Origin of the sequence: Acidovorax sp. Root267, from assembly GCF_001429215.1 — a bacterium.
GTDB lineage: Bacteria > Pseudomonadota > Gammaproteobacteria > Burkholderiales > Burkholderiaceae_C > Acidovorax > Acidovorax radicis.
In genome coordinates, this window is record NZ_LMJC01000032.1 from 1 (window position 1) to 110,433 (window position 110,433).

Genomic DNA, 110,433 nt, shown 5'->3' on the forward strand with positions numbered 1-110,433 from the left:
CTCCTTCCCATCCCGAACAGGACAGTGAAACGACTTTGCGCCGATGATAGTGCGGGTTCCCGTGTGAAAGTAGGTCATCGTCAGGCTCTTACAGCCCAGAAAACCCCAGTCAGCAATGACTGGGGTTTTTTGCTTTGGGGTCGTGAAATCCTTTGGAGCGGTGACATCCAAAGTGCTTCATTCATTGAGGCTCAGAGGCTCAGCCGCCGGCCTTGCTCGAATACCAGCAGTTCTCCCTTGCCAAAGGCTGTCCACGTCTCGTTGGTCGTCAGCGGGCTCGTCACGATCACTGCCACTTCGTCCTTCTCGCTGGTCTCTCGAGAGAAATCCAGCCGAACGTCTTCGTCGCTCAGCTGGGCTTGCCCGAACGGGTGCCGCCTCTCTATGTAGTACAGGCTCGTCGAGGCATGGCTCCACAGCGCCTGGCCGTTGGACAGCAGGAAATTGAACGTCCCGCGTGGGCATATGTGGGCCGCCAATTCCTTGANAGTACAGGCTCGTCGAGGCATGGCTCCACAGCGCCTGGCCGTTGGACAGCAGGAAATTGAACGTCCCGCGTGGGCATATGTGGGCCGCCAATTCCTTGAGTGTCAATGTCAGCTCAGAAATGGAGGGCACGCTGGCATGTGACTTAGCCAGTTCCTGCATGATCCAGCAGAAGGCATGCTCACTGTCGGTATCTCCCACAGGCCGGAAATGCGAGTGCAGGCGCGGTCGAAAATCCTTGAGATCACCGTTGTGGGCAAACACCCAGTAGCGCCCCCATAGCTCACGCACAAAGGGATGGCAGTTTTGCAGGCTGACCACTCCCTGGGTCGCTTTGCGGATATGTGCGATGACGTTCTTGCTCTTGATCGGATAGCGGCGGATCAGCTCCGCCACTGGGGAGTCCACCGCCGCCAGATGGTCCACAAAGTGCCGCAGCCCCTTGTCTTCGAAGAAGGCAATTCCCCAGCCGTCGCTGTGGTGGTCGGTCTTTCCACCACGTTGTGCAAACCCCGTGAAGCTGAAAGTCACATCGGTGGGCACGTTGCAGTTCATGCCGAGCAGTTGGCACATGGCTTGAATTCCGTTTCGGCTGGGTAGTGAGAATGGGAGATGGCTGGCAATCCACCGGTTTCAGCTATTGCCGCAAAAAGGAAAGGCAAACAGCCACTCCGTTTATAGCGCCATGACGGTGGGCTCTGTGGGAAAAGTGTGGACGCGCAAGCAGGTTGTGGGCTGAGCAGTACCGAAGCACCTCCTTGACCCGCGCGATCGAGCGGATCAGGCGCCATGCGCAGAGGAACTCGCCTCGCGCAATTGCCATGCCGCCACCAAGGCCAGCAAACACAAAAAGGTCAGCATCAAAAAAGTCTCACCGAAAGCGGCGATCCGTGCCGTGTTGCTGGCTCCGGCTGCCAGCGATGCACCGTGGGCACCCAGCCGCCACTCGAGGACGATGCCGCAAAGACTCACGCCTGCAGCACCCCCGAGCATGCGCAGAAAACCGATGGCACTGGAGCCTTGGGAGATCAGCGACTTGTCCAGGGGTCGCATGGCGCCCAGATTCAGCGAAGGCAGGATGAACCCCAGGCCAATGCGTCCCAGAATGGCAAAGGCGACCAGCATCCACAGTGAAGAGTTCAGCCCCACGAACACCATCAATCCAAAGGACAGCGCCAGCAAACCCAGGCCGATGCTGACGAGGAGGTGGGTCGGCTGCCGGTCTGCGAGGCGGCCCACCAAGGCGATGGTGGCCGCGAGGACAAAACCGGCGGGCAGCATGAGTGTGCCCACGTGCGAGGCGGACAGCTCCAGACCCAGCTGCATGAACACCGGCAGCAGATACGTCGAGCCAAACAACGCCGTGCCATAGATGAAGGCCACCACGCTGCCCATCGCAAACTGTCGGTACTGGAACAGGCGCAGATCCATTAACGGCTTGCGCCCCCTGCGAAGGAGCGTGCGCTGCCAGGCGATGAAGCAGCCCACTGCCACCACCGCGCCCAGCAACAAGATCCCGGCCTCGGATGCGGAGCCGCCATGCAACGACACCAGTCCATTGAGCAGGCACAGCGTGCCCACGGTGCCCAGAAGCAGGCCGCGCCAGTCCAACGCCTCTCCCTGGCGATTGGCCTCCACGCCACCGGGCGCGGTGACGGGCACAAATTTGTAGGCCAGCGCAATGGACGCCAGGCACAGTGGCACGACCATGAAGAAGATGGAGCGCCAGCCAAACCAGTCCACCAGCAGACCCCCGATGCTGGGCCCGATGGCGGGTGCCAGCACAACGCCCATGCCAAAGATGCCGCTGGCGCGCCCCTGCTCGTGGGGTTTGAAGGCGTAAAGAATGATGACGGCCGGGATGGGTTGAACAACGCCTGCCGCCAGGCCCTCCGCCACCCGGGCGACCAGCACCAGACCGAAGTCCTGGGCCAGTCCGCCGCCAATGCCACCCGCCAACAGCAGCAACATGGCGCCCACGTAGGTGGCGCGGTACCCGTAGCGCGACAGCAGCCAGGGTGTGGTGAGCATCGAGACCGTGGTTGCGACCATGAACCCCGATGTGACCCACTGCGCCCGTTCCTGGCCCAGCGTGAAGTAGTGGCTCATGTCGGGGATGGCCACGTTCACGATGGTGGACGACATGATCGACGCCATCGTGCCCACCATGACGGACAGCAACACCAGCCAGCGATAGCGCTCTCCGTAGCGTTCCCGCAATACGGCGAGGGATCCTGAGGGCGGCTGCGTGGTCATGGGGTGGGTCTCGGGGCAACTATCCGGTCTGAGAGGCAACGGCCGTCAAAAATGCGCAAAACCCACGCGAGGGCCGTCCCCCTGCACTCCCCGCGTGTCTCCCTTCCCGAATCGCGCAGCGAGTCGAGAGAAGGGGGCGGTGGGCAGTGCCTCAGGGGGTTGCCTTCAAGTCCTTTCGGACCAGAGCTTGCCACCCGTAGCCCAGTTCTCACGCTTGATGTCGGTGATCAGAATGTCCACGGACTCGGGCGAGCCGCCCAGTATTTCGACGGAGACGCGGGTGATTTCCTCCACCAGTTTCTTCTTTTGTTCGACCGTGCGGCCTTCCATCATTTCGACGTGGTACGTGGGCATGTCAGCTTCCTTGCAATATGGGTGGGTGAACAAACAGGACTCATGCAAATCAGGATGCGACAGCCGTCTCGCCTTGGGGTGAGCCGCTTGCCTGAGGCCTGTTTTGCGAAAGTCACAACAAAAATAAAAACAAAGGCGAAATCATATCGACGCGGGCTGCGGTGGTGGCTGCCCCCCGGATGACCCGCAGGCCGGACAGATGCAGGTCTTGCCCCGCTGCTCGGGTGGCAGGGCGGTCAGTGCCTCGGGGGCGATGGTGTGGGGTGCCATGCACCAGCAGCTCTCGGCGGGCTGCCCTGCGGCGATCGCGCAAAGGTTCGCCTGCCCACACAGGGGGCAGACGGATGCTGCGGCCGCGTCGGCCGCGTTGAACGAGCGGGAGGTCATAGGCAGATGGGGCGCGTTGAGGGGGCGTCATGCCCGCGAATGCCAGCATGTCGTGAGCCAGTGTACGGCGCAAGCGCAGGCGCCGATGCGGAGCCGGCCTGCCTGGGCTGCCTCTGACCGGGGCCGGTTCCCTCAAGCCTGCGACATTTCAGTCGATCGGCTTGGGTTCCGTGCAGTGCGGTCGAGAGGCGGTGAGGGAAGTTTCAAGCAAAAATAGCAGCTAGCGCTTGACTATCATGCGCTAGATGCTATCAAAAAAAGAGTAATCACCCTTTGTAAAGCGCGCCCCATGCCCTTGCGCGCTCCACAGCCTCCGCTCAGGCCGCCTGTGCCGCTTTCAGCTTCAGGCGCCAGGCGTGCAGCAGTGGCTCCGTGTAGCCGCTGGGTTGCTCTTCGCCCTTGAGCACCAGGTCCAGCGCTGCGCGGTAGGCGTAGCTGGTGTCAAAGTGGCCCGCCATGGGCTGGTACAGCGGGTCGCCGGCATTCTGGCCGTCCACCACCGCAGCCATGCGCTCGAAGGTTTCCTTGACCTGGGCAGGTGTCACCACGCCGTGCAACAGCCAGTTGGCCATGTGCTGGCTGCTGATGCGCAGCGTGGCGCGGTCTTCCATCAGGCCCACGTTGTGGATGTCAGGCACCTTGGAGCAGCCCACGCCCTGGTCCACCCAGCGCACCACGTAGCCCAGAATGCCCTGGGCGTTGTTGTCCAGCTCCTGCTGCTTCTCGGCGTTGCTCCAGTTCGGGGCGGCGGCCACGGGCACGGTGAGCAGGCCGGTCAGCAGGTTGTCGCGCTCGGCGTTCACGTCGGTCTTTTCCAGCTCGATCTGGATGTCGCTCACCTTCACCTGGTGGTAGTGCAGCGCGTGCAGCGTGGCGCCCGTGGGGCTGGGCACCCAGGCCGTGTTGGCGCCGGCCTTGGGGTGGGCGATCTTCTGCTTGAGCATCTCGGCCATCAGGTCGGGCATGGCCCACATGCCCTTGCCGATCTGCGCCTTGCCGCGCAGTCCGCAGGAGAGGCCCACGAGCACGTTGTTCTTCTCGTACGACTGGATCCAGGCGCTGGTCTTCATGTCGCCCTTGCGCACCATGGGGCCGGCGTGCATGGCGGTGTGCATCTCGTCGCCGGTGCGGTCCAGGAAGCCGGTGTTGATGAAGGCCACGCGGGCCGATGCGGCGGCGATGCAGGCCTTCAGATTGACGGACGTGCGGCGCTCCTCGTCCATGATGCCCAGCTTCACGGTGTTGGCAGGCAGGCCCAGCAGTTGTTCCACGCGGCCGAACAGGTCACTGGCAAAGCCCACTTCGGCGGGACCGTGCATCTTGGGCTTGACGATGTAGACGCTGCCCTTACGGGAGTTGCGGATGCCGTCTTTGCCGTGCCCTTGCAGGTCGTGCAGCGCGATGGCGGTGGTCACGACCGCGTCCATGATGCCTTCAGGGATCTCGCGCACCTGGCCCTGCGCGTCGGTCCACAGGATGGCCGGGTTGGTCATCAGGTGGCCCACGTTGCGCAGGAACATGAGCGAGCGGCCATGCAGGCGCACTTCGCCACCAGCCGGGCCGGTATAGACGCGGTCGGGGTTCAGTCCGCGCGTGATGGTCTTGCCGCCCTTGGCGACCTGCTCGGTCAGCGTGGCCTGGATGATGCCCAGCCAGTTGCTGTAGCCCAGCACCTTGTCCTCCGCGTCCACGGCGGCCACGGAGTCTTCCAGGTCCAGGATGGTGGACAGGGCCGCTTCCAGCACCAGGTCGCTCACGCCCGCGGCATCGGTCTGGCCGATGGGCGTTGCGCGGTCGATCTGGATGTCAAGGTGCAGGCCGTTGTGCTGCAGCAGCACCGACTTGGGCGCAGCGGCATCGCCCTGGTAGCCCTTGAACTGCGATGCGTCCTTCAGGCCCGTGGTGCTGCCGTTGGCGAGCGAGACGACCAACTGGCCGCCTTCGACGCGGTAGCCGGTCGAATCCTTGTGCGAGCCGCTGGCCAGGGGCGCGGTGTCGTCCAGCACCTGGCGCGCAAACGCGATCACCTTGGCGCCGCGCACAGGGTTGTAGCCCTTGCCCTTTTCGGCACCGTCGGTCTCGGGGATGGCATCGGTGCCGTACAGCGCGTCGTACAGGCTGCCCCAGCGGGCGTTGGCGGCATTCAGTGCGTAGCGGGCGTTCAGGATGGGTACCACCAGCTGCGGGCCGGCCTGGGTGGCCAGCTCGTCGTCCACGTTGGCCGTGGTGGCCTTGACGTCGGCGGGCTGGGGCACCAGATAGCCGATCTTTTCGAGGAAGCCGCGGTAGGCCACCATGTCCTTGATGGGGCCGGGGTTGGCCTTGTGCCAGGTATCGAGCTCGGTCTGCAGGCGGTCGCGCTCGGCCAGCAGGGCGATGTTGCGCGGGGCCAGATCGGCCACGATGGCGTCAAAACCCTTCCAGAACGCGGCGGCATCGACACCCGTGCCGGGCAGCACCTTGTCGTCGACAAAGCGGTACAGGGAGGTGGCCACTTGCAGGCCGTGGATTGCGGTGCGGTCGGTCATGGGGGTGCCTTGGGTCTTGAAGGTGAATGGGGAAAAAGCAGCAGGGCCCACACGGGTGGACCCCATGAGCCAGACTGTATTGCAAATGTTTGCCCACATAAATACGCTGAAAAGCTCGAAACCAATGACTTTTAAGCAAAACTGGTGACAGTCCGTAATTGCACGGAATGGCGCAGCGACTGGTAAAGCACTACGCTGCGCCAAGTGCCGGGGCGAAGGACGGAGACCCCGGCGCAAAAAAAATGACCCCAACGGGAGACAAAACCATGCAGGCACCCCTGGCCGCTGGCGCGCTGAACGCTGCCTACAAGAACAAGATCGTCAGCGCCGCCGACGCGGTGTTGCTCATCCATGACGGCGACACCGTGGCCACGGGCGGCTTTGTGGGCATTGGCTTTGCCGAGAGCATTGCCGTGGCGCTGGCCCAGCGCTGGGAATCGACGCAAACCCCGCGCGACCTCACGCTGGTCTACGCCGCAGGCCAGGGCGACGGCAAGCAGCGCGGCCTCAACCACCTGGGCCATGCGGGCCTGCTCAAGCGTGTGATCGGCGGGCACTGGAGCCTGGTGCCGCGCATCCAGAAGCTCGCGGTGGACAACCAGATCGAAGCCTGGAACCTGCCGCAGGGCGTGATCACGCATTTGTTCCGCGACATCGCTGCCGGCAAGCCCGGCACGCTCACGCGCGTGGGCCTGGACACCTTCGTGGACCCGCGCCACGGCGGCGGCAAGCTCAACGCGCGCACCACCGAAGACCTGGTGCGTATCCTCCCCATCGACGGGCAGGACTACCTGTTCTACAAGGCCTTCCCCATCCACGTGGGCATCATCCGCGCGACCACGGCCGACGCGGACGGCAACCTCACCATGGAGCGCGAGGCGCTCACGCTCGAAGCGCTGGCCATCGCCATGGCCGCGCGCAACTCGGGTGGCGTGGTCATCGCGCAGGTCGAGCGCATTGCAGAGCGCGGCACGCTCAACCCCCGGCAGGTGAAGGTGCCCGGTGTGCTGGTGGACGCCGTGGTGCTGGCCACCGAGCCCGCGCACCACCACCAGACCTTTGCCGAGCCCTACAGCGCCGCGTTCGCGGGCGAGCTGCGTGTGCCCGTGGACACGCTCGAGGCCATGCCGCTCACCGAGCGCAAGATCATCGCCCGCCGCGCGGCGCTGGAGCTGCGCCCGCACCAGGTGGTCAACCTGGGAATCGGCATGCCCGAGGGCGTGGCCAACGTGGCGGCCGAAGAGCGCATCATCGACCTCGTCACGCTCACGGCCGAGCCCGGCGTGATCGGCGGCATCCCCGCAGGGGGCCTGAACTTCGGCGCCGCCGTGAACCCGCAGGCCATCATCGACCAGCCCAACCAGTTCGACTTCTACGACGGCGGTGGTCTCGACATCGCCATCCTGGGCCTGGCGCAGGCCGACCAGCACGGCAACCTCAACGTGAGCAAGTTCGGGCCGCGCCTGGCGGGTGCGGGCGGCTTCATCAACATCAGCCAGAACGCCAAGACCGTGGTGTTCGTCGGCACCTTCACGGCGGGGGCGCTGCAGGTCGAGGCGGTCGACGGCCACCTGCACATCCTCCACGAAGGCGGCGCGCGCAAGCTGGTGCGCGAGGTCGAGCACCGCACCTTCAGCGGTGCCGAGGCCCTGCGGCGCGGCCAGCGTGTGCTGTACGTCACCGAGCGCTGCGTGTTCCGCCTGGTGCCCTCGGGCGAGGAGGGCGGCGGCGGCGCGCTGGAGCTGATCGAGCTGGCGCCCGGCATCGACCTGCACCGCGACGTGCTGGCCCACATGGCGTTCACGCCGCGCATCAGCCCCGGACTGCAGACCATGGACCTGCGCCTGTTCGAGCCGGGCCCGCTGGGCTTGCGCGAGCAGCTGCTCAATCGTCCGCTGGTGCAGCGCTTCGAGTTGGACGCTGCGCGCCAGCTGCTGCACATCGACTTCTCGGGCCTGCAGATCAATACGGCCACCACCATCGACGCCATCGAGCAGGAGGTGCGCCGCCTGCTCGCCCCCCTCGCGTTGAAGGGCGAGCGCGTGGGGGTGATCGTGAACTACGACCATTTCACCATCGTGCCCGACCTGGCCGATGCCTACGCGGCCATGGTGCAGGGCCTCACGCGCGACCACTATGCGGAGGTCAAGCGCTATGGCACGGTGGGATTCTTGAAGTCGCGCTTGCTTTGATTGCTATATAAATAATAGCTAATTGCGCATGTCCATAAAGCGCTGGAGCCTGTTTTTTCTCTAAAAACCAGTGTGCATAGCGTGCCGCGCGGCGCGGCTGCCCGGCCGCCCACCGATGTCTCCATAATCACCGCCCATGGACAAACTCAAGGCCTTCGAATCCTTTGTGTCGGTGGCCACGCGCGGCAGCCTCACGGCAGCCGCCAAGGCCGAGGGCGTGGCACCCGCCATCATGGGCCGTCGGCTGGATGCGCTCGAAGAGCACCTGGGCGTGAAGCTCTTGGTGCGCACCACCCGCCGCATCAGCCTCACGCACGAGGGCAGCGCGTTTCTGGAAGACTGCCAGCGCCTGCTGTCCGACGTGGCGAATGCCGAGGCCAGCGTGTCCGAAGGCGGCGTCAAGGCAACGGGCCATTTGCGCATCACCGCCCCGGCTGGTTTTGGCCGCCGCCATGTGGCGCCGCTGGTGCCGCGTTTTCGCTCGGCGCACCCGGACGTGACCATCTCGCTCAACCTCAGCGACCGCGTGGTCGATCTGGCTGGCGAAGGTTTTGACTGCGCGGTGCGTGTGGGCGACCTGCCCGACTCGTCGCTCGTGAGCGTGCGCATCGCCGACAACCGCCGCCTGTGCGTGGCCACGCCCGAATACCTGGCCCGGCGCGGCACCCCGCGTGCGCCGGGAGAACTCGTGCAGCACGACTGCCTCACGCTGTCGAGCGACGCATCGCAGACGCGCGGCTGGGCGTTCCGGGTGCCCCTTGCGGATGGCGCCACGGAGGTCATGCATCTGAAGCCCGGCGGGCCGCTCGACTGTTCTGACGGCCAGGTGCTGCACGACTGGTGCCTGGGCGGCTGGGGCATTGCCTGGCGCAGCACCTGGGAGGTCGAGGCCGAGATCGCCGCCGGCCGCCTGGTCGCGGTGCTGGAGGACTTTGCCGCGCCGCCCAACGGCATCTACGTGGTCTTCCCCCAGCGCAAACACCTGCCGTTGCGCGTGCGGCTGTGGATCGACTTCCTGAAGCACCAGTACGCACAGCCCGCGTTCTGGAAAGGTCCCCAGGGCGGCTGACCACCGCCCCGTGGCAGACTGCACATTCCATGTCCGAGCCCACGCTCCTCGTCGCTGACGACCACCCACTGTTCCGCGCGGCCGTGCTGCACGTGCTGCGCGATCGGCTGCCCCAGTACCGCACGCTGGAGGCGGCCAGCGCCGCCACGCTGGGCACGGCGCTGCAGGAGCACCCGGAGATCGAGCTCGTGCTGCTGGACCTGAGCATGCCCGGCACACGCGGCTTCTCGGCCCTGCTGCATGTGCGCGGCGAATACCCCGAGCTGCCGGTGGTGATCATTTCGTCCAACGACCACCCGCGTGTCATCCGGCGCGCGCAGCAGTTTGGTGCGGCGGGTTTCATCCCCAAGTCCGCGCCCGCCGAGGCCATGGGCGACGCCATCCAGGCCGTGCTCGACGGCGGCAGCGGGTTTCCGCCCATGGCGGCCGAGCGCTCCGAGGCCGACGCCGAGCTGGCCGCGCGGCTGGCGCAGCTCACGCCCCAGCAGTTCCGCGTGCTGCTGTGCCTGGCCGACGGGCTGCTCAACAAGCAGATCGCCGCCGCACTGGGCCTGGCCGAGAACACCGTCAAGGTGCATGTCACCGCCATCCTCAAGAAGCTCGCGTGCTACAGCCGCACACAGGCTGCGGTGCTGGTCAAAAGCCTGGAGACGGAGGACGGTGTTTCGGATTGATGGACGGTAGTTTGTGGCAGTTTTTTTGAGTAAAAATGGCCGCTAGCGCTTATGTGTAAAACGCTTGTTGCTATCAAAAATGGAGCGATTGGATTGCTACCCCACAACGGGGCCCGGCGCGATGCGCGAGACGCCGCGCCAGCGGCTCAGGGGGATGACCCTTGCCTCAGCCGCAACAACGTCTGGCTCATCAGCGCCCGCAGCGCTGGCGCCCGCACCGGCTTGGCCAGAAAGCCCCAGCCGCGTTCGGCGGCCTGGCGGCGCAAGGTGGCGTCGCGCTCGGCGGTGACCAGGATCACGGCGGGCGTCTGCCCCCAGCGCTGGCACAGCGCGGCATAGACATCGGGGCCGTGGTGGCCGGGGCCCAGGTGCACGTCCAGCAGCACCAGTTGCGGGGCCTGGTCGGGTTGGGCCTGGGCCAGCGCTTCGGGCGCACCAGCGGCCAGCGGCACTTGGCAGCCCCAGCGTTCCAGCAGGGCCCGGGTGGCGGCGCAGGTGGGGCCGTCGTCCTCGATCACCCAGGCGCTGCTGCCCTGCAGTGGGGCGTCGTCACCCTGTTCAGGCAATGTGGTGGCGGGGCCGACGGGTTGCACGGCGGCCGGGTCGCCCAGCGGCACGCGCACCGAAAACACGCTGCCCCGCCCCAGCTGCGAGCGCAGGCCGATCGGGTGGCCCAGCAGGCGGCCCAGGCGCTCGACAATGGCCAGGCCCAGGCCTGCGCCCCGGTCGCCGCCCTGGCCCTCGTCGAGGCGGCGGAACTCCTCGAAGATCTCGCGCTGCAGTGCCTCGGGGATGCCCGGGCCCTGGTCATGCACCTCGATGCGGACATGGTGGTCACCCTCGCGGCGGCAGCCCACCACGATGCGCCCGTGCCGGCTGTAGCGGATGGCGTTGGAGACAAAGTTCTGCAGGATGCGGCGCAGCAGGTTTTCGTCGGTGCGGACCACGGCGGTGGTGGGCACGCAGCGCAGTGCGAGGCCCCGGCTCTCGGCCAGTACCCCAAAATTGTGGCCCAGCACCTGCAGCAGCGGGCCCAGCGCCACGTCGCGCACACGCACGTCGAGCTGCCCCGACTCCATGCGCGCGATGTCCAGCAGGCTGTTGAGGATCGCGTCCTGCGAGGCCAGCGCGCCGTCGATGCTGTCCACCGCATGCTGCTCGGCATCGCCCTGCAGGTGGCCGCGCAGCAGCGAGGTGAACATGCGCGCTGCGTTCAGCGGCTGCAGCAGGTCGTGCACGGCGGCCGCCACAAAGCGGGTCTTGTAGCGGTTGGCCTGCTCGGCTTCGCGCCGGGCGGCATCCAGGTCGCGCGTGCGGTCGGCCACACGCTGCTCCAGCGCGTCGGCCAGGCTGCGCAGTTCGCGCGCGGCGTTCTTGTAGCTGGTGATGTCGGCGTAGCTGGTCACAAAGCCGCCTTCGGGCAGTGGGTTGCCCCGGATCTCCAGCACCGTGCCGTCGTCCTTGGCGCTTTCGTGCAGGTGCGGCGTGCCGCTGCGCAGATGGGCCAGCCGGCGTGCAATGGCCTCGTCCACCGGGCCAAGCCCCAGCAGGCCCCGGCGCGCGTTGTGGCGCAGTAGGTTGGCAATCGGCTGGCCCACGCGCATCAGGTCGCCGGGAAAGCGAAACAGCTGCACGTAGCGCGAGTTCCAGGCCACGAGGTTCAGGTCGGCGTCGATGATGACCACGCCCTGCGGCAGGTGTTCCAGGCTGCGCGACAGCCCCGTATCGGTCTGCTGTGCGGCCTGCTGCGCCGCCTGCACGATGCCGTCCTGTGCGGTGCGCAGTTCCTGGGCATGCTGGTGCAGCACGGTTTCCAGCTCCTGGCGGCTGCGCTGGCGCAGGCTGGACAGGCGCTGGCGCTGGCGCACGAACAGCACCAGCAGGCCGAGCGCCAGCCAGCCGCCCGCGCCCGCCGCGGCGGCCCAGCGGCTGTCCGCGAAGCTGTTGTGTGTCTCGTGCAGCAGGTGCAGTTGCCATGGGGTGCCGGGCAGTTGCTGGGTCTGCCATAGCACGCGGCCGGCCAGGGCGGGGGCCTGTACGCTGACCAGCCGGCCGCCGTGGTCCATGGTTTCCACCACGCGGTATTCCAGCGGGCGCAGCGGCTGCTCGGCGTATTGCCGGGTGGCGTTCAGCTCGCGGCGATCCTCGTCGTCCAGTGGCTCCAGCAGGCGGTAGCGCCACACGTCCTGGCTGGCCAGGAAGACCACCCCATGTGCGTCCGAGGCGAGCACGATGTCCGTCGTCTGCAGCCATTCACGCTCCAGTTCCTGCAGGGCGATCTTGATGACCACCAGGCCCAGCGTGTGGCCGCTGTTGTCGCGGATGGCCTGCGACAGGAAGTAGCCGGGCTCGCCCGTGGTCACGCCGATGCCGTAGAAGCTGCCGCGCCCCTGCGCCAGCGCCTGCTGCACATAGGGGCGAAAGCTGTAGTCCACGCCCACATTGCTCGTGGCCGTGCGCCAGTTGCTGGCCGCGAGGGCCAGGCCGTCGCGGTTGAGCAGCGTGAGCGTGGACGACTGGCTGGCCCCGTTGGCCTGCTCCAGCTTGTGGTTGAGCTGCTTCACGTCGGTCGTGCTGAGGGGGCGGCTCAGGGCATCGCGAAGCTGCGCGTCCAGGGCCAGTACCTCGGGCAGGGTGCGGTAGCGGTCGATGCGCTGGGCCAGCGCCTGGCCATACAGGGCCAGCTGGCTCTGTACGCTGCTGTTTTCGTCGTGCAATGAACGCTGCCAGGCCCACTGGCCGGCCGCGAGCATGCTGCCCACCATGCCCCCCAGGAGGATCAGCAGGGTCCAGAATTTTCGGAGGCGGGGCGTCGTCATGGGGAAAAGGGGTTCCTGGCGCAGTCCAGAGGCTGAGATGTTGCGGGAGCGAGTGTGCCGCACCTTGCCCAAGTGCTAGGGGTTTTCCCTATATTGGGGCAAGCGGTGCCCTATGGCGGTGCCAGCGACTAATACCAATAGGTTATCGGCCCAAACAGCGTGCAGCGGTACAAACGGCCACCTTGACGCACCCCGGTGGTGCAGTCCTTCGTGATTTCAGGAGACATCCATGCACGCCATTTCCGCCCCCACAGCCCACCCCGTGCGGCTGCCCTTTTACCGGCAACTGTATTTCCAGGTGGTGGTCGCCATCGTTCTGGGGGTGTTGCTGGGCCATTTCGAGCCCGCCTATGGCGAGGCGCTCAAGCCGCTGGGTGATGCGTTCATCAAGCTGGTCAAGATGATCATCGCCCCGGTGATCTTCCTGACCATCGTGACCGGCATCGCGGGCATGTCGCAGCTCTCCACCGTGGGCCGCGTGTTTGGCAAGGCCATGGCGTATTTCCTGTTCTTCTCCACGCTGGCCCTGGTGGTCGGTCTGGTGGTGGCCAACGTGGTGCAGCCCGGCGCGGGCATGAACATCAACCCGGCCGACCTGGACCAGACGGCCGTGAAGACTTACGTGGCCAAGTCGCACGAGATGTCGCTCACCGGCTTTGCGATGGACATCATCCCCAAGACGCTGGTCAGCCCGTTCGTGGGCGACAACATCCTCCAGGTGCTGCTGGTGGCAGTGCTGTTCGGCATCGGCCTGGCCATGGTGGGTGAGGCAGGCCGCCCGGTGCAGAACTTCCTGGAAGCCCTGACGACCCCTGTGTTCAAGGTGGTGGGCATCGTGATGAAGGCCGCGCCCATCGGTGCGTTCGGTGCCATGGCGTTCACCATTGGCAAGTTCGGCCTGGGCTCGCTCGTCAACCTGGCGTGGCTGGTGGGCTCGTTCTACATCACCTCGCTGCTGTTCGTGGTGGTCATCCTGGGCTTTGTGGCCCGGCTGTGCGGTTTCTCGGTGTTCAAGCTGTGCCGCTACCTGAAAGCCGAGCTGATGCTGGTGCTGGGCACCTCGTCGTCCGAGTCGGCTTTGCCTTCGCTGATGGAGAAGATGGAAAAGGCCGGCTGCAGCAAGTCGGTGGTGGGCCTTGTGGTGCCTACGGGCTACTCGTTCAACCTGGACGGCACCAACATCTACATGACGCTGGCCGCGCTGTTCATCGCCCAGGCCACCAACACCGAACTGACGCTGGGCCACCAGGTGGCGCTGCTGCTGGTGGCGATGCTCAGCTCCAAGGGCGCGGCCGGCGTGACCGGCGCGGGCTTCATCACCCTGGCCGCCACGCTGGCGGTGGTGCCCGAAGTGCCCGTGGCCGGCATGGCGCTGATCCTGGGGGTGGACCGCTTCATGAGCGAATGCCGCTCGCTGACCAACTTCATTGGCAATGCGGTGGCCACCGTGGTCGTCTCGCGCTGGGAAAACGCGCTGGACCATGAACGCCTGGACGCCGCACTGAACGGCCATCCCCTGCCAGCCCCAGCCTCGGTGGCGGAGCCGGTGGTGGCCGCAGATGTGCCGGTAGGTGCGATGGCCCGCACGGTGGCCTGATCGCGCGGTCTTCAGTGCTTCATCCAGGCGGTGCAGGCTCTCGGGCTTGCACCGCTTTTTCGTTTCGACTGCCCCGAAGCTGCGGCTTCGCATGAACACAGGCATGCCGCGTCCGACAGCGAGGCGACTTTCTCCCGCACGCCTCAAGCACAATGGCAGCCGCCCCGGTTTTTGAAAGGTCGCTCGCACTCAAGGCACGGGGGTATTGCAAAGGAACCCTATGACCCTCGAAGCCGTACTCGCCGCCCTGCACCTGGTGGCCATCCTGACCTTTGTGGTCTTTCTTTCGAGCCAGGCTGCCCTGTGCCGCATGGAATGGATGAATGCTGCCGTGGTCGAGCGACTGGCCCGGCTGGACGTGATCTACGGCGTGGCCGCCGTGCTGATGATTGCCAGTGGCCTGGCGCGCCTGGCCTGGGGCATCAAGGGCATGTCCTGGTATGTGTCCCAGCCCATGTTTCACATCAAGATCACCATCGTGGTGGCCATGGCCATCCTGTCGATCTGGCCGTCGATCATGTTTAGGCGCTGGCGCGGCAACCTGCGGGCCACGGGCGCCCTGCCCGACGCACTGGAGGTGAAGAAGGTGCGCCGCCTGGTGATGATCCAGTCGCATGTGCTGCCCGTGGTGGCGGTGATCGCGGTGTTCTGGGCGCGGGGCTGGTAGTTCGTACACTCCGCCACGCACAAAAAAGCCGCTGACCCGAAACGGGCAGCGGCTTTTTTTGTGGGCGGGGTGCCGGGCTTACTTGCTCTTCAAACACTCGCTCATGAAGGCCTTGCGTTCGTCGCCCTTGAGCGTCTTGGCTTTTTCGTCGGCGTTGCAGGTCTTCATCTTGGTCTGCTGCTTCTCTTGCTTGTTGGCAGACAGGCATTCCTTCATGAACGCCTTGCGCTCGTCGCCCTTGAGCGTCTTGGCCTTTTCGTCGGCGTTGCAGGTGGCCATCTTGGATTGTTGCTTGGTCGGCGCCTTGGCGTCTTCGGCGGCGTGCGCGCCTGCGCCCAGGGTCAGGGCCAGGCCGAGTGCAGTCAGGGAAATCAGCTGTTTCATGGAAGCTCCTGGAGTGAATGCGTTATTGGTGGGTCCCGGCGGAATTGCACCATAGAACGCAGCGCGGGACAACGCGGAAAAGCCGTGCGGCGATGCGTTTGTGGTGTGATTGCGTGGCGCATTCCTTGGCGCACTTGTCTCCGCATTCACCTGGGCGTTTGCGCCGAGGCTGCGGCGGCCTTGTGAAATGTGCTCAGCGTGCGCTGCAGGATGTGCGGGTTGTGCGCCAGTCCCGCCAGCGAAACCACCACATCGCCGCCTTGTTGCCAGCGTTGCAGGGCCAGGGAGATGACACGCAACGCAGAGACTTTGTCCGAGGTATGCAGCCTGACCACGATGCGATCGTCGCTATCAAGGCGCACACGCTCCATGGCCTCCCAGGGCACGGGTTGCGGGTCCTCGTCCCGCAAGTCGGTGATGCCCGTTTCGTCGATGACCACCGCAGGCTCCCTGTTTTTGTGCGCCTCCAGGGCGCCCCGGCCCAGCGTCCACGCAAGACAGAACGTGCAGAAAGCGGCAAACGAAAACAAGACGGTGAACAGCCGGTCGTCAAACACCAACGCCATGAAGATGGCATAGGCCGTAAGGATGGCCATCAACACCGCAAAAGGCACCTGAAAAAACAGGGTCCAGCGGCGTCGATACAGCAGGATGGGATGGGGCTGCATGCGCAATGTCCTGTTGGATGGGGGCTGGCGCTTATTGTGCCTTTGGCTGGCAGGTTGGCGGCCCCCGTAAAATCCGCCGATGCTCACTGCAAAAAATGAATTGCTCGCGGCCCTGGCCGGCGAGCTGGAAAAACTGTCGCCCGGCTCTGCGGGGCGTGCTGCGTTCGAATCCCCCAAAGTGGCCGCGCATGGCGACTTTGCCTGCACCGCCGCCATGCAGCTGGCCAAGCCGCTCAAGCTCAACCCGCGCGCGCTGGGCGAGCAGCTCAAGGCGGCGCTGGAGGCCACGCCGGCCTTCACCCGCTGGGTCGATGCCATCGAGATCGCGGGCCCGGGCTTTCTGAACATCCGCCTCAAGCCCGCCGCCAAGCAGGAAGTGGTGCGCGAGGTGCTGTCCGCTGGCGAGCGCTTTGGCTACCAAAAGGACAACGGCCAGCGCGTGCTGGTCGAGTTCGTCTCGGCCAATCCCACCGGACCCCTGCACGTGGGCCACGGCCGCCAGGCGGCCCTGGGCGACGCGATCTGCAACCTGTTCAGCACCCAGGGCTGGAACGTGCACCGTGAGTTCTATTACAACGACGCGGGCGTGCAGATCCAGACGCTGACCACCAGCACCCAGCTGCGCGCCAAGGGCTTCAAGCCCGGTGACGAATGCTGGCCCACCGACCCGGAGAACCCGGCGTCCAAGGCGTTCTACAACGGCGAGTACATCCAGGAGATCGCCAACGACTTCCTTGCCAAGAAGACCGTCAAGGCCGACGACCGCGAGTTCACCGCCAGCGGCGATGTGGAAGACCTCGAATCCATCCGCCAGTTCGCCGTGGCCTACCTGCGCAACGAGCAGGACAAGGACCTGCAGGCCTTCAACCTGAAGTTCGACGAGTACTACCTGGAGTCGAGCCTGTACACCAGCGGCCGCGTGGACGCCACGGTGAACAAGCTCGTCGCCAACGGCAAGACCTACGAGCAGGACGGCGCGCTGTGGCTCAAAAGCACGGACTACGGCGACGACAAGGACCGGGTCATGCGCAAGAAGGACGGCACGTACACCTACTTCGTGCCCGACGTGGCCTATCACATCGCCAAGTGGGAGCGCGGCTTCACCAAGGTTGTCAACATCCAGGGCACCGACCACCACGGCACCATCGCCCGCGTGCGCGCCGGGCTGCAGGCGGCCGACGTGGGCATTCCGCAGGGCTACCCCGACTACGTGCTGCACACCATGGTGCGCGTGGTCAAGGGCGGCGAAGAGGTCAAGATCAGCAAGCGCGCGGGCAGCTACGTCACGCTGCGCGACCTGATCGAATGGACCAGCAAAGACGCGGTGCGTTTCTTCCTGCTCAGCCGCAAGCCCGACACCGAGTACACCTTCGACGTGGACCTGGCCGTCGCGCAGAACAACGACAACCCGGTGTACTACGTGCAGTACGCCCACGCGCGTATCTGCTCGGTGCTGTTGCGCGAACGGGGCTTCACTGAGGAAATCGTCACTGCCCAGGCAAGCTTGCTGGCCCTCTCCGAGGAGCAGGTGCGTGTGGAGCTGTTGGGTAAGGTGACTTCCGAACTGTATGCGGCGGACTTGTCTTGCCTTGACAGCGCACCCGCCCAGGCGCTGATGCTGCAGCTGGCCAAGTACCCCGAGATGCTCACGGCCGCCGCCGACGGGGAGGCGCCGCACGACGTCACCTTCTACCTGCGCGACCTGGCCGCCAGCTACCACAGCTACTACGATGCCGAGCGCATCCTGGTCGACGACGAAACCGTGAAGAAGGCCCGCCTGGCGCTGGTCGCGGCCACCGCACAGGTATTGCACAATGGCCTGGCCGTGCTGGGCGTGTCGGCTCCAGCCAGAATGTAAGCAGTCACTATGAAGAAACAACAGACGGGCGGGACCATCATCGGCTTCATCGTGGGGGTCATCGTGGGCCTGGGCGCCGCATTGGCGGTGGCCGTGTATGTGGCCAAGGTACCGGTGCCCTTCCTCAACAAGGGCAATGGCCGGGGCGTGGATATGGACGCTGCCGAATCCCAGAAGAACAAGAACTGGGACCCGAACTCGCCGCTGTATGGCAAGAACCCGGCGCGCGCGCCCGCACCGCCTGCGGCCACAGTCGCATCGGCCCCTGCCACGGCAGCGCCGCCACCAGATGTCCGTGCCGCGGCGTCCGCACCCAAACCTGCTGCCAGCAAGCCCGAGGCCAAGGCCGAAACCAAGCCGGGCGCGGACCCACTGGGTGATCTGGCGGTGGCCAAGGCGGCCGCCAAGGGCAATCTGGACCCGTTTGACTACTTTGTGCAGGCCGGGGCATTCCGCACCCAAGTCGACGCCGACGCCCAGCGCGCCAAGCTGGCCATGCTGGGCTGGGAGGCGCGCGTGAGCGAGCGCGAACAGAATGGCCGGGCCGTTTTCCGCGTACGTGTGGGCCCATTCACCAAGCGCGACGATGCCGAGCAGCTCAAGGAGAAGCTCGATGGCGCCGGGGTGGAGTCGGCGCTGGTGCGCGTGCAGCGCTAGCTGCTCTGAACTTTTTGCGGGGGCATGGCTCACATCCCCCAGACCTGTAACAGGAGAGTCTTTGTCATGAAACGCCGTGAGTTTTCTTTGTCCGCCGCTTCGGCGGTTGCTGCTTCCGCCCTGACGCTGCCAGTGGCCACCCCCGCGCTGGCGCAGGCCCGCCAGTTCAAGGAGGGCAAGGACTTCCGGCGGCTGGACAAGCCCGTGGCGCCCGATGCGCCTGCGGGCAAGGTCGATGTGATCGAGTTCTTCTGGTACAGCTGTCCCCATTGCAACGCCTTTGAGCCCACGCTCGATGCATGGGTGAAGGCTGCTCCCAAGGACCTCTCCATCCGCCGCATGCCCGTGGCTTTCAACGCGAGCTTCGTGCCGCAGCAAAAGCTCTACTACGCCCTGGAAGGCATGGGCAAGCTCGAAGCCCTTCATGCCAAGGTTTTCCGTGCCATCCATGTGGAAAAGCAGAAGCTGGCCAAGGACGATGAAATTTTTGCCTGGATGGCCCAGCAGGGTGTGGATGCCGCCAAGTTCAAGGAAATCTACGGCTCGTTCACTGTGTCCAACCAGGTTCGCCGTGCGTCGCAACTGCAGGATGCCTACGGCGTAGAGGGCGTGCCGTCGATGGGCGTGGCTGGCAAGTTCTACACCGATGGCACCATGGCCGGCAACATGCAAAACGTGCTGCAGGTGGTGGAACATCTGGCGGCGGTGGCCCGCAAAGGCTGACGGTTTTCTGCCGACCGCCCCGTCCTCTTGGTTAAAGCCCGCACTTGCGGGCTTTTTTCATGGAGGAATGCGACGGGGTGGCTACAATGATTGCAAGATTCGTGCCCTATGAACCATCGCCTCCTTCCGATCCTCCTGCTCGCGGCCCTGGCCTGCACCCTGGGTGTGGCCCACGCCGAAAAGGCCGACCGCGCCAAGCCCATGAACATCGAGGCGGACGCTTTGCGCCACGATGAACTCAAGCAGACCAGCGTTTTCTCTGGCCGCGTGGTCATGACCAAGGGCTCCATCGTGCTGCGCGGTGCGCGGCTGGATGTGCGCCAAGACGCCGACGGCTACCAGTACGGCGTGGTCACGGCCGAACCCGGCAAGCGCGCCTTCTTCCGGCAAAAACGCGACACCCTGGCTGGCGCACCCGACGAGTTCATCGAAGGCGAGAGCGAGGTCATCGAGTACGACGGCAAGGCCGACAACGTGCGCTTCATCACCCGTGCCGAGCTGCGCCGCTACCGGGGTGCGGTGCTCAGCGACGAAATCACGGGTGCCGTGATCGTCTACAACAATCTGACCGACGTGTTCTCGGTGGACGGCAAGCGCACCACCACCAACGCCGCAGGCGATGCCCCCGCACCCGGCAGCCGAGTGCGCGCCGTGCTGGCACCCAAAGACCCGCCGCCTGCAGCGGCAGCTCCCGAGGCGGCCCCCTCTGCCTCGGCACCGGCACCGGCACTGCGCCCCAGCAACAGCCTTGGCGGCGGCGCCAAGTGAGTGGGCCTGTCGTGAGTACCGGACCTGACGCCCAGGCGGGCAGCCGCTTGGGGCCTGATTCCCAGATGGGCAGCCGCCTGGAGGTGCAGCACCTGGCCAAGTCCTATGGCAGCCGCAAGGTGGTCAAGGATGTGTCGCTGGTGGTGCAAAAGGGCGAGGTCGTGGGGCTGCTGGGCCCCAACGGCGCGGGCAAGACCACCTCGTTCTACATGATCGTAGGGCTGGTTCGCAGTGACGAGGGCGATATCCGCATCGACGGCCATTCGGTGGCCCACATGCCCATCCACCGGCGTTCGCGCTTGGGCCTGTCGTACCTGCCTCAGGAAGCCTCGATCTTTCGCAAACTCACGGTCGAAGAGAACGTACGCGCCGTGCTGGAATTGCAGCGTGGCGAGGACGGCCAGCCACTCGCGCGCGACGCCATCGAAGAGCGCCTGACGGCCCTGCTACAAGAATTGCGCGTGGACCACCTGCGTGCCTCGCCCGCCATGGCGCTGTCGGGCGGTGAGCGCCGCCGTGTCGAGATCGCCCGGGCCCTGGCCACGCAACCGCGCTTCATCCTGCTGGACGAGCCCTTTGCGGGCATCGACCCCATCGCCGTGATCGAGATCCAGCGCATCATCGGCTTCCTGAAGGCGCGCGGCATCGGCGTGCTCATCACCGACCACAACGTGCGGGAAACGCTGGGCATCTGCGACCACGCCTTCATCATCAGCGATGGCCGAGTGCTGGCCCAGGGCACGCCGTCCGAGATCGTGGACAACGCCGAAGTGCGCCGGGTGTACCTGGGCGAACATTTCCGCATGTGATGAAGCCTGGACTCTCGCTGCGCGTCTCGCAGCATCTTGCACTGACCCCCCAGCTTCAGCAGTCCATTCGGCTGCTGCAGTTGTCCACGCTCGAACTCTCGCAGGAAGTCGAGCAGATGCTCGACGAAAACCCGTTCCTCGAACGCAATGCCGACGAAGCTCCGCGCGAGGAGTTTGGCCTCGAAGCCGCCGACACGCCCGCGCAGCCCGATGAGTACAGCGCCGATGATGCTATTTTTTCAGGAGCTACCAGCGCAAGCAGTACAAGCGCTGAGAGCCAAAATGATGCTGAAACGCCGAGTGCGGGTGCCGACGAACCCGACTGGAGCGGTGACGGCACGGTAGAGATGGCGCCCAACGACGCCGAGTGGGGCGGCGATGCGCCTGCCCGCAACCGCAACGACTCCGAAGGCGACGAGGCCGATGCAACCGAACTGGCCCGCTCGCACGAATCGCTGACCGCCTTTTTGCACCGCCAGGCGCTGGCGCTGCGCTTGTCTGAGATCGACCGCGCCGCGCTGCGCTTTCTTATCGAATCGCTCAACGACGACGGCTACCTCGAAGAACCGCTTGAAGAGCTGGCCATCTGCCTGGCCGGGCCCGACGACCTGGAGCAGATCGAGGAACTGGTGCACCGCTTCACCGTCGCCCAGCGCCTGCTACAGAGCCTGGAGCCCGTCGGCGTGGGCGCGCGCGGCCTGGCCGAATGCCTGACCTTGCAGCTCAAGGCCCTGGCTGCGGACGAAGACAGTGAGATCGACCCCGACACCGTGCAGACCGCACTGCGCGTGTGCCAGCAGCCGCTGGAGATGCTGGCCCGCCGCGACATCCGCCGCCTGACGCAGCTGTGTGGCGACGGCGAGGAACGCACCCGCGCCGCCATGGCCCTCATTGCCCGGCTGGAGCCGCGCCCCGGCCGCCGTTTTGCCGATGTAGAGCGCAACATCATCGTGCCCGACGTCATCGTGCGCAAAGCCGGACGCGCCAACGGCCGTGACGGCCAGCACAACTTCATCGTCGCGCTCAACCCCGACGTGATGCCCCGCCTGCGCGTGCACGACATCTATGCCGGCGCCCTGCGTGGCCACAAGGGCGGCGAAGGGCACCAGGGCATGCAGCAGCGCCTGCAGGAGGCGCGCTGGTTCATCAAGAACATCCAGCAGCGCTTTGACACCATCCTGCGCGTCTCGCGCGCCATCGTGGAGCGGCAAAAAAGCTTCTTCACCCACGGCGAGCTGGCCATGCGCCCGCTGGTGCTGCGCGACATTGCCGACGAACTGGGCCTGCACGAATCCACCATCAGCCGCGTGACCACCGCCAAATACATGGCCACGCCGATTGGCACGTATGAGCTGAAGTATTTCTTTGGCTCGGGCCTGGGCACTGAGACCGGCGGCAACGCATCCAGCACCGCCGTGCGCGCGCTCATCAAGCAGTTTGTGGCCGCAGAAAGCCCCGCCAAGCCGCTGTCCGACAGCCAGATCGCCGAGATGCTCAAGGAGCAGGGCATCGAATGCGCACGCCGCACCGTAGCCAAGTACCGCGAGGCGCTCAAGATCGCGCCGGCCAACCTGCGCAAGGCGCTGTAGGTCCACTCGCAGAGGGGCACGCAGGGGTGTGCGCCCGGTTGTGTGTTTCCGTTCAATTGTCTTTTTACTACCCGCCGCCCCGCCATGGCCCGCATCGTCTTCGACCTTCCCCCGCACTTCGGATTCACCACCGAAATGCAGATCTACATCAGCCACGTCAACCAGGGCGGGCACCTGGACAACGCGCAGTTGCTGAGCCTCGTGTCTGAAGCGCGGGTGCGCTTCTTCCAGTCGCTGGGCTACCCCGAGGCCGATGTGGGTGGGCTGTCCATCGTGGTCGGCGACATCGTGGCGCAGTACAAGTCTGAAGGTTTCCATGGCGAGACCATGCGCGTGGAGATGGCGCCTGCGGACTTCAACCGCTATGGGTTTGACCTGGTCTTTTGCATGACCGAGAAGACCTCGGGCCGCGAGGTGGCGCGCGGCAAGATCGGCATCGTTTTCATCGGCAAGGCCGACCGCAAGGTGGCGCCGATCCCGGACTCCATCCGCCAGTTGCTGCTGGCCCGTGCGGGCACGCCGGATTCACACGCACTTTCCGAGCGCGTATCCTCACCAACGTCATGAATCAACTCCAACTTTTTCTCCCTTGCGCCGCCGGTGTGGAGGGCTTTCTGGCCGACGAGGTGCATGGCATCACCGGCCTCACGGGGCAAGACCTGCTGGTCGGCCGTGGCGGCGTGCTGCTGCGCGCGTCCTGGCGGGAGGCGCTGCTGCTCAACCTGCACAGCCGCCTGGCCCAGCGCGTGCTGGTGCAGCTGGCGCACCGCCCGTACCGCTCTGAAAACGACCTGTATGCCGCCGCCAGCGACGTGGCGTGGGAGATCTGGTTCACCACGCGCCAGACCTTCAAGGTCGAGGTGACGGCCCAGCACAGCCCGCTGCAGAGCCTCAACTTCGCGGGCCTCAAGGTCAAGGACGCCGTGGCCGACCGGTTTCGCGCCAAAAGCGGCGTGCGCCCCGATGTGAACACGCAGTGGCCCGACGTGCGCATCCACCTGCACCTGACCACGGAAGAAGCCACCATCTACATCGACACCTCCGGCGAGCCGCTGTTCAAGCGTGGCTGGCGCGAGGACAAGGGCGATGCCCCGCTGAAGGAGACCCTGGCCGCCGCCATGATCGCCGCCAGCGGCTGGGACCCGCACGGTGACAACCCCCAGCCGCTGTACGACCCCTGCTGCGGCAGCGGCACCATCGCCATCGAGGCCGCGCAGATCGCCTGCCGCATCCCGGCGGGCATGCTGCGCCGCTTTGCGTTCGAGAAACTGCTGCCGTTCCAGGCCCATGTCTGGACTGCTATTAAAAACGAAGCTGAAGGCGCAATACAGACAAGCGCTGTGCCCATATTTGGCAGTGATGTGGCCCACCGCATGGTCGATTTTGCCCAGCGCAATGCCGAACGTGCGGGCGTGGCCGACGCCGTGCAACTGCGCGGTGGCGACGCCCTGCAGCGCATGCCGCCGTGCGACCAGCCCGGCGTGATGCTGCTGAACCCGCCTTATGGCGAGCGCATTGCCGCCGCCGGTGCCGCAGGCCAGAACGCCAACGAACGCGCGGCCGAGCGGGCCCTGGGCGCCAGCGTGGGCCGCGAAGCTGCGCACACCGATGATGGTGGCGAGTTCTTCAGCCAGCTGGCCGCCCACTGGAAGAAGAACTACAGCGGCTGGACGGCCTGGATGCTCACGCCCGACCTCAAGCTGCCCGGCAAGATGCGTCTGAAGGAGTCGCGCCGCGTGCCGATGTGGAACGGCCCCATCGAATGCCGCATGTTCCGCTTCGACATGATCAAGGGCGCCGTGCGCGACCGCGCTGCAAAGGCGGCGCCAGAAAACGGCCCGGGCAATGCGGGTTGAACTGCGCCTGCCCGCCGAGGCCCCGGCGGGCGAGCCCGCGCGCCCCGTGGTGGTGGACACCAACGTCGCGCTGGACCTGCTGATCTTCAGCGACCCGCGCACCGTGCCGTTGCGCACGCTGCTGGCCCAGGGGCGCCTGTCATGGATTGCCACGCAGGTCATGCGCGACGAACTGGAGCGTGTGCTGGACTATCCACACATCGTGGAGCGCATGAACTACTACCGGGTGGATGCAGCGCAGGTGCTGGCAGCGTTTGATGCGCAGGCGTGGCTGGTGGAGATTGCGCCCAAGGTGGCCTATGTGTGCAAGGACGCGGATGACCAGAAGTTCATTGACTTGGCGGCGGCTCACCGGGCGATTTTGCTGAGCAAGGACAAGGCGGTGATTTGTATGCGCAAGCGGTTGCTGAGCCTGGGCGCGGATGTGGCGACGGAGTTGGTGCTGGAAGAAGCGTCCGTCGCTGCAGTGGCTTGATGCGGCCGTCACTGGAAGGATCGGTATGGGACCATTGGGTTTTCTAGTCCTCTCAGGCTTCTTCGCGTACCTTGCATTCGATGCGCGCCAGTTTGAGCGAACGTCGGACCATACGATCTGGGCTGTACCGCCATCTTCTGGTCGGGCTGTCGGAGTGGACCCCCTGTCACGCGCTGAACAGGAGGGGTTGCAGGCGAACAAGTTCACTGCCATCGGTGGCATTCCTGGCCTCTACTGGGCCTTTGTTGTGCTCTCGCTGGGGTGTCTGGGCGTAGCCATCTGGCTGTGGTTCGTCTAGCGCTTCTGAAGATCCAGTCTCCCTGCCCGGCGACATCAAGGTGCGAGTACCTTCTTCATGTACACCAGCTGAAAGCCCTGGATGTAGTTGTCGATGTGTCCGAACTCCTCATAGCCCTGCTTGAGGTAAAAGCCCCGCGCCTGCCACTCAAAGGTACTCAGCGTCGCGCTGTGCGCACCCAGCTCGCGGGCTTTCTGTTCCGCTGTAGCCAGCAGGCTTCGGCCCAGCCCTTGGTGCCGGGCCGATTCGTCGACAAACAGAAGTTCCACATTCAGCCACTGCAGAAACACGAAGCCGCGCAGCCCGCCCAGCAATTCATCCTTGGTGTCACGTGCGCTCACCCACACTGGCTGCGTCTGGCCGTATTCGCCAACAAATCCGTAGTTGAACTGCCGCATCCGGCGGCCGAGGACACCGGAGTGGACTTCTTCTGCTGTGGGGGTGTAAATCTCGTAGTCGTTCATCGCGCTAGTCTTGTCATGCCAACAAGTCATACGCCGCCCGCACCCGCTGCAAGTCCCGCCCCAGCCTGCGGCTTGCGGGCAGTCGCCGCATCCATCCCATCCGGCGCACGCTGATCTCCAAGACCTCCCGCATCTCCGCGCTGCCCTGCGCCACCCACGCCGCCCAGCGCTCGCGCCCCTCGGCCAGCGTGCTGCTGGTGTGCAGGTAGATCGCGGTGGAGTGGGCGTAACACAGCGCATCCCGCACATGGCACACCGCCAGTGGCAGCACGGCGGCGGGGTCGTCTTCAAAGTCGATGCAGGCCACCTCGCCATCGGGGCAGCGCACCAGGTTGCGCGCGAAGGCCTGGCTCAGGCAGGTGCCCTGGCGATGCACCTGTGCCAGGGTGTCCAGCCCTTGCTGCCACAGCGCCAGCACAGCGGCCGTGTCACCCGCCTGCACGGCGTGGTCGATCTCGTTGCCCAGCGAATGGGTTTCCTCACCCACGTTGCCCAGGTGGCGCATGGCAAAACCATTCGGCAACGCGGCCAGCACCACGGGCACGCGGATGCCACGCGCTGCCAGGTCGCGCAGGCGTTGCACCTCCGTGGCAATGGCGGCGGGGCCGCCGGGGTTGGGCACGGGGCGCAGCACCGGGAGTCGCAGCAGCCCCGCCAACACGGCCATGGTGCGGTAGCGGCCCGTGCCGTGGGGGGCGCCCGCGCGCTTGATCCAGATCTGTTCATCGCCCAGCACATGGGCCATCACGTTGTGGGGCTGCGTGGCCAGCTGCTGCTGCAGAAGGGCGCCGTAGTCGATGGTGTGTGGTGTGGTGTCCATCGTCATACGGCGGCATCCCCTGCCACCACGGCAGCGGTGCCGGCCGCCGCTGCGTGCACCAGCTCCACATGGTGGGGAATGGACGGTTCCATCGCGGGTTCGCTGGCCTGAAAACTGTGGGCGCTGGCCAGGGGCCAGTACAGGCGGAACACGTTGTGCTGCGCGTCCAGCGGGCCCAGCAGCGCGCCCGGTTGCATGCGCGTGATGAGGTTGGACAAGAGGCGCACCTCGGTGTCGCTGATGCGGCGCACGATGTGGTGGGCGGTGATGTCCTTGGGGTGGCGCAGGCCGGCGGCCTGCACCAGCTCCTGCAGCGCATGCAAGGTGCTGCGGTGGAACTGCGCCACGCGCGTGGCCTTGTCGGGCACCACCAGGGCCTGCTGGCGCAGCGGGTCTTGGGTGGTCACGCCCGTGGGGCAGTGGCCGGTGTGGCAGCTTTGTGCCTGGATGCAGCCCAGCGCCATCATGAAGCCGCGCCCCGCATTGCACCAGTCGGCGCCCAGGGCCATCATGCGCGCGATGTCGAAGGCGCTGATGACCTTGCCCGCGCAGCCAATCCGCACGCGGTCGCGCAGGTTCACGCCCACCAGCGTGTTGTGCACCAGCAGCAGGCCCTCTTGCAGCGGGGCGCCCACATGGTCGGTGAATTCGACGGGCGCCGCGCCCGTGCCACCCTCGGCGCCATCGACCACGATGAAGTCGGGCGTGATGCCGGTGACCAGCATGGCCTTGACGATGGCGAACCACTCCCACGGGTGGCCCAGGCAGAACTTGAAGCCCGTGGGCTTGCCGCCCGACAGCGTGCGCAGCCGCGCGATGAACTGCATCATCTCCACCGGGTTGCTGAAGGCGCTGTGGCTGGCGGGCGAGATGCAGGCCTCGCCCTCCTTCACGCCGCGCGCAGCCGCGATCTCGGCGGTCACCTTGGCGCCCGGCAGCACGCCACCGTGGCCGGGCTTGGCGCCCTGGCTGAGCTTCAACTCGATCATCTTGACCTGGGGCTCGGTGGCGCTGGCGGCAAAACGCTCTTCGCTGAACGTGCCGTCGGGGTTGCGGCAGCCAAAGTAGCCCGAGCCGATTTCCCAGATCAGGTCGCCGCCATGCACCCGGTGGTGCCGGCTGATGCTGCCCTCGCCCGTGTCGTGCGCAAAGCCGCCTTTGTGGGCGCCCTGGTTGAGCGCCAGGATGGCGTTGGCCGACAGCGCGCCAAAGCTCATGGCCGAGATGTTGAACACGCTCGCGTGGTAGGGCTGGGTGCAGGGCGCCACGGACTGCGACGGTGCATCGGGGTTGCCGCCGATCCACACGCGAAAGTCGTGCGACGGCAGCTGTGTGGGCGCGAGCGAATGGTTGACCCATTCGTAGCCCTGCGCGCCCACGTCCAGGTGGGTGCCAAACGGGCGGTTGTCCGGGTCGCCCTTGGCGCGCTGGTACACCAGCGAGCGCTGCGCGCGCGAGAACGGCGCGGCCTCGCTGTCGCTTTCGATGAAATACTGGCGCACCTCGGGCCGCACATATTCGAGCATGAAGCGGATGTGGCCGATGACCGGGTAGTTGCGCAGAATGGCGTGGCGCGACTGCTGCAGGTCGTACACGCCCAGGGCCACCAGGGCGGCGAACACCAGCACCACAGGCAGCCCCACGCTAAAGGCCACCAGCGCAAACAGCGACAGCAGCAGCCCGAAAACGCACAGCGCAAAGGCCGTGTAGCGCACCGGGTACAGGGAGTTCAGTTGGTGGAGCATGGGGGTCCTGGTTCTGGTGGCGGTGCGAGAGGGGGCTACACTGACCGCCTTTTTATCGGGTTGCCGTGTTGCGCGCGGCTTTTTTGAGGCCCGGCACCACCCCGGGCCGCCGTGCTGGCGCTGCGCCAGCGCCACGGCACAAGGCCTGCGCATCATAAAAGTAAAACAATGTTTTACCGCCCCCGCTTTCTCGCTTGACGACCGGAGCTCCCCATGACCGAACCCACATCCCCCACCCCCGCCACCGACGATCTTGATGACCCCACGGGCACCCCTGCCGCCGCGCTGGGCCCTGAGGAGCTGGAAGAGATCGACAACATCCTCGACGACCTGCGCTCGCGCGGCGAGGAAATCCCGCAGTGGGAGTTCTGCGACGGTTTCATGACCGCGCTGATCTGCAGCCGCCGCCCCATCGCCCCGGCCGAATACCTGCCCATGCTGCTGGGCGATGGCGCCGAGCTGGATGTTGCCGAAGGCGACCCGCTGCCGCAGTTGCCAGCCTTTGCTGACGCAGCCCAGCAGGCGCGCTTTTTAGAGCTGTGGAACCGCCGCTGGGCCGAGATCGTGGCCCAGCTCGACACCGACGTGAAGACGCTGGACGACGACCGCACCTTCCAGCCCGAAGCGATGGACATGCGCGGCGCCGTGGCCAGCCTGACCGACGAGCAGCGCGCCGAAATGGGCGACGACCAGGAGATCCCGTCCTTCGGCCAAGTGTGGGCCCTGGGCTTCATGTTTGCCGTGGAGAACTGGCCCGAAGACTGGGCCGCCCCGCGCGACAAGGAAGCCGCCAAGTGGCTGGACGACGCGCTGGACAGCATCGTCGCCCTGACCGAAGACGACACCGGCAAGCCCGAGGTCTGCATGTACGACGAAGACGGCCCACCCAGCACCAGCCAGGCGCGTGTCGAGGCCTTTGGCGAAGCCATCTGGGCCGTGTACGACCTGCGCCAGCTGTGGAAGAGCATGGGCCCGCGCGTGGAAACCGTGCGCAAGGCGCCCGAGCCCGGCCGCAACGACCCGTGCCACTGCGGCAGCGGCAAGAAGTACAAGAAGTGCCACGGGGCTTGATCTTGTTGGGTAATTTGCTATTGATCGAATAGCTATTGGCGCTTGATGGATAAGCGATAGAGCCTGTTTTGATCTGAAATCCCTCGCAGCGCACCTCCGGGTGCGCTTTGCTTTTTGCAGGGCACCCCGTATGAACCCTTCCACCCTGACCCGCCTGCGCGCCGAATGGGCGCCCAGCATTCCGCGCGAGCTGCTGGCCGGGGCCGTGGCCACGTTTGCGCTCATCCCCGAAGTCATCGCCTTCTCCTTCGTCGCGGGTGTCGATCCGTCCGTGGGGCTCTTCGCCTCGTTCGTCATCAGCCTGGTCATCGCCTTCACCGGCGGGCGGCCTGCGATGGTGTCTGCGGCGGCGGGCTCGGTGGCGCTGGTGGCTGCGCCGCTGGTCCAGTCGCACGGGCTGGGCTATCTGCTGGCGGCGGGGCTGCTGGCGGGCGCGGTGCAGGTGGCGTTTGGGCTGATGAAGCTCGGTGTGTTGATGCGCTTCGTGTCCAGCTCGGTGCGCACGGGCTTCGTCAATGCGCTGGCCATCCTGATCTTTGCCGCGCAGCTGCCGCATTTGCAGGGCGCCAGCGCGGCGACCTGGGGCGCGCTGGCGTTGGGGCTGGTGCTCATCTACGGCCTGCCGTGGCTGGGCCAGCGGCTGGCGTGGCCTGCGCTGTCCGTGATCCCGTCACCGCTGATCTGCGTGGTGGTGCTCACGGTGCTGGCATCGGCGCTGGGGCTGCACCTGCCCACGGTGGGTGACCTCGGCAAACTGCCCGATGCGTTGCCTATGTTCGCACTGCCGCAGGTGCCCGTGTCGCTCGAAACCCTGCGCATCATCCTGCTGCCTGCGCTGGCGATTGCCATGGTGGGCCTGCTTGAATCGGTGCTCACTGCCGCTGTGGTCGATGAGCTGACCGACACCCCTAGCGACAAGAACCGCGAATGTGCGGGGCTGGGCGTGGCCAACATCGCGGCCAGCCTGTTCGGCGGCATTGCGGGCTGCGGAATGATCGGCCAGGCCGTAGGCAACGTGAAGTACGGCGGGCGCGGGCGCCTGTCCACGCTGTTTGCCGGGGTGTTTTTGCTGATCCTCATGGTGGCGCTAAAAGACTGGGTGTCCAAGGTGCCGGTGATCGCGCTGGTGGCCATCATGGTCATGGTGTCGGCCGAGACGTTCGACTGGAAATCGCTGGGCGCCCTGGTGCGCCACCCCCGCCTGTCCAGCGCCGCCATGCTGGCCACCGTGGCCGTCACCATCGCCACGCACAACCTGGCGGCTGGCGTGGCCGTGGGCGTGGTGCTCAGCGGGGTGTTCTTTGCGTTCAAGGTCTCGCGCATGCTGGAGGTGCGCGTGCATGACGATGCGGATGGCGCCGATCACGACGATGGCGCTGGTGCCGCGGCCTTGGGCCAGCGCACCTGGCGCGTGTCCGGCCAGGTGTTTTTTGCCTCGGCCGACGCGTTCATCGAAGCGTTTGACGTGCTGGGCGCCGAGGGCCGCGCGGTGGTCATCGATGTGACGCACGCCCACTTCTGGGACATCACCGCCGTGGCCGCGCTCGACAAGGTGGTGCAGCGCCTGCGCCACCATGGCTGCACGGTGCAGGTGCTGGGCTTGAACGATGCCAGTGCGGTGCTAATCGATCGCTTGGGAAGCGATGTGACGCCTGCCAGGGCGCAGCAGGGTGGGGAAGCGCATGGAGAATAAGGCGCCGCCTTAAAGGCAGCATGGCGCATCGCAGTCTTCAGGGTGGGGGCAGGTGCTTCGCGCGCAATGGCTTCACGCTGCATCCCCGCAGCCTGCCGAACCGGTTTCTAATAGTGGAAATGAGATGAACATGAGGGGTGAATCGTGTTGGTTCGTATTGTTTGTTTTTTGGCCGCCATCGGCATGTTTGGCCTGTCCTGGGGGTGCTATGTCGAGAACAAGGCCTTCCGGTTGTATGGGCTGAAAGCGCAGTTGGCCCCCATCGATAGCTATATTGATAAAACCACAACATTCAAGCGAAAGAAGGAGAGTCCGTTCTTCGACAACACGCCCAGAGAATACAAAAGCAAGGGTATTACGACGTACTTTATGACGGCAAATAGCGAGCGCGTTGAGGTTTCATCTGGCGTCCCTGCGTGGGTCGTCGACAAAATGATCAGCCGCCAAGACGTGGTCATTACCTACGTCTCCAACAATCCCAAGTTGGTCCGATACGATGACCACACGGCCAATACAACCGGTGCCGCAATTACCGGTCTCATTCTTCTTCTGGCTTCCTTCGTTCCCTGGCGCAGAAGTTGATTTTTGCGTTTTTGGTGGGTTGGGCATTGATTGCCCGGTTGGTTGTGTGCCTGACCCTGGTGCGGAGGGGCACTCTGAAACCGCATCTCCCTCCTGACTTCACGTTGGGCTGCTGATGCAAACAGATCTTCATCCACGCGAGCGGGCGGTACCCTCACCCCTGCGCCAAAAACTTTTTCAAATTTCCCGCCGCCGTGCTGCGCACCTTGCGCCGGAGCGATGGCGACCAGCCCAGCAGCACGCCCGGCAGGCCCAGCGCCTGGCGCGACCAGCTCCAGAAGTTGAAGCGGTCGCGGTGCGTGGCAATCAGACCGTCGGAGGTAAAGGTGAAGGTTCCATCGATGATGTTGTGCACTTTGCGCCCCGTGGCGCTGAAGAGGTAGTGCGCCTCCCAGTGCGCCTTGCCACCCTTGGCATCGGCTTCAATGCCGCTGAACGTGAGTTTCCAGTGCTCGGCGGCGCCGGGCTTTTGGGTGGCGGTGCACAGCATGCGCCACATGCCGCCCACCTGCTCGCGGCCCTTCAGGGAAAAAGCCTCGTCGTCAAAGGTGGCGTCGGGCGCGTAGCAGGCGGCCATGGTGGCATGGTCAAGCTGCGCAAACGCGGTGTAGAAGCGCTGCAGGGTCTGGGCGTTGGGGTGCATGGGGTCTCCTCCTCAAGGGCGCCCATGCTACACCGGTGCCTGCCCGTTGCACGCCGCTTGGGCGACCGTCCCGTGCGGTGCGTTCTCAGCGGGTGCGCAGCCCGCCGAGGCGCCGGCGCCTCGTGGCGTCAAGCCCGTCCAGCACCTGAATGCCATGTGCATACCCCTGCTGCACGATCTGCTCGAAGCGGTTCCACTGCAGCATGCCGACGCGGTCCATGGGCGGGTTGAAGTACAGGTCGGTGAGCTGTTGCGACTGGCGCTGGCGCGACATGCTGTACAGGATGGTGACCTGCATGAGGTAGCTGGCCAGCGAGGGCAGCTTGTAGCGGCGCTGGGCGCGCGGGCGCAGCTTGTCGCGCAGCAGGGCCCAGCTGGTGGGCATGTCGTCCAGCTCGATCCGGCGCGGTTTGCGGAAATTCAGGTCCACGCCGATCACCGTGCCGACGCCGCGCATGCTGCGCATCACGTCCACCGGAAAGTTGTTGAACGTGCCGCCGTCGCACAGCAGGTCGCCCTCGTGCACCACGGGCGGCAGTGCGCCGGGGATGGAGATGCTGGCCAGCAGCGACTTCACCAGGCTGCCTCGGCGCACCACGTGTTCGCTGGCGCGCGAATAGTTGGTGGCCACGCAGTAGTAGTTCTTCCACAGGTCTTCCACCTGTGCCGGAAAGCCCACCAGCCGGCCCACGGCCTCGTGCAGGATGTGGCGCAGGCGCCGCCCCTTGATGAGCGACATCAACGGCAGCAGGTTGAAGTCGCCCGTGGGGTTGGTGCGGAATGCCTCGCGGGCGTTGGCCATCACCGTCGCCAGCGGCTGGTCGGACGCCACATACGCGGCCATGACCGATCCGATGCTGGTGCCGCCCACGCAGTCGATCTCCACGCCTTCTTCCTGCAATGCGCGGTAGATGCCCAGGTGTGCAAAACCGCGTGCGCCGCCGCCAGCCAGCACCAGGCCCACGGCGGTACGGCTCTGGATGCGGGCCAGGCGTGCCATGTCGCGGTCGAGGGCGGGGCGCACATGCACATGGTCGGCCACGGGGCGGCGGTCCAGCCATTGCTGGGTGCCGCGTGGGCACTGGGTGCCTTCGGGGTGCAGCAGCACCAGGATCTCGGCGGCCTCGGCCAGGGGCGCGCGGCGCAGCAGGCAGTTTTCTTCGATCGGGTGGATGGCGGGCTCGGCCTGCGCGTCGGCCAGCAGCAGCAACTCGTCGCAGTGGCGGCTCACGCGGCGTGTCCAGGGGGTGGGCTCGGGGTCGGCCAGCAGCAGCACGAAATCGTTGCGGGCCTCGATCTCGTCGAGCAGCATGGCAATGCGGCGGTTGGCCGTGGCGTCGGCGCCTTCGCGCTGCGCAATGCCGGGGGCATGCAGCTCGGCGTCCACGGTGGCGGAGTCCACCACCCGCACGCGGCCGATGGTGCCGAGCTGGCGCGCCAGGCTTTGGCCAAAGCCCTGCAGGTCCACGCCCGCGCTGATGGGTAGCAGGCCCATGGCCACGGGGCGCTCTTGTGCGGCCGTGCTGGCTGCGGTGCCCGACTGCAGGCGCTGGATGATCTGGCGCGTGAGCGCAATCGACACCTGGGCGCTGCTGGCTAGCAGGGTCTTGAACACGTCCTTGGTCAGGCGCACCAGCACCGAGTCGCGCACGGCGACCACGGTGGCCGCGCGGGGCGCATCGGTGAACAGGCTGATCTCGCCAATCACCTGGCCCCGGCCCATGTCGGCCACACGGCGCTGTGGCCCGCTGCTGCCGTCATCGCTGCGCACATAGGCACGCAGTCGGCCGCTCACCGTGAGGTACATCGACTCGCCGGGCTCGCCCTGGGCCATCAGCGTGCTGCCACCGGGCATCTCCACCCACTCCAGCTGGGCGCGCAGCAACTCCAGTGCCTCGGGTTCAATGCCTGGCAGAAAGCTGCGCAGGTGCTCGGTGAGCAGTTGGTTCTGGGTCGCGGTAAATGGGGGCATGGTCACGCAATCGGCAAGGCACGGTGAGAGCGCTGCAGAACGCGGGGGCTCGCAAAAAAGCTGTGTTCGCGATGGGTTTCGCAGCGTGCGAAGCGGCGGATTCTAGGAACGCAGGAGCACGTGTGCCTGCCTCTCAGGGGGCGATGGTTGTGGCCCGCGTGAACAAATGCACGGCCGGCCCTTGCGATTGCCCTGCAGGGCCGGTGTGGAACCGGTCGTCAGCGCATGAAGGCGCTCAGCGCGTTGGCCGTGGCCTCGGGCAATTGCTCAGGGATGAAATGCCCTGCGGGCACGGCCTGGCCGGTCACCACGCCCGCACATTGCGCCTGCCACAGTGCCAGCGGATCGAAGAACCGGTGGACCACGCCGTGCTCTCCCCAGACCACCAGCGTGTCGCACGCGATCTTCTCGCCCTGGGCGCGGCCTGCGCGGTCGTGCGCGAGGTCGATGTCCGCGCTGGCGCGGTAGTCCTCGCACGCGGTGTGGATGGCCTCGGGCGTGCAAAAGCAGCGCTCGTAGTCGGCCAGGGCCTGGGGCTCGATGTGGGCCAGGCCTGCGCTGCCCCAGCCGCCCAGCTTGGCGTGCAGGTAGGCGCGGGCGTTGCCGCCGATCATGGTCTCGGGCAGCGGCGCGGGCTGGATCAGGTGGAACCAGTGGTAGTAGGCGCGCGCAAAGTCCATGTCGGTGCGGGCGTACATATCCAGCGTGGGGGCAATGTCGATGAGGCACAGCTTGCGCACACGCGCCGCGTGGTCCAGCGCCAGGCGGTGCGCCACGCGGCCGCCCCGGTCGTGGCCACACAGGTAGAAACTGTTGTGGCCCAGCGCGGTCATCACCTCGGCCATGTCCTGCGCCATGGCGCGTTTGCTGTAGTTGCTGTGGTCGGGCAGGCCGGGGGCGTGCGACGAGTCGCCATAGCCACGCAAATCGGGCATGACCAGGAAGTAGTCGCGTGCCAGCTGCTGCGCCACGCGGTGCCACAGCGCATGGGTTTGCGGAAAGCCGTGCAGCAAGAGCAGGGGCGGAGCGCCCACGGTGCCGCCAGTGCGTACAAAAATTTCCGCACCTGAGGTGGTGATGCGGTGGGTGAGGAATCCTTGGAACCAGTTCATGGTGTGCGCCGCGAGTGACCTGCACCCATCGGTTGGTGGGGCGTCAGGCCAGCGGCCCCGCTGTCCAACATGGCACCGGACGCGCTGCGGGCCGCGTCGGAGGGTTGCAGGGGTTGGGCGTTGGGGTGCATGGGGGCTCCTTCTTGGGGGGCCCATGCTACACCGCGCCTCTGTGGCGCAAGCGCGGGTGGACCAACAGGGAGATGCGCCGGCCCGCGAGCCATCGTTCCCGCGATGGGAGGCCCACATGCCGCTCCGTCGCAGGGGCTGCCGGATGGGAGCAACCCTGAATTACATGCCGTTACACTAGCGGCCCATCGGGGATGCGATTTCCAGGGCGCCCGCTGCCAGCCAGCCGCCGCATGGGGCTGTTGTGTACACGGGCCATCAGGGGGGCTGGCTTCCCCAAGGGTTCTGCATCCCAGGGTTTTTTACAAGGCGCGCGATGCCTGCTTGCCCGGCAAGCCCCCCGTGGGAGCATGGGGCGGAAAGAGGCGATGCCGGTGGATCAAAGGAAAGTCGTGGGTACGATCAATGTGGCCTGTACGGGCGGGGCAGGGGTAGGCATAGGCGTGTTTTCATCGGGGCCGGGCAGGCTGATGGTACGGCTGGTGCTGTCGTGGTGCCTGTGCCTGGCGGCGTCGTTTGCGCAGGCGGCTCCGGTGGTGCTGACGATCGTGCCAAGCGACTCTCCGGTGTCGGGCGGTGACGCCTTTCATTTGACGGTGACCTACGACACCGCCATGGACACTACCGTCAATCCGGTCATCTCGTTTCCCACGGTGGGCGAAGACCCTGGGGACCACATCCACCTGGCTCGACGCCACGACGTTCCGGCAGAACTACGACACCGTTGCCATGGTTCTGAACATGAGCCCATTGGATGTGGCGGTCAACGGTGCGCAAGATACCTTGGGCCAGGTCCAGTCCCCAGGCTTTCAGGCCGACGTGTTCGAGATTACGTACATCCCGCCCACGCACGTCATTGACATGAAGGGTTCGATCGACGGCGGCATCTTCGTGCATCCGGCAGGCACGGGCCACGTCCTCACCGACGCCGATATCGGCAAAACCGTCGAGTTCATCATCCGGTACGACATCCCCACCGACTATGGCGGATGCGCCAACGGAGTGGTACAGAACTTCCTGTGCACCAACCTTGTGTTCACCAATACGGGTGGCACGCCGCTGAGCCTGACCAACGTCACTTCGGAGTGGTTGACGCGCAACCGCTACCGGGTGACCTGGAAGATTGCGGATGGTGACGAGCAGTTCGGCAGCATCAACGTCATTGTGGCCGGCGGCGTGGGACGCAAGGACGACACGAATATCAAGAACACCGACTTCGAGCTGGTGGGCGTGTTCAGCATCGACACCAAGAACCCCACCGTGGGCAGTGTGGCCCCCAGCGCTGCGACCATCCGCAGCGGGGTGCCTGCCAGTGGCGTGTTCACCCTGACCGTGGCATACAGCGAGCCCATGGATATGACCAGCACGCCATTGCTGAGCTTCCCCAACCAGAGTCTGGGGGCCTTGCTGTCCCCCACCGGCGGTAGCTGGATCGACAGCACGCACTATGCGCAGAATTTCGCTGTGGGCACGGTCGCGGGCACCGTCACCGCCATGCAGGCAAAGGCAGCGCTGGTGTTCCCGGCAGTGGATGTGATGGTGGCGGGTGCGCGCGACGCCAATGGCAACCTGCAAAGCGCGGGGGTTGTGGCAGGTGTGTTTGCGGTCAACTTTGCGGGAGCGGCGGCTGCGGCGGCCATTCCCACGCTGTCCACCTGGGGCTTGCTGCTGCTGGGCACGTTGCTGATGGGCCTGACGGCTATTTCACAAAGCGCCAGGCCGCGCGCGAAGCGTCTAAGACGGGCACGCGCCCGCGCGCCGTCCGGCGCGGGCCGACCTCTCAGCCGCTCTCAGCCCAGCAAAAACCCCAGCAGCCGCTGCAGTGCATAGCGCACCGTGGCCGTGCGGATGGCGGCGCGGTCGCCCGCAAAGTGCTGCATCTCGCTGTGGGTTTCGCCATTCACGCACCAGGCAAACCACACCGTGCCCACGGGCTTGGCATCGCTGCCGCCCGTGGGGCCGGCCACGCCGGTCACGGCCAGGCTGACCTGTGCCTGGGAATGGGTGAGTGCCCCATCGGCCATGGCGCGGGCCACGGCTTCGCTCACGGCGCCGTCCTGTTCGATCATGGCGGCGGGCACGCCCAGCATCTCGACCTTGGCGGTGTTGGAGTAGGTGACAAAACCGCGCTCGAACCACTGGCTGGAGCCCGCCAGGTCGGTGCAGGCCGCTGCGATCATGCCGCCCGAGCAGCTCTCGGCGGTGGCCAGCAGGTGGCTATGTTTCAGCAGCTGCAGGGAAATCTGTGTCAAATTGGCCTCTAGCGCTGATGTATCAAGCGCCAGTAGCTCTTCATTCGATAGCGATGCGGTTGTCATAGGAACCTCCACACTGCAATGGCCAGCAGCGTACAGAAGGCTGCCACAAAGTCGTCCCACAAGATACCCCAGCCACCGCGCCAGCCAAAGCCCTTGAACAGGCTGTCGGCCCATCCCACCGGGCCGGGTTTGGCCGCATCAAAGAAGCGGAACAGCCCAAACGCCACCAGCTGCCCCCACCAGCCCATCGGCATCGCCAGCCACAGCACCAGCCAGAAGGCCACCACCTCGTCCCACACGATGCTGCCGGGGTCGGCCACTGCCATGTTGCGGGCGGTGGTGGTGCAGGCCCACCAGCCGACCAGGGTGCTCGCCACGATCACCAGTCCGATGGCGGCCGCCGACAGCCACTGCTGCAGCACCAGGTAGGCCAGCCACGCCCACAGCGTGCCCACCGTGCCCGGCGCCACGCGCGACAGCCCGGCGCCAAAACCCAGGGCGATGAAGTGGGCCGGGTGAGAAAACATGAACGCCACGGTGGGGCGCCGAGGAGCGGGTGTGTGGGCGGAAGGAGAGCTGGGGGTCATATCAACAATCAACGGTGCTTCGTGCAACCCACGGCGTATAAAACTGGCGCGCACAAGTCCAGCGTACCCGTGGAACTGGCTTTGCCAGGCCACCGGGTGCGTCCCCCTCCCGCGCAGCGAGAGAGGGGTGAAGGCGCGAAGCGCCTCAGGGGGTGCCTCATCATTTACTGGCGCTCTTGCAGCTCCACATCCTTGGGGAACCGGATGGTGTGCTCGGCGCTGAACGGCGTCGTGGCACCTGCGGCCAGCGCCTGCTGCCAGGCCACGGTGCCGGGTGTGCGGTTCCAGGCCGTGTCGGTGGGCTGGGGCTGGTAGCGCGATTCGACCTCGATCTTCTCGTTGCGTGACACCGGCGCGGCATGCAGCACCTGCAGCGTGATGCCGGTCTTGTGGCGGTTTTCCACGCTGTAGGCGCGGCGCGTCTTGCGCTCGGTGCGCGAGCCGGTAAAGCCGGTGCTGCCCGTCAGGTCCTGCACGGGCTCGGCCCGTACCGTGACCAGTTCATCGCGGCCAAACGACAGGCTGGTGCTGCCCACCGGGGCGCCCGCGCTGGGCGTGCCGAAGTCGATGCGCCCGTTGCCCACAAACGCGCCGTCGCGGTACAGGCCCGCAGGCCCGGCCGGCCACACGCCGGGCGGCTGGGCCATGTGGGCCACCAGGTAGGCAGCCTCTTCCACGGCCGGGGCGGTGCGGGTGATCAGCGTGGCCGGGGCCGTGTGGTTGCCCAGCGCCAGCGTCACACGCTGGCCACTCGATGGCACGGTGATGCGCTGCGGCACGGCGAATTCGGTGGCGAAACCCCTGTCGATCGCACTCACGTCGAAGACGGGCTTGTCCTCCTCGACCGCGTTGCGCGCGAGCGCGGCGGGCGAAGGGGCCGGTGGGGCCATGGCCATCATGGGGGCCGTCGCGGGCATGGGGCGCGGCGGCGGGGCCACATCCAGTGTCCATTCACGCGGCAGGCGGCCCTGCGTGGCCCGACCCGGCTGGCCGGTCGACAGGGTCAGCTGCACGTTGCCCCAGTCCTCGCCACTGTTCTGCGCCAACAGCGCCTGGCGCTCGATCAGCACGGTGGATTTGGTGGCGTCGAGCGTGGCGCGGTAGGTGGGCTGCCAGCCCGGGCCGCGCACCTGGTAGGACAGGCGCAGCTCGGCCTCGCGCTCGGTGGCCAGGTTGATGGTGACCGACACCACGCGTGCGCGCTGGCTGGCCACGCGGTCGCGCTCGGCCACCAGGGGTTTGAGTGCCAGCTGCAACGCCTCTTGCTTGCGTTGGAGCTGATGGCTGCGGGTGAAGCTGTCCTGGCCGGACTTGCGCAGCACGTCGGCGGTGGCGGCGATCTGCGCGGATGTGGGGATGGCGGCGCGCCCTGGGGCCGTCTCATCGCTGGTGCTGGTGTTGGCCACGCTGCGCAGGTAGCCGTCCACCAGCTGCAGGGCCGAGGCCTCGGCCTTCACTCCGGCGATCTGGTCTTCCAGCTCGCGGATGCGGCCGTCCATCGGGCTGGCGCAGGCCGCCACCACGTCGCGGTCTTCGGTCAGCACATTGAACTCGCCCACACGCACCGCGGGGTCGGCGTTGATCTGCAGGCTTTGCGCATCCAGCGACGCGGGCAGGCAGGCCAGCGTGAGGCTGCGTGCGCCAGCGGGCACCTTGGCCACACGCTCCACGGTGGCGCTGCCGGGGTAGACGGTGACGCGGGCAATGCGGGAGGTGTCCTGCGCCAGGGCCGGCGAGGCCGCGTTGCACAGCAGGGCCATGCCGACAAGGCACAGGGGCCGCAGCGGGTGTGGAGAGCGCAAGTGCAAGGCAAGGGGGGAATGGATCACGGGGCTCCTTGGGCGCGGTGGACAAAGGGAATGGGATGCTAGCAGCCACCGTGGCCGCGCACAGGTTCTTAGAACCTGTTCAAAATCTTTTCGGAGGTCGCGTTGGAGTGCAATCGGGATGAGTGGATGCCTTGGATGCGCCGCATGGGCTCGTGCCCATGCAAGCAGCCGGGGCGTCCAATCGCCCGATTTCACTCCAACCCTGCGGGCAAGTGCCTTGCCGGGCGGTCTGCGGCGTTGCGGCGCTTGTTGATAGCCAAGCTATCAACTGCGCACCGCGCCTTGCATCCCATCCCGGCAAGGCGCTTGCGCGACCCTGAAAAGATCTTGAACAGGTTCTTAAAGCACCCCTGGCACCTCTTCCGACAGGAAGTCATACACCGCCCGGATTTTGCGGCTGGTGCGGATCTCGCGGTGCACCGTGAGCCAGATGGGCAGCTCGGGCAGGGGCAGCATGGGCAGCACGGCCACCACGCCGGGGTCGGTGCGGGCCAGGTAGTTGCCTACAAAGCCGATGCCCAGGCCCGCACGCACGGCCTCCCAGTAGGCCATGAGGTCGTCGGTGCGGAACGCAAAGTGCTGGCGTTCCACCGGGTAGCCCATGGCGGCAAAGCCCTGCAGGATGTCCTCGTGCCGGTCGTTGCCCACCAGCTCGTGCTGCAGCAGGTCGGGCGGTTGCCGGGGCGTGCCCTTGCGGCGCAGATAGTCGCGGTGGGCATAGGCGCCCAGCGTCACCGCGCCGATGCGCTTGGCCACCAGGCTGGCCTGGTCGGGGCGCACCATGCGCAGGGCGATGTCGGCCTCGCGGCGCAGCAGGTTGGTGACCTGGTTGCTGGCCACCAGTTCCACCTGCACCTCGGGCAGCACCTGGCGCATCCGCGCCAGTACCGGCGGCAGCAGTGCGCAGGCCACGGGCTGGCTGGCGGTGATGCGCACGGTGCCGCTCACCCCTTCCTCGGCGCCCGATACGCTGCGGGCCAGCTGGTGGGCGCTGGCCTCCATGGCGCGCGCGGATTCGGCCAGCCGCAGCGCCGTGGCGGTGGGCAATAAACCGCGCCCCGTGCGCTCGAACAGCACCACCCCCAGCTGCGATTCCAGCTCGGCAATGTGGCGGCCAATGGTGGGCTGGCTGGCATTGAGCACACGTGCCGCACCCAGCAGGCTGCCCTGGTCCAGCGCGGCCAGGAAGGACTGCACCAGGCTCCAGTCAAAGGTCTGATTCATGGCGATAGCGTGCCTGCAATGTGGGTACCGCGGAGCGGTTGGAGGTATTCAATTTTGCATTGCTGCTATGAATGGTTAGGCAATTGTGTAACGGTGCCTGCGTTTTCACAATCGCTCCATCCCTTGTGAATGGAGCCCTGACATGACCACCCATCCCCTTTCTCGCCCCACCACGGACTACCCCTCCACCGTGCTGATCCTGGGCGCCCGGGGCCGGCTGGGCCTGGCGGCCGCCCGCGCCTTTGCCCAGGCGGGCTGGCAGGTGCTTGCCCAGGTGCGGCCCGGCGCGCGCAGCCCTGCGCTGCCCGCCATTCCCGGTGTGTGGTGGATGCCCGTGGCGGTGGATGACATCGCCGCGTTGGCCGCCCAGGCGCAAGGTGCCCAGGTGGTGGTGCATGCGCTCAACCCCATCTACACGCACAAGGCCTGGCGCGAGCAGGCCCCCGCGCTGATGGAGGCTGCGATTGCCGTCTCGCGCCAGCTGCGCGCCACGCTGATGCTGCCCGGCAACGTCTACAACTTTGGTGAAGGCATGCCGCCCGTGCTGCGCGAAGACACGCCCCAGGCCGCCACGGGCTTCAAGGGGCGGATGCGGTTGCAGCTGGAGCAGCGCCTGCAGGCCGCCACGCAAGGGGGCGACCTGCGTGCCGTCGTGCTGCGCGCCGGGGACTTCTTTGGCAGCGGCACCGGCAGCTGGATCGACCAGGCCATCGCCAAGGACCTGCCGCAGGGCCGCGTCACCTGGCCTGGCCCGCTGGATGTGACCACGCCGTGGGCCTATCTGCCCGACCTGGCACGCAGCTTTGTGCGCGTGGCGCAAGAGCGTGACCGGCTGCCCGCGTTTGAATGCCTGCATGTCGCGGGGCACCACGTCACCGCGCAGCAGTGGCTCCACAGCTTCACCGCCATTGCGACAGAACAGGGCTGGTTGCCCGATGCGGGCGCGCTGCGGGTGGGCCAGCTGCCGTGGCCGCTGCTGCGCGTGATGGGGCTGGTGGCCCCCACGTTTGCCGCACTGGCGGCCATGCGCTACCTGTGGGGCACGCCCCACCGGCTGGACAACACCCGCCTGCGCGCCCTCATCGGCGACGAGCCCCACACCCCGTTCGACCAGGCCGTGCGCCAGGCGCTGGCGGACCTGGGGCTGGTCACGTCGCAGGTGCCGCGCGCCGCTTTGGCCTGAAACCCGCCACCGATTCACCCACCCAAGGAACCTTGTCATGCACCGTCGCAACTTCATCCGATTGGTCGGGGGGGGCACCATCGCTGCCGCCACCGCAGGCACGCTGGCCGCCTGTGGCGCCGTGGGCTCGCACTATCCCGCCGAGGCGGTCGAGGCCTGGAAAGGCCCCGTGGGCGAGACCGACGCGCGCCGCCGCGCCGTGGCCTACGCCATCACCGCGCCCAACCCGCACAACCTGCAGCCCTGGCTGGTGGACCTGCGCGAAGAGGGCGTGATCACCCTGCGCACTGACCGCGAGCGGGTGCTGCCCCACACCGACCCCTTGGGGCGGCAGATCCTGATCGGCCATGGTGCCTTCCTGGAGCTGCTGGTGATGGCGCTGGCCCAGCAGGGCGTGGCCAGCGAAGTAGTGCTGTGGCCGCAGGGTGAGTTGCCCATGGCCCTGAAGGACTGGGACAGCCGCCCCGTGGCGCGCATCACGCTCCAACCCGGCGGCGCGCCCGATCCGCTGTTCGCCCAGGTGCTGCTGCGCCGCACGCCCAAGACAGACTTCGACACCACCCGCCCCGTGGCGCCCGAGTTGTTGGCCCAGTTGCTGGGCAGTGCCCAGGCCGGTGCCCCGCTGGGCGTCGGCGGCACGGTCAGCGCCAGCCAGCTGCCCGCCCTGCGCACGCTGTGCTGGGAGTCGGCCCGGGTGGAGCTGCTCACGCCGCGCACCATGATGGAAAGCATCCACCTCACGCGTGTCGGGCCGGGGGAAATCCTGCAGCACCGCGACGGCATCTCGCTCAACTCGCCGTTTGTGCGCGCGGTGTCGGCGCTGGGCATGTTCGACCGCTCGGCGCCACCCATCGAAGGCAGCGCAGCCTACAAAAGCGCCATGGGCCGCTTTGAAGGGCACAGCCGCACGGCCATGGGTTTTGTGTGGATCACCGGCCCCAACACGCGCAGCGACCAGGTCCACACCGGCCGCCTCTATGTGCGCCAGCAGCTGCAGGCCACGGCGCTCGGTGTGGGCATGCACCCGATGAGCCAGGCCGTGCAGGAGTTTGCCGAGATGGCCCCGCACTTCGAGCGTGTGCACCAGCTGGTGCTGGGGCTGCCCGCGCCGCGCACGCCGCAGGACGCCACCGTGCAGATGTTCTGCCGCATCGGCTACCCCGAAGGCGAGGTGCCTGCCACACCCCGCAGGCCCCTCGCGCGTTTTGTGCGGACTTGACTCCGAGGAGGGCAGCCCCCGCGCAGATTGCTGATGCAGATCAACCCTCGGGCACCAGCCGCCACGCTTTGCCGCCCCTTCACACTCCGTTCAGGTGGCGTTCATCGCGGGTTTCTACAGTTGCTGCATTGCAACAAATGGTTGGGACTGGTGATGTGGAAGAAGGTCTTGGGGGGCTCTCTGGCGCTGGCATTCACAGCGTGGCTGCTGGCACTGTGGGTGCCCCAGCCTGCGCCGGCCGCATGGGGCGATGTCTGGTGGTGGCGCAACCAGCTGATCCTGCTTACCGGGGTGGGGGCCTGGGCGCTGATGTCGCTGATCATGGTGCTGGCCGTGCGGCCCGCGTGGCTGGAAAAACCGCTCGGTGGCCTGGACAAGAGCTACCGCCTGCACAAGTGGGCGGGCATTGGCGCGATTGTGCTGGGGTTGGTGCACTACGGGCTGCAGCTCTCGCGCAGCCTCCTGGCCGACTGGGTGGGTCGCCCGGTGCGCACGCCGCGCGCTGACTGGTGGCTCAACACCTTCCGCCACCTGGCCGAGGAGATGGGAGAGTGGGCCGTGTGGTTCCTGGCGGCCATGCTGGTCATCACGCTGTGGCAGCGGTTCCCGTACCACGTGTGGCGTTACCTCCACAAGCTGCTGGCCGTGGTGTACCTGGTGTTGGCCTTCCATGCCGTGGTGCTCACGCCGCCTGCTTGGTGGCAACAGCCGGCAGGTGTTCTGGTGGGCCTTTGCTCGCTGGTGGGGGTGTTGTGTGCCGTGCGTTCGCTGGCCGGGGCCATCGGGCGCAGCCGCCGCCATACAGCGTGCGTGGTGAGCGTGTCGCCACAAGGGGCAGGGGTGCTGGAGGTGGTCTGCCAGGTCAGCCCCGCCAGTGGCTGGAAGCATGCGGCCGGTCAGTTTGCGTTTGTCACCTTTGGCCGTGCCGAGGGGGCACACCCCTTCACCCTGCTCAATGCCGACCAAGGCGATGGCGTGCTGCGGTTTGCCATCAAGGCGTTGGGCGACCACACGGGCCAGTTGCCCCTGCAGGTGCAGCCGGGCCAGACGGTGAGCATCGAGGGGCCGTATGGCTGCTTTGACTTTCGCAGCGACAGCGCCACCGAGCAGGTGTGGGTGGCCGCAGGCATTGGCGCCACGCCGTTCATGGCCTGGCTCGAGTCGATGCAGTCCACGCCCGCGCTGGCGCCCCGGGTGCACCTGCACTACTGTGTGCGCCATGCCGGTGAGGCCGTCTTTGCCGAGCGCATGGCCGCACTGTGCGCCCGCTTGCCCAGCGTGACGCTGGAGACGCACTACAGTGACGACGCCGGGCCCGTGACACCGGCAGCGCTGCTGGCAGGCACCAGCCCGACGGCGAGTGTGTGGTTCTGCGGGCCGCAGGGTTTTGCCGAGGCGGTGCGCCGGGGCATGGAGCACCTGGGGCGCTCGCCTGCGCGCTTTCACCAGGAGCTGTTCCAGATGCGCTGAGGCGGGTTTCTCGCGCCAGCGCTCGAGCACGGTGCGGGCAGCATTTGGCTGCAGTCCATTCCCCCGGCGCGCGGCCTGTCCTGATGCGGGAGATGTGAGCCATTTTGCCTTCCAGCGCTTTCTGGGAAAGCGCAAAATGCTATACAAATAATAGCATTTTGCGCAGAGCGATTGGTCACGCCACCGGTGCCACGAACGCGATCAGCCGCCCCATGCGCCGAATCCACTCGGCGGTGACGATGAACTGGGGCTTGTCCTTCTTCACGTACGGCGGCACTTCGGGCGGGTTGTCGGCCGGGTAGGGCGAGGTGTCGTACACATCGCCCACGTGCTTGCTGCGGTAGGCCGTGCCGGTGTAGGGGGCGGTGGGGCCGTCGGCCAGGTAGGGGTTCACGATCTCGGGCACGGGCGATGTCCAGTAGTTGCGGGTGCCCAGCTCGGTCAGCAGCGTGGCGACTTCGGATTCGGGCACCGCGGGGGTGGCCATCACTGCACCGGTGAACAGGTCCGGAAAGTCCACCTCGCGGATCGAGAAGTATTTAGGCAGCGCTTTGCCGCCGCCTGTCACCTTGAGCGGCGAGCGCGCCGCCAGCTCGGCCACGGCCGCGTCCGTCATGCCGCTGAGCTTGGCGTACGTGGCCTCCAGCCCAGCAATGTCGATGGGACGGCCGGCCGAGTAGTGGCTCACGGTGTTGGTGTAGTTCTTGTCGTAGTAGTAGGCGCCGTTGTGGATGTTGGAGCCGTAGCGGTGCACGTACAGGCCGTCGTTGGTGCCCAGCTCGACAAACGTGGGGTGGGTGCGGCCACCGCCCAGCAGCGGGTTCACCGTGGCGGCGTCGGCCGGCAGCGGGCAGCTCTTGAGCCACGCAATCGCCTCGGGCAGGCGCGCCAGGTACTTGCGGTCGCCGGTGAGCTGGAAGTAGTTGAACATCTGGCGGATGTTGGTCTGGGTGGTGTGCGTGGCCAGCGAGCGGGGCTCGTAGCTGCGCGCACCTGCAGGCGATCCGGCCGGGCGGCCGTCCTTCTCGCGGGAGAGGTGCTGCAGCCCCCAGCCGGCCTGCTGGCCGGGCTGCTGCATCAGGCGCATGCACTCCATCGCGCGGTTGATGGGGGCGATCAGGCGCGTCTCGCCCAGCGCCATCACGCACAGGGTGAGGAACTTGATGTTCTCGCCCATCACGTCGTCGTTGAAGGTCACGTGCAGCGTGTAGTCGCCGTCGTCCATGCCGGCCTTGGCACCGGCGGGCAACTGCGATGCGTTGGGCAGCGGCATGCTGCTGACGGCGCCTGGGAAGTGCGGGAACCGCTGCGGCCAGCCACCATTGGCCACGCCGTACTCGGGACCGAACTGCGCGTTGAGCACGAAGTCGATGGCCTTTTGCACGGCCGGCAGGTAGCGGGCCTCGCGCCGCTCCAGGTACATGCGCAGCAGAAACTGCGACGCCACGGCCGTGCCCGCGTCGTCGAATGTGGCGTTGCCGTAGTAGTGCTGAAATTCTTCGAGCCGCCAGCCGTTCTTGCCGATGGTGTCGTACCACTTTTTCAGCGACGCCTCGCCCGCGAAGTCGTGGATGTAGTTCCACCCGCCGGAGCTGTGCTGCGCGGCCATGATGGCCGTGGCGGTGCGTTCGGCCGCGCGCCAGTGGCGTTCGTCGCCGGTGGCGTGGTAGGCGTCCAGGTACACATGGCCCACCGACGGCGTGCCCGGCGGCTGGATCCAGCACATGGTGCGGTAGGCCTCCATCTCGCCGAAGGTCTGCTTCAGGTCCGGCGAGTACGACCACACGTAGCCGCCCTGGTAGGACACGGTGTCGTCCATGTAGTGCGTGGCCCGCTTCAGGGCGTCGGCAGCGTCGGCCTTGGGGCCGGGCGGAAAGGTGGGCGCGGGGTCGTCGCTGCCGCCGCCGCAGGCGCTCAGCAGCAGGGGGGCCAGGGCACTCAGGGTGAAGTCTCTGCGCTTCATCGTCATTGGGATGTCTCCTCGTTGGATGGCAAGGGTTCTGGAAAGGGAGAAGCGGGCGCGCCCTGCTGCCACCAAGGCAATCGGCCCGGGCCACACGGCGCCTTGACAACAGACGTCGTACAACTTGGCGCGGATTTTGGGCGCGTGTTTTCATCCGATCACTGGCGTTTACCCCAATCAGGCAGATGGCCTGGTAGCCGCAAAATCGGGCGCGAAGGGGCTGTTGCGTTGGGTCAAAAATCCTTTGAAAGCCGCATGAATACTGGAAGTATTCGGTTTTTCAAAGATCAGTTGGAAACCTTTGTACCTACGAGGGCGCGATCTTGCGCCGCCTTGGATTCGGTGTAGAAATTTGTGATTATTTGTACGACGTCAGATGATGACGTTAACAATGCATTGCACAACAACAGGATGGAGGGACAAACATGCACAAGGGACTGAGAGTGGGTGGGTTGTTGGTGGCGGCGCTGCTGTGCGCAGGCGCTGCGTGGGGCCAGACCAAGCTGCGCGCGTGGAACATCCACCCCGACGGCTACCCCGTCACCGAGGCTATGAAAAGCTTTGCGCAGCAGGTGGGCAAGGCCACGCAGGGGCGTTACCAGATCGAGGTGTTCTCCAACGCCACCCTGGGCGATCAGCCCAAGGCCGTGCAGATGCTCAAGAGCGGCGAGATCGACATCGCCGAGTTCAGCTCGGGCCCGCTGTCCGATGCGGTGCCCGGCATCAAGGTGCTGAACCTGCCGTTCCTCTTCACCGACTCGGCCCACATGTTTCGCCACCTGGACGGCGCTCTGGGGCAGCGCTTTGCCGCCAACCTGCAATCGGCCGGCTTTGTGGTGCTGGGCTGGTACGACGGTGGCGGGCGTTCGTTCTACTGCGCCCACCGCTCGCCCGCCACCATCCGCGACCTGGCGGGGGCTTCCATCCGAGTGCAGCAGTCGGAGATCTATACCGAGATGGTCAAGCTGCTCGATGCGAAGCCGGTGGCGATGCCCTTCAAGGAGGTGCTGGGCGGTTTCGAGAAAGGCACCATCGACTGCGCCGAGAACAACATGCCGTCGTACGAGTCCACCGGCCACTACAAGCTGGCCAAAAACGTGTATGTGACCAACCACGTGATTTCGCCCGAGGCGCTGGTGGTGTCCACCGCGCTGTGGGCCAAGCTCTCGGCCGAGGACCGCAAGGCCTTTGCCGACGCGGGTGCGCAGTCGGCCTTGCTGATGCGCGAGCTGTGGAACAAGCGCGTGGCCCAGGCGCTGGAGACCACCGCCAAGCAGGGCTCGCAGTTCGTGCGCGTGAAGGACGTCTCGCCCTTCGTGCGGCGCATGGCCCCGCTTTACTCCAAATACATGGCCGACCCGACCACGCGGGAGGAGCTGCTGACCATCATTGCGAAGTAGGCTTCGCGCCGGAGCTTGCGTGAGGCCTGGCTTTTCAGGCCATGAACGGTGGGCCGTGAGGTTGCAGGCACATGGGCCGTTCGTCGAATGCCAGCCAGCCCAGCGTGTCGCAGAGCGACTGCACCCACGGGGTGTAGTCGGTGCGCAGCGAGCAGTGCATGGCGAGCGGGCCTTCGGACACGTCTTCGGGGAGATGGAATTCCACCCCGTGGCCCAGCACCGTGGCGTGGCCCCAGGTGGGCAGGGCCCATTCCAGGCCGGGCACCATCTGCGCGAGCGATGTTTTGATGTGATCGATGTCGCGCAGCACCAGCACCGTGTCGGGTGAGAGCTCGTCGGTGGACAGCGGCAACCTTGCGGGCTGGAAGAACAGGTAGGTATAAGCCATGGAGCGCGATGTTGCACCTTGTTGCACGGGCCGCGCGCAAGCCCGGAGCCCGCTGCGTGAACTATTGCGCAGCAGGGCCGATTGCCTGACGGGGCCTCAGCGACCCGCTTGCGCAGGCGGCAGCAGGTACTCGCGCACCAGGGTCCTGGCACGGTGCAGCCGGCTCTTGGCCGCCTCGCGCGTGGTGCCCAGGCGCCCGGCCATCTCCTCGATCGTGAGTTCCTCGAAGTCGCGCATCAGGAGGGCATCGCGGTAGATCGGTGGCAGCGAATCGATGGCCAGGGCGAGGTCGTGGCGCAGCTCATGGTCGGGGCGGTGCGACCAGGCGAGGTTGTCTTCGACTTGCGCCAGTGGCTCGGCCTTGAGCCACGCCAGCATCGGCCGCATGCACAGGCGCTGCACGATGCGCACCACCCAGCCACCAAACGCCGCCGCCTCGCGCAGCGCGCCCACGCGGCGGTACACGATGATGAGCGCCTCCTGCACCACGTCGTCGGTGGCCGTGGTGGCTGCGCAATGGCGCAGCGCATAGCGACGGATGTCGGGGCGGGTGAGGCGCAGCAGCTGCTCCATCGCCACGGCGTCGCCGCTGCGCGCGGCGGGCAGCAGCTGGGCGAGTGTGGGTGCGGTCATGGTTTTGGTCTTCCACAGCGCATTGCGCCACCCGCAGCCTGTGAAACCGGTGCGACCCCTGCGCGGGCAGCCGCGCAAGGGCCGCCCCGCCGCGCTGGCTGCGGTCCCCTGCCCACGCACAGCGTGAGAGCGGAGGTGAAGGCGCGAAGCGACTCAGGGGGGTGTTGTTTCATGTCATTCAACAGGCTTGCGGCCCACCATGGCGCAGGCGGGGCAGTAGCCGAATGCGCCGCTCAGGATGCTGCCCACGCCCGAGGCGGCCAGCGCAAGTCCCAGCGGCGATGCGGCCAGCCACCAGAGGCCCGCGGCGATGAGGGCGACGCCCCCCACAACGCGCAGCAGGCTTTCGGGGCGGGTGATGTTTTTGCGGTACAGCATGGGAATTGGCTCCTTGGTCGGTTGAAGGAGGTGCCAACACAGGGCGCCTCCACCACCAAGAGCCACGGGTTTCGCAAAAGGATTCATGGGTCGCGAAAAAAGTTTTGCTGGTCACGGCTGCCCGTTACCGGAAATGGTCAAACGAGGCGTAGCGCTTGTCTACCGGTTGGCCCTGTGCATCCACCAGTTGCAGGCCAGGTGTGGCCAGCACCGTGCCGATGCGGGTGACGGGCGTGCTGCTTGCCTGCGACGCGGCGGCCACCGCGTCACGCTGCGCGGGCGGGGCGGTGAAGGCCAGCTCGTAGTCGTCGCCGCCTGCCAGCGTGCATTGGTGGATAAATTCAGCATCAAGTGGGCCGCTAGCGCTTGATGGATAAGCGCTAGCAGCTATCAGTTTTGAAGTGATGTGCGTGTCGATCCGGGCCCCTACACCTGAGGCCTTGAGGATGTGCGACAGGTCGCCCAGCAGCCCGTCGCTCACATCCATGGCGCTGCTGGCCACGCCGCGCAGGGCCAGGCCCAGGGCCACACGCGGGGTGGGGCGCTCCAGCCGCTGGCGCGCGCGGGCCAGCACGTCGGCGGGCAGGGGGGGGTGGCCCAGCAGGGCTTCCAGCGCGAGGCGGGCGTCGCCCAAGGTGCCGCTCACGTAGATATCGTCGCCGGGCCGCGCGCCGCTGCGCAGCAGGGCCTGGCCGGGGGGTACCTCGCCAAACACGGTGATGCAGATGTTGAGTGGGCCCTGCGTGGTGTCGCCCCCCACCAGCTCGCAGCCGTGGGCATCGGCCAGCGCCCACATCCCGCGCGAGAAGCCTTCCAGCCAGGCCTCATCCACCCGGGGCAAGGACAAGGCCAATGTGAACGCCAGCGGGCGCGCGCCACAGGCCGCCAGGTCCGACAGGTTCACGGCCAGCGCCTTGTGGCCCAGGGCTTCGGGGTCCACGTCCGCAAAGAAGTGGCGGCCCGCCACCAGCATGTCGCTGGAGATGGCCAGCTGCATGCCGGGTGCTGGCGCCAGCAGCGCGCAGTCGTCGCCCACGCCCAAGGCCACGGCACCGCCGGGGCGCGCGGGGCGCGTGAAGTAACGTGCAATCAGGTCGAATTCACCCACGGTGCGGTCCTAAAGAATCAGAGGAAGAAAACGGCGCGAACCCGCTCAGGCGCTCGGCGCTGCGGCGGAAAACCACTGCGCCCAGTGGTCGATGCAGGCCTGGATCTTGGGCAGACGGTGCCTGCGGGTGAGTGTGATGGCATGGATGGGGCTGGGCTGCAGGTCTACGCAGTCGGCCAGCACCGGCGCCAGCAGGCCCTGGCGCACCAGGGGCTCCGCCACCACCGTGGCCAGGCGCGCAATGCCCAGGCCTTGGAGCGCCAAACGCGCGGTGATGGCCGTGCTGCCCGAGCGCCAGTGGCCCTCGGCCACCAGCACATGCGGTTCGCCATTGATCTGGAAAGGCCAGTGGTTCAGAAACGCCACCGCGCTGTTGGTGATGAGCCGGTGCTGGCGCAGATCGTCGGGGCGCTGGGGCATGCCATGTGCCTGCAGGTAGCAGGGCGTGGCGTACAGGGCGCGTGCCAAGCTGCCCAGCGGTCGCGCCACCACGGTGTCGGTGAGCGGTGGGCCGGTGCGAATGGCGATGTCGATGCCGCCCTGCGCCATGTCGGCCATGCGGTCGTCCACCACCAGTTCCACACGCAGTTGCGGGTGCTTTTGCTGCAGGCTGTCAAAGCTGGGGATCAGCAGGTGCTCGGCCACCACCGAGCTGGACGCCACGCGCACCCAGCCGCTGGGCTGGCCACTTTGCTGGGCGAACTCGCCCTCCAGCTCGTCGAGCGTGCCGGTGAGGCGGCGGCAGTAGTCCAGAAAGGTCTGCCCTTCGGCCGTGAGCGTGAGGCCGTGGGTGGTGCGGTGCAGCAGCCGTGCGCCACAAGCCTTTTCGATGCGCGCCAGGGTGCGGGAGACCTGGCTCACGGGCGCATCGCGCTCGCGCGCTACCGCCGAGAGCGAGCCCAGGTCGGCCACGCGCACGAACAGGTGCATGTCATCAAAGCGGATATCGCGCATCGGGCAATGGTAACGGCGGGGCCTGGGAGCCCCTGCACGAATCGCCGCGCTCGATTTATGCAGAGACACCCTTGCGATCCGTGCAAAACGGTCTTGCACCGTGGGCGGTTTCCGCCGCGCCTGGCGCTGCCTACAGTGGCTTCACCCCGAAAGGAATGCGCATGCAACCCCACCTGCACCCCGACGACTACCGGCGCCTGCACGATGAGGCCAGGCGCCACGCACGGCAGTTGCGCCAGGAGGCGATTCGCGCCGCCCATGCCTGGGTGGCGCGCGGGTTCCTGCGCATGGCCCGCCGGGTTTTCCACCTCGCGCGGACGGATGAAGCCGCGCCAACGAACCCTTCCACCCCGGAGCTGAAAACACCATGCCAACCCTCGTTCTAAAACTGGCCCCGCTGCAAAACCCCGAGCGCTACCGGCAACTGGCCAGCGCGCTGACTGACCTGACCGTGCACCTGCTGGGCAAGCGCCGTGAGGTGACGGCGGTGGTCATTGACGACCTGCCCGCTGCGCGTTGGCACATCGGTGGTGTGCCGGTCGAGCAGCCCACGGCGTTGCTGGAGATCAGCATCACGCAAGGCACGAACACGCAGGAGGAGAAGGCTGCCTTCATCCAGGCCGCGTTTGCTGAACTGCAGCGCCAGCTGGCTGGTGACGGCGCGCTGGCCCCCGCCAGCTACGTGGTGGTGCGTGAGCTGCCCGCCAGCGACTGGGGCTATGGCGGGCGCACGCAGCAGGCGCGCAAACTGGCGCTGGCGGCGTGAAGGTGCGGATCCGAGGCGAGGCGTTCAGGCTGGCGCGCCGCGAAAGCGCTGCGCCGCCTGGCGGCTGACCTCGGCCAGCAGTTGCTCTTCGCGCTGGCGCTCGCGCAGCCAGCGCGCATCGTTCTGGCCCGCTTCCGCTTCGGTGCGCAGCATGTGCATGGCGCTCGAAGCGCCTTGCACGGCGGCGTGCCCGGCGATCTTGTCCATGGTCTTGAGGATGTGCTCGCGCAGCGGCATGTGGTCGCCGGTGGCCGGGTCCACATACACCGCGTCCATGCCAAAACGGCAGGCCTGGAAGCGGTTGTAGGTGTACACAAGGTAGTCATCTTCGGCGGGCATGAAGGGCTGCTCGGCCAGAAACCATGCGCCGAGCGACTGCACGTAGCCCGCCAGTGCGGCGGCACGCTCGATGGTCAGCGGCGTGTCGAACACGCGGATCTCGATCGTGCCGAACTCGGGCTTGGGGCGGATGTCCCAGTAGAAGTCCTTCATGCTCTTGACCACGCCGGTGCGCGTCATCTTGTCGAAGTACGTGGTGAAGTCATCCCAGGTCAGAGCCATGGGAGCGCGGCCTGACAGCGGAAACGCAAACACCGAGTTCAGCCGCGCCGAGTCAAAGGCCGTATCCTGGCCCTGCACGTAGGGGCTCGATGCCGACAGCGCGATGAAGTGCGGGATGTAGCGCGACATGCGGTGCAGCATGAGCAGTGCGGCATTCGCGTCGGGGCAGCCGATGTGCACATGCTGGCCGAAGATGGTGAACTGCTTGGACAGGTAGCCATACAGCTCGGACAGCTCGCGAAAACGCGGCTTGTCGTAGATGCGCCGCTCGTGCCACTGCTGGAAAGGGTGCGTGCCTCCGCCCACCACGGCAATGTTGAGCTTGTCCGCGCTTTTGACCAGCGCATCGCGGATGGGCGTGAGCTGGCCCAGCACCTCGCTGGCCGAGTGGCAGATGCCGGTGGAAATCTCGATCATGCTGTTCGTCATCTCGGGCACCACGCTGCCGGGCAGCGGGGTTTTCTTCATGAGGCGCAGCATGTCCTCGGCGTAGGGGGCCAGGTCGTAGTCGTTGGTGTTGACGAGCTGCAACTCCAACTCGACGCCCAGCGTCAGCGGTTCGGAATGGTTGAAGGCTTCAAGACTCACGGCTGTTCTCTCCGTTGTGGCCACGGGTCAGTGGCGCCCAGGGTTTCGAGCTTTCGCCCGCACGGTAAATGGCCACGGTGGCAATCACGGCGCCCAGGACTTCCATCAGCAAAATGGCAGGCAACGCCACACCGGCAATTACATGGCCGGTGGAGGGCGAGGCCAGCACGAACTGCGAGGCGATCAAGAGTGCGATGGACGACATCGGTGTCATCGCGCAGCCCACCCACAGCGCCTGCTTCCAGCTCGCACCGCTGCCCACGTTGCCCAGTGCCACGCCGGTGGCCTTGGCCACCAGGCGCACGGCAATCAGGGCCAGCACCACGCCGGCCACGGGGGCGCTCCAGTCGGCCTGCGCAGCCACGGTGGAGACCAGCACGAACATCAGCATGGTGAGCAGCGACGATGCGTTGCCCAGCTGGCGCGGCCAGGCCCAGGGGCGGGGGTTGAGCTGCTTGAGCAGCATGCCGCCCAGCAACGCGGCCAGGGGGGCTGAGCCTCCCATGTGCGCTGCCACGGCGGTGCCCGCCGCCACCAGCGCCAGAAAAAGCATGGAGGTGTTTTCGCTCGTGGGGCTCATGAAGCGCAGCGCCATGCGCAGCACCAGGGCCAGCACGGCGGCGACGATGATGGAGACCCCCAGCACCACCATCACGGGGTACACGGTCTCCACCACGGTAAGGCTTTGGCGGTTGATCAGCTCGGCCTTGGCGCTGCCCAGTGTCAGCGCATACAGCGTGGACAAGGTGGTGAGCACGATGGCGCGCTCGGTGACCGGGCCCGCCGCGCGGGTGTCGGCCACCACGCGGGTGAGCACGGCAGGCGAGGCGGCCAAGGCCACCAGGGCCAACGGGCCGGCCACCTGGGTGGGCAGGTTCAGCCAGACCAGCACCCAGTACACGGCAAAATAGGTCAATACCGATTCGGCAATGCTCTGCACCAACACCATGGGGTTGTGGCGAAACCAGCGCAGCGGAATGCGGCCGCCACATTCAAAGAGGACGAGGGCAATGCCCAGCTCCAGCAGGAACAGGCCGATGCCCTGCAGTGGCCACACCGCCCCGCTGAACCCGGCCAGCCCGGCGGCGGTACCCACCAGCGAATAACCGAGCACCTTGGGCAGGCCTGTATGGCGCTGCGTGAGATAGCCTGCCATGGCCGCCACGGCCAACAGCAGTGACCATTGCACCGTGGGCAACCCGGCTGAGGGGCGCAGCCACTGCGCCCAGAAGCTCAGGATTTCATTCATGTCATGGAACCTCTGCGTCAGACGGGCGGTGCCCGTTGGTGTGAAAGGGCCGGCGCACAGGCCCTCCGCAGGGGGGAGGGGGTGCGCTTGGGCGTTGGTGCCCCGAATTTACAGGCCGAAACACTCCGGCCGTGTAGGACAGATGCGGCGGTTGCCCGGGTTCAGACCTGTGACGATACCCCCGCGCCGGCCGTCCGCTCTGGCACAAAAAAGCTCAGGGGCGCGCTGCGCAGGCGGGCGCGAATTGCTGCGTAGATGCGCGAGCGGTCTACACCGCTGACGTTCTGCGCACGCAGCGCCAGGCTGAAGGCCAGGTAGAAACTCACCGACACATTCAGGGCCCCCAGAAATGGCAGCGAGGCCACGGCCCACCAGAACGCCGGCAAATGCAGGACCTGCAGGCCCAGTGTGGCGCTGGCTGCCGCGACCTGGCCCGTGGACAGCGTGACGTGGCGCACATCCAGCCCCAGCCCGAAAAACGCCGCAAACGCGGGTACCAGGCCGAGCATGAAACCCAGCGAGACGTTGGCAGCAAGGCCCGAGAGGTTTTCGCGAAGGAAGCGGGCCCAACGCGCGGCGCGCTCGGTGCCCAACAGCCCCGTGATGCGCGGGTTGTAGTGCAGGGCCGAGTCCATGCGGTGGAGCACAAACCAGTTCTCTGTCCAGCCCGCAATGATGCTGGACGCAAACAGCAGCACCCCGGTAAAGGCTGCGAAGAACAGCGAAGGCCCGAGCAGGTGCAGGGATGCGAACACATGCTCGGCCTCCTTCAGGCTGATGGCCGGGCCGCCCGTGGCCAGGGCAATCAGCGTGGCGAGCGCAAGCACGGCCGGGAAGACCACCAGCACATTGCCCAGCACGGCCGCCACCTGGGAGCGCACCAGGTGGGTGATCTCGTCCACAAACGCCTCGATGGCGCTGCCTGAACCCAGTTCCTTGAGTTTGGCTGCCATGGCCGGCGCCGTCATGGCTGGTTGTTTGGTGGCCACGGTGAAGTGCAGCAGCTGGATCAGCACAAAGCTCACGGCGTAATTGATGCCCGCCATGAAGCCACCCCAGAACGCCGACAGTGCCAGCGCATAGAGGCCGAACTTCGCCAGTGTGGTGAACGCCATCAGGGCGCCGCCGCCCGCCGCCTTACGCAGCATGGAGCGGTATTCGGTGCCCGTGCGGGTAATGTAGTGCTCACCTGTCTCGGCACTGCGCTCGGCCACCTTGGCCGCCAGTAGCGAGGAATTGGATGCCAGCAGTGCACGCAGGCTGCGCCGCTCCTGCCCCACCATCACCAGGTGCGCCATGAGCTGCGCCGCCGTGACGGCCGGTTGGGCCGACAGCAGACAATCGAGCAACTCCCGCACGCGCAGGATGCGTTCGCGCAGCTGCCGCAGGCGGAACACCAGGCCCACCGAAATGCCGTTGTCTTCGAAATGCGCATACACGGTGGCCGCCGCCGCGCGGCAGGCCTCCAGGCGCTCGCGCAGGCGCTGGGCCGACTCGTTGAGACGGTCAGGCGTGCGCAGCGCATGCAGCACCTCCACGCGCAGGCTTTCCACATCGCGGATCAGTGCATGAAAGGGCTGAGCCTCGCGCGCGGATTCGCTCATGCGCAACCGCAGCTCGGGGGCAAAGCCGGTCGAGAGAATCTGCCCCGCACAGTAGGTGATCGCGTCGAGCAAGGCACGGTGCCAGCGCGTAGCCCCACCGGGGCTGTCGTTGCCACCGGCGGGGGCCAGTAGGTCGACCAGCCGGTTCAGCTGGGCTTCGTCGAGCGCCGCAAGCCACTGGGCGTCAAAAGCGCTGGGCAGGGCCAGCATGAAGAGCTCGGAGGCATCGATGGTCTCGGGACTGCCCGGCAGCAACTTGGTGCGCAGGCGCTCGGCGATCTCGCTGACCAGCGCAGTGCGGGGCGCAAAGCCAAAGTCCGCCAACAAGGTGGTGACATCGACCTGGTCCACCAGCGTAGCCCACCAGGACTGCAGCCGCTGCTGGAGGTCGGGCCGGGCGGCGATGGCGTCGATGAAAAGCTGCACCCGCCCCACGGACGCCGGAACCGAGTCCCGCTGGCCACGCACCCAGTCCAGCAGGTGGATGAGCCACAGGTGGCGATGGGCCAGGCCGGCCGTGGGGTCGAGCGCCGCGAGCAGGCTGGCCAGGTCGGTATTGGCGCGGTTTTTCATCGCCGGGCCGCCCCAAGATGAAAAGCGGCCCCCTCGGGGGGCAGCGACCACACGAAGTGGGGAGCGTGGGGGCGACTCTTCAATGCAGCACCCGTCCACTCAGCGGCTCACCCGAGGGGCCGTGGTTGATCGCTTCCAATACAAAGAGGGGTACGGGGGTATTGAAGGGCTCGCCATCTTCGGCCACGCAGTGAAAGGTGCCGTGCATGGTGCCGCTGGCGGTGCGCAGTCTGCAGCCGCTGGTGTACTGGAACGATTCACCCGGCTTGAGCAGCGGCTGGTGGCCCACTACGCCCAAGCCCTTGACCTCTTCGGTGTGGCCCCGGGAATCGCTGATGATCCAGTGGCGCGAAATCAGCTGCGCGGGCGCGTCCCCGGAATTGGTGATGGTGATGGTGTAGGCGAAGCTGAACACCCCGGTGTCCGGCGCAGACTGCTCGGGCAGGTATTCGGGCAGCACTTCCACGTCAAACTGGTACTTTGGCATGGGGCGAATGGTAACCGTGGAGATTCTCCAAAAGTGCATGTCCATGGGGTAAAACCCCTGACCTTCTGCGCTTTGCGACAATTGGGGGATGAGCCGCACATTCCGAATCGCCCCCTCCATCCTCTCCGCCGACTTCGCCCGCCTGGGTGAAGAGGTGCGCAATGTCATTGCCGCTGGCGCAGACTGGATCCACTTCGACGTGATGGACAACCATTACGTGCCCAACCTCACCTTCGGCCCTATGGTGTGCCAGGCGCTCAAGCCCCATGCCAAGACCGCCGCCGGTGTGGCCGTACCGATTGACGTGCACCTGATGATCCAGCCGGTGGACGCCCTCGCCGCTGCCTTTGCCGACGCCGGTGCGGACTACATCAGCTTTCACCCCGACGCTTCGGGCCATGTGCACCGCAGCATCCAGGCCATCCGTTCCAAGGGCGTCAAGCCCGGCCTGGTGTTCAATCCGGCCGAGCCGCTGGATGTGCTGGACTGGGTAATCGACGACATCGACCTCATTCTCATCATGAGCGTCAACCCCGGGTTTGGGGGCCAGAGCTTCATTGATTCAGCCCTGCGCAAGATCGAAGCAGTGCGCAAGCGCATCGATGCCTCGGGCAAGGACATCCGCCTGGAAGTGGATGGCGGCATCAAGACCGACAACATCCGCCGCGTGGCCGATGCGGGTGCTGATACCTTTGTGGCGGGCAGCGCCATCTTTGGCAAGCCGGATTACCGAGGTGTCATCGACGCGATGCGTGCAGAACTGGGGTGACCTCCTGAGCCGCTGCGCAGACTTTGCGCAGCTACCGTTGTGATGGGCCCGCGCGTGCTGTGAGGCCAGGCTACTGCTGAGCAGGGACGGTGATGGTGGTCGTGGTCGATTCGCGCAACACGCCGCCGCCGGACACCGAACCACTCGCCGGGCTGCTCTGCACGCGGCGCATGCAATCTGCCTGATCGGCGGCGGTCTGGAACGCCGCACAGCGTTGGGTGGCGTTGTTGGTCGCGGCGGTTCCAGGGTTGCTCAGATCGCCCTTGCGGGAAGCATCCAGCGCGTTATTGGCCTCGCGAAGGCAGGTGGCCAAGCTGTCCTGTGTGTTGTTGGTCATGCACTTTTCCCGCTCTTGCTCATAGCGTGCCCGCGCGTCTTGAGGTGGCGTTTGCGCGGATGCACCTGCGCAGGCCAGCAGCAAGGCGGCGGTGAAGAGGGAGGTGGCAAAGGGAATGCGTTTCATGAAAGGGCTCCTGGGGCAATCGCAGACGGTGGTCTGAACGTAAGCCTGCAGGGTAGGCCCCGCTGCTGTGCGCCCCTGTCGGACAGTGCCGCCCCCTGCCGTGCGCGGGACGCGCGTTTCGGGCTTGGTCAGCCCAGGCGCTGAAAGGTCAGAACGAAGGCCACGCCATCTGCCGTATTGCGCGCGTTGATGGTGCCGCCCATCTTGGCCATGTAGGTTTTGGCCACAAACAGCCCCTGGCCTCGGTGCTCGCCCTCGCCCAGCGGTGTGGGGCTGGCGGGGTCGGAAACGCCCAGTTCAAAAATCCGCTCCAGCAGTTCGTCTGCAATGGTGGAGCCCTGGTTGTGCAGCGTAGCGCTGGCGGTGGATTCCGACGCCGTGAGCGTCAGCCTGATCGGGCTGCCCGTGGGGCGATAGCGGTCGGCATTGCGCAAGATGTGGGTCACCACGTCTTCGAGCGCAAACTCATCGGCCCGCACGATGACCGGGCCAGGGTGGCTTGGGCTCAGGTCGTACACCACATCCAGAATGCCCGCAAAGTGGGCGTTGTCGGCCACGTTGCGCAAGAAGGCATCCAGGTCCAGTCGGCCCTCGGGCACATCGGCGGCCTGCAGCGCTTCGGCGGGCGATGCTGTGCCATAGAGCACGTGGATGGCCTGCTGCATGCGCTGCACATAGCGGTGGCCGGGGTCTTGTGGGCCGTTCAGCGCCATCAGCGACTGCAGGGGCGACATGATCTCGTGCCCCACAGCGTGCCACATGTCGCGTTCTTGCTGGGCGCGCAGTTGCTCGCGCTGCAGGTCGTCCTTCACGCGCTGCAGCAGGTCGGCCAGGCCCCCGGCCAGAATGCCCAGCTCGTCCGAGCCGCGCAGGTCCGACACATCCAGGTCGCCCAGCCGGGGTCCGGTGTGGCCGGGCTGCACGTTGTACGACACGGCGGCGGCGCGGCGGGTGAGGGCCGTCACGCGGCGGATCAGGCCCACCTCCACCACCAGCCAAGCCAGCGCAATGGCGGCCAGCATGGCGCCCAGGTACCACGACAGGCGCGTGGCCACAGCGGCCAGGCCCTGCTCCACGCCGCGCAGGTGGCCGGTGAAGTTGACCACGTAGTTTCCCGTGGGCGTGTCCAGAATGTCCAGGGCTGTAGGGGCGGCGGGCGTGGCTGCTGCCGGGCCTACGCCTGCGGCCTCCAGCGGCAGCCAGCGGATCAGGCGCAGCAGCCAGGGCGCGGACGGCTCGGCCTGTACCTCAATGCCCTTGAGGGTGATGGCGCTGGCTTCGTCGCTGCCCATTTTGCGGATCTGCACACGTTCGCCCGGCAACAGGCTGCGCGAGAGGTCGCCCAGCGATGCGGCCAGCTGCGCGCCGGGCGCGTCGCTGTCAAACAGTGGTTTGTTGTCTTCGCCCGGTGCCAGCATCTCCACCCGCACGCGCATCTGCCCCAAGTCTTCCGGCGGCCAGACCAGGCGCTCGTCCTTGCGGAAAAGCGCTTCGCGGAACAGTTCGACCGGCAGGCGGATGGAGTAGTGGGTGCGGCGCAGGCAGTCGGGGTTTATGGCGGCCCCGCCAGAGGGTTGTTGCGCCGATGGGGGCGGCAGATCGCGGCACTGGCCGTTTTGCCACAGCCAGCCGCGAAAGTCGCGCACCGGCCGTGCGCGGGCGTCGAGCTGAGGCGTGCCGTTGTCCACAAACCCCGTCAGGCGCCCACGCACAGCCGCGCTGCCCTGTGGGGGCATGGCCTCATACGGCGCCACCCAGCGGTAGGTGGCACCCCGCATGTCCAGGGTGATGCGTGCACGGTGTGCCTCGGCGGGCACCAAGGCGCCGCGCTCGCGGGGCGTCAGTTCGCCGGCATAGAAGCTGCCCACCAGGTAGATGAAGCCGCCTGCATAGGGGTTGTTGCCAATCGCCGCGCACACCGAGGCGCCATCGGGGTATTGCACGGAGCAGCCCGCCATCTCCACGGCCTGTTGCGATTTTTGGGGATCGTCAAAGTCGATGGCGGCGTAGGGCAGCAGCAGCGGCGCCAGCGGCGTCACGCCCTGGCCGAGGTGGCTGGCGTTGAGCAGCGCCAACTGACCCGAGGGGTGGCGCAGCCGCGCCATGACCTCTGCCTGGCTGCGCACAAATCCATGCTGGTAGGCCTGCCAGGCGCGCTCCTTTTCGTCCTTGAGCACCACCACGCTCAGCACCACCGTGGCCAGTGCCAGCAGCACGAACACCCCGCGCACCAGAATGCGCAGGCGGAACGCGGGCAGGCCCAGCCGGGGCATTTCCAGCGCGGGGCGGCGCAGCAGGCGCTTCATTTACCGACCCAGCGGAAGCCGCGCATGGGCGCGTTTTCTATTCCCTCAAACCCAGGATCGACTTCACGCAACGCCTCGCGGATGGTGCTCACATGCTTGCGCACGTTGTCGCGGTTGCGGCCGCTTTTCACCACCTCAAACAGCTCGTCATACGACACCACCTCGCCACTGCGCTGGTGCAGCGTGGCCAGGATGCGCTGGGCCGTCAGCGGCAGGTTGATGCGCTCGCCGCGCCAAGTGGGGGTGCGCTGCCACAGCGGGTCCAGCACCAGCGCATCACCCACGGGGGCGGGGGGCGCGCTGGCTGGGGCGTGGGCCTGTGTGGTACGCAGGATGTCGAGAAAGGTCTCGATGAAATCGGCCTCTTCGAACGTGGTTTTCTGCAGGTAGTCCCACGCGTCCAGCGCCTTCATGATGCTGCGGTAGATGGCCGCAGGCATGGCGGACACCACCAGCACCGGCGTGCCCTGGCGCAGCTTGTTGATGGCGTTGATGAGGGCCACGCCTGCATGGCGCTCGCGGCCTAACTCAATGTCCAGCACCACCGCGTCGTAGTGCTCGCGGGCCAACGCAGCCTCGGCCTCGTCACGGGTAAACCACTGGTCGATGACGATGCCGCTCTTGGCGCTGCGTATCCACCCGGCCAATTGGTTGCTGGTGGGCAGGTCGTCTTCGATCACGGCAATGCGGGTCATGGGCAGGGCGGGGCAGTAGAGGGTGGGCAGATTATCCCGGTGGCCGGTTCTGGCCGGTGTGAGTTTTTCTTCCGGGGCCGGAAGGTTCGTGCGGGCGGCGTGAGCGCATTGGGGGCTGCGCCGCATTGTTGCTTCCGGGGTGGATCCGAACAATCGGTCCTCAATGAGCAAGCCACAGCGGCAGCTCAGAAACGACAACAACACCGAACCAACCCGAGAGAGAAACACCATGAAAGCCACCTGGAACCGCATCGTGCAGACCCTGAAGGGCCGTCGCTCTACCCCGTTGTCCGAAGCAGGCACGGAGCCCGTGCTGGACGCTGAATCGCAAAGCTCTGTGGCGGCCGATGCATGCGGTGCCGATGGCCCTCGACTGAACTGGGCCTATCTGCTGCCCACCGCACGCACCGTGCGCTGGCTGACCGCTGGCGCTGTGGTGGCCGCCGCAGGCCTGATGGTGGTCCGCAACCCGCCGGTGCAGCACTTGGCACAAGGCGACCTGGGCGTGCGCCTGAACCAGTTCACCGGTGCCGTGAGCCTCTGGCGTGATGGCAGCGTGTGGGTGGTGCCCGGCCTGCACACGGTGCGCGTGTTCTCGCTGCGTGACCAGAGCTACCGCCCCGAAGCCATGCGCCAGGCCACGGGCAGCGCGCCGCTGCAGTCGGTGGAAGGCCTGTCGCTGGGCCTGGACCTGAGCGTGCGCTACGCCCTGGACCCCAACTCGCCCGCCGTCAAGGCTGGTAACCTGCCCGACAACGTGGGTGTCGACATCGTGGAGCCCGCCGTGCAGGGCCTGGTCTACAAGGTTTTTGCCCGCTACACGGTGCGCGAAATCTTCTCGTCCAAGCGCGCCGAGATTTCGCAAATCATCGAAACCGAACTGCGCGCCCGCCTGGCTGCCGACGGCGTGACGCTGCGCAGCCTGCAGATCGGCAAGGTGGACCTGCCTGCCGAATACCGCCGGGGCATGGACAGCCTGCTGGCCGAAGAGTTGGCGTCCGAAAAAATGCGCTACACGCTGGATCTGAAAGACAAGCGCGTGCGTGAAACCGAACTGGACGCCAACGCCGACAAGGTGCGCCGCGAAGTGGCCGCCGAAGCCGCTGCGCGTGAGCAAGTCATCGCCGCCAAGGCCCAGGAAGAGGCCATGAAGCATGTGCTGCCCTTCAAGCAGCGCCAGATTGAGCAGCGCCAGCTCGAAGCTGAAGCCGAACGTGTGGCCCGCGTCAAAGCCGCTGAAGGCAGCGCCCAGGCCCGCCGCATCGAAGCCAACGGCGAAGCCGACGCCCGCCAGAAGCTGGCAGAGGCCGAGGCCTACCGCATGGACCGCGTGGGCAAGGTCAATGCCGAGCAAATGGCCCGCGAAGGCGCACTGGTGACCAAACACCCGCTGCTCATCCAGAAGACGCTGGCCGACAAACTCTCGGACAAGATCCAGGTCATCATCGCGCCCCCGCCCACCAATGGCGACTTCATCGGTGCCGCGCTGCTGGGCGGCAACCGCAACGCCCAGGCCGGGGCCGCACAGGCTGCTGCTGTGGCCGACGACGCCACCACCACCCAAGCCGTGGAGCAGTGAACATGAACGCGACCTTCGCAACTTTGTTGGCAGCCGTGGCCAGCGCCGCAGTGACCGTGGCGGCCGAGGCCGCCCCCCAGCCATCGCCCGGCGCCCACGGCAGCGCCATCGTGGTGCAGGACCAGGCCAGCCTGCGCGCTGCACCGCGCGATGGTGCCCAGCAGCAGGCCAGCCTGTGGCAGGGCGAAGTGCTCGAAGTGCGTGGCGAACGCCTCGACTATTTGCAGGTGTGGGACCACAAGCGTGAGCGCGGTGGCTTCATCCGCGCCAGCGATGTGCGCCGCGTGGCCCTGACCGCGGCGGAAGGCCCCGCGCTGCTGGCCGTGATGCGCTTTGTGCAGGAAACGCCGGGTGCCGAGGCGCTGGGCATTGGCCTCACCGCCGCTTACCTGCAGGCCGCGCCCGCCAAGGCTTTGGCGGGTGTGGAGGGCGCCCAGGCCTTCGATGCCCTGGGCACCTTTGCCGACCGCCTGGCGCGCCGTGCCTCGGTAGCCGTGCCGGGCAAGGCCTCGGGCGCTGCGTTGTCGGCCCACCTGGATGTGGCCAACGGCTACGGCGTGCGCTTTGCCACCTATGAGGTTGAAGGCCGCATGCAGGTCTGCTACGAGGGCGAGGCCTTTCGCCGCCTGCTGGCCATGCCCGTGGCCGATGCCGAGCAGCGCGCCCGCGCCGTCCTGGCGCTGACCCGCCCCGAATGCATCAACCCCGACCTGCCCGCACACGAGCGTGCCAAGGTCACCACCTGGCAGGCCGAGGTGCTGGAGCGCGTGGACGTGGCGGGCCTGCCCGGCTACCTGCGCAACCGCGTGCAAATGCGCCGCGCCAGCGTGTGGGGTGCTGCGGCCTTCCAGCAAGCGCGCAAAAACGCGGCCGACCCGGCGGTGGCCGCCGCCGCTGCCCGTGCATTGACCGAATTCACCGGCGTGAGCAAGGCCGACCTGCCTGACGAAGACCAGAGCGCCTACAACGACGCTGCCATGCGCGTGAGCGCCGTACGCTGGGCGCTGGTGCCTGCTGCTGCACTGGTAGCGGCTGTGGGCACCCGCCCCATGCTACTCACGGAACCCGGTGCCCCCGGCGAAACTTGCGTGCTGCTGGTGGACGCGCAGCACAGCGCCAAGGCACCGCTGCTGCGCCGCTGCACCTACGGCGTGGTCTGGGCCGCATCGGCCAGCACCAACCGAGAAGGCACGGCGGTGGCCCTGGCGGTGCAGCCCCTTGAAAGCTGGCGGGAGCTGTGGGTGTTGCGCAAGACCGAAGGCGGCTGGCTGGCGGACGTACTGCCGCCTGCCGCCACCACGCCAGAAACCGGTGTGGCGGAGTGGGCCGGATGGGTGCCCGGCGGACAGCAGATGCTGGTGGCACGCGAAGCCCGGGGCCAGGGCCGCTACCGCAAGAGCTTTGAGGTGGTACGGCTCGACGGACTGGCCACCGAGCGGGTGACGGGGGATGTGGCGGCACTGCCTTTGTTCCAGCGCTGGCAAGACCCGGCCTGGAAGCGGCAGACGCTGAGCTTGCGATGAGGCGTATGGGACTTGCACAAATCGGAATGCCGCAGCCGTATCGCCTTGGGGTGAGCCGCGTGCCTGACCCCTGTTTTGCCTAAGCCATGGCGTATTTACACTTGGGATCTCCGTACTCTTTTGCCCGTGATCCTCTCCATGACCGACTCCGCCTCGTTCGCCTCTCTCCTGTCCCGCGTGGACGCTGTCATCGTGGACCTGGATGGCACCATGGTGGACACCATGGGGGACTTCAATGAGGCCATCAATCGCATGCTTCTTGAGCTGGCCCTGCCGGCCATTGGGGCCCAGCACATCGAACACATGGTGGGCAAGGGCTCGGAGCATTTGCTGCGTTCAGTGCTGAAACATGTGCTGGCGCTTGATGGTGGTGCGCAAGATGCTATAAAAATTGAAGCAATCTATCCTTCGGCCTGGGCCAGCTATCAGCGCCACTATCTGGCAATCAATGGCCAGTTTGCCGGGGTGTACGACGGCGTGGAGGTGGGGTTGCAGGCGCTGCGCACCCGGGGACTGCAATTGGCCTGTCTGACCAATAAGCCTACGGACTTTGCGCTGCCGCTGCTGAAGTCCAAGGGGCTCGACGGGTACTTCAAGAACGTGTTTGGCGGCGACGCGTTTGAGCGCAAGAAGCCCGACCCTCTGCCCCTCATCAAGACCTGCGAAGCGCTGGGCACCGTCCCCGCGCGCACGCTGATGCTGGGTGATTCCAGCAACGATGCGCAGGCGGCACGGGCGGCGGGCTGCCCCGTGGTGCTCGTCACCTACGGCTATAACCACGGCCAGCCCGTGCGGGCGGTGGATGCCGACGGGTTTGTGGGTTCGCTGGCGCAGCTGGCCTGAGCTGGCCGCGGTCGAGCTTGGGTGTTCAGGCGGGCAACTGGCGCGGCGCCACGCTGCGGTAGTCCAGCCGGGAGGCGCTGGCGCTGTTGCCACGCACGGGGGCGGGCATTGCATCGCTGTGGCGGCTGGCGCTGGCTGAGAGTCGGAAGACCGCGACCGCATCCACCAGCTGTCCCGCCTGCGTCTTGAGGCTGTCGGCCGCCGCTGCGCTTTGCTCTACCAATGCTGCGTTCTGTTGGGTGGCCTGGTCCATCTGCGTGATGGCTTCGCCCACCTGGGAGACACCCTGGCTCTGCTCGCTGCTGGCGGCGCTGATCTCGCCCATGATGTCGGTCACGCGCCGGATGGCACCCACCACCTCGGTCATCGTGGCGCCAGCCTTGTCCACCAGGGCGGTGCCGCGTTCCACGCGCTCCACGCTGGTACCAATCAGTCCCTTGATTTCCTTGGCGGCTTCCGCGCTGCGCCCAGCCAGGCTGCGCACTTCGCCTGCCACCACCGCAAAGCCGCGCCCCTGCTCGCCTGCGCGCGCAGCCTCCACGGCAGCATTCAGGGCCAGGATGTTGGTCTGGAAGGCGATGCTGTCGATCACGCTGATGATGTCGGCGATCTTCTTGCTGCTGTCGTTGATGCCCTTCATGGTCGTGACCACTTCGGCCACCACGTCGCCGCCCTGTTGGGCCACGGTGGATGCGCTCATGGCCAGTTGATTGGCCGTGCGCGCGTTGTCGGCGTTCTGGCGCACGGTGGAGCCCAGCTCTTCCATCGACGCGGCGGTCTGCTGCAGGGCCGAGGCTTGCTGTTCGGTGCGGGCCGACAAGTCGTTGTTGCCCGAGGCGATTTCGGCGCTGGCGGTGGCGACGCCTTCGGCGCTGTGGCGCACATTGCCAACGATGGTGGCCAGGCGCGATTGCATGGTGGCCAGAGCCTGAAGCAGTTGTCCGGTCTCATCGTTGCCATTGGCCTCGATGGGGTGGGTCAGGTCGCCGTCGGCAATGTTTTCTGCCGCCTGCTTGCCCCGCTGTACGGGTTGCACGATGGAGCGCGTGACGGTGAAGGCCAGCAGTGCGCCCAGCGCCACGGCGATCAGTGTGCCCACGCCCAGCAGCACCTGGCTGGCCTTGGCCAGCGTGCTGGTGTCACCCTGGCTGTCGGCCAGCTGTGCGGCCATGGCGGTGCGCAGATCGTCGAGGGATTTGAGGTACTTGTCCGCCAGGGGGCGCAGGTCTTTGTCCACCAGCGCAGGCACATTGGGTTCGCCACCACGGTGCAGCTCGCGGATTTCGGCGAGCTTGTCGGTGTAGGCCTTGCTGGCTGCGGCGATGGTGGCCAGCTGCGCGCGGTTCTTGTCGCCCTGTACCAGGCCTTCGATGCGTTTGACCTTCGTCTCGATGCCGGTGGATGTGGCCTGCGTGTCGGCCGTGAGCTTCTCCATGTAGTCACGGTCGATGGCCTTGAGAAACGCCTCGGTGCGCACCCAGTTCAGGCGGATGTCCGAAGCCCAGTTTTCCACCAGGGTCTGTTGCTCGATCTCCTGGGTGGCTACGCGCTCGCTGGCGCCTTGCAGGCTGGCGATGCGCCACATGCCGGTGGCGGCAATCAGCGCCGTGATGAGCAGGATGGCCCCAAAGGACGAGCCCAGGCGCAGGCCGACGGAAAGGTTGCTGAGTTTCATGGTGGTAGCTGGCGCAAAAAGGTGGCGTTACAGACGGCTCGCTGCGGGGCGCGGGTAGCGCGAAAAGCGTGGTTCAGGCCGTGGCATCGGTTGCTGCGGGTTGCGCGCAGGGATGTGCCGTTGTGGGGGCGGGTTGGTGCGGGTGCGATTGCCTGATGCAAAGACTACTCCCGAGGTGGGAGTGCGTCTGTCGGACGCGGGACAGCCCCCGGGGACTTTGTTTCGGGGTTTGTCCCAAGGCTTTTTTTAGGCGGGCTTGCCCAGCAGGGCGTCCTTCAACTTCCAGTCGGCCGGGGTGTTGCCCAACCAGATACCCAGCAGCGCGTTGAAGAATTCAGGCTCCTTGAACGGCTCGCCCTGGGGCTTGCCCTTGACCGTGATCACCGTGCCGGTGCCCGGTATCCAATCGATCATGAACTGGTCGCCCGCTTGCAGTTTCTTGTGGTCCGAGAAGATCTGGCTCATGCGCAGCACGCCTGGGATGAGCTTGGAGAACGCTGCGCGGTCCATGTTGTCTTCCATGCCGCGCGAGAACAGCTTGCCCAGCTCGGTGGAGTCGATCTCGCGCAGCATGGTGATGCTCATGCGCTTGGGCCCCTTCTGGGCCATGATGTCGGCCGGGGTGTTGGCCTTTTTTTCGAGGTACAGGCCTGCGGTGTACACCTTGAACACGGCCTTGTAGCGAACGCCTGCCCCGTTGAGCTGAAGGCTGCTGCCGCTCAGGCTGCTTGTCTCTTCATATTTGACGTCGGCCACGGTGATGGGCTGGGCAATGGCACCGGCCGCCAACAGGCATGCCACTGCCGCTGCGGCGCATCGCTGAAGGAACTTCATGCGCAACTCCTAAAAAAAGAACGCTCGTTCGTTTCCAATTGTTGCAGCGCTCCCGATGCCCCGCAACAGGGTTTTCGAGTGGTTGTGTGATCTCGCGTTGAGGGCGGTCAAACCGGGTGGGGAAAAAAGCTTTGCTACACTTTGGCCCATGTTCATTCATCACGTGTTCATCACAGGTTGCAGCGACCGGGGAGCCTGGCCCTGGCGTCGGCCTGCCTCTTTGAACGCCTGATAGCACCTGGGCAACCGCCCCAGCGTGCACCCGTGGCCTTCACCCTGTGCGGTGGGGCCGATTGAATGGACCGCAGCGCCACCCCTTACTCATTGCACAGGGGGCACGCGCTGCCACAGCTGGGAGCTCTCCCCGTGATCACAGAACTTGAATTCAAAAGCCTGGCCAGCGAAGGCTACAACCGCATTCCGCTCATGGCCGAAGCCTTTGCGGACCTGGAAACCCCGCTCTCGCTCTACCTGAAGCTGGCGCACAGCAAGGATGGCGGCAAGCACAGCTTTCTGCTGGAATCCGTGGTGGGTGGCGAGCGCTTCGGGCGCTATAGCTTCATCGGCCTGCCCGCGCGCACGTTGCTGCGCGCCAGCGGCTTCGGGGCTGCGGCGCGCACCGAGGTCGTTACCGACGGCCAGGTGGTCGAGACCGCCGAGGGCAACCCGCTCGACTTCATCGAGGCCTACCAAAAGCGCTTCAAGGTGGCTTTGCGGCCCGGCCTGCCGCGCTTTTGCGGCGGTCTGGCCGGCTACTTTGGCTACGACGCGGTGCGCTACATCGAGAAGAAGCTCGAGACCACCTGCCCACCCGACACCCTGGGCTGCCCCGACATCCTGCTGCTGCAGTGCGAGGAACTGGCGGTCATCGACAACCTCTCGGGCAAGCTCTACCTCATCGTCTACGCCGACCCGGCCACACCCGAGGCGTACGCCAAGGCCAAGAAGCGCCTGCGTGAGCTCAAGGAGCAGCTCAAGTACTCGGTGAGTGCCCCGGTGGTCAAGCCCACCGAGGGCCACCCCGCGCAGCGCGACTTCGCCAAGGCCGACTACCTGGCCGCGGTGGACCGGGCCAAGGAGCTGATCGCCGCCGGTGACTTCATGCAGGTGCAGGTGGGCCAACGCATCCACAAGCGCTACACCGAGTCGCCCCTGTCGCTGTACCGCGCGTTGCGTTCGCTGAACCCGTCGCCGTACATGTACTTCTACGACTTCGGCGACTTCCACGTGGTGGGCGCCAGCCCCGAGATCCTGGTGCGCCAGGAGAGCACGCCGGATGGGCAGAAGATCACCATCCGGCCGCTGGCCGGTACGCGCCCGCGCGGTGCCACGCCCGAGAAGGACAAGGCCGCGGAGATCGAACTCATCAATGACCCCAAGGAGCGCGCCGAGCACGTCATGCTGATCGACCTGGCGCGCAACGACATCGGCCGCATCGCCAAGACCGGCACCGTGAAGGTGACCGAGGCCTTCGCGGTGGAGCGCTACAGCCACGTGATGCACATCGTGAGCAACGTCGAAGGCATCCTGAACGACGGCATGACCGCCATCGACGTGCTCAAGGCCACCTTCCCGGCGGGCACGCTGACTGGCGCACCCAAGGTGCACGCCATGGAGCTCATCGACCAGCTCGAACCCACCAAGCGCGGCCTGTATGGCGGCGCCTGTGGTTACCTGAGCTACGCGGGTGACATGGACGTGGCCATCGCCATCCGCACCGGCATCATCAAGAACGGCTCGTTGTATGTGCAGGCCGCCGCCGGTGTGGTGGCCGATTCGGTGCCCGAGCTGGAGTGGAAAGAAACCGAACACAAGGCCCGCGCGTTGCTGCGCGCGGCAGAGCTGGTTGAGGAGGGCCTGGAATGACCCGCGCCATTGCCAAAGTGAAGGCCTGCACCACCATGCAGGATGTGCGCCGCGAAGTGAACGCGCTGGACGATGTGCTGGTGCCCCTGCTGGTGGAGCGCGTGGGCTACATGACCCAAGCGGCGCGCATCAAGCAGGGCGCCGAGCAGGTGCGCGACGAAGCCCGTATCGAGGCCATCGTCGCCCGCGTGCGCGAGCAGGCCCTGGCCGAAGGCGGCGACGCCGACGTGATGGAAGCCATCTACCGCAGCCTCATGGAAGCCTGCATTGCCTATGAACACCGCGAGTTCGCCCGTCTGCGCGAGCCCGCCCTTGCCGGGAGCGCCGCATGAAACTCTTGATGGTCGATAACTACGACAGCTTCACCTACAACATCGTCCAGTACTTTGGTGAACTGGGCGCCGAGGTCGAGGTGTTCCGCAACGACGAGATCACCGTGGCCGACATTGAGGCGCGCCTGAATGCAGGGCAGCTTGACCGCCTGGTCATCTCGCCCGGCCCCTGCTCCCCTGCAGAGGCGGGTATCTCGGTGGCCGCTATCCAGCACTTTGCTGGCAAGCTGCCCATCCTGGGTGTGTGCCTGGGACACCAGGCCATTGGTGCGGCCTTTGGCGGCACCATCGTCCGCGCGCAGCAGCTGATGCATGGCAAGACCAGCGTCATCACTACTACGCAAAAAGGCGTGTTTGCAGGCCTGCCGGAGCAATTCACCGTCAACCGCTACCACTCGCTGTCCATCGAGCGCTCCACCTGCCCCGATGTGCTGGAGGTGACGGCCTGGACGGAGGACGGCGAGATCATGGGCGTGCGCCACAAGACGCTGGCCATCGAAGGCGTGCAGTTCCACCCCGAAAGCATCCTGACCGAGCACGGCCACGCCATGCTGAAGAACTTTCTGGAGCAGCGCGCATGACTGCGCCAAACCCCCTCGCGCAGCTCTATGGGTACAAGCGCTGGGCCAATGAGGAGCTGCTGGCGCTTGGCGAGGCCTCGCAAACCGCATTGCCTGCGGATGACTACCGGTTGTTTGTACGCATCCTGAACCACACCTATGTGGTGGACCAGATCTTCGCTGCGCATCTGGCGGGTCGCCCGCAGACCGCTTATGCGGCCACCAATACCGAAGAAACGCCATCGATCGATGCCTTGCGCCAAGCCATCCGCGCGTCGGACGACTGGTATCTGCAGTACGTGAGCGGGCTGGGCGATGCGCAGCTTGCCGAACGTGTGGCGTTTCGCTTCACCGATGGTGACACGGGCAGCATGTCGCGCAGCGAGATCCTGAACCACATCGTTGTGCATGGCACCTACCACCGGGGGGCTGCGGGCCGTATTCTGGCCACGCATGCGGTGCAGCCTCCGCGTGATTCGCTGACGACCTTCTTGCACCGACTGGAACCCGGCCGCCGCTGGTAGACATCACCATGCCTGAACTCCATCAACTGCTCATGTTCATTGCCGCAGGCTGGTTGCTCAACCTCACGCCCGGGCCTGACGTGCTTTACATCGTCACCAACGCGCTCAAGTCCGGCACACGCGCGGGCATTGTGGCGGGGCTGGGCATCACGGCCGGGTGTTTTGTGCACATCTTCGCGGCTGCGGTGGGTGTGGGGGCGCTGCTGGCCACGTCGGCGACGGCGTTCACTGTGCTCAAGTGGGTGGGCGCCGCCTATCTGATGTGGATGGGCGTGCGCATGCTGTTTGCCAAGGCAGCTGCAGAGGGTGGCAGCAGTGCCGCCCTGGTGGCAGCGCAGTCGGCCCCCGCACACCATACGCCGCTTCGCAAGGTGTTCCTGGGGGGCTTCTGGACCAATGTGCTCAATCCCAAGGTCGCCATTTTCTTTCTGGCCTTTGTGCCGCAGTTCATCGCTCCGGGCACCGACAACAAGGCGCTGGCCTTTGTGCTGCTGGGCGTGCTGTTCAACGTAAACGCCATCCCCGTCAATGTGGGCTGGGCGCTGGCCGCTTCGTGGATGGCACGGCGCGCCACATTGATCCAGCGTGGCATGCACTGGCTGGACCGCGTGGCGGGTGCCATGTTCATCGGCTTCGGGCTCAAGCTGGCCTTCACAGACCAGCCCTCTGCATAAATACCAGGAGACATTCCATGCCCATTACCCCCCAGGAAGCGCTGCAGCGCACCATCGAGCACCGCGAAATCTTCCACGATGAGATGCTGCACCTGATGCGCCTCATCATGAACGGCGAGCTGTCGCCGGTCATGACCGCTTCCATCATCACCGGCCTGCGCGTGAAGAAGGAAACCATCGGCGAGATCACCGCTGCCGCGCAGGTGATGCGCGAGTTCAGCACCAAGGTGCACGTCAAGGACGCGACCCACATGGTGGACATCGTGGGCACGGGCGGCGACGGCGCCAACACCTTCAACATCTCCACCTGCTCGATGTTCGTGGCCGCCGCAGCGGGCGCCAAGGTCAGCAAACACGGTGGGCGGGGCGTGTCCAGCAAGAGCGGCAGTGCCGACGTGATGGAGGCCCTGGGCATCCACATCAACCTCAAGCCCGAGCAGATCGCCCAGTGCATCGCCGAGGTGGGCATTGGTTTCATGTTCGCGCCCAACCACCACCCGGCCATGAAAAATGTGGCCCCGGTGCGCAAGGAGCTCGGCGTGCGCACCATCTTCAATATCCTGGGCCCGCTCACCAACCCGGCGGGTGCGCCCAACATCCTCATGGGCGTGTTCCACCCCGACCTCGTCGGCATCCAGGTGCGCGCTCTGCAGCGCCTGGGCGCCGAGCACGCGCTGGTGGTGTACGGCCGTGATGGCATGGACGAAGTGAGCCTGGGCGCCGCCACACTGGTGGGCGAGCTGAAAAACGGCCAGATCACTGAATACGAAATCCACCCTGAGGACTTCGGCCTGCCTATGGCAAGCAACCGCGCCCTCAAGGTCGAAACGCCCGAGCAATCGCGTGACATGTTGATCGGCGTGCTCAAGGGCGAGCCCGGCGCCGCGCAGGACATCGTCTGCTTGAACGCCGGTGTGGCGCTGTATGCGGCCAATGTGGTCGATTCGGTGCCCGCAGGTCTGGCCAAGGCCCGCGCCGCGATTGCCTCGGGCGCCGCGCTGGCCAAGCTGGAGCAGGTGGTTACGCGCACGCACGCGCTGGCGGTCTGAGCGCTGCCTCAATGAAGCTGAAGCAGAGCCCTGAGTTGGTCCGTGGGCATCCTTTGCGACGCGCTTCACGTTGGCGATCAATGGTGTGTAGGTATACGTTGCCTAAAGGCGCGCTATGAATGAGACCGTGCGCCCGCTGGTGCGCCAGCGCAGCTTGAAAACTTGGGCTTCTGCCATTGAGCAGCAACCTCGGGTGTGGCTCCCGTTGCAGCTACTTGGGCAGGGGGTGGGCGCGTGGTCGGTGTTTTGGGGTACTGCGATAGTGGGCGTTGTCCTGTGGGTGCAAGCGTTATTCTTGCTTGATCTTCGCGGCATGGTGGCGCTTGCCTGTGGCCTATTAATATGCTGCTGCGTTGCCGGTGCAACCTTGTCATTCAGGAGAGCTCAGCAGCGTGACAGAAGGCGTGGTTGGGAGGTTGACTTTCAACGAAGGACGCTCACGCCGGTGGGCCTAGCTCAGCAGCAGGCCATTGATTTGGGGGCCGAGCACAGCCTGGGGTGTTACTTGAATGGCGGAGATTCAGAACGAAGTCTCTCGTTCCAGCTGGAGTTACGCCATGCGCGCAAAGGACCCATCGCGGCGCTCACCGTAGTACAGCTGCAGAGCGGCAATGCAGCGGACGTGGAGATACTCAACCGGTGTGTGAACCGTTTAGTGGAACGACTGGGCATTCGGCGCTCCGGTGCACCACTTCTTGCGCAAAAAGCCGCGACGAAGCGCGCTTCATATGGTGCTCGTTAGCATTGTTCTGCTTGGGCGATTCCGCCTATCCGACAACTTCATCCGCAAATATCGTGAAGGTTCAACCAATGTCTGACATCCTCAACAAAATCGTCGCCGTCAAGCACGAAGAAGTGGCCGCCGCCAAAAAGCGCCTGTCCCTCGACGCCATGCGCGCCGACGCCGAGAGCCGCGTGCTCACGCGCGACTTTGAGGGCGCCTTGCGCGCCAAGATCGCCAAGGGCCAGGCGGCGGTGATTGCCGAGATCAAGAAGGCCAGCCCATCCAAAGGCGTGCTGCGCGCCGATTTCGAGCCGGCCGACATCGCCCAGATCTATATGGAAGGCGATGGCAAGGTCAGCGCGGCCTGCCTGTCGGTGCTGACGGATCGCCAGTTCTTCCAGGGCCAGCCCGACTACCTGAAACAAGCCCGCGCCAGCACCTTGCTTCCCGTGCTGCGCAAGGATTTCATGGTGGATGCGTACCAGATCTACGAATCGCGGGCCATGGGCGCCGATGCCATCTTGCTGATTGCGGCCAGCCTGGACGACGCCCAGATGGCCGACTTCGAGGCCATTGCCCGCAGCCTGGACATGGCGGTGCTGGTGGAGGTGCATGACCGCCCCGAGCTGGAACGCGCCTTGAAGCTCAAGACCCCGCTGGTGGGCATCAACAACCGCAACCTGCGCACGTTCGAGGTCACGCTCGACACCACACTGGCCATGCTCAAGGACGTGCCATCGGACCGGCTGCTGGTCACCGAATCGGGCATCCTCAAGCCCCAGGATGTGAAGACCATGCGCGATGCGGGCGTGCACGCCTTCCTGGTGGGCGAGGCGTTCATGCGGGCGGATGACCCGGGCCTGGCGCTGGCCAAGCTGTTTGCCTGATGGGAATGAATACTATTATTTTAATAGCTATTTGCGCTTATCCATAAAGCGCTGGTGGCCATTTTTGCCATGAATTCATCAGCTCAGCCTCCCTCCCAGCTCCAAAGCGCCAACCCCGCCGACTGGCCTGTGGCACCGGGCTGGCAGCCTTTGGTGAACGCTTTTTTTGCCGGTGCCCGTGGGCAGGCGTTGCTCGCGTTCTTGCAAGCACGGCTGCAGGCGGGTGCGGCGATTTTTCCGCCCCTGCCACTGCGGGCGTTGGACCTCACGCCGCCTGAGCAGGTGCGTGTGGTCATCCTGGGGCAGGACCCGTACCACGGCCGGGGCCAGGCCGAGGGGCTGGCGTTCTCGGTAGCACCGGGTGTGCAGTTGCCGCCCTCGCTGCGCAACATCTTCAAGGAGATGCAGCGCGACCTGGGCACCGCGTTCCCTGCGTGGCCCGAGCCCGGAGGCAGTCTGGTGAAGTGGGCCAAGAATGGCGTGTTGCTGCTCAACACCGGCCTCACGGTGGAAGAGGGCCAGGCCGCGAGCCACGCGGGCAAGGGCTGGGAGGAACTGACCGACGCCGTCATCCGCCACGTGGCCGAAGGCCCGCGCCCGGTGGTGTTCATGCTCTGGGGCTCGCACGCCCAGGGAAAGCGCGCCTGGATTCCGCAGGACCGGGGGCACCTGGTGCTCACGTCCAACCACCCGTCACCGCTGTCGGCGCTGCGCCCGCCCGTGCCTTTCATTGGCAACGGGCACTTTGGCAAGGCGCGCGCGTTTCGCGAGCAGCACCAGGGTTGATACCCGCAGGTTCTTAGTCTGCCGGGCAGTCCGGAAAGCGTTTTTTCAGTTCAGCCGCAGGCATGGTTTCGGCCAGATCCATGTTGCGCACGATGGGGATGTATTCGCCCCGTTCGGTAAAGCGCATCAGCGTGGTCACCGCCCGGGTCTTGCCGCCGCCTTTTTGGCAACCGGCCAGTTCCAGCCCCAGGCCCAGCTCGCGTTGTCCGTCGTCCGTGGCCTTCCATCCCAGCGCCTTCGTGCGCAGTGCCTGCAGCCTTGGCAGGGCTGCGGGGTCGATGCGCCAGACCTGTGTTTGCGTCTGGGGGCGGTCGTAGTCCGCCAGCGCGCTGCGCTCAGCGGTGCTGCGCAGTTCTTGGAGCGGCAGTTTTTCCTCCAGCAGTTCGGTGGTGGTGCTGCCATTGGGCAGGCGCACTTTGCGCGACACGCTGACCGACAACACCAGCGCATCGCCATGGATCTGCAAGCCAGGCTGGTGCACCACTGCGGCGCGCAGCGCGGCGGGGTCCAGCGTTTCCAGGTTCAAGCTGCGCAGCTTCCACAGCGATGACACCGGGACGCTTCCGCAGGCTGCCAGGAGGGAGGCCGCGAGGGCCAAAGACAAGGACAAACGCGAGAGGCGGTGGAATGGGGAGTTTTTTTGGTGGGCCATGGCTTTCAAAAATTTCTGTATGACGGTATATTATTATTGTTTTACAGAAAAGTTTGAGAAAAAATCATGTCCTCTCACGCCACTTCTCAGGTCTCTCCTGTCCAAAGTTCTTCGTTTCGGCGCCTGGCCTGGGGGTTGCTGGCGGCCAGTTGGGCGTGCGCCCTGGTGTCGCTGGGGTTCTCGCTGGCACGGTGGGCGGCCATCGGGCAAGAGGCGGGCTGGGGTGGCTGGATGCCACTGACGGTCGTGCCGGCGCAGGCCCTGCTGGTGGGCCTGACACCGCCGCAGTCCATGGAGTTGCAGTGGCGTTGGGTGGGGGTGGCTTTGGAATGCATTCCCGCTGTGGCCATGTTTTATGTGGTGCTGTGTGTGCACCGCATCTGCCGCACGTTTTTGGCGGGTGAGGTGTTCGGGGCTGTGGTCGTGCGGGGGTTTCGCGGTGTGGGTTGGGGTTTTCTGGCGATGTTCGTGACGTCGCTGCTCTACCAGGTGGGGGTGACGGCGTTGTTGTCGTGGTTGGCGTCGGGCCAGAACGGCGGGATGATCGCGCTCGGCGTCGGATCGTTCGAGATGAGCGTGCTGGTGGTGGGTCTCATGATGCTGCTGCTGGCCCATGTGCTGGCCGAGGGCCGCCGCCTGCAGGCCGAAGCCGATGCGTTCGTATAACCGGGGCGCCGCATGCCGATTGTTGTGACCCTGGATGAAATGCTGGTGCGCCGCAAGGTGAAGTCGCGCGATCTGGCGGCGCACGTGGGCATCACCGAGGCCAACCTTTCCCTGCTCAAGAGTGGCAAGGTCAAGGGTGTGCGCTTCGAGACGCTTTCGGCCATCTGCGAATACCTGCAGTGCCAGCCGGGCGACCTGCTGGTGTGGGTGCCGCACGATGGGGAGGAAACTGACGGCCAGCGCGGGGCCTGAGCCGTTGCGGTTCGGCCTGGGGAGTCGCTTGCACCGCCGGCGCCTGGGGATGGCCGTGGCGCTGTCCCTGGTTCTGCATGCGGCGCTGCTGACGGTGTGGATGAAAAAAGAGGTGCGCCAGCCACGCGCGCGGCAGCCCGCCACCGCCGCGATGCAGTGGGTGACGGTCATGGCCCCGCCACCCGCAGCACCCCCACCACGTGCGCCGAAGGCTGAGGTGGCGGCTGCACAGGTGCTGCCGCGCTCTGCCTTGGGGCACCCGGCGGTGGCGGCGGGCCGCTCTGCCCATGCGCCGACGGACCCTGCGCCTGCGGCGCGTGCCGCAGTGGGAATCGCGGGCGCCGGTGTGGACGGCGAGCGCCATGGGGCCGCAGATCGGGCGGCTCCACCGGCGCAGGCTGCGGTGCCTTCTCAAACCGCCCCATCCAGCCCCCTGCCAGCATCTGCTGCATCTGCACCGTGGGAGGCCGACAGCATTGCCCGTGCGCTGCAGCGGGAGCGCACCTGGCAGCGGCGCCATGGCTCCCCTGCAACGGATGCCCTGACTGTACGGCGGGAGGCACCTGCACCCGGTTTGCCCATGGGGCATGAAATGTCGGTGCGCGAGTCGGTGGGGGCGGGTGGGGGCCGTGTCTCCCGGGTCCAGGGCGCCGCTGGCACCTACTGCGTGCGCGTGCCGTCGGCCAACCGCCTGCCCGAGCTGGGAGCCGCACCCCGGCTGGCGCCGGTCACCACCTGCCCATGACGCCGTGCCGCAACGGCGTCAGCGCGGCGGGCTGCGCTCCAGCAGCATGGCGTCGCCGTAGCTGAAGAAGCGGTACTGCTGCGCCATCGCATGCCGGTACAGGCCCATGATGTGGGCATAGCCTGCAAACGCGCTCACCAGCATCATCAGCGTGCTCTTGGGCAGGTGGAAATTGGTGATCAGCACATCCACCACCTGGAATGCAAAGCCCGGCGTGATGAAGATGTTGGTGTCGCCCGTGGCCTGGCCCGAGCGGGCCCAGGATTCGAGCGTGCGCACGGTGGTCGTGCCCACGGCCACCACGCGCCCGCCGCGCTGGCGGCAACGTTCCAGCGCCGCCAGCGTGGCCAGCGGCACTTCGTACCACTCGCTGTGCATCTGGTGTTCGGCCAGGTTTTCGGTCTTGCACGGCTGGAAGGTGCCCGCGCCCACATGCAGCGTGACACTCGCGCGTTCGATGCCACGCGCGGCCAGGTCGGCCAGCACGCCTTCGTCAAAGTGCAGCGCCGCGGTGGGCGCGGCCACGGCGCCGGGAGCGCGCGCAAACACGGTCTGGTAGCGCTGGCTGTCCTCTGCCTCGTCAGGGTCGTGGTCGTTGTTCTGCTGGCGCTCGATGTAGGGCGGCAGCGGCAGGTGGCCGTGGCGGTCCATCAGCTCCCAGGGCGATTCGCCCGCAGGGCCGTGCAGCGCGAAGCGGAACAAGGGGCCGTCCTCGGTGGGCCAGCGGCCCAGCAGCATCGCGTCAAAACCACCCGCCTTGCGGCCCCCGGCCATGTGCACGGTGCTGCCGGGCAGGGGCTTCTTGCTGACCTTCATGTGGGCCACGACTTCGTTGCCGGGGTTGCCCGCCTCGGCGGGCAGCACGCGCTCGATCAGGAGTTCCAGCTTGCCGCCGCTGGCCTTCTCGCCAAAGATGCGCGCCTTGACCACGCGCGTGTCGTTGAAGACGAGCAGGTCGCCTTCGCGCAGCAGTCCGGGCAGCTCGCGAAAGATGCGGTCCACGGGCTGCATGGCACGGCCGTCGAGCAGGCGCGAGGCGCTGCGCTCGGGGGCCGGATGCTGGGCGATGAGTTCGGGGGGCAGCGAGAAATCGAAGTCGCTGAGGGTGAAGACGCGCGGGGCGTGGGGCGCGCTGGTGGCCAGCGGTGCGCTGCGTGCGCCGGGGGAGAGATCAGTCATCGTGCTTGAGGGCCGAACGGGCCCGTGCCAAGGTAAAAATTGCGGAGGGCGCGATTGTCCCACGTGGCTGTGAGGCCCGCCGGGTGCGGCGATGGCTGTCGCTATGGCTGCGTGGCGAACGCCACCGGTGCCGGCACGCAGTGCACCAGCCGCTGCACATCGTCGGCCTGGGCCAGTGTCGTGCCAGGGTGCAGCAGGGCAGCGGCCCCTGCAGCCACGCCCCAGCGCAGGGCCTCGGCAGGGGCGTCGCCCCGGTCCAGTGCCCAGACCAGGGCCGCCAGAAAACAGTCGCCCGCGCCCGTGGTGCCCGTGGTGGCGGGCACATTGAGGGCGGGCGCCTGCCACACGCCCTCGCGCGTGGCCAGCACGGCACCTTGTTCGCCCACCGACAGGGCCACGATCCCGGCGGCGCCGCTGTGCACCAGCGACTGGGCGGCGGCGCACCAGTCCGCCGCGTGCTCCAGCGGTTGCTGCACCACCTCGCGCAGTTCGCGCAGGCTGGGCTTGACCAGGGCCACCCCGGCCTGCAGCGCAGCCGCCAGCGGTGGGCCCGAGGTGTCGATGGCCACGCGCACCCCCCGGACGGACAGGGCCCGCGCCAGCTGGGCGTAGAAGTTTTCGAGTGTGCCGGGCGGCAGGCTGCCGCTGGCGATCAGCCAGCGCGGCGGCGGCAGTTGTGTCGTCAGCGCATCCAGGCAGGCCTGCCATTCGGCGGCTTGCAGCGTGGGGCCGGGCAGCACAAAACGAAACTCCTGGCCCGTGGTGGTCTCGACGACCGAGAAGTTCTCGCGCGTATCGCCTGCAATGGGTTGCAGCACCGTGGGCACGCCCTCGTCGGCCAGCAACTGCCGTACCTGTGCGCCCGCTGCACCGCCCGCCAGCGCCCAGGCCAGCACATCGGCGCCCAGGCGGTGTAGCACGCGCGCCACGTTGATGCCGCCGCCCCCTGCGAAGCGCTGCACCGGGCCGCAGCGCAGCTTGTGGGTGGGCGCAACGTGGCCGGTGGTGGTGGCCAGGTCGAGGGCGGGGTTCAGCGTGAGGGTGATCAGCGTGGGCATGGGGCTACCAGACCTTTTCGGCAAAGCCCGACCACAGCTCGGTCAGGTCCGGAAAGCGCCACTTGTCGGGGTCTTCGCGCGCCACGATTTTTTCGTTGCAGTGCGGCGCGGACAGATCCACCATTTCGGGAGGGATGCGCAGGTCGGACTTGGTCGAGAAGAACACCTTGACCGTGGGGGCGGTGAGCGCGGCGGCCGATTGTTCGGTGACCACGCCGATGCGGCCCGAGGTCAGGCGCACGAGCGAGCCCACAGGGTAGATGCCGATGCTTTTGACAAAGGCCTGGAAGATGCGGGCGTCGAAATGGTCCGTGGTCCACTCGGCCATGCGGCGCAGCGACTCGGCGGGGTCCCAGCCGCGCTTGTAGGGCCGGTCGGAGGTGATGGCGTCGTACACGTCGCAGACGGCCGTCATGCGCGCGATCACGCTGATGCCGTCGCCCTGGAGCTTGTTGGGGTAGCCCGACCCATCGACCTTTTCATGGTGGTGCAGGCAGGCATCCAGCACGGCGTCGGGCACGTTGCCGCCTTCCTTGAGCATGTGAAAGCCCTCCACCGGGTGGCTGCGCACCACGGTGAACTCCTGGTCGGTGAGCTTGCCGGGCTTGTTGAGCACGGTCAGCGGAATGGCCGCCTTGCCCAGGTCGTGCAGCAGGCCCGCCATGCCGGCCAGCCGCTGCTGCTCGTCCTTGAGCTTGAGCTGCTGCGCCAGCGCGACCATGAGCGCGCACACGGCCACCGAATGCATGTAGGTGTAGTCGTCGGCCGTCTTCAGGCGCGCCAGGCTGATGAGCGCGCCTGGATTGCGGGTGACGGAATCCGAAATCTCTTCCACCAGGCTCTGTGCGCCCGCCGAATCCACCGCGCGGCCCAGGCGGGCCTCATTGAACATCGAGACCACGGCCTGCTTGGACTTCACGCAGATGGCGGCGGCCATCTTGAGTTCGCTGGCCATGTCCGTGGGCTTGCGGTCCCGCTTCGGCGGCGGTGGAGGAGGCGGCAGCGTGACCTTGAGGGGGGGCAGATCCTCCAGGCGGCTGAAGTCGGTGTCAATCTGGGCATCGGCCTCTTCGCGCGACACCGACACGGTGCCGGGCGCCACGTCCAGCCCCTTGCTGGTGTCAATCCAGCATTCCTGGATCGCCGTGGCCTGGATGCGGGCCAGGTCCTTGGGTTCCTTGAGCAGGAACTTGGCCCGCCAGAAGGGGTGGTCCATCCACGAGCCGCAGAACTCGTGCAGATACATGCCCAGGGTGAGATGTTGAATGTGGATGCGCTTGAGCATGACGAGAACCCTGGGCTCGGAAAAAACGCCCGCCTTCAGGTGTGAGCAACGGTAACCATGGTAGCCTTTTTGCCCAGTCCCTGCCGTTCGTAGAACCCGCTACATGCCCGCCGCCGCCCCCAGAGTTTCCCGCAACGCCAAGGCTTCGGCACCTCCTGCCGTGGTCAAGGGCGGCGCGTCGGTGGCGCAGAAGGCGCTGCAGAAGCTGGGACTTCGGCGCGACATCGACCTGGCCCTGCACCTGCCCCTGCGCTATGAAGATGAAACCCGCATCACCCCGCTGGCCAATGCGCGCGATGGGCAGATGGTGCAGATCGAAGCCACGGTGACCTCCAGCGAAATTCAGCTGCGCCCGCGCCGCCAGTTGCTGGTGCAGGTGGAGGACGACACCGGGGCGTGCGAACTGCGCTTCTTCAGCTTCTACCCCTCGCACCAAAAGACCCTGGCCGTGGGTGCGCGCCTGCGCATCCGGGGCGAAATCAAGGGCGGCTTCTGGGGGCGACAAATGATGCATCCCGCGTTTCGCGTAGCGGGTGGCGAACTGCCCGCCGCGCTGACGCCGGTCTACCCCACCACCGCCGGTTTGCCACAGCCCTACCTGCGCCGTGCCGTGGTCGGCGCGCTGGCTCGGGTGGATTTGTCAGACACCTTACCATCCGCTGCCGAGCCGCCTTTGGCCCGTTTTTATAGCCAAAATGGCCTCCAGCGCTTGTTCAGCTTGCGCGAGGCGCTCACTTTTTTGCACCACCCCACGCCCGATGTGGCGCTGTCGACGCTGGAAGACCACAGCCACCCCGCGTGGCAGCGCCTCAAGGCCGAGGAGCTGCTGGCCCAGCAGCTGTCGCAGCAGCAGTCGCGCCGCGCGCGCGACATGCTGCGTGCGCCCGTGTTGCGCGCACAAAAAGCCGCAGACGGTTCCTTGCCGCTGCACGAGCAGTTGCTGGCCGTGCTGCCGTTCAGCCTCACGGTGGCGCAGCGCCGCGTGGGCGAAGAGATTGCGGCCGACCTGGCCCGCAAGGTGCCCATGCACCGGCTGCTGCAGGGCGACGTCGGGTCGGGCAAAACGGTGGTCTCGGCCCTGGCCGCCTGTTTGGCCATGGACGCGGGCTGGCAGTGCGCGCTGATGGCGCCCACCGAAATCCTGGCCGAGCAACATTTCGCCAAGATGATCGGCTGGCTCGAACCCCTGCTGGCCGCCCGCGGCCGCAAGGTGGCCTGGCTGGTGGGCGGGCAGAAAAAGAAGGACCGCACCGCCATGCTGGCGCTGGTGGCCAGCGGCGAGGCCGCGCTGGTGGTGGGCACCCACGCCGTGATCCAGGAGCAGGTGCAGTTCAAGAACCTGGCGCTGGCCATCATCGACGAGCAGCACCGCTTTGGCGTGGCGCAGCGGCTGGCGCTGCGGCAGAAGCTGGCCGCCCACGGTATGGAGCCGCACATGCTCATGATGAGTGCCACCCCCATCCCGCGCACGCTGGCCATGAGCTACTACGCCGACCTGGATGTCTCCGTCATCGACGAGCTGCCCCCGGGCCGCACCCCCATCGTCACCAAGCTCATCGCCGACAGCCGCAAGGACGAGGTGATTGCACGCATCGGCGCGCAGGTGGAGGCCGGGCGGCAGGTGTACTGGGTGTGCCCGCTGATCGAAGAGAGCGAGGCGTTGGATCTGAGTAACGCCACGGCCACCCACGCTGATCTGAGCGAAGCCCTGCCGGGTTGCATGGTCGGGCTGTTGCATTCGCGCATGCCCACGGCCGAGAAGAAGGCCGTGATGGCGCTGTTCACCAGCGGCCAGATGGGCGTTCTGGTGAGCACCACCGTGATCGAGGTCGGCGTGGACGTGCCCAACGCCTCGCTCATGGTCATCGAGCATGCCGAGCGTTTTGGCCTCTCCCAGCTGCACCAGCTGCGCGGGCGCGTGGGGCGCGGTGCGGCCGCATCGGCCTGCGTGCTGCTGTATGCCACCAACGACAGTGGCCGTGTGGGCGAAACCGCCAAGGAGCGCCTGCGCGCCATGGCCGAGACCAACGATGGCTTCGAAATCGCCCGGCGCGACCTCGAAATACGGGGCCCTGGCGAGTTCCTGGGCGCACGCCAGTCGGGCGACGCGCTGCTGCGTTTTGCCGACCTGGCCACTGACACGCACCTGCTGGAATGGGCGCGTGAGCTGGCTCCGGTGATGCTGGATCGCCACCCGGAATTGGCCGCAAAGCACGTGGCGCGCTGGTTGGGTGGAAAATCCGACTATCTCAAGGCATGAAACGGCCTGCTGGAACACACCATGACCCTCACCGAACTCAAGTACATCGTTGCCGTGGCGCGGGAGAAACACTTCGGTCATGCGGCCGACGCCTGTTATGTATCGCAGCCCACGCTGTCGGTGGCCATCAAGAAGCTGGAAGAAGAGCTCGATGTGAAGCTCTTTGAGCGCAGCGCGGGCGAGGTCTCGGTCACGCCGCTGGGCGAGGAGATCGTGCGCCAGGCGCAGAGCGTGCTGGAGCAGGCGGCGGCCATCAAGGAGATCGCCAAACGCGGCAAGGACCCGCTGGCGGGGCCGCTCACACTGGGCGTGATCTACACCATCGGCCCTTACCTGCTGCCCGAGCTGGTGCGCCAGTCGATCGTGCGCAACCCGCAGATGCCGCTGATGCTGCAAGAGAACTTCACGGTGAAGCTGCTGGAGATGCTGCGCACGGGCGAGATCGATTGCGCCATTCTGGCCGAGCCCTTCCCGGACACGGGGCTGGCCATGGCGCCGCTGTATGACGAACCTTTCATGGCAGCGGTGCCCAGCTCGCATCCGCTGGCGACCAAGAAGTCCGTGACGGCGGCTGAACTCAAGAGCGAAACCATGCTGCTGCTTGGCGCGGGCCACTGCTTTCGCGACCATGTGCTCGAGGTCTGCCCCGAATTCGCACGTTTTGCGAGCAATGCCGAGGGCATCCGCAAGTCGTTCGAAGGCTCTTCGCTGGAGACCATCAAGCACATGGTGGCGGCGGGCATGGGCGTGACACTGGTGCCGCGCCTGTCGGTGCCGCGCGATGCGCTGCTCACCGTGTCGCGCCGCCGCAAGAGCGACGAGACCTACATCCGCTACCTGCCCATCCGCGAGGAAGATGGCGGCCCGCCGCCCGTGCGCCGCGTGGTGCTGGCATGGCGGCGCAGCTTCACGCGCTACGAGGCCATCGCGGCGTTGCGCAACGCGGTGTACGCATGCGAACTGCCGGGCGTGAAACGTCTGTCCTGAGCCCTCCTGGGTCTGCCTGGCGGGACTACACTTTCGCCCGCATGGCGTGTGGCGCGGTAGAGGGTCGCTGAGGACAAAACGCCACGGGTGGCACCAACCTGCCGCCCGCACTGCGGGGTTGCGCCACATGCAACCCGCGAGCGCCATGCGCACTCCACAACCCAAGGAAAGCAATCAATGAAGAAGATCCTGATGGCCGCCGGCTTGGCCGTGGGCCTGGCCGCGTGTTCCAGCATTCCCTCCTCGCACGCCCCCGTGGCGGGCACGGTCAAGAAGGCCGACATGGACCGCCTGGTGGCTTCGCTGCCCGCTGCGGCACAAGGCAGCTTCGGCGAGTTCCTGGCCCAGGCCGCCCGCGAGAACCCGATGCTGCGCGCCAGCGTCTCGGCCTATGCGGCCAAGCAGCCGCTGGCGGGGGACGACCTGGTCAACATCAGCCGTCTGCTCGGTCTGTACAACCGCCTGCACAACCAGGCGGCAGTGATCGACACCACCGCCAAGATGGTGGCGCTCCCCACGTTCCGGTCCGAGAAGGTGCCGCCACACGAAGACAAGTCCATCATTGCCTTCGGTGCGCTGGTGGAGGGCATGGCCCGCGATTTTGGCCTGCAGTACCGCAACGTGGACAACCGTGTCTTTGAAGTGAAGCTGCCCGGCAGCGGCACCGAGGAGTTTGGCATCCTCACGCACGCCGACGTGGTGCCCGTGGTGGCCGACGAATGGGTGCTGGACGATGGCACGCGCCTGGACCCCTTCAAGCTGACGCGCGTGGGTGGCAACCTGTACGGCCGGGGCTCGATCGACGACAAGGGATCGATCGCCACCGTGCTCTACGCGATGAAGGCGGTGAAGGAAAGTGGCCTGCCGCTGTCGCGCACGATCCGCCTCATGATCGAGACGACGGAAGAAACCGGCGGCGACGCGATGAAGTACTACCGCGCCAAGACCACGCTGCCTGAGTACAACATCGTGCTCGACAGCAAGTACCCCGCCGTGGTGGCCGAGAAGGGCTCCGGCGCGCTGCGTGCCTCGTTCGCGCTGGGATCGGTGGCCAGTGCCAGCGCCACCGCCATCACCGCCATGGCCGGCGCCGCATCGACCAACGCCGTGCCGCAGACCGCCACGGCCAAGCTGCAAGGCGGCAACACTGCCGATGTGGCTGCGCGCCTGAACGCCGCCAAGGCTGCGTTCGTCGAGAAATACAAGCCACAGGGCGGGGTCTTCAGCATCGACGTCACGCAAGACGGCGCCGCCGTGCAGGTCAAGGTCACTGGCGCATCCGCCCACGGCTCCCGCCCTGAAGAAGGCGTGAACCCGCTGCCGCGCCTGGCGCTGTTCCTCAAGGAGTCGGGCGTGGCGCTGGCCCCCAATGGCTACGCGCAGGCCGTGCGTTACCTCACCGACCTGTACGGCACCGACTACCTGGGCCGCACGCTGGGCCTGGCGTATGCCGACGACTTCATGGGCCCGCTGACGATGTCCCCCAACCTCGTGCGCGAGAAGGATGGCAAGGTCGATGTGCTGGTGAACGTGCGCATGCCCCGCGGCAGCACGCCCGAGGCGCTCTCGCAGGCCACGTCGGCCAAGATCAAGGCCTGGGGCACCCAGGCCGGCGTGGCGGTGGAGGTGGACCACCAACAGGGCAACTGGATGGCCCGCGACCCCAAGGGCGCCTGGCTCTCCACGCTGCTCAACACCTTTGGTGACACCACGGGCCTGGAAGCCAAGCCCGTGCCCACGGCCGGCAGCACCACGGCCAAGCTCATGCCCAACGCCATCAACTTCGGCCCCGCCATGCCCGGCAAGAAGTACACGGCCCACAACGCCAAGGAGTTCAAGGAAGTGGTGGACCTGGACGCGGACATGCAGATGTTCACCGAGATGCTGGTGCGCATCGGGAATTTGAGCCAGATGCAGTGATGGCTTTGGCGCCTGCGCTACAGTGACCACCAGCCGCCGTGCGCCGCGGCTCCGGAGCCTTCCGGACCACGGCGCACGGCGGATTCCATCGATTGACCGCCATCCCAACGAAGGAGCTTTCCATGGCCAAGGCCTCCAAGACCACCGCCCCCACCATCAACATCGGCATCAGCGAAAAAGACCGCGCCGCCATCGCCCAGGGCCTGTCGCGCCTGCTGGCCGACACCTACACGCTGTACCTGACCACGCACAACTTCCACTGGAACGTGACAGGCCCCATGTTCAACACGCTGCACACCATGTTCATGGCGCAGTACACCGAGCTGTGGAACGCGGTGGACCCGATTGCCGAGCGCATCCGCTCGCTGGGCCATGTGGCCCCCGGCTCGTACGCCGAGTTCGGCAAGCTGGCCACGGTGCCCGACGCGCCGGCCAAGCCTCCGAAGGCGCTGGACATGGTGCGGGTGCTGGTCGAAGGCCATGAGGCCGTGGCCCGCACCGCCCGCAGCCTGTTCCCGCTGGCCGACAAGGCCAGCGACGAGCCTACCGCCGACCTGTTGACCCAGCGCCTCACGGTGCACGAGCAGACGGCCTGGATGTTGCGCTCGCTGCTGGAAGAGTGAGGCACCGGGGTGCAGCACGTATTGGTGTACGCCGACTCCCTGTCGTGGGGCATCGTGCCGGGCACCCGCCAGCGCCTGCCGTTTGGGCAGCGCTGGCCCGGTGCCATGGAGCTGGCCCTGCTTGAGCAGGGGCGTGAGGTGCGGGTGATCGAAGACTGCCTCAACGGTCGGCGCACCGTGTGGGACGACCCGTTCAAGCCCGGCCGCAATGGCCTTCAGGGCTTGGCGCAGCGCATCGAAATCCACTCCCCGCTGGCACTGGTGGTGCTCATGCTGGGCACCAACGACTTCCAGTCCAGCCACCAGAACAGTGCCTGGCATTCGTCGCAGGGGCTGGCCGCGATCGTGGCGGCCATCCGACAGGCGCCCATCGAGCCCGGCATGCCGGTGCCGCCCATCCTGGTGGTGGCGCCGCCGCCCATCACGGTGGCGCACGGCGCGGTCACGCCCAAGTTCGAGGGAGGCGACCTGCGGTGCGTCGGCATGGCAGCCGCCCTGGAACAGGTTGCCCGCACGATGGACTGCCATTTCCTGGATGCGGGCCAGGTGGTCACGGCCAGCCCGGTGGACGGTGTACACCTGGATGCAGACCAGCATGCGCGGCTGGCGCAGGCGTTGACGCCGGTGGTCGCGCGCCTCCTTTAGCCGCTTCCAAGCCATGCCCGCCCGGTGGGTGGGCATGGGAGACTCTGCTGCTACATTCGGTGCGCCCGCACGTTTGGCGGGTTTTATAACCCTTCCGCACTCGCCAACGCATGCCGTCCGTCACCCCGCGCAGCCGCTTCGCCCTGTACCTTGATCTCATCCGCTGGGACCGTCCCGCCGGCTGGCTGGTGTGCCTGTGGCCCACGCTCTCCGCCCTGTGGATCGCGGCCGACGGATTCCCGGGCTGGCATTTGCTGGTGGTGTTCGTGTTGGGCACCATCCTCATGCGCAGCGCCGGCTGCTGCGTGAACGACGTGGCCGACCGCGACTTCGACAAACACGTCAAGCGCACCGCACAGCGCCCCGTGACTACAGGCGCGGTGGGCGTGAAGGAGGCGCTGGCCCTGGGGGCCGTGCTGGCGCTGCTGGCGTTTGGCCTGGTGCTCACCACCAACACCGCCGCCATTGCCTGGTCGGTGCCCGCCGTGCTGGTGGCCATTGCCTATCCCTTTACCAAACGCATCATCGCCATGCCGCAGGCGGTGCTGGGCATCGCGTTCAACTTCGGCATCGTGATCGCGTTTGCCGCCGTGCAGGGCAGCGTGCCTGCCGTGGCTTGGTGGATGTGGCTGGGCAACCTGTTCTGGGTGCTGGCCTATGACACCGAATACGCGATGGTGGACCGCGACGATGACCTCCGGATCGGCATCAAGACCTCGGCCATCACCCTGGGCCGTCTGGATGTGGCCGCCATTGTGGTGTTCTATCTGCTTTTCTTGTCAATTTGGGTTATGGCGCTTGATGGGTATGCGTTGGGTGCTATTTTTTATGTAGCGTTAGCCGTAGCCTTGGCGCAGGTGCTGTGGCATTTCACGCTGATCCGCACGCGCTCGCGCGAAGGGTGTTTCAAGGCATTCCGCGTGAACCACTGGCTGGGCGCCACGGTGTTTGCGGGCATTGCGGGCAGCTATCTGCTGCGGTGGCTGGGTGTGACGGGCTGACTGCGGCGTGCGGGCCGGGCTGGTCAGCGATTTGGTGGCGGGTTTTTACAAGCCGGTTTCCACGCCCTTCGCTACATTGCCTCAGAGCCTCCAGCCAGTCGGCATCTTTCATTCAAACCCCTTATCGCACCTCTCCATCCATGGCCGAAGACCGCGTCCATCAACTACTGCTGGACATCCAGCAGCACCATCCAGAGCAACACGGCTTGCTGCAGGGCGCGCGTGCCCTTGTTCTTGGCCTGGGGCTCGATGTGCGCGAGGAGGTCAAATACGGCGGCATCCTCTTCTCGGCACCCCAGCCCTTTTGTGGCCTGTTTGCGTACACCCAGCATGTGTCGCTGGAGTTTGGCGACGGCGCCCAGCTCCCGGATGCATTCAAGGTGCTGGAGGGGGCGGGAAAACAGCGCAGGCATATCAAATTGCGCACGGTAGAAGATCTCACCGCCAAGCAGGTGTCCCACTACCTGGGATTGGCGTGCTCCATCAGCAATAGCCAGAAGCGCCAATAGCCGCCAGCCACTGCGGCGAAGCCACCACCGCTGCGGGCGTGCGGCCCAGCCAGCGACCAAATTCGCGCGTCATGTGGGCCTGGTCGGTGTAGCCATGGTCCGCTGCGCACTCCGCGAGCGACGGGGCCCTCGGCAACGCCTGCGCAGCACGGCGCACGCGGGCCAGGCACTTCCAATAGGCCGGCGCACGGCCGGTTGCGGCCTGCACCAGCCGTTGCAGGGTGCGCTCCGACACGCCCAGTTGCCGCGCTGCCTGGGCCACCTGGCTGTGGCGCGCCAGGCTTTGCAGGGCATCGGCCACCCGCGTATCCAGCGCCATGCAGTCGTGCAGCAACGGCAGGGCATCGTGGGGTTCGTTCATGGTTTGGCTCTGCAGCAGGGCCAGCAGGCGCTCTGCATCTACCTGCGTGCCCGGCTGCATGCGAAACCCCCAGTAGCACTCGCCCACCGTGCCGGGCACGGTGTAGGTGCTGTCCGCAAGATCGGTCACAAACCAGGTGGACGGTTGGTGGGGGAGGGCATGCAGGATCAGGTCACGGCAACCATCCGGAACCACCACGGTGCTGTCGGCAGCGCATGAAGTGTGGTGCCAGGCTTCAAAGGGATGTAAGAGTTGTGACATGGCCGAGCGATTGTGCCAAGGAGCCCCAAAGATCGCACCCCGGTCGGTAAGATCGCGCCGCCGCACGGCAGCGCAATGGAAAGCCCGCCGCAGGGCGACACTGCCTGCCGCAGCGTTGGGCGTGCGGCGTGTGTCCCTGATCATAAAAACTCCTTCTCCCTGGCAGCATGAAAAACAAAACAAACACTGCGCGTGCCCTGCGTTTCTTGTCCGTGGGCGTGGTGCTGTCGTGTCTGACGGCGCCCGTGTTGGCGGCCGACTACAGCCCTTACCCCAAAGCGGGTGTCTATGAGGCCAGCGACAGCCGTTTTGAGCGGTTGCTCACCGTCAAATCCAACGGCAAGTTCACGCTGGAGGTGTCCGAGATGGGCAAGCCGGGCCAATTGCGCAGTGGCGCTGGCGAAGGCAAGTTGGCCGACGCGCCTGGCGGCTGGGATTTTCGCGAAGGCCGTTGCACGATGACCTTGAAGCGCGCAGCGGGGGGCATGCAGTTGCATGTCGAGGCCTGTGCCAGTGCCTGGGGGGATGTGCCGTTTGACGGCAAGTACAAGTTCCAGAGCGAGGAAGCCGCCGCGCCTGCAGCGAAGGCAGCACCGGCCCCAAAAGCCATGGCTGCGGCGGCGCCTGCCGCGGCGGCTGTCCCTGCAATGGCATCCGCACCCGCCAGCGCAGCGTTGCCGTCGCGCAAAGAATTGCGCCAGCAGTGGGCGCCACTGTCGTCGGACACCGTGGCGGGCAAGAGCGCGGGGTTCTGGGTGCGCTCATCCGGCGGCGCTGCGCCTGCCAGTGGCCTGGAGCATTTTTCGCGTGCAGGGTTTGTGGTGGACGCCAGCAGCGCCTACGACAGCATGCCCCCCGCCGAATTGGCCAAACCGCCGTTGAAGCTGGTGGAGGTTCCCTTGCCAACGGTCAGCGCCAGGGAAGGCCTGGAGTTTGAGGTGGAATGCCGCTACGGAAAATCTGACAAGGCCATCGCGGTCAATGTCAGCAGCCTGGGCAAAGGCCAGCAGATCACGCGCAAACGGACCAGTGCCTGGATGCTGGATGCCAGTTGGCAGGTGGTGGAGATCAAACCTGCCAGCAAGGCGAAGTGCCCGCAGGCACGGGCTGGATATTGAGTCACGCGGATAACGGGCGCTGGCTGCGTCGCCTGGCGGCCGGGGCCCTCCGCGTGCCGGGGCTAGGGGGCTGCAACGAACCTCTCTGCCCCCCAACGTTCACGCCCCAAATTCATCCCCCAGTTCATCGGCCCGCTTGCGCGCGGCTTCCATGGCGCGCTCGAAAGCGGCCCCCACGCCATCCGCTTCCATGGACTGCAAGGCTGCGTAAGTCGTGCCGCCCTTGGACGTGACGCGCTGGCGCAGCATGGCCGGCGGCTCCTCGGAGCGGCGGGCCAGTTCTGACGCCCCCACAAAGGTCCCCACGGCCAGCTGGTGTGCCTGTGCGTTGGAGAGGCCCATGCCCATGCCGGCGCGTGTCATGGCTTCGAGGAAATAGAACACATAGGCGGGGCCCGAGCCCGACAGGGCGGTGACGGCGTCGAGCTGGGGTTCGCTGTCCACCCACAGGAACTCGCCGGTGGACGCCATGATGGCCTCCACGCTCTCGCGCTCGATCGCGTCCACCGCAGGGCGGGCATACAGCGCGCTCATGCCCTTGCCCACCAGGGCCGGTGTATTGGGCATGGTGCGCACGATGCGCTCGGTGCCCAGCCATTGGGCAATGCTGCCCGAGCGGATGCCGGCGGCCACGCTGAGGTGCAGGGCGTTTGTTGTGTGGGCCTTCGCTTGGGCAGCGGCGTCCTTGAAGGTCTGGGGCTTGACGGCCCAGACCACGATGCGCGCGCGCTGCAAGGCGGGCCCGGCTTCAGGCTGGGCTTCAATGCCGTAGTTCTTGCGCAGCGCGTCGCGCGCCTCGGCCCAGGGTTCGACCACCTCGATCTGGCTGGCCGGGTGGCCTTGGTGGATCAGCCCGCCAATGATGGCGCTGGCCATGTTGCCGCCGCCGATGAAGGCGATGGTAGGGAGTTGTGGGCTGGCGGTTGCGGAAGTGGGGGCGGTCATGGGGCGGTCGCGCGAATGTGAACGGGCCACGATGGTAGCGCCGAACCGTGCGAAGCCGCCCTCGTTGCGGGCGGGGCCCGGCATGTGCCATTGACGTGCCCGAAGAACCCCCGCCCCTGGCGGCTGTGCCTAGGCGCCGGAGGCGACTCAGGGGCGCGTCCCCTATCTCACGCCGCTGTCGTTTGCCGCACGGCATGTTCCCAGTTCGCCATCAGCTCCTGGGCACGCGCGTTGCTCAGGGTCGGCACAAAGCGGCGATCGGCGCGCCACAGTTGCGAGAGTTCGTCGGTGCTGCGGTACACGCCGCTCGACAGCCCTGCCAGGTAGGCGGCGCCCAGCGCAGTGGTCTCGATGACCGCAGGGCGCACCACCGGGATGCCCAGCAGGTCGGCCTGGAACTGCATGAGCAGGTCGTTGATGCAGGCACCGCCGTCCACGCGCAGCTCGCTGACCGGTGCGCCGCCAGCGGCCACGGCATCACGGCTCATGGCCAGGAGCAGGGCGGAGCTTTGATAGGCAATGCTCTCCAGGGCGGCGCGGGCAATGTGGCCCAGCGTGGTGCCGCGCGTGAGGCCCGTGATGGTGCCGCGCGAGTCGGGCTTCCAGTACGGGGCGCCCAGGCCGGTGAAGGCGGGCACCATCATCACGCCGCCCGAATCCGGCACGCTTTGCGCCAGCGATTCGACCTCGCTGCTGGTCGAGATGGCGCGCAGGCCGTCGCGCAGCCACTGCACCACGGCGCCGCCGACGAAGACGCTGCCTTCCATTGCGAACTCGGGCGTTGTCCCGGTCTGCGCCGCGCTGGTGGTGAGCAGGCCGTTCTGCGAGGTCTGGAACTTGCTGCCCGTGTGCATCAGCATGAAGCACCCCGTGCCATAGGTGTTCTTGGCCATGCCGGCGGTAAAACAGGCCTGGCCGAACAGCGCGCTTTGCTGGTCGCCTGCCACACCGCCCACGGGCGCGGCGTGGCCCAGCAGGTCGGCGGCGATGTCGCAAAAGTGCGAGCTTGATGGCTGTACCTCGGGCATCAGCGATCTGGGGATCCGCAGCAGCGCCAGCAGCTCATCGTCCCACTGGTTGGTGTGCACGTTGAACAGCATGGTGCGCGAGGCGTTGCTCACGTCCGTCACATGCACCTGTCCGTGGGTGAGCTTCCACATCAGCCAGCTGTCCACCGTGCCAAAGGCCAGCTCGCCGCGCTCGGCCGCATCGCGCGCGCCGGGCACGTGGTCCAGCAGCCACTGCAGCTTGGTGCCCGAGAAATACGCATCCACCAGCAGCCCGGTCTTGGCCTGGATGGTGGCCGCGTGGCCCTGGCTGCGCAGCTGGGCGCAGGCGGGTTCGGCGCGCCGGTCCTGCCACACGATGGCGTGGTGCACGGGTTGGCCAGTCTTGCGGTTCCACAGCACGGTGGTCTCGCGCTGGTTGGTGATGCCCACGGCGCGCACGGCACTGGCGGCAATGCCGGCCTTGGCCAACGCATCGCGCGCCGTAGCCAGCTGGGTGCGCCAGATTTCCAGTGGGTCGTGCTCCACCCAGCCGGGCTGGGGGTAGATCTGCGGCAGCTCCAGCTGCGCCTGCGCCACGATGTGGCCCTGCTCGTCAAAGACGATGCTGCGGGAGCTGGAGGTGCCTTGGTCGAGTGCGAGCAGGTAGGTCATAGGTAAGCAGGTTATGTCAGGCCGTTGGGTTGGCCCTTGAGTTGGATAGCCGGCCCATGAACGGGCGCTGCTCCAGCCAGCGACCGCCGCGCAAGGGCCGCCCCGCCGCGCTGGCGGTGTCCCCCTTCCCGAATTGCGCAGCAATTCGAGAGAAGGGGGAAGGCGCGAAGCGCCACAGGGGGTTGTCCTGATTCATGCGGCGACAGTACAGATGACTTCGGCGTCCTGCAAAAGCGCGGGGAAGGGCTCCGGCGGCGGCGCGTCGGTGAACAGGCGGTCGATCTGCGCCAGCGTGGCCAGCTGCACCATTGCCGGGCGGTTGAACTTGCTGTGGTCGGCCGCCAGCCAGACCTCGCGCGACTGTTCGATGATGGTTTGTGCGACCTTCACCTCGCGGTAGTCGAAGTCGCGCAGCGAGCCGTCGGGCTCCACGCCCGAGATGCCGATGAGCGCGATGTCGACCTTGAACTGCCGGATGAAGTCCACCGCCGCCTCGCCCACGATGCCGCGGTCGCGGGTGCGCACCACGCCGCCGGCCACGATGACTTCGCACTCGGGGTTGCCGCTCAGGATGGCGGCCACATTGAGGTTGTTGGTGATCACGCGCAGGCCGCGGTGGTGCAGCAAGGCCTTGGCAATGGCTTCGGTGGTGGTGCCGATGTTCAGGATCAGCGAACAGTCGTTGGGCACCTGGCTCGCCACGGCGCGGGCAATGCGCGCTTTGCCCTCGGCATGCAGCGTTTCGCGCTGGGTGTGGGCCAGGTTCTCCACGGTGGAGCTGGGCACACGCACGCCGCCATGAAAACGCGTGAGCAGCCCGGATTCGGCCAGGCGCTGCACGTCGCGGCGCACGGTCTGCAGCGTCACGCCGAGGGTATCGGCCAGTTGCTCGACCGTGGCAGATTTGCGCGCGCGGACTTCTTCCAGCAGCAGCAGTTGTCGAGGATTCGTATTCACGCGTATTAATTGGCTATGGGGTGCGGATACTTTAAATCGAACAAAAAGGAACTCATTAAGGGTAAACCTTGATTCAATACGATCAGAAAAGAACAAAAATGAACGCAATCGAAAACGAGGTGTCGGACTGCGTGCGCAGTCGGCGCCAGATCCCTACGGCCCCGGGAGGGGCCTACTAGAAAGGTTGCGTGATGCAGCTGGCACTGGACAGCATCAGCAAAAAGGTAGGACCGCAGACCTGGCTTCATGACATGAGCCTGGCGCTGCACAGCGGCGCCGTCACGGTGTTGCTGGGTGCCACGCAGGCGGGCAAGACCAGCCTGATGCGCATCATGGCCGGGCTGGACACCCCCACGGCAGGCCGCGTGACAGTCGACGGCGTGGATGTGACCGGCATGCCGGTGCGCGACCGCAATGTGGCCATGGTGTATCAGCAGTTCATCAACTACCCCTCGATGAAGGTGGCGGCCAACATTGCGTCGCCGCTCAAGCTGCGCGGCGAAAAGAACATCGAGGCCCGGGTGCGCGAGATCGCCAGCCGCCTGCACATCGACATGTTCCTGGACCGCTATCCGGCCGAGCTGTCGGGCGGGCAGCAGCAGCGCGTGGCACTGGCCCGTGCTTTGGCCAAGGGCGCGCCGCTGATGCTGCTCGATGAACCCCTGGTGAACCTGGACTACAAGCTGCGCGAAGAGCTGCGCGAAGAACTCACGCAACTGTTTGCCGCAGGGCAGTCCACGGTGGTCTATGCCACGACCGAGCCGGGCGAGGCCCTGCTGCTGGGCGGCTACACCGCGGTGCTCGACGAAGGGCAGCTGCTGCAGTACGGCCCCACGGCCGAGGTCTTCCACGCGCCCAATTCGCTGCGCGTGGCGCGCGCCTTTAGCGATCCGCCGATGAATCTGCTGCCCGCCACGGTGGCCGCGCAGGGGGTGCAGCTTCCGGGTGGCACGGTGCTGTCGATCCCGCTGCCCCAGGGTGCGGCGGCGGGTGGCGTCACCGTGGGCGTGCGCGCCAGTGCGCTGCGCGTTCACGCCCGTCCCGGCGACGCAGGCGTGAACGGCACGGTGGAGCTGGCCGAGATTTCGGGGTCCGACACCTTCGTGCACGCATCCACGCCGTGGGGCGACCTGGTCGCGCAGCTGACCGGCGTGCATTACTTTGAATTGGGGGCGGCCATCACGCTGCATCTGGACCCGTCGCAGGCCTACGTGTTTGGCGCCGACGGCCGCCTGGTTTGGGCGCCCGCGCGACACCGCGCCGTACAAGGAGGGCGTTGAGATGGCCCGCATCAGTTTGGATCTCGCGCATTCGTACAAGCCGAATCCGCAGCAGGACAGCGACTACGCTTTGATGCCTTTGACAATGGAGTTCGAGGACGGCGGCGCCTACGCGCTGCTCGGCCCCTCGGGCTGCGGCAAGACCACCATGCTCAACATCATGTCGGGCCTGCTCGTGCCGTCGCATGGCAAGGTACTGTTCGACGGGCGTGACGTGACCCGTGCCAGCCCGCAGGAGCGCAACATCGCCCAGGTGTTCCAGTTCCCGGTGATCTACGACACCATGACCGTGGCCGAGAACCTGGCGTTCCCATTGCGCAACCGCAAGGTGCCCGAGGACCAGATCAAGCAGCGCGTGGGCGTGATCGCCGAGATGCTGGAAATGAGCGGCCAGCTCAACCAGCGCGCGGCGGGCCTGGCGGCCGACGCCAAGCAGAAGATTTCGCTCGGCCGCGGCCTGGTGCGCGCGGACGTGGCGGCGGTGCTCTTCGACGAGCCGCTCACGGTGATCGACCCGCACCTCAAGTGGCAGCTGCGCCGCAAGCTCAAGCAGATTCACCACGAGCTCAAGCTCACGCTGATCTATGTGACGCATGACCAGGTCGAGGCACTGACCTTTGCCGACCAGGTGGTGGTGATGACGCGCGGCAAGGCGGTGCAGGTGGGCTCGGCCGATGCATTGTTCGAGCGGCCTGCACACACCTTCGTGGGCCATTTCATTGGCTCGCCGGGCATGAACTTTCTGCCGGCCCAGCGCGATGGCGCAGACCTGTCGGTGGCGGACCATCGGCTGGCCCTGCCGGCCACTCGGGCGTTGCCCGCAGGCGCGCTGCAAGTGGGCGTGCGGCCCGAGTACCTGGCGTTGGCCGAGCCAAACCAAGCCGGCGCGCTGCCCTGCACCGTGGTGCAGGTGCAGGACATCGGCACCTACCTGATGCTGACCGCCAAGGTGGGTGAGCACACGCTCAAGGCGCGCTTCACGCCGGAGACGCGCTTGCCCTCGGCGGGCGACGCGGTGTGGCTGCAAGTGCTCGGCGAGCACACCTGCTTCTATCAAAACGAACAATTGCTGGCCGCGGAGGTCACCCCATGAGCGCCGCCCGGCCGCCCGAAGGCGCTCAGCACCGCAGTGCGCAGCACGGAGGTTTCCAATGAGCACGACGACCAAGCCCGTGAACCAGAAGGCCTGGTTCCTGATCCTGCCGGTCATCATCTGCGTGGCCTTCTCGGCCATCCTGCCGTTGATGACGGTGGTGAACTACTCGGTGCAGGACATTATCTCGCCCGAGCGGCGCGTGTTCGTCGGCACCGAATGGTTTGCCGCCGTGATGCGCGACGAGGAGCTGCATGCCGCGCTGTGGCGGCAGATCACGTTCTCGCTGTCGGTGCTGGCGGTGGAGATTCCGCTCGGTATCGCGCTGGCCCTGTCCATGCCCGCCCAGGGTTGGAAGTCGTCCGCCGTGCTGGTGGTGGTGGCCCTGTCGCTGCTGATCCCGTGGAACGTGGTGGGCACCATCTGGCAGATCTATGGCCGGGCCGACATCGGGCTCATGGGCCGCATGCTGCAAGAGATCGGCATTGAATACAGCTACACCGGCAACGCCACACAGGCCTGGCTGACGGTGCTGCTGATGGACGTATGGCACTGGACCCCGCTGGTGGCGCTGCTGGCATTTGCCGGGCTGCGCTCGATCCCCGACGCTTACTACCAGGCCGCGCGCATCGACGGCGCCAGCAAGTTTGCGGTGTTCCGCTACATCCAGCTGCCCAAGATGCGCGGCGTGCTGATGATCGCGGTGCTGCTGCGCTTCATGGACAGTTTCATGATCTATACCGAGCCGTTTGTGCTGACGGGCGGCGGGCCGGGCAATGCGACCACCTTCCTCAGCCAGTACCTCACGACCAAGGCCGTGGGCCAGTTCGACCTGGGGCCGGCGGCGGCGTTTTCGCTGATCTACTTCTTCATCATCCTGCTGCTGTGCTTCATCCTCTACAACTGGATGCAGCGCGTGGGCACCCAGCAGCCCGAGGTGCAGGAATGAGCTTTGAAAATGCAGCTAGCGCTTATTGGGTAAGCGCTGATGGCTATAAAAATAGGAGCAATCATGCCTGAGCGCAGATTCCGCAAGCGGACGATCTTTCTGCTGGCGTACCTGGTGTTTGCGGTGCTGCCCATCTACTGGATGGTCAACATGAGCTTCAAGACGAACGCCGAGATCTTGTCGACGTTCTCGTTCTTCCCGCAGAACTTCACCTGGGACAACTACAAGACCATCTTCACCGATGAGTCCTGGTACTCGGGCTATATCAACAGCCTGATCTACGTGGGCATCAACACGGTGATCTCGCTGACCGTGGCGCTGCCGGCGGCGTATGCGTTCAGCCGTTACCAGTTCCTGGGCGACAAGCATGTGTTCTTCTGGTTGCTGACCAACCGCATGACGCCACCGGCCGTGTTCCTGCTGCCGTTCTTTCAGCTCTACACCACCGTGGGGCTGATGGACACGCACATTGCCGTGGCGCTGGCGCACTTGCTGTTCAACGTGCCGCTGGCGGTGTGGATCCTGGAAGGCTTCATGAGCGGCATCCCGCGCGAGATCGACGAGACGGCGTACATCGACGGCTACAGCTTTCCGCGGTTTTTCATGACGGTGTTCCTGCCGCTGATCAAGGCGGGCGTGGGCGTGGCAGCGTTCTTCTGCTTCATGTTCAGCTGGGTGGAGCTGCTGCTGGCCCGCACGCTGACCAGCGTGAACGCCAAGCCCATCGTGGCCACCATGACGCGCACGGTGAGCGCCAGTGGCATGGACTGGGCGACGCTGGCCGCCGCTGGCGTGCTGACCATCGTGCCGGGCGCCATCGTGATCTGGTTTGTGCGGCACTACATCGCGAAGGGTTTCGCGATGGGCCGCGTCTAGCGTGAAGGGAGACAGAACCATGAACTACACCAGTTCGCGGCAGAGTGCGCAGGCCTTCCGACGCCAGCGGCAGTCGTGGAACGGGCTTCGCCCGGCCACTGGCTGCGCCCCCTTGGGGGGAAGCGCCGCAGGCTCTCAGGGGGGTACAAATGTTTGAGTGGATGGCCTGGACCCTGCCGGTGGCAGTGTTCTTCACATGCATCGTGCTGATGCTGGTGGGCATGACGGTGTGGGAGCTCAAGTCCCCCACGGCGATGCGCAAGGGGTTCCTGCCGCTGGAAACCACGCGCGGCGATCGCCTGTTCATCGGCCTGCTCTCAGCCGCGTATGTGAATCTGATTTTTGTGGGCATCAGCGGCAAGCTGGCGCAGTGGTTCAGCCTCGGCGAAGACCCATCGATCTGGTTCAGCTTCGTGCTGTCCATGCTGCTGCTCGCGTTGATCATGCGCAAAGGCTGAGCGGCCACCAAGGTTCCCGTCGCGCGGCTCGATCCTTCCCCGGAGCCACGCGGCCCTTGCATCCAAAAGGGGAGATGACTATGAGGAGACAGGCACTATGAAGACGCGGTACACAGCGCTGGCACTGGCAGTTGCGGTCATGACGGGCCAGGCCGCCATGGCGGGCGAGGCGGAAGCCAAGAAGTGGGTCGACAGCGAGTTTCAGCCGTCGACGCTGAGCAAGGACCAGCAGATGGCCGAGATGAAGTGGTTCATCGAAGCAGCCAAGAAGCTGCAAGCCAAGGGCGTGAAGGAAATCTCGGTGGTGTCTGAAACCATCACCACCCACGAATACGAATCCAAGACGCTGGCCAAGGCGTTTGAGGAAATCACTGGCATCAAGGTCAAGCACGACCTGATTCAGGAAGGCGACGTGGTCGAGAAGCTGCAGACTTCGATGCAGTCGGGCAAGTCGATCTATGACGGCTGGATCTCGGACTCGGACCTGATCGGTACGCACTACCGCTACGGCAAGATCATGAGCCTGACTGACTACATGGGCGGCGCGGGCAAGGAGTTCACGAACCCGGGCATCGACCTCAAGGACTACATCGGCACCAAGTTCACGACCGGCCCCGATGGAAAGATGTACCAGCTGCCTGACCAGCAGTTCGCCAACCTGTACTGGTTCCGTGCCGACCTGTTCGACCGCAAGGACATCAAGGACAAGTTCAAGGCCAAGTACGGCTACGACCTGGGCGTGCCGCTCAACTGGAGCGCCTACGAGGACATTGCCGAGTTCTTCACCAACGACGTGAAGAACATTGATGGCAAGCCCATCTATGGCCACATGGATTACGGCAAGAAGGACCCGTCGCTGGGCTGGCGCTTCACCGATGCCTGGCTGTCGATGGCCGGCACGGCCGATATTGGCGCGCCCAACGGCCTGCCGATCGACGAATGGGGCATCCGCGTGGCCGACGACAAGTGCACGCCGGTGGGCGCCTCGGTGGCCCGTGGTGGTGCTACCAACTCGCCTGCCGCCGTCTATGCGCTGACCAAGTATGTGGACTGGATGAAGAAGTACGCGCCCAAGGAAGCCACCGGCATGACCTTCGGCGAAGCCGGCCCCGTGCCCGCCCAGGGCCAGATCGCGCAGCAAATCTTCTGGTACACCGCCTTCACGGCCGACATGACCAAGCCCGGCCTGCCCGTGGTGAACGCGGACGGCACGCCCAAGTGGCGCATGGCCCCCGGCCCGAACGGCCCGTACTGGAAGCAAGGCATGCAAAACGGCTACCAGGACGTGGGCAGCTGGACCTTCTTCAAGGACCACGACGCGAACAAGACCGCCGCCGCCTGGCTCTATGCCCAGTTCGTGACGGCCAAGACCACGTCGCTCAAGAAGACCATCGTCGGCCTGACCCCGATCCGCGAAAGCGATATCCAGTCCAAGGCCATGACCGACCTGGCACCCAAACTGGGTGGTCTGGTGGAGTTTTACCGCAGCCCCGCCCGCGTGGCATGGTCGCCCACCGGTACCAACGTGCCTGACTACCCCAAGCTGGCCCAGCTGTGGTGGAAGAACGTTGCCCAGGCTGTGACGGGTGAGAAGACGCCCCAGGGCGCCATGGACACGCTCGCCGACGAAATGGACCAGGTGATGGCCCGCCTGGAGCGCGCTGGCATGGCGCATTGCGCTCCCAAGCTCAATCCAAAGAGCGACAACGCGAAGTGGCTGAGCGACAAGCAGGCGCCATGGGCCAAGTTGGCCAATGAGAAGCCAAAGGGTCAGACGATTGCGTACGGCACCCTGTTGCAGGCATGGAAAGACGGCAAGGCACGTTGATCTCCTGAGGTCGCGTTCCTGACGACCCCGCCGACGGCAGCCAGGGCTCACAAGGTCTCTGGCTGCCTTTTTCGCTCCATATCGCCCTCGGTGTCTCTGGCCCGAAGGCGCGTTTTCTCTTTTGGAAGTGCCAAGAATTTAAGGGTAAACCCTTAAATTTTGCTTCCGCCCATGGACAATCACCCCATGACCATTGCCACAGCCCCCCTTCCCACACGACGCGCCGACCTGCTGGCCCGTCTGGCCGAGCCGCACCAATACGACCTCGCTGTGATTGGCGGCGGGGCGACAGGGCTGGGTGTCGCACTGGATGCGGCGGCGCGTGGTTTCAGCGTGGTTTTGGTGGATTCCCACGACTTTGCCAAGGGGACCTCTTCCCGCGCCACCAAGCTGGTGCACGGGGGGGTTCGTTATCTGGCGCAGGGAAACATTGCTCTGGTCCGTGAAGCGTTGCACGAGCGCACAACGCTGCTAAACAATGCGCCGCATCTGGCGCAGCCTCTTCCGTTCGTCATGCCGTCGTACCGATTCTGGGAGACGCCTTTCTACGGCATCGGACTCATGATGTATGACGCACTGGCTGGAAAAGCCGGGCTTGGCGCGACCCAATTTCTGGGCCGTGCCCGCACCCTTGAATGCCTGCCCACAGCCCGTGCCGAGGGGCTCAAGGGTGGCGTCAAGTACTGGGATGGCCAGTTCGACGATGCCCGTCTTGCCCTGGCGCTGGCGCGGACTGCGGCGAGTCTGGGTGCCTTGCTGGTCAATTACTGTCCCGCGCGTGCCTTGGTGCATGAGGCTGGCAAGGTGGTTGGATTTACTTGTGAAGACTCCGACAGCGGGCAGCAATTCACGGTGCGCGCACGCACCGTGGTCAATGCCACCGGAGTTTGGGTGGACACCTTGCGCCAGATGGATGGCGAGGCCATCGGGCGGCCCGTCAAGCCCATCGTGGCGCCGAGCCAGGGGGTTCATATCGTGGTGGACCGGGAGTTCCTCCCGTCCGACCACGCCTTGATGGTGCCCAAGACCGCCGACGGTCGGGTCCTGTTTGCGGTGCCATGGCTGGGCAAGCTCATTCTGGGAACTACGGACAGTCCGCGCCAGGACATCGTGCGCGAGCCCGAGCCATTTGGGGAGGAGGTCCGTTTCATTCTGGAAGAGTCGGCCCGCTATCTCACCCGCGCTCCCAAGGTGGAGGACATCCGGAGTATCTGGGTCGGTCTGCGCCCTCTGGTCAAGCCGCAGGACGATGATGGCGACAACACCAAGAAGATCAGCCGGGAGCACACGGTGCTGGCCAGTCGCAGCGGCCTGATCACCGTGACGGGCGGCAAATGGACCACTTACCGTGCGATGGCTGAAGATGTGTTGCAAAAATGCTTCAGCACGGGACTGCTTCCGGAAAAGCCAGCCGGTGTCACGAACCATTTGCCCTTGGTCGGGACGCCCAAAGAAGCTGTCAAGCACCGCATCAGCGATGCCCAGGGGTTGCATTCCTATGGCGGGGAGGCGGCTGCCGTTCTGGGGCTCCCCGGTGCGCAGACTGCGCTTGGAGGCGGATTGACCGTCGCCATGGTGCGATTTGCCGCGCGTTTTGAGTACGCCCGTACGGTGGAAGACGTTCTTGCCCGCCGTTCCCGGCTGCTGTTCTTGGACGCCCGCAAGGCGATGGCTTTGGCGCCTTCTGTCGCAGAGCTGTTGCGCGAAGAACTGGGGGCAGATCCGCAGCTCGAAGCCTTTCTGGCACTGGCGCAACAGTATTTGCACGTGCCGGTGTGATAGGGCGCTTGACTTCTCCAAAGCTTTTGGCAATAATCGAGGGCTTCGCGTTTCCTGCGTGAAGTTTCTGCCCAGCGGGAAGTGCTGCAAATGGTTTGCGGTGCGGACGACGGGCCCAAGACTGACTGGCTGATTTGCAGCCCTTGAGAAGTTCTCTGGGGCCGTGGTCTTCTGGTGCAAGTTGGGAATATTGAAATGATCCAGACAGAATCTCGGTTAGAGGTTGCCGACAATACCGGCGCCAAGTCCGTCCTTTGCATCAAGGTGCTGGGTGGCTCGAAGCGTCGCTATGCAAGCGTTGGCGACATCATCAAGGTGAGTATCAAAGAAGCCGCTCCGCGTGGCCGCGTCAAAAAAGGCGAGGTTTATAGCGCAGTGGTCGTTCGTACCGCAAAGGGCATCCGCCGCGGTGATGGCTCGCTCGTCAAATTCGACGGCAACGCAGCAGTGTTGCTGAATGCAAAGTTGGAGCCTATCGGCACCCGCATCTTTGGACCCGTGACGCGTGAACTGCGTACCGAGAAGTTCATGAAGATCGTGTCCCTGGCTCCTGAAGTTCTCTAAGGACGCGCCATGAACAAGATTCGCAAGGGCGACGAAGTCATCGTGCTGACAGGGCGCGATAAGGGCAAGCGCGGCACAGTGTCGCTGCGCAAGGATGACTCCTACGTGGTCATCGACGGCATCAACATGGTCAAGAAGCACGCCAAGCCAAACCCCATGAAGGGTACGACGGGCGGCATCGTTGAAAAGTCCATGCCAATTCATCAGTCCAACATTGCCATCTTCAATGCCGCTACTGGCAAGGCTGATCGCGTGGGCATCAAGGTGCAGGCCGACGGTTCGCGCAGTCGCGTGTTCAAGTCCAGCGGCGCTGAAATCAAGGCGGCCTAAGGGGTAAACATGGCACGACTGCAAGAAATTTACCGCGACAAAGTCGCTCCCGAACTGATCAAGCAGTTCGGCTACACCTCGCCGATGCAGGTTCCCCGTCTGACCAAGATCACCCTGAACATGGGCGTGAGCGAGGCAGTCTCGGACAAGAAGGTGATGGACAACGCTGTGGCTGATCTGACCAAGATTGCTGGTCAAAAGCCCGTGGTGACCAAGGCCAAGAAGGCTATCGCTGGTTTCAAGATCCGCGAAGGTCAGGCCATCGGTTGCATGGTCACGCTGCGTGGCGTGCAGATGTATGAGTTCCTGGACCGTTTCGTGACCGTGGCTCTGCCCCGTGTCCGTGACTTCCGTGGTATCTCCGGTCGTGCTTTTGACGGCCGCGGTAACTACAACATCGGCGTGAAAGAGCAGATCATTTTCCCTGAAATTGAGTATGACAAGGTCGACGCCCTGCGCGGTCTCAATATCAGCATCACCACGACGGCCCAGACCGATGAAGAAGCCAAGGCGCTTCTCGCTGGCTTCCGTTTCCCGTTCAAGAACTGAGGCGAAGCATGGCTAAAGTAGCTTTGATCCAGCGCGAACTGAAGCGCGAAAAACTGGCGGCCAAGTACGCAACCAAGTATGCGGAACTGAAGGCAATCGCTGGCGATGCCAAGCGCAGCGACGAAGAGCGTGATGCGGCCCGTTTGGGTCTGCAAAAGCTCCCACGCAATGCAAATCCCACGCGTCAGCGCAACCGTTGCGAAATCACCGGTCGTCCACGTGGCACCTTCCGTCAATTCGGTCTGGCTCGCGCCAAGATCCGCGAACTGGCTTTTGCAGGCGACATCCCCGGTGTCACCAAGGCCAGCTGGTAAGCAGGCAGGAGAGATTAAACATGAGCATGAGTGATCCCATCGCTGACTTGCTGACCCGCATCCGTAATGCACAGATGGTCGCCAAGGCCACGGTTCTGGTGCCTTCTTCCAAAGTGAAGATTGCCATCGCCCAGGTGCTGAAGGACGAAGGTTATATCGACGGCTTCCAGGTGAAAACCGAAGCTGGCAAGTCGGAACTCGAAATTGCCCTGAAGTACTACGCAGGTCGTCCCGTGATTGAGCGCATCGAGCGTGTCAGCCGCCCCGGACTGCGTGTCTACAAAGGCCGTGATTCCATTCCACAAGTCATGAACGGTCTGGGTGTGGCAATTGTCACGACGCCCAAGGGCGTGATGACTGATCGCAAAGCGCGTGCTACCGGTGTCGGTGGCGAAGTGCTCTGCTACGTGGCCTAACCCGCGGCATTGAGGAGAAACTGAAATGTCCCGAGTAGGAAAAATGCCCGTGACCATCCCCGCTGGCGTGGATGTGTCCGTGAAAGATGACCAGATCTCTGTCAAGGGTTCTGGCGGCGCCCTGTCGCTTGCACAAAATGTGCTGGTGAAGGTGTCGAGCAATGAAGGCAAGCTCAGCTTTGAGCCTGTCAATGACTCCCGCGAAGCCAATGCCATGAGCGGCACGATTCGTCAGTTGGTCAACAACATGGTGGTCGGCGTCAGCAAAGGTTTCGAAAAGAAACTGAGCTTGGTTGGCGTGGGTTACAAGGCCGCTGCTTCGGGTTCCAAGCTGAACCTGGCTGTTGGTTATTCGCATCCGGTCAATATCGAAATGCCCGCTGGTATTACGGTGGCTACCCCAACCCCCACTGAAGTGGTGGTCAAGGGTGCTGATCGTCAACGCGTCGGTCAAATCGCTGCTGAGATTCGTGCTGTTCGTCCTCCCGAGCCCTACAAGGGTAAGGGTATCCGCTACGCGGACGAAAAGATCACGATCAAAGAGACCAAGAAGAAATAAGGAGCTGCAACATGTTGACCAAGAAAGAGCAGCGTCTTCGTCGTTCGCGCCAGACCCGCATCCGCATTGCACAGCAAGGCGTGGCGCGTCTCACGGTGAACCGCACGAACCTCCATATCTATGCCAGCGTGATTTCTGGCGACGGCAGCAAGGTGTTGGCCAGTGCCTCCACTGCAGAAGCCGACGTGCGCAAGGAACTCGGTGGTTCGGGCAAGGGTGGCAACGCCGCCGCCGCCACGGCCATTGGCAAGCGCATTGCTGAAAAGGCAAAGGCTGCAGGCGTCGAGAAGGTTGCATTTGATCGCGCAGGCTTTGCCTACCACGGTCGCGTCAAGGCCCTGGCCGACGCAGCCCGTGAAGCCGGCCTGCAGTTCTAAGCGGAGCGGAATATAAAATGGCTAAATTTCAACCCAAAGTGCAGACCGAAGGTCAAGACGACGGTCTGCGCGAAAAAATGATCGCGGTCAACCGCGTGACCAAAGTCGTGAAGGGCGGCCGTATTCTCGGTTTCGCTGCACTGACTGTGGTTGGCGACGGTGACGGCCGCGTCGGCATGGGCAAGGGCAAGTCCAAGGAAGTGCCTGCTGCTGTGCAAAAAGCGATGGAAGAATGCCGTCGCAACCTGGTCAAGGTTTCGCTCAAGAGCGGCACCATTCACCACTCGGTGAAGGGTCACCACGGTGCGGCTTCGGTGGAACTCCACCCAGCTCCCAAGGGTACCGGCATCATCGCTGGTGGCCCCATGCGCGCTGTTTTCGAAGTGGTGGGCATCACCGACATCGTGGCCAAGAGCCATGGTTCGTCGAACCCCTACAACATGGTCCGTGCCACCTTTGATGCGCTCGTCAATTCGACCACCCCGTCGAATGTGGCAGCCAAGCGCGGCAAGACGGTCGAAGACATCTTCGCCTGATAGGAAGCTGGAAATGACTACGCAACAAACCGTCAAGATTCAACTGGTGCGCAGCCCGATTGGCACCAAGGAATCGCACCGCGCTACCGTTCGCGGCCTGGGTCTGCGCAAGCTCAATAGCGTGAGCGAACTGCAGGACTCGCCCGAAGTGCGCGGCATGATTAACAAGATCAGCTACCTGGTCAAAGTCCTCTGAGAGATAGATCATGGAACTCAATAGCATCAAGCCCGCAGACGGCGCCAAGCATGCCAAGCGCCGCGTAGGCCGTGGTATCGGCTCCGGCCTGGGCAAGACCGCTGGCCGTGGTCACAAGGGTCAGAAGTCTCGCGCCGGTGGTTACCATAAGGTTGGCTTTGAAGGCGGTCAAATGCCTTTGCAACGCCGCTTGCCCAAGCGTGGCTTCAAGTCGCACTTGCTCAAGTTCAACGCAGAAGTGACGTTGACGGCATTGGATCAACTCGGCCTGGCCGAAGTGGATGTGCTGGCTCTGAAGCAAGCTGGTCTGATCGGTGAACTGGCTAAGGTGGTGAAGGTCATCAAGAGCGGTTCCCTGACCAAGGCTGTCAAGCTGAATGGCGTGGGCGCTACGGCTGGTGCCAAGGCAGCGATTGAAGCTGCTGGCGGCAGCGTCGCCTGAGTGTGACTCTGAAGGAAGGCATCTGTGGCTACTAGCGCAGCTCAAATTGCAAAGACCGGTAAGTTCGGCGACCTGCGCCGTCGTCTGGTTTTTCTGTTGCTTGCGCTGGTCGTGTATCGCATCGGGGCTCATATCCCTGTGCCCGGTATCGATCCAGCCCAACTCCAGCAGCTCTTCAGTGGCCAGCAAGGCGGGATACTGAATCTGTTCAACATGTTCTCGGGTGGTGCGCTTTCGCGTTTCACGGTTTTCGCGCTAGGGATCATGCCGTACATCTCGGCATCGATCATCATGCAGTTGATGACTTATGTGGTTCCCACATTCGAGCAGTTGAAGAAGGAAGGCGAAGCCGGTCGCAGGAAAATCACGCAGTACACGCGGTATGGCACCTTGGGTCTTGCTCTGTTCCAGTCGTTGGGTATTGCGGTGGCGCTGGAAAGTTCTGCAGGTCTTGTGCTCAGCCCTGGCTTCGGATTCCGCATGACGGCTGTTGTCAGCCTGACAGCTGGCACGATGTTTCTGATGTGGCTGGGTGAGCAGATCACAGAGCGGGGTTTGGGCAACGGAATCTCGATCCTGATCTTTGCAGGTATCGCTGCTGGTCTGCCAAGTTCCATCGGTGGTCTGCTGGAATTGGTTCGTACAGGTGCCATGAGCATTCTGGCCGCTATCTTCATCGTCCTCGTGGTTGGTCTGGTGACCTACTTCGTGGTGTTCGTGGAACGTGGCCAACGCAAGATATTGGTGAATTACGCTCGTCGGCAGGTGGGTAACAAGGTCTATGGCGGTCAGTCGTCGCATTTGCCCTTGAAGCTCAACATGGCAGGCGTGATTCCCCCGATCTTTGCTTCGTCGATCATCCTGTTGCCGGCAACCGTAGTGAATTGGTTCAGCGCGGGTGAATCGATGCGCTGGTTGAAGGACATTTCGGGCGCACTGACCCCAGGTCAGCCGATCTACGTGATGTTCTATGCCGCTGCAATCATCTTCTTCTGCTTTTTCTACACGGCCCTGGTTTTCAACAGCCGGGAAACTGCAGACAACCTGAAGAAGAGCGGTGCGTTCATTCCAGGCATCCGCCCGGGTGAGCAAACGGCACGTTATATCGACAAGATTCTGGTTCGCCTGACTCTGGCGGGCGCTGTCTACATCACCTTTGTGTGTTTGCTGCCAGAGTTCCTGATCTTGAAGTACAACGTTCCGTTCTACTTTGGTGGAACCTCGCTGCTGATCATTGTGGTTGTGACCATGGACTTCATGGCCCAGGTTCAAAACTACATGATGTCGCAACAGTACGAATCGCTGCTCAAGAAGGCCAACTTCAAAGGCAATGCAGGTGGCGGTTGATGATGAAGAAGGTAGTGTTCGCATCGCGACACTGCCTGCAAGAACTGGATATCGGTTGAGTTGGCGCCCCACGATTTTTCGCGGGCACAAATTGTGTTCCGTGCGAAACAGCCGGGACGGATGGACAAGTTTTAGGAGAATGCAATGAGAGTTTCGGCTTCGGTCAAAAAAATCTGCCGCAACTGCAAGATCATCCGCCGCAAGGGTGTGGTGCGCGTGATCTGCACGGATCTGCGTCACAAGCAGCGCCAAGGTTGATTGGAAAGTATTAGAGGACGCATATGGCACGTATCGCTGGCATTAACATTCCGCCGCACAAGCACGCGGAAATCGGTTTGACCGCCATTTTTGGCATTGGTCGCACCCGCGCTCGCAAGATTTGCGAAGCAACTGGTATCGCTTACTCCAAGAAGATCAAGGATCTGACGGACGGCGATCTGGAAAAAATTCGCGAGCAAATCGAGCAGTTCACCATTGAAGGTGACCTGCGCCGCGAAACCACCATGAACATCAAGCGATTGATGGACATCGGCTGCTATCGTGGCTTCCGCCATCGCCGCGGTCTGCCAATGCGTGGTCAGCGCACCCGTACCAATGCACGCACTCGCAAGGGTCCGCGCAAGGGTGCAGCTGCACTGAAGAAATAAAGATTGAAAGATCATCATGGCTAAGTCTCCTGCCAATAACGCAGCTCAGCGCGTTCGCAAGAAGGTCCGGAAGAACGTTTCGGACGGCATTGCACACGTGCACGCCTCGTTCAACAACACCATCATCACGATCACCGATCGCCAAGGCAATGCCTTGTCGTGGGCTTCGTCCGGTGGCCAAGGTTTCAAGGGCTCACGCAAGTCCACTCCTTTCGCAGCTCAAGTGGCTTCGGAAGTGGCTGGCCGCGCTGCCATCGACCAAGGTATCAAGAACCTTGACGTTGAAATCAAGGGCCCTGGTCCTGGCCGTGAATCTTCGGTGCGCGCACTGGGCGCACTGGGCATCCGCATCACGTCGATTTCTGACGTGACCCCGGTGCCCCACAACGGCTGCCGCCCTCAAAAGCGTCGTCGTATCTAATCTCTCTAAGCCCACCGCCGCCTGTGAACGCGCAAGCGCCTCAGGCGGCTCCCGCAATGGTTTGCGGTAGATGACACAAAGGAAGCTCAAGTGGCACGTTACCTCGGCCCCAAGGCCAAACTCTCCCGCCGTGAAGGCACGGACCTGTTCCTGAAGAGCGCCCGTCGCTCGATCGCCGACAAGTCCAAATTCGACTCCAAGCCTGGTCAGCACGGCCGCACCTCTGGTGCCCGTACTTCTGACTATGGTCTGCAACTGCGTGAAAAGCAGAAGGTCAAGCGCATGTACGGCGTGCTGGAGAAGCAATTCCGTCGCTACTTCGAAGCCGCTGACGGCAAAAAGGGCAACACCGGCGCCAACCTGCTGTTCCTGCTGGAATCGCGTCTGGACAATGTGGTGTACCGCATGGGTTTCGGCTCGACCCGCGCTGAAGCGCGTCAGCTGGTGTCCCACAAGGCGATCACCGTGAACGGCAAGTCCGTGAACATCGCTTCGTACCTCGTGAAGACGGGTGACGTGGTTGCAGTGCGT

The 110,433-nt window shown here is 65.5% G+C and carries 112 protein-coding genes, 1 rRNA gene and 1 pseudogene (1 of these 114 only partly in view); 71 read left to right on the top strand and 43 right to left on the bottom strand.

Features of this window, described 5'->3' with window-relative positions; genetic code table 11:
- Positions 1–86: ribosomal RNA gene (gene rrf / locus ASE39_RS22035) — 5S ribosomal RNA — on the top strand; the annotation flags it as partial.
- A gap of 105 nt (positions 87–191) precedes the next feature.
- On the opposite strand, the gene ASE39_RS27215 is transcribed toward rrf, so the two are convergent.
- From ASE39_RS27215 to ASE39_RS22055, 6 genes and pseudogenes are all read right to left on the bottom strand, one after another.
- Positions 192–487 (bottom strand): class II glutamine amidotransferase (locus tag ASE39_RS27215; protein WP_242421533.1); only part of this gene is annotated, 296 nt, incomplete at its 5' end.
- 1 nt (position 488) lies between these two features.
- Positions 489–1,059 (bottom strand): annotated as a pseudogene (locus ASE39_RS22040) (class II glutamine amidotransferase); the annotation flags it as partial.
- 207 nt (positions 1,060–1,266) lie between these two features.
- Positions 1,267–2,742 (bottom strand): DHA2 family efflux MFS transporter permease subunit, encoded by a 1,476-nt coding sequence (locus tag ASE39_RS22045; protein WP_057272551.1) that lies wholly within the window; start codon positions 2,740–2,742, stop codon positions 1,267–1,269.
- 165 nt (positions 2,743–2,907) lie between these two features.
- Positions 2,908–3,096, bottom strand: coding sequence for a 4-oxalocrotonate tautomerase (locus ASE39_RS22050; protein ID WP_010466444.1), 189 nt, complete (start codon positions 3,094–3,096; stop codon positions 2,908–2,910).
- Between the two features lie 141 nt (positions 3,097–3,237).
- The gene (locus tag ASE39_RS26125) at positions 3,238–3,483 is read right to left on the bottom strand and encodes a cysteine-rich CWC family protein (RefSeq protein ID WP_082607009.1); all 246 of its coding nucleotides are present in this window, start codon (positions 3,481–3,483) and stop codon (positions 3,238–3,240) included.
- A 317-nt stretch (positions 3,484–3,800) separates the two neighbouring features.
- Positions 3,801–6,011, bottom strand: a complete 2,211-nt coding sequence (locus tag ASE39_RS22055) for a malate synthase G (protein ID WP_057272674.1) — start codon at positions 6,009–6,011, stop codon at positions 3,801–3,803.
- 266 nt (positions 6,012–6,277) lie between these two features.
- On the opposite strand from ASE39_RS22055, the gene ASE39_RS22060 reads away from it, so the two are divergent.
- The 3 genes from ASE39_RS22060 to ASE39_RS22070 all read left to right on the top strand — a co-directional run bounded on the left by ASE39_RS22060 (position 6,278) and on the right by ASE39_RS22070 (position 9,946).
- Complete coding sequence (locus ASE39_RS22060) at positions 6,278–8,203, top strand: acyl CoA:acetate/3-ketoacid CoA transferase (RefSeq protein WP_057272552.1); 1,926 nt, start codon at positions 6,278–6,280, stop codon at positions 8,201–8,203.
- A 136-nt stretch (positions 8,204–8,339) separates the two neighbouring features.
- The gene (locus ASE39_RS22065; RefSeq protein WP_010466440.1) at positions 8,340–9,272 is read left to right on the top strand and encodes a LysR family transcriptional regulator; all 933 of its coding nucleotides are present in this window, start codon (positions 8,340–8,342) and stop codon (positions 9,270–9,272) included.
- Between the two features lie 29 nt (positions 9,273–9,301).
- Positions 9,302–9,946: a response regulator transcription factor gene (locus ASE39_RS22070; protein WP_057272553.1), complete on the top strand. Its 645-nt coding sequence runs from the start codon at positions 9,302–9,304 to the stop codon at positions 9,944–9,946.
- 146 nt (positions 9,947–10,092) lie between these two features.
- Here ASE39_RS22070 and ASE39_RS22075 read toward each other — a convergent pair whose 3' ends face one another.
- Positions 10,093–12,765 (bottom strand): PAS-domain containing protein, encoded by a 2,673-nt coding sequence (locus tag ASE39_RS22075; protein WP_057272554.1) that lies wholly within the window; start codon positions 12,763–12,765, stop codon positions 10,093–10,095.
- A 229-nt stretch (positions 12,766–12,994) separates the two neighbouring features.
- Here ASE39_RS22075 and ASE39_RS22080 point away from each other — a divergent pair, with 229 nt between their 5' ends.
- Together ASE39_RS22080 and ASE39_RS22085 are read left to right on the top strand one after the other, a co-directional pair.
- Positions 12,995–14,362: a dicarboxylate/amino acid:cation symporter gene (locus ASE39_RS22080; protein ID WP_010466437.1), complete on the top strand. Its 1,368-nt coding sequence runs from the start codon at positions 12,995–12,997 to the stop codon at positions 14,360–14,362.
- 220 nt (positions 14,363–14,582) lie between these two features.
- Positions 14,583–15,029, top strand: coding sequence for a DUF2214 family protein (locus ASE39_RS22085; RefSeq protein WP_057230028.1), 447 nt, complete (start codon positions 14,583–14,585; stop codon positions 15,027–15,029).
- Positions 15,030–15,107: 78 nt separating this feature from the next.
- Here the strand turns inward: ASE39_RS22085 and ASE39_RS22090 are convergent, their stop codons facing one another.
- Complete coding sequence (locus ASE39_RS22090) at positions 15,108–15,413, bottom strand: PsiF family protein (protein ID WP_010466435.1); 306 nt, start codon at positions 15,411–15,413, stop codon at positions 15,108–15,110.
- A 146-nt stretch (positions 15,414–15,559) separates the two neighbouring features.
- Positions 15,560–16,081, bottom strand: coding sequence for a hypothetical protein (locus ASE39_RS22095; RefSeq protein WP_010466434.1), 522 nt, complete (start codon positions 16,079–16,081; stop codon positions 15,560–15,562).
- Positions 16,082–16,160: 79 nt separating this feature from the next.
- Between ASE39_RS22095 and argS the strand changes: the two genes are divergently transcribed.
- The 9 genes from argS (at position 16,161) to ASE39_RS22140 (ending at position 24,816) form a co-directional block, all read left to right on the top strand.
- On the top strand, positions 16,161–17,939 hold the full coding sequence (gene argS, locus ASE39_RS22100; RefSeq protein WP_057272555.1) for an arginine--tRNA ligase: 1,779 nt from the start codon (positions 16,161–16,163) through the stop codon (positions 17,937–17,939).
- A 9-nt stretch (positions 17,940–17,948) separates the two neighbouring features.
- Positions 17,949–18,596: an SPOR domain-containing protein gene (locus ASE39_RS22105; protein WP_010466432.1), complete on the top strand. Its 648-nt coding sequence runs from the start codon at positions 17,949–17,951 to the stop codon at positions 18,594–18,596.
- Positions 18,597–18,662: 66 nt separating this feature from the next.
- Positions 18,663–19,319: a thiol:disulfide interchange protein DsbA/DsbL gene (locus ASE39_RS22110; protein ID WP_057272556.1), complete on the top strand. Its 657-nt coding sequence runs from the start codon at positions 18,663–18,665 to the stop codon at positions 19,317–19,319.
- A 108-nt stretch (positions 19,320–19,427) separates the two neighbouring features.
- Positions 19,428–20,087, top strand: coding sequence for a lipopolysaccharide transport periplasmic protein LptA (gene lptA, locus ASE39_RS22115; RefSeq protein ID WP_057272557.1), 660 nt, complete (start codon positions 19,428–19,430; stop codon positions 20,085–20,087).
- Between the two features lie 65 nt (positions 20,088–20,152).
- Positions 20,153–20,896: an LPS export ABC transporter ATP-binding protein gene (gene lptB, locus ASE39_RS22120; protein WP_057230024.1), complete on the top strand. Its 744-nt coding sequence runs from the start codon at positions 20,153–20,155 to the stop codon at positions 20,894–20,896.
- Positions 20,896–22,485 carry an RNA polymerase factor sigma-54 gene (locus tag ASE39_RS22125; RefSeq protein WP_057272558.1) on the top strand — a complete coding sequence of 530 codons (1,590 nt, stop codon included), beginning with the start codon at positions 20,896–20,898 and terminating at the stop codon, positions 22,483–22,485. The genes lptB and ASE39_RS22125 overlap by 1 nt, the downstream gene beginning before the upstream one ends.
- 84 nt (positions 22,486–22,569) lie before the next feature.
- Complete coding sequence (locus ASE39_RS22130; protein WP_057272559.1) at positions 22,570–23,052, top strand: thioesterase family protein; 483 nt, start codon at positions 22,570–22,572, stop codon at positions 23,050–23,052.
- The gene (locus ASE39_RS22135; RefSeq protein WP_057272560.1) at positions 23,049–24,341 is read left to right on the top strand and encodes a THUMP domain-containing protein; all 1,293 of its coding nucleotides are present in this window, start codon (positions 23,049–23,051) and stop codon (positions 24,339–24,341) included. Before ASE39_RS22130 ends, ASE39_RS22135 begins: the two co-directional genes overlap by 4 nt.
- Complete coding sequence (locus ASE39_RS22140; RefSeq protein ID WP_057272561.1) at positions 24,331–24,816, top strand: putative toxin-antitoxin system toxin component, PIN family; 486 nt, start codon at positions 24,331–24,333, stop codon at positions 24,814–24,816. Before ASE39_RS22135 ends, ASE39_RS22140 begins: the two co-directional genes overlap by 11 nt.
- 333 nt (positions 24,817–25,149) lie before the next feature.
- On the opposite strand, the gene ASE39_RS22145 is transcribed toward ASE39_RS22140, so the two are convergent.
- Genes ASE39_RS22145 through ASE39_RS22155 form a run of 3 tightly spaced genes read right to left on the bottom strand, consistent with a single transcriptional unit; the run spans position 25,150 to position 28,143 of the window.
- Positions 25,150–25,578 carry a GNAT family N-acetyltransferase gene (locus ASE39_RS22145; RefSeq protein ID WP_057272562.1) on the bottom strand — a complete coding sequence of 143 codons (429 nt, stop codon included), beginning with the start codon at positions 25,576–25,578 and terminating at the stop codon, positions 25,150–25,152.
- A 13-nt stretch (positions 25,579–25,591) separates the two neighbouring features.
- Positions 25,592–26,404 (bottom strand): hypothetical protein, encoded by an 813-nt coding sequence (locus ASE39_RS22150; protein WP_057272563.1) that lies wholly within the window; start codon positions 26,402–26,404, stop codon positions 25,592–25,594.
- Complete coding sequence (locus ASE39_RS22155) at positions 26,401–28,143, bottom strand: FMN-binding glutamate synthase family protein (RefSeq protein ID WP_057272564.1); 1,743 nt, start codon at positions 28,141–28,143, stop codon at positions 26,401–26,403. Before ASE39_RS22155 ends, ASE39_RS22150 begins: the two co-directional genes overlap by 4 nt.
- 213 nt (positions 28,144–28,356) lie before the next feature.
- Here ASE39_RS22155 and ASE39_RS22160 point away from each other — a divergent pair, with 213 nt between their 5' ends.
- The 3 genes from ASE39_RS22160 to ASE39_RS22170 all read left to right on the top strand — a co-directional run bounded on the left by ASE39_RS22160 (position 28,357) and on the right by ASE39_RS22170 (position 31,489).
- The gene (locus ASE39_RS22160) at positions 28,357–29,214 is read left to right on the top strand and encodes a YecA family protein (protein ID WP_057230008.1); all 858 of its coding nucleotides are present in this window, start codon (positions 28,357–28,359) and stop codon (positions 29,212–29,214) included.
- Positions 29,215–29,344: 130 nt separating this feature from the next.
- A complete protein-coding gene (locus tag ASE39_RS22165; protein ID WP_057272565.1) occupies positions 29,345–30,907 on the top strand; it encodes a SulP family inorganic anion transporter in 1,563 nt (520 codons plus the stop codon).
- Between the two features lie 144 nt (positions 30,908–31,051).
- A complete protein-coding gene (locus tag ASE39_RS22170) occupies positions 31,052–31,489 on the top strand; it encodes a hypothetical protein (RefSeq protein ID WP_140426857.1) in 438 nt (145 codons plus the stop codon).
- A gap of 154 nt (positions 31,490–31,643) precedes the next feature.
- On the opposite strand, the gene ASE39_RS22175 is transcribed toward ASE39_RS22170, so the two are convergent.
- The 4 genes from ASE39_RS22175 to ASE39_RS27320 all read right to left on the bottom strand — a co-directional run bounded on the left by ASE39_RS22175 (position 31,644) and on the right by ASE39_RS27320 (position 35,347).
- Entirely contained in the window at positions 31,644–32,132 is a 489-nt protein-coding gene (locus ASE39_RS22175; protein ID WP_057272566.1) for a nuclear transport factor 2 family protein, read from the bottom strand.
- 85 nt (positions 32,133–32,217) lie between these two features.
- Positions 32,218–34,104 (bottom strand): cyclic nucleotide-binding and patatin-like phospholipase domain-containing protein, encoded by a 1,887-nt coding sequence (locus tag ASE39_RS22180; RefSeq protein ID WP_057272567.1) that lies wholly within the window; start codon positions 34,102–34,104, stop codon positions 32,218–32,220.
- 218 nt (positions 34,105–34,322) lie between these two features.
- Entirely contained in the window at positions 34,323–35,216 is an 894-nt protein-coding gene (locus ASE39_RS22185; protein ID WP_057272568.1) for an alpha/beta hydrolase, read from the bottom strand.
- Positions 35,213–35,347, bottom strand: coding sequence for a hypothetical protein (locus ASE39_RS27320; RefSeq protein ID WP_282434135.1), 135 nt, complete (start codon positions 35,345–35,347; stop codon positions 35,213–35,215). The genes ASE39_RS22185 and ASE39_RS27320 overlap by 4 nt, the downstream gene beginning before the upstream one ends.
- 739 nt (positions 35,348–36,086) lie before the next feature.
- On the opposite strand from ASE39_RS27320, the gene ASE39_RS22190 reads away from it, so the two are divergent.
- Positions 36,087–37,175, top strand: a complete 1,089-nt coding sequence (locus ASE39_RS22190; RefSeq protein WP_158004268.1) for an IPTL-CTERM sorting domain-containing protein — start codon at positions 36,087–36,089, stop codon at positions 37,173–37,175.
- Here the strand turns inward: ASE39_RS22190 and ASE39_RS22195 are convergent.
- The 4 genes from ASE39_RS22195 to ASE39_RS22210 form a co-directional block, all read right to left on the bottom strand.
- On the bottom strand, positions 37,136–37,663 hold the full coding sequence (locus ASE39_RS22195) for a CinA family protein (protein WP_057272570.1): 528 nt from the start codon (positions 37,661–37,663) through the stop codon (positions 37,136–37,138). The two genes, ASE39_RS22190 and ASE39_RS22195, sit on opposite strands and share 40 nt — an antisense overlap.
- Positions 37,660–38,190 carry a phosphatidylglycerophosphatase A gene (locus ASE39_RS22200; RefSeq protein WP_029414328.1) on the bottom strand — a complete coding sequence of 177 codons (531 nt, stop codon included), beginning with the start codon at positions 38,188–38,190 and terminating at the stop codon, positions 37,660–37,662. The genes ASE39_RS22195 and ASE39_RS22200 overlap by 4 nt, the downstream gene beginning before the upstream one ends.
- A gap of 164 nt (positions 38,191–38,354) precedes the next feature.
- On the bottom strand, positions 38,355–40,019 hold the full coding sequence (locus tag ASE39_RS22205; RefSeq protein ID WP_242421534.1) for a DUF4139 domain-containing protein: 1,665 nt from the start codon (positions 40,017–40,019) through the stop codon (positions 38,355–38,357).
- 339 nt (positions 40,020–40,358) lie between these two features.
- Entirely contained in the window at positions 40,359–41,243 is an 885-nt protein-coding gene (locus ASE39_RS22210) for a LysR family transcriptional regulator (protein ID WP_057272572.1), read from the bottom strand.
- A gap of 142 nt (positions 41,244–41,385) precedes the next feature.
- On the opposite strand from ASE39_RS22210, the gene ASE39_RS22215 reads away from it, so the two are divergent.
- The 3 genes from ASE39_RS22215 to ASE39_RS22225 all read left to right on the top strand — a co-directional run bounded on the left by ASE39_RS22215 (position 41,386) and on the right by ASE39_RS22225 (position 45,115).
- Positions 41,386–42,426 (top strand): NAD-dependent epimerase/dehydratase family protein, encoded by a 1,041-nt coding sequence (locus ASE39_RS22215; protein WP_057272573.1) that lies wholly within the window; start codon positions 41,386–41,388, stop codon positions 42,424–42,426.
- Between the two features lie 37 nt (positions 42,427–42,463).
- The gene (locus tag ASE39_RS22220) at positions 42,464–43,645 is read left to right on the top strand and encodes a hypothetical protein (RefSeq protein ID WP_057272574.1); all 1,182 of its coding nucleotides are present in this window, start codon (positions 42,464–42,466) and stop codon (positions 43,643–43,645) included.
- Between the two features lie 153 nt (positions 43,646–43,798).
- Positions 43,799–45,115, top strand: coding sequence for a ferric reductase-like transmembrane domain-containing protein (locus tag ASE39_RS22225; RefSeq protein WP_057272575.1), 1,317 nt, complete (start codon positions 43,799–43,801; stop codon positions 45,113–45,115).
- Positions 45,116–45,290: 175 nt separating this feature from the next.
- On the opposite strand, the gene ASE39_RS22230 is transcribed toward ASE39_RS22225, so the two are convergent.
- A complete protein-coding gene (locus ASE39_RS22230) occupies positions 45,291–47,084 on the bottom strand; it encodes a pectate lyase (RefSeq protein WP_082615545.1) in 1,794 nt (597 codons plus the stop codon).
- Positions 47,085–47,503: 419 nt separating this feature from the next.
- Here ASE39_RS22230 and ASE39_RS22235 point away from each other — a divergent pair, with 419 nt between their 5' ends.
- Positions 47,504–48,478, top strand: coding sequence for a TRAP transporter substrate-binding protein (locus ASE39_RS22235; protein ID WP_010466408.1), 975 nt, complete (start codon positions 47,504–47,506; stop codon positions 48,476–48,478).
- A gap of 34 nt (positions 48,479–48,512) precedes the next feature.
- Here ASE39_RS22235 and ASE39_RS22240 read toward each other — a convergent pair whose 3' ends face one another.
- The 5 genes from ASE39_RS22240 to ASE39_RS22260 all read right to left on the bottom strand — a co-directional run bounded on the left by ASE39_RS22240 (position 48,513) and on the right by ASE39_RS22260 (position 51,939).
- Positions 48,513–48,866 carry a hypothetical protein gene (locus tag ASE39_RS22240; protein ID WP_057272576.1) on the bottom strand — a complete coding sequence of 118 codons (354 nt, stop codon included), beginning with the start codon at positions 48,864–48,866 and terminating at the stop codon, positions 48,513–48,515.
- Positions 48,867–48,962: 96 nt separating this feature from the next.
- Positions 48,963–49,499 carry a sigma-70 family RNA polymerase sigma factor gene (locus ASE39_RS22245; RefSeq protein WP_057272577.1) on the bottom strand — a complete coding sequence of 179 codons (537 nt, stop codon included), beginning with the start codon at positions 49,497–49,499 and terminating at the stop codon, positions 48,963–48,965.
- A gap of 174 nt (positions 49,500–49,673) precedes the next feature.
- A complete protein-coding gene (locus ASE39_RS22250; protein WP_010466405.1) occupies positions 49,674–49,877 on the bottom strand; it encodes a DUF2892 domain-containing protein in 204 nt (67 codons plus the stop codon).
- 124 nt (positions 49,878–50,001) lie between these two features.
- The gene (gene thiL / locus ASE39_RS22255; protein ID WP_057272578.1) at positions 50,002–50,985 is read right to left on the bottom strand and encodes a thiamine-phosphate kinase; all 984 of its coding nucleotides are present in this window, start codon (positions 50,983–50,985) and stop codon (positions 50,002–50,004) included.
- A 45-nt stretch (positions 50,986–51,030) separates the two neighbouring features.
- Positions 51,031–51,939 (bottom strand): LysR family transcriptional regulator, encoded by a 909-nt coding sequence (locus ASE39_RS22260; RefSeq protein ID WP_057272579.1) that lies wholly within the window; start codon positions 51,937–51,939, stop codon positions 51,031–51,033.
- Positions 51,940–52,100: 161 nt separating this feature from the next.
- Here ASE39_RS22260 and ASE39_RS22265 point away from each other — a divergent pair, with 161 nt between their 5' ends.
- Both ASE39_RS22265 and ASE39_RS22270 read left to right on the top strand, forming a co-directional pair.
- Positions 52,101–52,325: a hypothetical protein gene (locus ASE39_RS22265; protein ID WP_140426335.1), complete on the top strand. Its 225-nt coding sequence runs from the start codon at positions 52,101–52,103 to the stop codon at positions 52,323–52,325.
- On the top strand, positions 52,307–52,705 hold the full coding sequence (locus ASE39_RS22270) for a tautomerase family protein (RefSeq protein WP_057229976.1): 399 nt from the start codon (positions 52,307–52,309) through the stop codon (positions 52,703–52,705). Before ASE39_RS22265 ends, ASE39_RS22270 begins: the two co-directional genes overlap by 19 nt.
- 24 nt (positions 52,706–52,729) lie before the next feature.
- Here ASE39_RS22270 and ASE39_RS22275 read toward each other — a convergent pair whose 3' ends face one another.
- From ASE39_RS22275 to apaG, 4 genes are all read right to left on the bottom strand, one after another.
- Complete coding sequence (locus ASE39_RS22275) at positions 52,730–53,854, bottom strand: YbdK family carboxylate-amine ligase (protein ID WP_010466400.1); 1,125 nt, start codon at positions 53,852–53,854, stop codon at positions 52,730–52,732.
- On the bottom strand, positions 53,844–55,103 hold the full coding sequence (locus ASE39_RS22280; RefSeq protein WP_010466399.1) for a cation:proton antiporter: 1,260 nt from the start codon (positions 55,101–55,103) through the stop codon (positions 53,844–53,846). Before ASE39_RS22280 ends, ASE39_RS22275 begins: the two co-directional genes overlap by 11 nt.
- A gap of 161 nt (positions 55,104–55,264) precedes the next feature.
- The gene (locus ASE39_RS22285) at positions 55,265–57,280 is read right to left on the bottom strand and encodes a site-specific recombinase (RefSeq protein WP_057272580.1); all 2,016 of its coding nucleotides are present in this window, start codon (positions 57,278–57,280) and stop codon (positions 55,265–55,267) included.
- A 79-nt stretch (positions 57,281–57,359) separates the two neighbouring features.
- Positions 57,360–57,767, bottom strand: coding sequence for a Co2+/Mg2+ efflux protein ApaG (gene apaG, locus ASE39_RS22290; RefSeq protein ID WP_010466397.1), 408 nt, complete (start codon positions 57,765–57,767; stop codon positions 57,360–57,362).
- 88 nt (positions 57,768–57,855) lie between these two features.
- Between apaG and rpe the strand changes: the two genes are divergently transcribed.
- The gene (rpe, locus tag ASE39_RS22295; RefSeq protein WP_057272581.1) at positions 57,856–58,536 is read left to right on the top strand and encodes a ribulose-phosphate 3-epimerase; all 681 of its coding nucleotides are present in this window, start codon (positions 57,856–57,858) and stop codon (positions 58,534–58,536) included.
- 70 nt (positions 58,537–58,606) lie between these two features.
- Here rpe and ASE39_RS22300 read toward each other — a convergent pair whose 3' ends face one another.
- The 3 genes from ASE39_RS22300 to ASE39_RS22310 all read right to left on the bottom strand — a co-directional run bounded on the left by ASE39_RS22300 (position 58,607) and on the right by ASE39_RS22310 (position 62,000).
- Positions 58,607–58,999: a hypothetical protein gene (locus ASE39_RS22300; protein WP_010466395.1), complete on the bottom strand. Its 393-nt coding sequence runs from the start codon at positions 58,997–58,999 to the stop codon at positions 58,607–58,609.
- 128 nt (positions 59,000–59,127) lie between these two features.
- Positions 59,128–61,305 carry a HAMP domain-containing sensor histidine kinase gene (locus tag ASE39_RS22305; RefSeq protein WP_057272582.1) on the bottom strand — a complete coding sequence of 726 codons (2,178 nt, stop codon included), beginning with the start codon at positions 61,303–61,305 and terminating at the stop codon, positions 59,128–59,130.
- Positions 61,302–62,000 (bottom strand): response regulator, encoded by a 699-nt coding sequence (locus tag ASE39_RS22310; RefSeq protein WP_057272583.1) that lies wholly within the window; start codon positions 61,998–62,000, stop codon positions 61,302–61,304. Before ASE39_RS22310 ends, ASE39_RS22305 begins: the two co-directional genes overlap by 4 nt.
- 229 nt (positions 62,001–62,229) lie before the next feature.
- Here ASE39_RS22310 and ASE39_RS22315 point away from each other — a divergent pair, with 229 nt between their 5' ends.
- From ASE39_RS22315 to gph, 3 genes are all read left to right on the top strand, one after another.
- Positions 62,230–63,579: an SPFH domain-containing protein gene (locus tag ASE39_RS22315; protein WP_057272676.1), complete on the top strand. Its 1,350-nt coding sequence runs from the start codon at positions 62,230–62,232 to the stop codon at positions 63,577–63,579.
- A gap of 2 nt (positions 63,580–63,581) precedes the next feature.
- Positions 63,582–65,102 carry a hypothetical protein gene (locus ASE39_RS22320; RefSeq protein ID WP_057272584.1) on the top strand — a complete coding sequence of 507 codons (1,521 nt, stop codon included), beginning with the start codon at positions 63,582–63,584 and terminating at the stop codon, positions 65,100–65,102.
- Positions 65,103–65,240: 138 nt separating this feature from the next.
- Positions 65,241–65,945: a phosphoglycolate phosphatase gene (gene gph, locus ASE39_RS22325; RefSeq protein ID WP_057272585.1), complete on the top strand. Its 705-nt coding sequence runs from the start codon at positions 65,241–65,243 to the stop codon at positions 65,943–65,945.
- 25 nt (positions 65,946–65,970) lie between these two features.
- Here gph and ASE39_RS22330 read toward each other — a convergent pair whose 3' ends face one another.
- Both ASE39_RS22330 and ASE39_RS22335 read right to left on the bottom strand, forming a co-directional pair.
- Entirely contained in the window at positions 65,971–67,620 is a 1,650-nt protein-coding gene (locus ASE39_RS22330) for a methyl-accepting chemotaxis protein (RefSeq protein WP_057272586.1), read from the bottom strand.
- A 246-nt stretch (positions 67,621–67,866) separates the two neighbouring features.
- The gene (locus ASE39_RS22335; RefSeq protein ID WP_010466388.1) at positions 67,867–68,454 is read right to left on the bottom strand and encodes a chalcone isomerase family protein; all 588 of its coding nucleotides are present in this window, start codon (positions 68,452–68,454) and stop codon (positions 67,867–67,869) included.
- A 366-nt stretch (positions 68,455–68,820) separates the two neighbouring features.
- On the opposite strand from ASE39_RS22335, the gene trpE reads away from it, so the two are divergent.
- The 9 genes from trpE (at position 68,821) to ASE39_RS22375 (ending at position 75,856) form a co-directional block, all read left to right on the top strand.
- Entirely contained in the window at positions 68,821–70,320 is a 1,500-nt protein-coding gene (gene trpE / locus ASE39_RS22340) for an anthranilate synthase component I (RefSeq protein ID WP_057272587.1), read from the top strand.
- Positions 70,317–70,652, top strand: a complete 336-nt coding sequence (locus ASE39_RS22345; protein WP_010466386.1) for a chorismate mutase — start codon at positions 70,317–70,319, stop codon at positions 70,650–70,652. The genes trpE and ASE39_RS22345 overlap by 4 nt, the downstream gene beginning before the upstream one ends.
- On the top strand, positions 70,649–71,233 hold the full coding sequence (locus ASE39_RS22350; RefSeq protein WP_057229964.1) for an aminodeoxychorismate/anthranilate synthase component II: 585 nt from the start codon (positions 70,649–70,651) through the stop codon (positions 71,231–71,233). Before ASE39_RS22345 ends, ASE39_RS22350 begins: the two co-directional genes overlap by 4 nt.
- The gene (locus tag ASE39_RS22355; RefSeq protein WP_057272588.1) at positions 71,230–71,736 is read left to right on the top strand and encodes a DinB family protein; all 507 of its coding nucleotides are present in this window, start codon (positions 71,230–71,232) and stop codon (positions 71,734–71,736) included. Before ASE39_RS22350 ends, ASE39_RS22355 begins: the two co-directional genes overlap by 4 nt.
- Before the next feature lie 8 nt (positions 71,737–71,744).
- Positions 71,745–72,410: a LysE family translocator gene (locus ASE39_RS22360; protein WP_057272589.1), complete on the top strand. Its 666-nt coding sequence runs from the start codon at positions 71,745–71,747 to the stop codon at positions 72,408–72,410.
- 17 nt (positions 72,411–72,427) lie between these two features.
- Complete coding sequence (gene trpD, locus ASE39_RS22365) at positions 72,428–73,459, top strand: anthranilate phosphoribosyltransferase (RefSeq protein ID WP_057229958.1); 1,032 nt, start codon at positions 72,428–72,430, stop codon at positions 73,457–73,459.
- Positions 73,460–73,574: 115 nt separating this feature from the next.
- A complete protein-coding gene (locus ASE39_RS26985) occupies positions 73,575–74,201 on the top strand; it encodes a hypothetical protein (RefSeq protein WP_140426859.1) in 627 nt (208 codons plus the stop codon).
- A gap of 68 nt (positions 74,202–74,269) precedes the next feature.
- Positions 74,270–75,070 carry an indole-3-glycerol phosphate synthase TrpC gene (gene trpC, locus ASE39_RS22370; RefSeq protein WP_057272590.1) on the top strand — a complete coding sequence of 267 codons (801 nt, stop codon included), beginning with the start codon at positions 74,270–74,272 and terminating at the stop codon, positions 75,068–75,070.
- 69 nt (positions 75,071–75,139) lie between these two features.
- Complete coding sequence (locus ASE39_RS22375; RefSeq protein ID WP_057230082.1) at positions 75,140–75,856, top strand: uracil-DNA glycosylase; 717 nt, start codon at positions 75,140–75,142, stop codon at positions 75,854–75,856.
- 13 nt (positions 75,857–75,869) lie between these two features.
- Here ASE39_RS22375 and ASE39_RS22380 read toward each other — a convergent pair whose 3' ends face one another.
- A complete protein-coding gene (locus ASE39_RS22380) occupies positions 75,870–76,382 on the bottom strand; it encodes a hypothetical protein (protein ID WP_140426860.1) in 513 nt (170 codons plus the stop codon).
- 192 nt (positions 76,383–76,574) lie between these two features.
- On the opposite strand from ASE39_RS22380, the gene ASE39_RS22385 reads away from it, so the two are divergent.
- From ASE39_RS22385 to ASE39_RS22395, 3 genes are read left to right on the top strand one after another with little or no spacing between them, the layout of a single operon-like run.
- A complete protein-coding gene (locus ASE39_RS22385; protein WP_081474698.1) occupies positions 76,575–77,174 on the top strand; it encodes a DUF2975 domain-containing protein in 600 nt (199 codons plus the stop codon).
- Between the two features lie 12 nt (positions 77,175–77,186).
- Positions 77,187–77,426, top strand: coding sequence for a helix-turn-helix transcriptional regulator (locus ASE39_RS22390; protein ID WP_010466376.1), 240 nt, complete (start codon positions 77,187–77,189; stop codon positions 77,424–77,426).
- A gap of 28 nt (positions 77,427–77,454) precedes the next feature.
- On the top strand, positions 77,455–78,171 hold the full coding sequence (locus ASE39_RS22395) for a hypothetical protein (RefSeq protein ID WP_140426861.1): 717 nt from the start codon (positions 77,455–77,457) through the stop codon (positions 78,169–78,171).
- An 18-nt stretch (positions 78,172–78,189) separates the two neighbouring features.
- On the opposite strand, the gene queA is transcribed toward ASE39_RS22395, so the two are convergent.
- From queA to ASE39_RS22410, 3 genes are all read right to left on the bottom strand, one after another.
- Complete coding sequence (gene queA / locus ASE39_RS22400; protein WP_057272593.1) at positions 78,190–79,350, bottom strand: tRNA preQ1(34) S-adenosylmethionine ribosyltransferase-isomerase QueA; 1,161 nt, start codon at positions 79,348–79,350, stop codon at positions 78,190–78,192.
- A 101-nt stretch (positions 79,351–79,451) separates the two neighbouring features.
- The gene (locus ASE39_RS22405; protein ID WP_057272594.1) at positions 79,452–80,408 is read right to left on the bottom strand and encodes a 1-phosphofructokinase family hexose kinase; all 957 of its coding nucleotides are present in this window, start codon (positions 80,406–80,408) and stop codon (positions 79,452–79,454) included.
- 4 nt (positions 80,409–80,412) lie between these two features.
- The gene (locus ASE39_RS22410) at positions 80,413–81,693 is read right to left on the bottom strand and encodes an HD-GYP domain-containing protein (protein WP_057272595.1); all 1,281 of its coding nucleotides are present in this window, start codon (positions 81,691–81,693) and stop codon (positions 80,413–80,415) included.
- 103 nt (positions 81,694–81,796) lie between these two features.
- On the opposite strand from ASE39_RS22410, the gene recG reads away from it, so the two are divergent.
- From recG to ASE39_RS22445, 7 genes are all read left to right on the top strand, one after another.
- Complete coding sequence (gene recG / locus ASE39_RS22415) at positions 81,797–83,953, top strand: ATP-dependent DNA helicase RecG (protein WP_057272596.1); 2,157 nt, start codon at positions 81,797–81,799, stop codon at positions 83,951–83,953.
- Between the two features lie 21 nt (positions 83,954–83,974).
- Entirely contained in the window at positions 83,975–84,940 is a 966-nt protein-coding gene (locus tag ASE39_RS22420) for a LysR substrate-binding domain-containing protein (protein ID WP_010466369.1), read from the top strand.
- Positions 84,941–85,117: 177 nt separating this feature from the next.
- Entirely contained in the window at positions 85,118–86,860 is a 1,743-nt protein-coding gene (locus tag ASE39_RS22425) for a dipeptidase (protein ID WP_140426862.1), read from the top strand.
- A 122-nt stretch (positions 86,861–86,982) separates the two neighbouring features.
- Positions 86,983–87,483 (top strand): Dps family protein, encoded by a 501-nt coding sequence (locus tag ASE39_RS22430; RefSeq protein WP_010466365.1) that lies wholly within the window; start codon positions 86,983–86,985, stop codon positions 87,481–87,483.
- Positions 87,484–87,492: 9 nt separating this feature from the next.
- Positions 87,493–88,128 carry an SGNH/GDSL hydrolase family protein gene (locus tag ASE39_RS22435; protein ID WP_057272597.1) on the top strand — a complete coding sequence of 212 codons (636 nt, stop codon included), beginning with the start codon at positions 87,493–87,495 and terminating at the stop codon, positions 88,126–88,128.
- Positions 88,129–88,238: 110 nt separating this feature from the next.
- Positions 88,239–89,129, top strand: a complete 891-nt coding sequence (ubiA, locus tag ASE39_RS22440; RefSeq protein WP_057272598.1) for a 4-hydroxybenzoate octaprenyltransferase — start codon at positions 88,239–88,241, stop codon at positions 89,127–89,129.
- A gap of 140 nt (positions 89,130–89,269) precedes the next feature.
- Positions 89,270–89,638 (top strand): DUF1801 domain-containing protein, encoded by a 369-nt coding sequence (locus ASE39_RS22445; RefSeq protein ID WP_057272599.1) that lies wholly within the window; start codon positions 89,270–89,272, stop codon positions 89,636–89,638.
- Here the strand turns inward: ASE39_RS22445 and ASE39_RS22450 are convergent.
- Positions 89,613–90,260: a helix-turn-helix domain-containing protein gene (locus ASE39_RS22450; protein WP_158004269.1), complete on the bottom strand. Its 648-nt coding sequence runs from the start codon at positions 90,258–90,260 to the stop codon at positions 89,613–89,615. The genes ASE39_RS22445 and ASE39_RS22450 overlap by 26 nt on opposite strands.
- Positions 90,261–90,427: 167 nt before the next feature.
- Between ASE39_RS22450 and ASE39_RS22455 the strand changes: the two genes are divergently transcribed.
- Positions 90,428–91,378, top strand: a complete 951-nt coding sequence (locus tag ASE39_RS22455; protein WP_057272601.1) for a hypothetical protein — start codon at positions 90,428–90,430, stop codon at positions 91,376–91,378.
- Positions 91,379–91,477: 99 nt separating this feature from the next.
- Here ASE39_RS22455 and proC read toward each other — a convergent pair whose 3' ends face one another.
- From proC to ASE39_RS22470, 3 genes are all read right to left on the bottom strand, one after another.
- Entirely contained in the window at positions 91,478–92,323 is an 846-nt protein-coding gene (gene proC / locus ASE39_RS22460) for a pyrroline-5-carboxylate reductase (RefSeq protein ID WP_057272678.1), read from the bottom strand.
- 167 nt (positions 92,324–92,490) lie between these two features.
- Positions 92,491–93,984 (bottom strand): glycerol kinase GlpK, encoded by a 1,494-nt coding sequence (gene glpK, locus ASE39_RS22465; RefSeq protein WP_057272602.1) that lies wholly within the window; start codon positions 93,982–93,984, stop codon positions 92,491–92,493.
- Positions 93,985–94,176: 192 nt separating this feature from the next.
- The gene (locus tag ASE39_RS22470; protein ID WP_010466350.1) at positions 94,177–94,941 is read right to left on the bottom strand and encodes a DeoR/GlpR family DNA-binding transcription regulator; all 765 of its coding nucleotides are present in this window, start codon (positions 94,939–94,941) and stop codon (positions 94,177–94,179) included.
- A gap of 191 nt (positions 94,942–95,132) precedes the next feature.
- On the opposite strand from ASE39_RS22470, the gene ASE39_RS22475 reads away from it, so the two are divergent.
- The 22 genes from ASE39_RS22475 to rpsD all read left to right on the top strand — a co-directional run.
- Positions 95,133–96,221 (top strand): ABC transporter ATP-binding protein, encoded by a 1,089-nt coding sequence (locus tag ASE39_RS22475; RefSeq protein ID WP_057272603.1) that lies wholly within the window; start codon positions 95,133–95,135, stop codon positions 96,219–96,221.
- Between the two features lies 1 nt (position 96,222).
- Positions 96,223–97,314 carry an ABC transporter ATP-binding protein gene (locus tag ASE39_RS22480; protein WP_057272679.1) on the top strand — a complete coding sequence of 364 codons (1,092 nt, stop codon included), beginning with the start codon at positions 96,223–96,225 and terminating at the stop codon, positions 97,312–97,314.
- 58 nt (positions 97,315–97,372) lie between these two features.
- Positions 97,373–98,263, top strand: a complete 891-nt coding sequence (locus ASE39_RS22485; RefSeq protein WP_010466344.1) for a sugar ABC transporter permease — start codon at positions 97,373–97,375, stop codon at positions 98,261–98,263.
- 63 nt (positions 98,264–98,326) lie between these two features.
- Positions 98,327–99,139, top strand: a complete 813-nt coding sequence (locus ASE39_RS22490; RefSeq protein ID WP_010466341.1) for a carbohydrate ABC transporter permease — start codon at positions 98,327–98,329, stop codon at positions 99,137–99,139.
- A 149-nt stretch (positions 99,140–99,288) separates the two neighbouring features.
- The gene (locus ASE39_RS22495) at positions 99,289–99,597 is read left to right on the top strand and encodes a DUF2160 domain-containing protein (protein ID WP_010466340.1); all 309 of its coding nucleotides are present in this window, start codon (positions 99,289–99,291) and stop codon (positions 99,595–99,597) included.
- 97 nt (positions 99,598–99,694) lie between these two features.
- The gene (locus ASE39_RS22500; RefSeq protein ID WP_010466338.1) at positions 99,695–101,425 is read left to right on the top strand and encodes an ABC transporter substrate-binding protein; all 1,731 of its coding nucleotides are present in this window, start codon (positions 99,695–99,697) and stop codon (positions 101,423–101,425) included.
- Positions 101,426–101,611: 186 nt separating this feature from the next.
- Positions 101,612–103,204 carry a glycerol-3-phosphate dehydrogenase/oxidase gene (locus ASE39_RS22505; protein ID WP_057272680.1) on the top strand — a complete coding sequence of 531 codons (1,593 nt, stop codon included), beginning with the start codon at positions 101,612–101,614 and terminating at the stop codon, positions 103,202–103,204.
- 195 nt (positions 103,205–103,399) lie between these two features.
- The gene (gene rplN / locus ASE39_RS22510) at positions 103,400–103,768 is read left to right on the top strand and encodes a 50S ribosomal protein L14 (protein ID WP_007861702.1); all 369 of its coding nucleotides are present in this window, start codon (positions 103,400–103,402) and stop codon (positions 103,766–103,768) included.
- Positions 103,769–103,777: 9 nt separating this feature from the next.
- Entirely contained in the window at positions 103,778–104,098 is a 321-nt protein-coding gene (rplX, locus tag ASE39_RS22515; RefSeq protein ID WP_057272604.1) for a 50S ribosomal protein L24, read from the top strand.
- A 9-nt stretch (positions 104,099–104,107) separates the two neighbouring features.
- Positions 104,108–104,647, top strand: coding sequence for a 50S ribosomal protein L5 (gene rplE / locus ASE39_RS22520; RefSeq protein WP_010466330.1), 540 nt, complete (start codon positions 104,108–104,110; stop codon positions 104,645–104,647).
- 8 nt (positions 104,648–104,655) lie between these two features.
- Complete coding sequence (gene rpsN, locus ASE39_RS22525; protein WP_007861712.1) at positions 104,656–104,961, top strand: 30S ribosomal protein S14; 306 nt, start codon at positions 104,656–104,658, stop codon at positions 104,959–104,961.
- Between the two features lie 20 nt (positions 104,962–104,981).
- On the top strand, positions 104,982–105,377 hold the full coding sequence (rpsH, locus tag ASE39_RS22530) for a 30S ribosomal protein S8 (protein WP_008906523.1): 396 nt from the start codon (positions 104,982–104,984) through the stop codon (positions 105,375–105,377).
- Between the two features lie 25 nt (positions 105,378–105,402).
- Complete coding sequence (gene rplF / locus ASE39_RS22535; RefSeq protein WP_029414315.1) at positions 105,403–105,936, top strand: 50S ribosomal protein L6; 534 nt, start codon at positions 105,403–105,405, stop codon at positions 105,934–105,936.
- Between the two features lie 11 nt (positions 105,937–105,947).
- Entirely contained in the window at positions 105,948–106,313 is a 366-nt protein-coding gene (gene rplR, locus ASE39_RS22540) for a 50S ribosomal protein L18 (RefSeq protein WP_010466322.1), read from the top strand.
- 17 nt (positions 106,314–106,330) lie between these two features.
- The gene (gene rpsE, locus ASE39_RS22545; protein WP_010466320.1) at positions 106,331–106,849 is read left to right on the top strand and encodes a 30S ribosomal protein S5; all 519 of its coding nucleotides are present in this window, start codon (positions 106,331–106,333) and stop codon (positions 106,847–106,849) included.
- Between the two features lie 13 nt (positions 106,850–106,862).
- The gene (gene rpmD, locus ASE39_RS22550; protein ID WP_007861725.1) at positions 106,863–107,045 is read left to right on the top strand and encodes a 50S ribosomal protein L30; all 183 of its coding nucleotides are present in this window, start codon (positions 106,863–106,865) and stop codon (positions 107,043–107,045) included.
- A 10-nt stretch (positions 107,046–107,055) separates the two neighbouring features.
- The gene (gene rplO / locus ASE39_RS22555; RefSeq protein ID WP_010466313.1) at positions 107,056–107,487 is read left to right on the top strand and encodes a 50S ribosomal protein L15; all 432 of its coding nucleotides are present in this window, start codon (positions 107,056–107,058) and stop codon (positions 107,485–107,487) included.
- A gap of 24 nt (positions 107,488–107,511) precedes the next feature.
- On the top strand, positions 107,512–108,834 hold the full coding sequence (gene secY, locus ASE39_RS22560) for a preprotein translocase subunit SecY (protein WP_029414314.1): 1,323 nt from the start codon (positions 107,512–107,514) through the stop codon (positions 108,832–108,834).
- Between the two features lie 144 nt (positions 108,835–108,978).
- Positions 108,979–109,092: a 50S ribosomal protein L36 gene (rpmJ, locus tag ASE39_RS22565; protein ID WP_005793651.1), complete on the top strand. Its 114-nt coding sequence runs from the start codon at positions 108,979–108,981 to the stop codon at positions 109,090–109,092.
- 23 nt (positions 109,093–109,115) lie between these two features.
- Entirely contained in the window at positions 109,116–109,481 is a 366-nt protein-coding gene (gene rpsM / locus ASE39_RS22570; protein ID WP_008906516.1) for a 30S ribosomal protein S13, read from the top strand.
- A gap of 16 nt (positions 109,482–109,497) precedes the next feature.
- Positions 109,498–109,902 (top strand): 30S ribosomal protein S11, encoded by a 405-nt coding sequence (gene rpsK, locus ASE39_RS22575; protein ID WP_005793662.1) that lies wholly within the window; start codon positions 109,498–109,500, stop codon positions 109,900–109,902.
- Between the two features lie 90 nt (positions 109,903–109,992).
- Positions 109,993–110,433: the 5' portion of a 30S ribosomal protein S4 gene (gene rpsD, locus ASE39_RS22580; RefSeq protein ID WP_010466299.1), read on the top strand. Its footprint extends 183 nt past the window's final position; 441 of the gene's 624 nt are visible here — the first part of the coding sequence; it begins with the start codon at positions 109,993–109,995; its stop codon lies beyond the right edge, outside the window.

Excerpts from the sequence above, each read along its gene's own strand:
- ASE39_RS22045 (WP_057272551.1), bottom strand. The coding sequence starts at position 2,742 with ATGACCACGCAGCCGCCCTCAGGATCCCTCGCCGTATTGCGGGAACGC.
- ASE39_RS22050 (WP_010466444.1), bottom strand. The coding sequence starts at position 3,096 with ATGCCCACGTACCACGTCGAAATGATGGAAGGCCGCACGGTCGAACAA.
- ASE39_RS26125 (WP_082607009.1), bottom strand. The coding sequence starts at position 3,483 with ATGACCTCCCGCTCGTTCAACGCGGCCGACGCGGCCGCAGCATCCGTC.
- ASE39_RS22055 (WP_057272674.1), bottom strand. The coding sequence starts at position 6,011 with ATGACCGACCGCACCGCAATCCACGGCCTGCAAGTGGCCACCTCCCTG.
- ASE39_RS22060 (WP_057272552.1), top strand. The coding sequence starts at position 6,278 with ATGCAGGCACCCCTGGCCGCTGGCGCGCTGAACGCTGCCTACAAGAAC.
- ASE39_RS22065 (WP_010466440.1), top strand. The coding sequence starts at position 8,340 with ATGGACAAACTCAAGGCCTTCGAATCCTTTGTGTCGGTGGCCACGCGC.
- ASE39_RS22070 (WP_057272553.1), top strand. The coding sequence starts at position 9,302 with ATGTCCGAGCCCACGCTCCTCGTCGCTGACGACCACCCACTGTTCCGC.
- ASE39_RS22075 (WP_057272554.1), bottom strand. The coding sequence starts at position 12,765 with ATGACGACGCCCCGCCTCCGAAAATTCTGGACCCTGCTGATCCTCCTG.
- ASE39_RS22080 (WP_010466437.1), top strand. The coding sequence starts at position 12,995 with ATGCACGCCATTTCCGCCCCCACAGCCCACCCCGTGCGGCTGCCCTTT.
- ASE39_RS22085 (WP_057230028.1), top strand. The coding sequence starts at position 14,583 with ATGACCCTCGAAGCCGTACTCGCCGCCCTGCACCTGGTGGCCATCCTG.
- ASE39_RS22090 (WP_010466435.1), bottom strand. The coding sequence starts at position 15,413 with ATGAAACAGCTGATTTCCCTGACTGCACTCGGCCTGGCCCTGACCCTG.
- ASE39_RS22095 (WP_010466434.1), bottom strand. The coding sequence starts at position 16,081 with ATGCAGCCCCATCCCATCCTGCTGTATCGACGCCGCTGGACCCTGTTT.
- argS (WP_057272555.1), top strand. The coding sequence starts at position 16,161 with ATGCTCACTGCAAAAAATGAATTGCTCGCGGCCCTGGCCGGCGAGCTG.
- ASE39_RS22105 (WP_010466432.1), top strand. The coding sequence starts at position 17,949 with ATGAAGAAACAACAGACGGGCGGGACCATCATCGGCTTCATCGTGGGG.
- ASE39_RS22110 (WP_057272556.1), top strand. The coding sequence starts at position 18,663 with ATGAAACGCCGTGAGTTTTCTTTGTCCGCCGCTTCGGCGGTTGCTGCT.
- lptA (WP_057272557.1), top strand. The coding sequence starts at position 19,428 with ATGAACCATCGCCTCCTTCCGATCCTCCTGCTCGCGGCCCTGGCCTGC.
- lptB (WP_057230024.1), top strand. The coding sequence starts at position 20,153 with ATGGGCAGCCGCCTGGAGGTGCAGCACCTGGCCAAGTCCTATGGCAGC.
- ASE39_RS22125 (WP_057272558.1), top strand. The coding sequence starts at position 20,896 with ATGAAGCCTGGACTCTCGCTGCGCGTCTCGCAGCATCTTGCACTGACC.
- ASE39_RS22130 (WP_057272559.1), top strand. The coding sequence starts at position 22,570 with ATGGCCCGCATCGTCTTCGACCTTCCCCCGCACTTCGGATTCACCACC.
- ASE39_RS22135 (WP_057272560.1), top strand. The coding sequence starts at position 23,049 with ATGAATCAACTCCAACTTTTTCTCCCTTGCGCCGCCGGTGTGGAGGGC.
- ASE39_RS22140 (WP_057272561.1), top strand. The coding sequence starts at position 24,331 with ATGCGGGTTGAACTGCGCCTGCCCGCCGAGGCCCCGGCGGGCGAGCCC.
- ASE39_RS22145 (WP_057272562.1), bottom strand. The coding sequence starts at position 25,578 with ATGAACGACTACGAGATTTACACCCCCACAGCAGAAGAAGTCCACTCC.
- ASE39_RS22150 (WP_057272563.1), bottom strand. The coding sequence starts at position 26,404 with ATGACGATGGACACCACACCACACACCATCGACTACGGCGCCCTTCTG.
- ASE39_RS22155 (WP_057272564.1), bottom strand. The coding sequence starts at position 28,143 with ATGCTCCACCAACTGAACTCCCTGTACCCGGTGCGCTACACGGCCTTT.
- ASE39_RS22160 (WP_057230008.1), top strand. The coding sequence starts at position 28,357 with ATGACCGAACCCACATCCCCCACCCCCGCCACCGACGATCTTGATGAC.
- ASE39_RS22165 (WP_057272565.1), top strand. The coding sequence starts at position 29,345 with ATGAACCCTTCCACCCTGACCCGCCTGCGCGCCGAATGGGCGCCCAGC.
- ASE39_RS22175 (WP_057272566.1), bottom strand. The coding sequence starts at position 32,132 with ATGCACCCCAACGCCCAGACCCTGCAGCGCTTCTACACCGCGTTTGCG.
- ASE39_RS22180 (WP_057272567.1), bottom strand. The coding sequence starts at position 34,104 with ATGCCCCCATTTACCGCGACCCAGAACCAACTGCTCACCGAGCACCTG.
- ASE39_RS22185 (WP_057272568.1), bottom strand. The coding sequence starts at position 35,216 with ATGAACTGGTTCCAAGGATTCCTCACCCACCGCATCACCACCTCAGGT.
- ASE39_RS27320 (WP_282434135.1), bottom strand. The coding sequence starts at position 35,347 with ATGCACCCCAACGCCCAACCCCTGCAACCCTCCGACGCGGCCCGCAGC.
- ASE39_RS22190 (WP_158004268.1), top strand. The coding sequence starts at position 36,087 with ATGAGCCCATTGGATGTGGCGGTCAACGGTGCGCAAGATACCTTGGGC.
- ASE39_RS22195 (WP_057272570.1), bottom strand. The coding sequence starts at position 37,663 with ATGACAACCGCATCGCTATCGAATGAAGAGCTACTGGCGCTTGATACA.
- ASE39_RS22200 (WP_029414328.1), bottom strand. The coding sequence starts at position 38,190 with ATGACCCCCAGCTCTCCTTCCGCCCACACACCCGCTCCTCGGCGCCCC.
- ASE39_RS22210 (WP_057272572.1), bottom strand. The coding sequence starts at position 41,243 with ATGAATCAGACCTTTGACTGGAGCCTGGTGCAGTCCTTCCTGGCCGCG.
- ASE39_RS22215 (WP_057272573.1), top strand. The coding sequence starts at position 41,386 with ATGACCACCCATCCCCTTTCTCGCCCCACCACGGACTACCCCTCCACC.
- ASE39_RS22220 (WP_057272574.1), top strand. The coding sequence starts at position 42,464 with ATGCACCGTCGCAACTTCATCCGATTGGTCGGGGGGGGCACCATCGCT.
- ASE39_RS22225 (WP_057272575.1), top strand. The coding sequence starts at position 43,799 with ATGTGGAAGAAGGTCTTGGGGGGCTCTCTGGCGCTGGCATTCACAGCG.
- ASE39_RS22230 (WP_082615545.1), bottom strand. The coding sequence starts at position 47,084 with ATGACGATGAAGCGCAGAGACTTCACCCTGAGTGCCCTGGCCCCCCTG.
- ASE39_RS22235 (WP_010466408.1), top strand. The coding sequence starts at position 47,504 with ATGCACAAGGGACTGAGAGTGGGTGGGTTGTTGGTGGCGGCGCTGCTG.
- ASE39_RS22240 (WP_057272576.1), bottom strand. The coding sequence starts at position 48,866 with ATGGCTTATACCTACCTGTTCTTCCAGCCCGCAAGGTTGCCGCTGTCC.
- ASE39_RS22245 (WP_057272577.1), bottom strand. The coding sequence starts at position 49,499 with ATGACCGCACCCACACTCGCCCAGCTGCTGCCCGCCGCGCGCAGCGGC.
- ASE39_RS22250 (WP_010466405.1), bottom strand. The coding sequence starts at position 49,877 with ATGCTGTACCGCAAAAACATCACCCGCCCCGAAAGCCTGCTGCGCGTT.
- ASE39_RS22260 (WP_057272579.1), bottom strand. The coding sequence starts at position 51,939 with ATGCGCGATATCCGCTTTGATGACATGCACCTGTTCGTGCGCGTGGCC.
- ASE39_RS22265 (WP_140426335.1), top strand. The coding sequence starts at position 52,101 with ATGCAACCCCACCTGCACCCCGACGACTACCGGCGCCTGCACGATGAG.
- ASE39_RS22270 (WP_057229976.1), top strand. The coding sequence starts at position 52,307 with ATGCCAACCCTCGTTCTAAAACTGGCCCCGCTGCAAAACCCCGAGCGC.
- ASE39_RS22280 (WP_010466399.1), bottom strand. The coding sequence starts at position 55,103 with ATGAATGAAATCCTGAGCTTCTGGGCGCAGTGGCTGCGCCCCTCAGCC.
- ASE39_RS22285 (WP_057272580.1), bottom strand. The coding sequence starts at position 57,280 with ATGAAAAACCGCGCCAATACCGACCTGGCCAGCCTGCTCGCGGCGCTC.
- apaG (WP_010466397.1), bottom strand. The coding sequence starts at position 57,767 with ATGCCAAAGTACCAGTTTGACGTGGAAGTGCTGCCCGAATACCTGCCC.
- rpe (WP_057272581.1), top strand. The coding sequence starts at position 57,856 with ATGAGCCGCACATTCCGAATCGCCCCCTCCATCCTCTCCGCCGACTTC.
- ASE39_RS22300 (WP_010466395.1), bottom strand. The coding sequence starts at position 58,999 with ATGAAACGCATTCCCTTTGCCACCTCCCTCTTCACCGCCGCCTTGCTG.
- ASE39_RS22305 (WP_057272582.1), bottom strand. The coding sequence starts at position 61,305 with ATGAAGCGCCTGCTGCGCCGCCCCGCGCTGGAAATGCCCCGGCTGGGC.
- ASE39_RS22310 (WP_057272583.1), bottom strand. The coding sequence starts at position 62,000 with ATGACCCGCATTGCCGTGATCGAAGACGACCTGCCCACCAGCAACCAA.
- ASE39_RS22315 (WP_057272676.1), top strand. The coding sequence starts at position 62,230 with ATGAAAGCCACCTGGAACCGCATCGTGCAGACCCTGAAGGGCCGTCGC.
- ASE39_RS22320 (WP_057272584.1), top strand. The coding sequence starts at position 63,582 with ATGAACGCGACCTTCGCAACTTTGTTGGCAGCCGTGGCCAGCGCCGCA.
- gph (WP_057272585.1), top strand. The coding sequence starts at position 65,241 with ATGACCGACTCCGCCTCGTTCGCCTCTCTCCTGTCCCGCGTGGACGCT.
- ASE39_RS22330 (WP_057272586.1), bottom strand. The coding sequence starts at position 67,620 with ATGAAACTCAGCAACCTTTCCGTCGGCCTGCGCCTGGGCTCGTCCTTT.
- ASE39_RS22335 (WP_010466388.1), bottom strand. The coding sequence starts at position 68,454 with ATGAAGTTCCTTCAGCGATGCGCCGCAGCGGCAGTGGCATGCCTGTTG.
- ASE39_RS22345 (WP_010466386.1), top strand. The coding sequence starts at position 70,317 with ATGACCCGCGCCATTGCCAAAGTGAAGGCCTGCACCACCATGCAGGAT.
- ASE39_RS22350 (WP_057229964.1), top strand. The coding sequence starts at position 70,649 with ATGAAACTCTTGATGGTCGATAACTACGACAGCTTCACCTACAACATC.
- ASE39_RS22355 (WP_057272588.1), top strand. The coding sequence starts at position 71,230 with ATGACTGCGCCAAACCCCCTCGCGCAGCTCTATGGGTACAAGCGCTGG.
- ASE39_RS22360 (WP_057272589.1), top strand. The coding sequence starts at position 71,745 with ATGCCTGAACTCCATCAACTGCTCATGTTCATTGCCGCAGGCTGGTTG.
- trpD (WP_057229958.1), top strand. The coding sequence starts at position 72,428 with ATGCCCATTACCCCCCAGGAAGCGCTGCAGCGCACCATCGAGCACCGC.
- ASE39_RS26985 (WP_140426859.1), top strand. The coding sequence starts at position 73,575 with ATGAATGAGACCGTGCGCCCGCTGGTGCGCCAGCGCAGCTTGAAAACT.
- trpC (WP_057272590.1), top strand. The coding sequence starts at position 74,270 with ATGTCTGACATCCTCAACAAAATCGTCGCCGTCAAGCACGAAGAAGTG.
- ASE39_RS22375 (WP_057230082.1), top strand. The coding sequence starts at position 75,140 with ATGAATTCATCAGCTCAGCCTCCCTCCCAGCTCCAAAGCGCCAACCCC.
- ASE39_RS22385 (WP_081474698.1), top strand. The coding sequence starts at position 76,575 with ATGTCCTCTCACGCCACTTCTCAGGTCTCTCCTGTCCAAAGTTCTTCG.
- ASE39_RS22390 (WP_010466376.1), top strand. The coding sequence starts at position 77,187 with ATGCCGATTGTTGTGACCCTGGATGAAATGCTGGTGCGCCGCAAGGTG.
- queA (WP_057272593.1), bottom strand. The coding sequence starts at position 79,350 with ATGACTGATCTCTCCCCCGGCGCACGCAGCGCACCGCTGGCCACCAGC.
- ASE39_RS22405 (WP_057272594.1), bottom strand. The coding sequence starts at position 80,408 with ATGCCCACGCTGATCACCCTCACGCTGAACCCCGCCCTCGACCTGGCC.
- ASE39_RS22410 (WP_057272595.1), bottom strand. The coding sequence starts at position 81,693 with ATGCTCAAGCGCATCCACATTCAACATCTCACCCTGGGCATGTATCTG.
- recG (WP_057272596.1), top strand. The coding sequence starts at position 81,797 with ATGCCCGCCGCCGCCCCCAGAGTTTCCCGCAACGCCAAGGCTTCGGCA.
- ASE39_RS22420 (WP_010466369.1), top strand. The coding sequence starts at position 83,975 with ATGACCCTCACCGAACTCAAGTACATCGTTGCCGTGGCGCGGGAGAAA.
- ASE39_RS22425 (WP_140426862.1), top strand. The coding sequence starts at position 85,118 with ATGAAGAAGATCCTGATGGCCGCCGGCTTGGCCGTGGGCCTGGCCGCG.
- ASE39_RS22430 (WP_010466365.1), top strand. The coding sequence starts at position 86,983 with ATGGCCAAGGCCTCCAAGACCACCGCCCCCACCATCAACATCGGCATC.
- ubiA (WP_057272598.1), top strand. The coding sequence starts at position 88,239 with ATGCCGTCCGTCACCCCGCGCAGCCGCTTCGCCCTGTACCTTGATCTC.
- ASE39_RS22445 (WP_057272599.1), top strand. The coding sequence starts at position 89,270 with ATGGCCGAAGACCGCGTCCATCAACTACTGCTGGACATCCAGCAGCAC.
- ASE39_RS22450 (WP_158004269.1), bottom strand. The coding sequence starts at position 90,260 with ATGTCACAACTCTTACATCCCTTTGAAGCCTGGCACCACACTTCATGC.
- ASE39_RS22455 (WP_057272601.1), top strand. The coding sequence starts at position 90,428 with ATGAAAAACAAAACAAACACTGCGCGTGCCCTGCGTTTCTTGTCCGTG.
- proC (WP_057272678.1), bottom strand. The coding sequence starts at position 92,323 with ATGACCGCCCCCACTTCCGCAACCGCCAGCCCACAACTCCCTACCATC.
- glpK (WP_057272602.1), bottom strand. The coding sequence starts at position 93,984 with ATGACCTACCTGCTCGCACTCGACCAAGGCACCTCCAGCTCCCGCAGC.
- ASE39_RS22475 (WP_057272603.1), top strand. The coding sequence starts at position 95,133 with ATGCAGCTGGCACTGGACAGCATCAGCAAAAAGGTAGGACCGCAGACC.
- ASE39_RS22480 (WP_057272679.1), top strand. The coding sequence starts at position 96,223 with ATGGCCCGCATCAGTTTGGATCTCGCGCATTCGTACAAGCCGAATCCG.
- ASE39_RS22485 (WP_010466344.1), top strand. The coding sequence starts at position 97,373 with ATGAGCACGACGACCAAGCCCGTGAACCAGAAGGCCTGGTTCCTGATC.
- ASE39_RS22490 (WP_010466341.1), top strand. The coding sequence starts at position 98,327 with ATGCCTGAGCGCAGATTCCGCAAGCGGACGATCTTTCTGCTGGCGTAC.
- ASE39_RS22495 (WP_010466340.1), top strand. The coding sequence starts at position 99,289 with ATGTTTGAGTGGATGGCCTGGACCCTGCCGGTGGCAGTGTTCTTCACA.
- ASE39_RS22500 (WP_010466338.1), top strand. The coding sequence starts at position 99,695 with ATGAAGACGCGGTACACAGCGCTGGCACTGGCAGTTGCGGTCATGACG.
- ASE39_RS22505 (WP_057272680.1), top strand. The coding sequence starts at position 101,612 with ATGACCATTGCCACAGCCCCCCTTCCCACACGACGCGCCGACCTGCTG.
- rplN (WP_007861702.1), top strand. The coding sequence starts at position 103,400 with ATGATCCAGACAGAATCTCGGTTAGAGGTTGCCGACAATACCGGCGCC.
- rplX (WP_057272604.1), top strand. The coding sequence starts at position 103,778 with ATGAACAAGATTCGCAAGGGCGACGAAGTCATCGTGCTGACAGGGCGC.
- rplE (WP_010466330.1), top strand. The coding sequence starts at position 104,108 with ATGGCACGACTGCAAGAAATTTACCGCGACAAAGTCGCTCCCGAACTG.
- rpsN (WP_007861712.1), top strand. The coding sequence starts at position 104,656 with ATGGCTAAAGTAGCTTTGATCCAGCGCGAACTGAAGCGCGAAAAACTG.
- rpsH (WP_008906523.1), top strand. The coding sequence starts at position 104,982 with ATGAGCATGAGTGATCCCATCGCTGACTTGCTGACCCGCATCCGTAAT.
- rplF (WP_029414315.1), top strand. The coding sequence starts at position 105,403 with ATGTCCCGAGTAGGAAAAATGCCCGTGACCATCCCCGCTGGCGTGGAT.
- rplR (WP_010466322.1), top strand. The coding sequence starts at position 105,948 with ATGTTGACCAAGAAAGAGCAGCGTCTTCGTCGTTCGCGCCAGACCCGC.
- rpsE (WP_010466320.1), top strand. The coding sequence starts at position 106,331 with ATGGCTAAATTTCAACCCAAAGTGCAGACCGAAGGTCAAGACGACGGT.
- rpmD (WP_007861725.1), top strand. The coding sequence starts at position 106,863 with ATGACTACGCAACAAACCGTCAAGATTCAACTGGTGCGCAGCCCGATT.
- rplO (WP_010466313.1), top strand. The coding sequence starts at position 107,056 with ATGGAACTCAATAGCATCAAGCCCGCAGACGGCGCCAAGCATGCCAAG.
- rpmJ (WP_005793651.1), top strand. The coding sequence starts at position 108,979 with ATGAGAGTTTCGGCTTCGGTCAAAAAAATCTGCCGCAACTGCAAGATC.
- rpsM (WP_008906516.1), top strand. The coding sequence starts at position 109,116 with ATGGCACGTATCGCTGGCATTAACATTCCGCCGCACAAGCACGCGGAA.
- rpsK (WP_005793662.1), top strand. The coding sequence starts at position 109,498 with ATGGCTAAGTCTCCTGCCAATAACGCAGCTCAGCGCGTTCGCAAGAAG.